At 51.0% G+C, this 86023-nt stretch carries 66 protein-coding genes, 1 tRNA gene and 1 pseudogene; 55 read left to right on the top strand and 13 right to left on the bottom strand.

The window, feature by feature from the left end:
• Positions 1–2 precede the first annotated feature (2 nt).
• From A3849_RS32470 to A3849_RS18850, 4 genes and pseudogenes are all read left to right on the top strand, one after another.
• Positions 3–736 (top strand): annotated as a pseudogene (locus tag A3849_RS32470) (IS5 family transposase).
• A 25-nt stretch (positions 737–761) separates the two neighbouring features.
• Positions 762–1178: a VOC family protein gene (locus tag A3849_RS18860; RefSeq protein WP_074112814.1), complete on the top strand. Its 417-nt coding sequence runs from the start codon at positions 762–764 to the stop codon at positions 1176–1178.
• Positions 1179–1949: 771 nt separating this feature from the next.
• On the top strand, positions 1950–2681 hold the full coding sequence (locus A3849_RS18855; protein ID WP_074112820.1) for a helix-turn-helix transcriptional regulator: 732 nt from the start codon (positions 1950–1952) through the stop codon (positions 2679–2681).
• 159 nt (positions 2682–2840) lie between these two features.
• Entirely contained in the window at positions 2841–4661 is a 1821-nt protein-coding gene (locus A3849_RS18850; protein ID WP_074112813.1) for a methyl-accepting chemotaxis protein, read from the top strand.
• Here A3849_RS18850 and A3849_RS18845 read toward each other — a convergent pair.
• Both A3849_RS18845 and A3849_RS18840 read right to left on the bottom strand, forming a co-directional pair.
• Positions 4641–5546 (bottom strand): NAD-dependent epimerase/dehydratase family protein, encoded by a 906-nt coding sequence (locus A3849_RS18845; RefSeq protein ID WP_074112812.1) that lies wholly within the window; start codon positions 5544–5546, stop codon positions 4641–4643. The genes A3849_RS18850 and A3849_RS18845 overlap by 21 nt on opposite strands.
• Positions 5547–5701: 155 nt before the next feature.
• Positions 5702–6463 (bottom strand): RNA polymerase sigma factor, encoded by a 762-nt coding sequence (locus tag A3849_RS18840; RefSeq protein WP_074112811.1) that lies wholly within the window; start codon positions 6461–6463, stop codon positions 5702–5704.
• A 179-nt stretch (positions 6464–6642) separates the two neighbouring features.
• Between A3849_RS18840 and clpP the strand changes: the two genes are divergently transcribed.
• The 24 genes from clpP to A3849_RS18720 all read left to right on the top strand — a co-directional run bounded on the left by clpP (position 6643) and on the right by A3849_RS18720 (position 50337).
• Positions 6643–7224, top strand: a complete 582-nt coding sequence (clpP, locus tag A3849_RS18835; RefSeq protein WP_074112810.1) for an ATP-dependent Clp endopeptidase proteolytic subunit ClpP — start codon at positions 6643–6645, stop codon at positions 7222–7224.
• A gap of 20 nt (positions 7225–7244) precedes the next feature.
• Positions 7245–7451: a hypothetical protein gene (locus A3849_RS18830; RefSeq protein ID WP_074112809.1), complete on the top strand. Its 207-nt coding sequence runs from the start codon at positions 7245–7247 to the stop codon at positions 7449–7451.
• Positions 7452–7876: 425 nt separating this feature from the next.
• Entirely contained in the window at positions 7877–8335 is a 459-nt protein-coding gene (gene tnpA, locus A3849_RS18825; RefSeq protein ID WP_074112808.1) for an IS200/IS605 family transposase, read from the top strand.
• 429 nt (positions 8336–8764) lie between these two features.
• A complete protein-coding gene (locus tag A3849_RS18820) occupies positions 8765–9130 on the top strand; it encodes a hypothetical protein (protein WP_074112807.1) in 366 nt (121 codons plus the stop codon).
• A gap of 64 nt (positions 9131–9194) precedes the next feature.
• Positions 9195–9704 (top strand): GNAT family N-acetyltransferase, encoded by a 510-nt coding sequence (locus A3849_RS18815; protein ID WP_074112806.1) that lies wholly within the window; start codon positions 9195–9197, stop codon positions 9702–9704.
• 334 nt (positions 9705–10038) lie between these two features.
• A complete protein-coding gene (locus A3849_RS18810; protein WP_083613586.1) occupies positions 10039–10416 on the top strand; it encodes a hypothetical protein in 378 nt (125 codons plus the stop codon).
• A gap of 613 nt (positions 10417–11029) precedes the next feature.
• Complete coding sequence (locus A3849_RS18805) at positions 11030–12229, top strand: saccharopine dehydrogenase family protein (RefSeq protein ID WP_074112804.1); 1200 nt, start codon at positions 11030–11032, stop codon at positions 12227–12229.
• A gap of 20 nt (positions 12230–12249) precedes the next feature.
• The gene (gene nspC, locus A3849_RS18800) at positions 12250–13386 is read left to right on the top strand and encodes a carboxynorspermidine decarboxylase (protein ID WP_178382745.1); all 1137 of its coding nucleotides are present in this window, start codon (positions 12250–12252) and stop codon (positions 13384–13386) included.
• Positions 13387–13652: 266 nt separating this feature from the next.
• Complete coding sequence (locus A3849_RS18795; protein WP_074112803.1) at positions 13653–14633, top strand: phosphotransferase enzyme family protein; 981 nt, start codon at positions 13653–13655, stop codon at positions 14631–14633.
• Positions 14634–14871: 238 nt separating this feature from the next.
• Positions 14872–15495: a deoxynucleoside kinase gene (locus A3849_RS18790; protein WP_074112802.1), complete on the top strand. Its 624-nt coding sequence runs from the start codon at positions 14872–14874 to the stop codon at positions 15493–15495.
• A complete protein-coding gene (locus A3849_RS18785) occupies positions 15492–16145 on the top strand; it encodes a deoxynucleoside kinase (protein ID WP_074112801.1) in 654 nt (217 codons plus the stop codon). Before A3849_RS18790 ends, A3849_RS18785 begins: the two co-directional genes overlap by 4 nt.
• Before the next feature lie 376 nt (positions 16146–16521).
• Positions 16522–22155, top strand: a complete 5634-nt coding sequence (locus A3849_RS18780) for a hypothetical protein (RefSeq protein WP_074112800.1) — start codon at positions 16522–16524, stop codon at positions 22153–22155.
• A gap of 26 nt (positions 22156–22181) precedes the next feature.
• A complete protein-coding gene (locus A3849_RS18775; protein ID WP_074112799.1) occupies positions 22182–29894 on the top strand; it encodes an S-layer homology domain-containing protein in 7713 nt (2570 codons plus the stop codon).
• A 102-nt stretch (positions 29895–29996) separates the two neighbouring features.
• Positions 29997–38702, top strand: coding sequence for a chitobiase/beta-hexosaminidase C-terminal domain-containing protein (locus tag A3849_RS18770; protein WP_074112798.1), 8706 nt, complete (start codon positions 29997–29999; stop codon positions 38700–38702).
• Positions 38703–38723: 21 nt separating this feature from the next.
• Complete coding sequence (locus tag A3849_RS18765; protein WP_074112797.1) at positions 38724–39413, top strand: S1 family peptidase; 690 nt, start codon at positions 38724–38726, stop codon at positions 39411–39413.
• Positions 39414–39527: 114 nt separating this feature from the next.
• Complete coding sequence (locus A3849_RS18760) at positions 39528–39890, top strand: LytR/AlgR family response regulator transcription factor (protein WP_074112796.1); 363 nt, start codon at positions 39528–39530, stop codon at positions 39888–39890.
• A 104-nt stretch (positions 39891–39994) separates the two neighbouring features.
• On the top strand, positions 39995–41173 hold the full coding sequence (locus A3849_RS18755; protein WP_074112795.1) for a MalY/PatB family protein: 1179 nt from the start codon (positions 39995–39997) through the stop codon (positions 41171–41173).
• Positions 41174–41281: 108 nt separating this feature from the next.
• On the top strand, positions 41282–42232 hold the full coding sequence (locus tag A3849_RS18750; RefSeq protein ID WP_074112794.1) for a nucleoside hydrolase: 951 nt from the start codon (positions 41282–41284) through the stop codon (positions 42230–42232).
• Between the two features lie 116 nt (positions 42233–42348).
• Positions 42349–43593: a stalk domain-containing protein gene (locus A3849_RS18745; RefSeq protein ID WP_074112793.1), complete on the top strand. Its 1245-nt coding sequence runs from the start codon at positions 42349–42351 to the stop codon at positions 43591–43593.
• 213 nt (positions 43594–43806) lie between these two features.
• On the top strand, positions 43807–44766 hold the full coding sequence (locus A3849_RS18740; protein WP_074112792.1) for a radical SAM protein: 960 nt from the start codon (positions 43807–43809) through the stop codon (positions 44764–44766).
• A gap of 185 nt (positions 44767–44951) precedes the next feature.
• The gene (locus A3849_RS18735) at positions 44952–45962 is read left to right on the top strand and encodes an L-rhamnose/proton symporter RhaT (RefSeq protein WP_074112791.1); all 1011 of its coding nucleotides are present in this window, start codon (positions 44952–44954) and stop codon (positions 45960–45962) included.
• Between the two features lie 288 nt (positions 45963–46250).
• Complete coding sequence (locus A3849_RS18730) at positions 46251–48287, top strand: methyl-accepting chemotaxis protein (RefSeq protein ID WP_074112790.1); 2037 nt, start codon at positions 46251–46253, stop codon at positions 48285–48287.
• Positions 48288–48494: 207 nt separating this feature from the next.
• Positions 48495–49796, top strand: coding sequence for a response regulator transcription factor (locus A3849_RS18725; RefSeq protein WP_074112789.1), 1302 nt, complete (start codon positions 48495–48497; stop codon positions 49794–49796).
• Between the two features lie 274 nt (positions 49797–50070).
• Positions 50071–50337 carry a CD3324 family protein gene (locus A3849_RS18720; RefSeq protein ID WP_074112788.1) on the top strand — a complete coding sequence of 89 codons (267 nt, stop codon included), beginning with the start codon at positions 50071–50073 and terminating at the stop codon, positions 50335–50337.
• A 122-nt stretch (positions 50338–50459) separates the two neighbouring features.
• On the opposite strand, the gene A3849_RS18715 is transcribed toward A3849_RS18720, so the two are convergent.
• Complete coding sequence (locus A3849_RS18715) at positions 50460–51734, bottom strand: histidine--tRNA ligase (protein WP_074112787.1); 1275 nt, start codon at positions 51732–51734, stop codon at positions 50460–50462.
• 274 nt (positions 51735–52008) lie between these two features.
• On the opposite strand from A3849_RS18715, the gene A3849_RS18710 reads away from it, so the two are divergent.
• Positions 52009–52671, top strand: a complete 663-nt coding sequence (locus tag A3849_RS18710) for an HD domain-containing protein (RefSeq protein ID WP_074112786.1) — start codon at positions 52009–52011, stop codon at positions 52669–52671.
• Between the two features lie 36 nt (positions 52672–52707).
• The gene (locus A3849_RS18705) at positions 52708–54153 is read left to right on the top strand and encodes a DEAD/DEAH box helicase (RefSeq protein ID WP_074112785.1); all 1446 of its coding nucleotides are present in this window, start codon (positions 52708–52710) and stop codon (positions 54151–54153) included.
• Between the two features lie 159 nt (positions 54154–54312).
• Here the strand turns inward: A3849_RS18705 and A3849_RS18700 are convergent, their stop codons facing one another.
• Together A3849_RS18700 and A3849_RS18695 are read right to left on the bottom strand one after the other, a co-directional pair.
• Entirely contained in the window at positions 54313–54885 is a 573-nt protein-coding gene (locus A3849_RS18700) for a hypothetical protein (protein ID WP_074112784.1), read from the bottom strand.
• Between the two features lie 133 nt (positions 54886–55018).
• Positions 55019–57316 carry an FAD-dependent oxidoreductase gene (locus A3849_RS18695; protein ID WP_074112783.1) on the bottom strand — a complete coding sequence of 766 codons (2298 nt, stop codon included), beginning with the start codon at positions 57314–57316 and terminating at the stop codon, positions 55019–55021.
• Positions 57317–57410: 94 nt separating this feature from the next.
• Here A3849_RS18695 and A3849_RS18690 point away from each other — a divergent pair, with 94 nt between their 5' ends.
• On the top strand, positions 57411–58163 hold the full coding sequence (locus tag A3849_RS18690; RefSeq protein WP_074112782.1) for an AraC family transcriptional regulator: 753 nt from the start codon (positions 57411–57413) through the stop codon (positions 58161–58163).
• Positions 58164–58340: 177 nt separating this feature from the next.
• On the opposite strand, the gene A3849_RS18685 is transcribed toward A3849_RS18690, so the two are convergent.
• Positions 58341–60056, bottom strand: coding sequence for an ABC transporter ATP-binding protein (locus tag A3849_RS18685; RefSeq protein WP_074112781.1), 1716 nt, complete (start codon positions 60054–60056; stop codon positions 58341–58343).
• Between the two features lie 221 nt (positions 60057–60277).
• Between A3849_RS18685 and A3849_RS33350 the strand changes: the two genes are divergently transcribed.
• Both A3849_RS33350 and A3849_RS18680 read left to right on the top strand, forming a co-directional pair.
• Positions 60278–60379 carry a YjcZ family sporulation protein gene (locus tag A3849_RS33350; protein WP_208619463.1) on the top strand — a complete coding sequence of 34 codons (102 nt, stop codon included), beginning with the start codon at positions 60278–60280 and terminating at the stop codon, positions 60377–60379.
• Between the two features lie 201 nt (positions 60380–60580).
• On the top strand, positions 60581–61810 hold the full coding sequence (locus A3849_RS18680) for a CynX/NimT family MFS transporter (RefSeq protein WP_083613581.1): 1230 nt from the start codon (positions 60581–60583) through the stop codon (positions 61808–61810).
• An 11-nt stretch (positions 61811–61821) separates the two neighbouring features.
• Here the strand turns inward: A3849_RS18680 and A3849_RS18675 are convergent, their stop codons facing one another.
• Positions 61822–62430, bottom strand: a complete 609-nt coding sequence (locus A3849_RS18675) for a LysE family translocator (protein WP_074112780.1) — start codon at positions 62428–62430, stop codon at positions 61822–61824.
• Positions 62427–62894 carry an Lrp/AsnC family transcriptional regulator gene (locus A3849_RS18670; protein ID WP_218619250.1) on the bottom strand — a complete coding sequence of 156 codons (468 nt, stop codon included), beginning with the start codon at positions 62892–62894 and terminating at the stop codon, positions 62427–62429. Before A3849_RS18670 ends, A3849_RS18675 begins: the two co-directional genes overlap by 4 nt.
• 223 nt (positions 62895–63117) lie before the next feature.
• On the opposite strand from A3849_RS18670, the gene A3849_RS18665 reads away from it, so the two are divergent.
• The 3 genes from A3849_RS18665 (at position 63118) to A3849_RS18655 (ending at position 67048) form a co-directional block, all read left to right on the top strand.
• A tRNA-Leu gene (locus A3849_RS18665) sits at positions 63118–63201 on the top strand.
• A 155-nt stretch (positions 63202–63356) separates the two neighbouring features.
• The gene (locus A3849_RS18660; RefSeq protein ID WP_074112778.1) at positions 63357–66830 is read left to right on the top strand and encodes a PAS domain S-box protein; all 3474 of its coding nucleotides are present in this window, start codon (positions 63357–63359) and stop codon (positions 66828–66830) included.
• Between the two features lie 29 nt (positions 66831–66859).
• A complete protein-coding gene (locus A3849_RS18655) occupies positions 66860–67048 on the top strand; it encodes a DUF6954 family protein (RefSeq protein ID WP_074112777.1) in 189 nt (62 codons plus the stop codon).
• A 24-nt stretch (positions 67049–67072) separates the two neighbouring features.
• Here the strand turns inward: A3849_RS18655 and A3849_RS18650 are convergent, their stop codons facing one another.
• From A3849_RS18650 to A3849_RS18640, 3 genes are read right to left on the bottom strand one after another with little or no spacing between them, the layout of a single operon-like run.
• Complete coding sequence (locus tag A3849_RS18650) at positions 67073–67948, bottom strand: TIGR03943 family putative permease subunit (protein ID WP_074112776.1); 876 nt, start codon at positions 67946–67948, stop codon at positions 67073–67075.
• Between the two features lie 30 nt (positions 67949–67978).
• On the bottom strand, positions 67979–68968 hold the full coding sequence (locus A3849_RS18645; protein WP_143191860.1) for a permease: 990 nt from the start codon (positions 68966–68968) through the stop codon (positions 67979–67981).
• Complete coding sequence (locus tag A3849_RS18640; RefSeq protein WP_074112775.1) at positions 68965–70005, bottom strand: CobW family GTP-binding protein; 1041 nt, start codon at positions 70003–70005, stop codon at positions 68965–68967. Before A3849_RS18640 ends, A3849_RS18645 begins: the two co-directional genes overlap by 4 nt.
• A 199-nt stretch (positions 70006–70204) precedes the next feature.
• Here A3849_RS18640 and rpmG point away from each other — a divergent pair, with 199 nt between their 5' ends.
• The 9 genes from rpmG to A3849_RS18595 all read left to right on the top strand — a co-directional run bounded on the left by rpmG (position 70205) and on the right by A3849_RS18595 (position 76838).
• The gene (gene rpmG / locus A3849_RS18635; protein ID WP_074086058.1) at positions 70205–70354 is read left to right on the top strand and encodes a 50S ribosomal protein L33; all 150 of its coding nucleotides are present in this window, start codon (positions 70205–70207) and stop codon (positions 70352–70354) included.
• A 66-nt stretch (positions 70355–70420) separates the two neighbouring features.
• On the top strand, positions 70421–71635 hold the full coding sequence (locus tag A3849_RS18630) for a GTP-binding protein (RefSeq protein ID WP_074112774.1): 1215 nt from the start codon (positions 70421–70423) through the stop codon (positions 71633–71635).
• 295 nt (positions 71636–71930) lie between these two features.
• Complete coding sequence (locus A3849_RS18625) at positions 71931–72638, top strand: metal ABC transporter ATP-binding protein (protein WP_074112773.1); 708 nt, start codon at positions 71931–71933, stop codon at positions 72636–72638.
• Positions 72584–73417: a metal ABC transporter permease gene (locus A3849_RS18620; RefSeq protein ID WP_074112772.1), complete on the top strand. Its 834-nt coding sequence runs from the start codon at positions 72584–72586 to the stop codon at positions 73415–73417. Before A3849_RS18625 ends, A3849_RS18620 begins: the two co-directional genes overlap by 55 nt.
• A 20-nt stretch (positions 73418–73437) precedes the next feature.
• Complete coding sequence (locus A3849_RS18615; protein ID WP_074112771.1) at positions 73438–74511, top strand: metal ABC transporter substrate-binding protein; 1074 nt, start codon at positions 73438–73440, stop codon at positions 74509–74511.
• 42 nt (positions 74512–74553) lie between these two features.
• The gene (gene rpsN / locus A3849_RS18610) at positions 74554–74823 is read left to right on the top strand and encodes a 30S ribosomal protein S14 (RefSeq protein WP_074112770.1); all 270 of its coding nucleotides are present in this window, start codon (positions 74554–74556) and stop codon (positions 74821–74823) included.
• 179 nt (positions 74824–75002) lie between these two features.
• Positions 75003–75419 carry a DUF6157 family protein gene (locus A3849_RS18605; protein WP_074112769.1) on the top strand — a complete coding sequence of 139 codons (417 nt, stop codon included), beginning with the start codon at positions 75003–75005 and terminating at the stop codon, positions 75417–75419.
• 19 nt (positions 75420–75438) lie between these two features.
• Positions 75439–76197 carry a GNAT family N-acetyltransferase gene (locus A3849_RS18600; RefSeq protein WP_074112768.1) on the top strand — a complete coding sequence of 253 codons (759 nt, stop codon included), beginning with the start codon at positions 75439–75441 and terminating at the stop codon, positions 76195–76197.
• Positions 76198–76211: 14 nt separating this feature from the next.
• Positions 76212–76838 carry a class I SAM-dependent methyltransferase gene (locus tag A3849_RS18595; RefSeq protein ID WP_074112767.1) on the top strand — a complete coding sequence of 209 codons (627 nt, stop codon included), beginning with the start codon at positions 76212–76214 and terminating at the stop codon, positions 76836–76838.
• A gap of 59 nt (positions 76839–76897) precedes the next feature.
• Here the strand turns inward: A3849_RS18595 and A3849_RS18590 are convergent, their stop codons facing one another.
• Together A3849_RS18590 and A3849_RS18585 are read right to left on the bottom strand one after the other, a co-directional pair.
• Complete coding sequence (locus A3849_RS18590; RefSeq protein ID WP_143191859.1) at positions 76898–77704, bottom strand: MBL fold metallo-hydrolase; 807 nt, start codon at positions 77702–77704, stop codon at positions 76898–76900.
• A gap of 304 nt (positions 77705–78008) precedes the next feature.
• On the bottom strand, positions 78009–78593 hold the full coding sequence (locus tag A3849_RS18585) for a helix-turn-helix domain-containing protein (protein ID WP_074112766.1): 585 nt from the start codon (positions 78591–78593) through the stop codon (positions 78009–78011).
• Positions 78594–78794: 201 nt separating this feature from the next.
• Between A3849_RS18585 and A3849_RS18580 the strand changes: the two genes are divergently transcribed.
• From A3849_RS18580 to A3849_RS18535, 10 genes are all read left to right on the top strand, one after another.
• Positions 78795–79082, top strand: a complete 288-nt coding sequence (locus A3849_RS18580; RefSeq protein ID WP_074086068.1) for a Dabb family protein — start codon at positions 78795–78797, stop codon at positions 79080–79082.
• A gap of 221 nt (positions 79083–79303) precedes the next feature.
• Entirely contained in the window at positions 79304–79744 is a 441-nt protein-coding gene (locus tag A3849_RS18575) for a DUF86 domain-containing protein (protein ID WP_074112765.1), read from the top strand.
• Between the two features lie 74 nt (positions 79745–79818).
• Positions 79819–80484: a helix-turn-helix transcriptional regulator gene (locus A3849_RS18570; RefSeq protein ID WP_178382739.1), complete on the top strand. Its 666-nt coding sequence runs from the start codon at positions 79819–79821 to the stop codon at positions 80482–80484.
• Between the two features lie 103 nt (positions 80485–80587).
• Complete coding sequence (locus A3849_RS18565) at positions 80588–81037, top strand: YtxH domain-containing protein (RefSeq protein WP_074112764.1); 450 nt, start codon at positions 80588–80590, stop codon at positions 81035–81037.
• Between the two features lie 223 nt (positions 81038–81260).
• The gene (racE, locus tag A3849_RS18560) at positions 81261–82067 is read left to right on the top strand and encodes a glutamate racemase (protein ID WP_074112763.1); all 807 of its coding nucleotides are present in this window, start codon (positions 81261–81263) and stop codon (positions 82065–82067) included.
• Between the two features lie 242 nt (positions 82068–82309).
• Positions 82310–83518, top strand: a complete 1209-nt coding sequence (locus A3849_RS18555) for a M14 family metallopeptidase (RefSeq protein WP_074112762.1) — start codon at positions 82310–82312, stop codon at positions 83516–83518.
• 265 nt (positions 83519–83783) lie between these two features.
• A complete protein-coding gene (locus tag A3849_RS18550; RefSeq protein WP_074112761.1) occupies positions 83784–84035 on the top strand; it encodes a hypothetical protein in 252 nt (83 codons plus the stop codon).
• 125 nt (positions 84036–84160) lie between these two features.
• Positions 84161–84463 (top strand): HesB/IscA family protein, encoded by a 303-nt coding sequence (locus tag A3849_RS18545; protein ID WP_038589576.1) that lies wholly within the window; start codon positions 84161–84163, stop codon positions 84461–84463.
• 41 nt (positions 84464–84504) lie between these two features.
• A complete protein-coding gene (locus tag A3849_RS18540; protein ID WP_074086075.1) occupies positions 84505–84744 on the top strand; it encodes a YuzB family protein in 240 nt (79 codons plus the stop codon).
• Between the two features lie 151 nt (positions 84745–84895).
• Positions 84896–85720 carry an aldo/keto reductase gene (locus A3849_RS18535; protein WP_074112760.1) on the top strand — a complete coding sequence of 275 codons (825 nt, stop codon included), beginning with the start codon at positions 84896–84898 and terminating at the stop codon, positions 85718–85720.
• Positions 85721–86023 lie beyond the last annotated feature (303 nt).

Here is an 86023-nt window from a genome sequence, read left to right as displayed (position 1 = left end):
AAATTAAGGGGATGTTTCCACTCTACCGAACAGGACGTCCGTCAAAATTAAGTGAACGAACCATGTTTAACGCTTTTCTATGGATCGCTCGAAGTGGTGCTGCTTGGCTCGATTTACCGGAGAACGCTATGGTCCATGGAAAACGGTCTACAGTCGCTTTTGCAAGTGGCGAGATACCGGACTGCTTGTCGCGATCTTCCAAACTCTTCAGGTCGAACCTGACTTTGAAAACTTGAGCATTGATTCGACATCGGTCAAAGCCCATCAACATAATGCCGGTGCTAAAAAAACATTGAAGGCCACGAAGTAAATCAGCACATCGGCGTCAGTCGTGGCGGAAAGACAACCAAACCAAACTTCACACCGTCGTCGATGGATTAGGAAATCCCCTCGCTTTTCTTCTGACGGGTGGTCAAGTCTACGATTCCGTTCCAGCGATTGATTTACTTCAGAGGCTTGAAATTACAGGAAGTCATATTCTTGGCGACAAAGCCTATGGCTCCGAAGCGATTCGAAATTGGATTACAGCTAAGCAGGCATCCTACACCATCCCGCCTATAGCGAATAGTCAAAACCCGTAGAAAGTCGATTGGTATCGGTACAAAGAACGCCACTTAGTGGAGTGCTTTTTCAATAAAATCAAACACTTTCGCCTGTGGCTACTCGTTACGACAAGTTGGCCAAGTCATTCTTGGCGTTTGTATATGTAGCTGTCATCTTCAAATTGACTCAATGAGGAGTTTTCAGACACGTTCTAGAGAATGGGATTTCAGGCAGGCCAGCTTTTTGTGAATTTGCCGGTAAATGATCTGCAGGCTTCGATTAACTTCTTTACCGCACTTGGTTTCGGGTTCAACCCTCATTTTACGGATGAGAACGCGACATGTATGATTCTCAACGACAATACGTTTGTCATGCTGCTGACTAAAGAATTCTTCAAAACCTTTGTTTCCAAAGAAATCGTCGACACCTCCAGCCACACCGAAGTGATTCTGGCATTCTCCGCATCCAGCAGGGAAGAGGTGCACGAACTGGTGGATAAGGCGCTGGCCGCAGGCGGCAAGAAGTATAATGACCCGATCGACCATGGTTTTATGTACAGCTGGAGCTTTCAGGACATCGACGGTCATCTATGGGAGTCCGTGTATATGGAAGAGGGCACACCGGAGCAGGCATAGATCATGCATGTAAAGAGAATCATCAAATAGGACAGGCAGGTTTCCGGGCAGCCGGAGCCTGCTTTTTTTGTTGCATGGAAATGATACTGTGTAAAAAAACTGTGGATAACTGTGATTAAAAGTGAGAGGAATAGCTTGAAGAAATAGACCAGGGGAAACGAAATGAACTAAACGGGCCTAAGAGGAAATACCTCTGATCTCGCCGTAAACGGGCTGTCGGGCAGAATGAGAGGCAGAAATACCTCTGATTTCACTGTCAACGGGCTGTCGGGCAGAATGAGAGGCAGAAATACCTCTGATCTCACTGTCAACGCGCTGTCGGGCAGAATGAGAGGTAGAAATACCTCTGATCTCACTGTCAACGGGTTAGCGGGCAGAATGAGAGGCAGAAATACCTCTGATCTACCCTGTCAACGGGCTGTCGGGCAGAATGAGAGGCAGAAATACCTCTGATCTCGCCGTAAACGGGCTAGCGGGCAGAATGAGAGGTAGAAATACCCCTGATCCCACTGTCAGCGGGCTGTCGGGCAGAATGAGAGGCAGAAATACCCTTGATCTGGGAGCAATGCCGTTACCTGCGGCAATAAGATGCTGCTTTCACCCGATAGGGTGAGTTTGTTCTGACATAACAGGAAGGTTCCAATTCACTTAAATTTGTGATATTATTTATGCGAACTTACGTTCTTAATATCTCACCGGAGAAGGGTGGACCTTACAGTGACAGAACGGTTTGCAGAGATTGATGGAGTTATTGTCTACATTCATAAGCATATGTATGATCAACTTCCGCTGGAGCGTCTGGCCCGTTATGCCGGATACAGCCCGTATCACTTTGTACGCATCTTCAAGGAGCGGACTGGTCTGTCTCCGCTGTACTATGTATCCTCTTACCGCCTGCAGCGGGCGAAGGACATGCTGCTGCGCACGGGCCTTACGGTCCGTGATATTTCGCTGGAGATTGGCCAGCAGAGCCTTGGGACCTTCACTTCACGTTTTGCTGCCCGGGTGGGTATGTCTCCGGCGGAATTCCGCAATTCCGTGCCTTATGCCGGAGATCAGATGAGCTCGTTAAGGAAGCTGCGGGATTGGAGTTTTTCGTACCCGATCAGCCGGATGCCTTCTTCTGTGCACGGGACGATATCTGCTGAGGCTCCTGTTGACGGGGTGATTCTAATCGGCCTATTCGCCAAACCTATTCCCGAGGGACTGCCGCTATACGGTACCTTGCTCTCCTCCCTGGGGCATTTTCACTTTGAACATGTGGCTCCCGGGACCTACTACCTGCTTGCCACCTCCATATCATGGGGAACACACACGCTTGATTTCCTCCTTCCGCATACCACACTTCGCACCCGGTCGAAGACTCCGATCCATGTCGTACCAGGTTCTCTGGTCCCGCATCAGCCGTTGACCCTACATCCTCCCAGGCTGGACGACCCGCCGATTCTGATATCCCTGCCGCTGCTCATGAACCGCTTTCTGAACCGGATGGCGGTTAGATAGCAGTCACTGCAAGCGCCCTTCTGTTAACATTTTCGCAACAATTTCTTTACGAATCCCATACAAAAGTTAGGAGAGCAGTTAATATCCAGCTTCTACAATGAGTGTGTTAGTAAAATATACCTATTGTATTTTGAAGCTTGATATGAAGGGATGATTCGCTTGAAGGGACAACGGCTGCACTTTTCTATGAAATGGAAGCTGATTTTAAGTTTCTCCGCCATTACGCTTATTTTTCTGGGGGTGGCCCTGTACCAAGGGAATAAGATCGGACAAGTGGAGCTTTCCATGAAAAAGCAAAAGACAGAGATGGAAAAACGGATTACCGTCTCAACGGTTACCCAGTTGCTGCAGGAGCTGAACCGTGCAGAGACGGCACTTGCCGAATCAAGTGATCTGGAACTGGCTGATGATTTTAAGGACAAGCAGAAGCAGCTTACCGCTGAATTGGCCAAACTTAAATTTGAGGCAGATACACCCGCCTCCCCGATCCTGGGATTGCTGCGGACCCAAGCTGGGGAATATAACGGGATTTTTGATCAACTGATTCAGACTATGGGTGACGACAGTCTTGACCCGTTAGCGGTTTTGGAACAAATAGATAACTTACATACGAAGGCGCTGGCACTTAACCAATCTATGCTGGAAACGAACGGTAAGCTGTATACCGCAGCTGCGGATAATGCCGAGCAGGCGCAGAATCATTCTTTTCTCATGCTCGACGACACGATTTCCATCATCATTTATGCAGCAGCGGGGGTGTTCCTGTTCACGCTGCTGCTTGGCTGGCTGCTGATCCGTTCTTTCGTAACCCCGGTCGGCAAGCTTCAGGCAGCCCTGCGGGAGATTGCGGATGGTGATTTGCGGCAGCAGATTAACTCTCCTTATCATGATGAGCTTGGACGTTTGAGCCACCATTTCGACCATATGGTGTGCCGGGTCCGCGATATGCTGCGGCAGACGATGACTGCGGCTTCTTCCCTTGCAGATTATTCACATTCCTTCCAGCAGTCATCTGTCATCACTGCCCATACCAATCAGGAAATTCTCCATACGATCCAGGAAATATCCGTCGGGGCGGGGCAGCAGGCGGAACAATCTGAACATAGCACATTGCTGCTGGAGGAGCTGGAGCGCGGGGTTCATGAGATAACGGATTACACCGATGGGATGCTCTTAACCAGCGAAGCAGCGAATCAGAATACACGCAAAGGCTCGGAGACGGTAACTGCTCTCCGGCAGACTTCTTATCATTCCCGTGCTTCTATCACCAAGGTGTATGAAGCACTGGACAAGCTCGTTCAGCAGTCCGGTGATATTTCGCGAATCACCCGGTCCATTACGGAAATTTCCAAGCAGACGAATATCCTGTCTCTGAACGCTGCTATTGAGGCAGCCCGGGCAGGGGCTTCGGGAAAAGGTTTTGCCGTCATCGCTGATGAGGTCCGTCATTTATCCGTACAGACAAATGACTCCTCTATCCATATCAGCCGGATGATTGGCGATCTGCAGGACAGTATGGCGGATGTTCAGGAATATATGCTGGAAACCCAAAAAAGCCTGGAGGAACAGGACCACCAGGTGGCACAGACGCTTGCCTCCTTCGAGGCCATTGACGAATCTATTACCGGCATCAGCCACCAGATTGGACAAATTCACCAGAAGGTGGAGCAGACCCGGAAGATCAACACCCGGCTGGCAGATTCTGTGCATTCTGTAGCTGCAGTGGCTGAACAGACTGCTGCAGGTGTGCAGGAGGTCAATGCCTCCAGCACCCAGCAGGATCAAGCGATCCGTGACATTGCCCGGCAAGCGGTGGAGATCAATGAAATCTCACAGCAGCTGTTCCGGGAGATTCATGTGTTCCGAATCGAAGAAGAGACCGGAGCAGATGCCCCGGCCGGTCTGTTAATAAACATGGATGAAAAATCCAGAGCAGAGAATGTGGTGACATCAAGCCAGCTACTCGCGATGGCCGAGTGAGCCATTTCGTTCACTTACCAGGTCCAGGACCAGTTCAGGGAACCACTCTGCAAGTTTTAGAAACGGGAAGCCCGCCTCGCGGGCTTTTGCTGTATCCATGTACCAGGATTCCTCGATTCCAAACGGAGACCTGTCTTTATCGGCCGTTTCGCTCTGAACCTCTGCCTGCTGTCCGGTTGCCTGCCCGATGATGGAGAGAAGATTCCCGATGGTAAGCGTCCCGTCCGAGCATGCGTTCACGGGTCCAGTCAGCGTTGAGAAGCCCAGCCAATATAAGAAATCAGCCGCCTCATCAGAACGGATGAACGAGATCAGCGCTTGCGGATTGGGCACCCCGATGGGCTGTCCTTCCTGCACATGCTCAATATGAAAATGCAGCCGCTTGGTATAATCATCTGTCCCGAGCACGATCGGAAACCGGACTGCTGCCACGGGAAAAGCCGTTTGCCTTAAGAGGACCGTTTCAGCCAGTCTTTTACCCTCCTGATAGCTGAAATCTTCCTTTGCACCCAGCCGCAGCGGATAAGACTCCGGATCAAAGTCTGCTTCGCGTAGAATTTCAGATCTCGGATCATACACAGATAGGCTGGAGGTCAGAATATATCGCTTAGCCGTATTTGCGAAGATACGGCTGGCCGCGGCGGCCTCATCCGGGGAATAACAGATGTTGTCATAAACGACATCCCAGATGGTATCTCCTACAGCTTCAGTGAGTGCTTCCGTATCCGTGCGGTTCACGTTTAACCGGCCCACCTTGCTGCCAAAGCCGTCCTCTGTCAGTCCCCTTGTCAAAATGGTAACCTTAGTATCTTCATCCCGGAGCAGGCGCTCCACTAACCGTTTGCCAAAAAAACGGGTTCCCCCGAGCACAAGTATGTTCCTCAATGTTTTCACTCCTAAAGTTTTGTTAGCAACGCTTCCTGGAATAAGCTTCGTACAAAACTGGCCTCGGAAGCATAACTTAGTTTTGTTAGCAATGCTTCCTGGAATAAGCTTCGTACAAAACTGGCTCCAGAAGTATAAACTTAGTTGTGTAAGGATTATGCAACCATCCGTATCTCCGCCATGCTGCCAGCCTCCATGCATGACCAGGAACCTCTTCCGCCTGTATGCAGTGCCTGCACCGTGGAGGTACTGACCGCCATCGTCATCTCCGACTTAATCTCCTGGCGAAGCAGCTCCAGCATCACAGGCAGCTGGCCTTTTTCATAGGACTCTGCCAGCGCCTGAAGCAGAATCCGGAAATCCAGGTCCTGCGTCCGTGCTGGACCCTCGTGCTCTGCGAGTTCTTTGCGGACTGCTCCGAGTGCCTGACGCGCCCGGTGCAGGGCCGCTTTGACGGCTCCTCCGGTGGTCTCCAGCATCTCAGCAGTTTCGTTCGCTGAATAGCCCAGTACATCGCGCATTACGAAGACTGTTCTTTGCAGCGGAGATAAGTGCCGGATAAGCACCTGAAAAGCCAGCTCGATCCTAGCCCGCGCTTCCCCTGGCGCTTGGTCGGTAATCTGAACTAGGCTTGAGGATATTAATGCTTGAGTACGCTCCAGCGCCCGTCCCATTGAAGCTTTGCGCCGTATCGCATCAATCCATGTATTTTTGGCAATCCGCAGCAGCAGTGCTTCGGGATTCGTATTGTCTGCAAATTTGGCATAAGCCAGCGATTTGGTCCAGGTATCCTGGGCCAAATCCTCGGCCTCAAGGCTGGATCTAGTCAAAGACAGACAATACCGGAACAGAGCGTCCCGAAGCGGCAGCATTTCATCTGTTGATTCTCCGGTGCTGAACGGTACAAGGGTCGACACTTGCGATCATCTCCTTTTGGGTCATCCTGCGTATTCTGTTGCCTCTATTATATAAACGATCAGCACAATGTAAAGGATACGCTGCCTTTAAGGTTATTTTGAAAGATAAAACCCGTATCCTTTGGAGGACTCCATCCGTTTACAGGGTATAAACCAAAGCTATCCAAGGAGGAGTGGACATGAGCATTATTCCTTATGTCATTGAACAAACAAGCAGAGGAGAGCGGTCCTACGATATTTATTCCCGGTTGCTGAAGGACCGTATTGTGTTCGTAGGTGCGGCCATCGACGATCAGCTGGCGAACAGCATCATCGCCCAATTGCTCTTCCTGGCTGCAGATGAGCCGGACAAGGATATCCAGATGTACATCAACAGCCCGGGAGGCTCGACTACCGCAGGCTTCGGTATTTATGATACGATGCAGGTAATCAAACCGCAGGTCAGTACCATTTGTACGGGATTTGCGGCTTCATTTGCTTCACTTTTGCTGCTGGCCGGAGCTACCGGCAAACGTTATGCGCTGCCAAACAGCGAGATTATGATTCATCAGCCGCATGGCGGCGCACAGGGCCAGGCCAGTGACATTGCCATCAGTGCCCGCCGTATCCTGCAGATTAGGGAGAAGGTTGTACAGATCAGTGCTGAACGCACGGGTCAGACGGCAGAGAAGGTAGCCAAGGATATGGACCGGGATTATTTCATGTCGGCCCAGGAGGCACTGGAATACGGTATAATCGACAAAGTGATTACCAAACTGTAAGCAGAGGAGCGGATTCTGAAATGCTGGAAGCTTTGCAAGGTCAAGAGGTTACCGTGAATTTTCTGGATGGTTCTAGTGTCAGAGGCGGCATTCTGGAAGAAATCGATGAGCGTTTCGTGAAGTACCGTACCGAATATCAGGTGCTGTACATTCCGATTACCTCGATCCGGGCTGTAGTTGTAGAGACGAAAGAGCGGGAACGTCCACGGGTAGGATTCGGGCAATAAGGAATAGATCGAAAAGGACGACGGATATACAGCCTTCATTTCTCCCCATGGGAAGTGAAGGCTGTTTGCGCTGGAGCCGCTATCAGATGACGACAGAAGCCTTTGTGCGGGGGATTCTGCGGACGGATGACTGCGGCAGGTGGCAGGTGTTAAAGAATAATAAACTGCGGGGAATCGCAATGAGCTAAACGGGCAGGATAATTCCAATATGTGGTATTGTATGAATGAGTAATTAATGGAGCATTCCAAGCAATTGGCAGGTAGACTAAAAACGGGGGAAATAAATAGATGAAATGTTCTATCTTAATCGTCCTCGCATTTATTTTAATCGCTACGGGTTCAATTCCCCGCAGCTTGCTGCGTAGTAACTAAGTGTTTGCGCTATAATGAGCATAAAACAGAAACGTAGAAGGGAACGCTGTGATTTGAGTGAGTATATCCATAAATCACATAACGTATCGGTGCTCATGTATCATTTTGTATGTCCAGCAAAGTACAGGAAATCGGTGTTCAGTGCAGAGGTAGACGAAACATTGAAAGAAATCTGTCTGGAAATATCTAAGAGATATGAGATCATATTTTTAGAGATAGGAACGGATAAAAATCATGTTCACTTTCTGGTTCAGTCCGTGCCGAAGTATAGTCCGACGAAGATCATACAAACGATAAAAAGTATAACGGCTAGAGAAATTTTTGCAAAACATCCCGAAGTGAAGAAAAAATTATGGGGTGGAGAATTTTGGTCAGACGGATATTTTGTAAACACTGTAAGTAAGTTTGGAAGTGAAGCAACCATAAGAAACTATGTGAAGAAGCAAGGGATTGTGGACGAATACGTAAAGTTACACGAACAAACAGAAGGAGAGCAGTTGACCTTATTCTAGGTGAGCGAAGCGAATTCTCCAGCTAAGATACCCCGCAGCTTGCTGCGGGGAGTTTCATAACTGTCGCTTGTAGCCAGGGGACAAGCATAGACATTGGAGATGCACTCGGAAAATCCGAGGAGAATTTTAGGAAACTTGAGGTGATAGATACTACAGCAGCCTCCTTTGACGGTAAAAAAGATGTTAAATTCAGGCTTATGGTTGAGGGGTATATTGGAGGTTATTGCTAAATATTCGGATCGTTCAGATGTTTGGGATTATTATAATGGTTATTTTGATATAAAGAACCATGACGATGGTGTTATTTATGAAGGTGAAAAGCTAATTGATGAAGAATTAATAGTCCAATCCAAATGAAATATTGGATTTCGCTAACGGGAGACAAATCAAACAAAATAATACTAGAAACTAAGAAAGGACAGTACTAACATGGAAAATGTATTAAATTTTGATAAATTGGAATCATTAAAATCTTTACAATCGACAATCAGTAAACTCGAGAACGCCTTGTCCCAGATGACTCAAAATGGCGCAAATACTACCCTAGTAAAGAAACGACTCAAAGCTGTTTCCATCGGCTTAGCCATGCTAGAAAACGTTTGGAATCAAAGCCCCCATTATTACACACAGGAAGATTTAGCAGAAGCTCGCAATGTTATTACTGGTTTATTTCCATCAATTGAAAACAGTTATGCTAAGTCAAAGGCTGGTAGTCCTCAAAGAACGCTTTTAGAAAGAAGAATTAAAGCGATGGAACTAGCTGTACAAGCGATTGACGATCTTTCCATTAAATAACTCATATACATAGATTAAAAGTAAAGGTCAACTCTATAATAAATTATAGAAATGAGATGGTCTTATGAATAAAACTACGATTCGTATGATGAATGATAATGACCCTGAAAGAATATCCGAAGCATTCCGTATACAAGGCTGGGATAAACCGACTGATCAATATGTTAAATATGAAGAAGAACAAAAAAACGGAAAGATAGTATCGTTAATTGCTGAGGTTGAGGGTGACTTTGCAGGATATGTAAATATAGCTTGGGAGTCTAACTATCCATATTTCAAAGAGAATAATATACCTGAAATACAAGATTTTAACGTGTTGATAAAATATCGTCGTCATGGAATAGGTACAATGTTAATGGACAAATGTGAAGAGATCATTGGTGAAAGATTTGAAATTTCTGGACTTGGTGTAGGTTTGTTCGGTGATTACGGTGCAGCTCAATCATTATACGTTCATCGTGGATATGTTCCCGATAGTAAAGGGATTTATAAAAATGGTGGATATATACAATACGGACAGGAGGTGGTTGTGGACGACGATCTTAATATGTATTTTGTGAAAAAATTACGATAACGAAGTTATAAGGTGAACGGAAGCATTGTTACACTATCGGGAACGATAGCTCAATAAAAAAAAGCGGCAGTCCAGGATATTGTTGGGCCCGTCTAATACTTGGGGAAATCGCGATCCCTGAATCTACATTCCCGACTGGATGGTTATCCATTTAAGGTAATCCGCCACCGGCGGTACATAGCCATTCCCGGGAAAGGAGCGGAACAATATCCAATACATAAAATCGTTTTTCGAAGATGAGATTTATTATTTTGAAGTAGATGATGAACAGACGGCTTACCGGCAGATCGTTGCGAGACAAGGAGGTGCCTTCGAAATTTCGGGCAGCCCGGATTTGTTCTTAACGGACCAGGCTGTGGAGATGTTGGAAGAGGATATTTCTATTGAACGGGCTGAATTTGAAAAGATTTGGATATCGGCAATGGCTTCCTACCAGGAAGAGTGGACCCGGATGAAACAGAGATATTCACCAGGGCAGCATGTAGCTGGAGCGGTGATGTTTTTTTCGATCCATGGTATTCATATTGCCTTATCTGACGGGGGATTTGCAGTCACAGCTTATGAAGCAGTTCGTTCCCGGGTCGATCATAGCTTCCTGTATCCGCACTATCTCATCGAAGGCACAGTTCAAGGCTGGGATGATATAAACTGCTGGCTGATTATTGAAAATTGCACGATGAGCGGGAAGAAAGACAGCAAGGAGATCATATAATCACCTGCTGAGCCGTGTGGACCGCAGATTCTGTTTGCTGCTATGGTTCTCCATGGCTTTTTTGTATATACATTTAGGATGAAATATCCACAACTGACGATCACGAGTATTGGATTAACAGGAATACATATAATAACCCCAACAAAGGACCGGTTAGAGTAGACAATCATTCTGGTGACGGGGTAACAGTTAATATAGGAAGGAAACCGGGTAAAAGAGTATAATGCGCGAGGATGAACAGCCAATTCATAGCTTTTCAAAAAAAATTATGAAGCAGGCAGCTCCTGTGATACAATTATCTAGTTGTCCTGGTCCGTGGGAACCCATTTCTTATAATGCTTTTACACACACTGGAAGTTAGAGAAAAAAACGCAGGAAAACAGAGCATTTCAGTGTATTTCCATGCGTTCGTGAGTATTAACAGGGTAATCGTGAGATTTTACAGTCTTGGTATCAATTTTTGTCGTTATTTATTGATTTATTGCGTTGCTTTATGTATAATCAGCCTTGTTGATTTTTCAAATGGAATAGCGATTGCTTCCGAAGCAAGTTTTGTACGAAGCTATTCTTATGAAGCAACGCTAACAAAACTTTTTTTGGGAGGTAATCAATTTTGGGAAAAGCGTTAATTATTGGCGCTGGCGGTGTAGCGAGCGTTGTTGTTCATAAATGCTGCCAGAACCCGGATGTATTTGAAGAGATCTGCATAGCTAGCAGAACTGTCGCGAAATGTGATGCTCTGAAAGATAAATTGGCCGGAGGCCAGACGAAGATTTCTACGGCTCAGCTTGATGCAGATAACACGGATGAGGTAATCGAACTGATCAAGAGCTTCCAGCCGGATGTCGTGATTAATGTCGCTCTCCCATATCAGGACCTGACCATTATGGATGCCTGCCTGGCAACGGGAGTGCACTATGTCGATACTGCCAACTACGAACCGCAGGATACTGCGAAATTCGAATATTCCTGGCAATGGGCTTACAAAGAAAGATTCGAAAAAGCCGGAATTACCGCGCTGCTCGGCAGCGGCTTTGACCCTGGGGTAACCGGAGTATTTACAGCCTATGCGCAAAAGCATTATTTTGACGAAATCCACACGATTGATATTGTTGACGCCAACGCTGGTGATCATGGTTATCCGTTTGCGACCAACTTCAATCCAGAAATCAACATTCGTGAAATCACGGCCAATGGACGTTATTTTGAGAATGGCGAATGGATCGAAACCGCACCATTGTCCGAGAAGAAAGTCTATGATCTCCCGGAGATCGGCCCGAAGGATATTTACCTCTTGTATCATGAAGAGTTGGAATCTCTGGCTGCCAACATCCCTGGTGTGAAGAAAATCCGCTTCTGGATGACCTTCTCGCAGAACTATCTGACTCACCTGAAGGTACTTGAAAATGTAGGCATGACCTCCATTGAACCGATTATGTATGAGGGCAAGGAGATTATTCCTTTACAGTTCCTGAAGGCCATTCTGCCTGACCCGGCTTCCCTGGGACCAAGAACCAAAGGTAAAACTAACATTGGCTGCATTATTCAAGGCACGAAAGACGGCCAGCCCAAGACGTATTATGTCTACAATGTCTGCGATCATGAGGAATGCTACAGAGAAGTGGGCTCCCAAGCCATTTCCTACACAACCGGCGTACCTGCAATGATCGGAGCTATGCTTATCATAAAAGGCATCTGGAAGAAACCGGGCGTATACAACGTGGAAGAATTCGATCCGGACCCATTCATGGACCTACTTAACAAACACGGGCTGCCTTGGCAAGAAGATTTCTCGCCGACGCTGCTGGATTAGGGCCTAAGATCATGAAGGATATAGATATCGATATCAGCAATCTGCCGTCACCCGCATATCTGGTCGATGAACGGCTGCTGACGAAGAACCTGGAAACGTTGAATTACGTGCAGGAGCAGACAGGAGCCAAGATTCTTCTGGCACAAAAAGGCTTCTCCATGCATGCGCTGTACCCGCTGGTCGGCAAGTATCTGCATGGGGTAACCTCCAGCTCCTTATTCGAAGCAAGACTCGGCTATGAGGAGATGGGCAAAGAGGTGCATGTCTATGCACCGGCTTATATGGACCGTGAGTTCGATGAGCTGCTTACCTATACGGATCACATGGTGTTCAATTCATTCGACCAGTGGGCCCGTTTCAAGGAGCGGGTCCAGAATGCACCTAAGAATATCAGCTGCGGTATCCGCGTTAATCCGGAGTATTCCGAGATTGAGGTCCCGCTGTATGATCCTTGCTACAACAACTCCCGGATGGGAGTGACCTTGCCTAATTTCCGGCCGGAAGAGCTGGACGGCATTGACGGACTGCATTTCCATACGATGTGCGAACAGAACTCGGATACACTGGAGCGTACGCTCAAGGTGGTCGAAGAGAAGTTCGGTGAATATCTGCATGGTATGAAATGGCTCAACTTCGGCGGCGGTCATCACATTACCCGTCCGGATTATGACCTGGACACACTAATCAAATGCATTCTTCATATGAAGGAAACCTATGATGTGCAGATCTACCTGGAGCCGGGTGAGGCGGTTGCGCTGAACACAGGGTACCTGGTAGCCACTGTACTGGACACCATGCGCAATGGCATGGATATTGCCATCCTCGACACTTCGGCAGAATGCCATATGCCGGATGTGCTGGCGATGCCGTACCGTCCGGGTATTATCGGTGCAGGAGAGCCAGGAGAATATCCGTACACGTATAGACTCGGCGGCATGACCTGCCTGGCGGGAGATATTATCGGGGATTATTCCTTCCCGGAACCGCTCAAATACGGTGACAAGCTGGTCTTTCTCGACATGGCGCATTATTCCATGGTGAAGAACCATATGTTCAATGGCGTCAACCTGCCGGCTATCGCTTCATACAACGACGAAGAAGGCCTCAAGGTCATCCGCGAGTTTGAATATAGCGATTTCAGCGGCCGTTTGTCTTAATCCATTTTATAACCAGGTGTTCTGTAAGCCATTGTGATGGCTTGCGGAACACCTTTTTTGCTTTTTCCTATATCCAGTATTCAGAAGTACGGCACGGAGAAAATGGTTATAACGATTCTGTACATAGCTCCGCAGGGTGCAGAGTGATAACCTGAAAACAGTGTATAACCGGAAGGGAGTGATCGGCATGAAACGCCGGGCTAATCAAACCACTGCTGCAGTGAAGGTGAAAGAAACTTGAAGATCAAAAGGAGCTGCTGCAGAGCGTGCTAAAATTGAAATATTTGTTCAATAATGAAGAGTTGGCGGAAATGCTGCTGCGCAATTGGGCGTATGACCAGGAATCGCTGCATTTGTTCCAGTATTACCGGATTTCCTCCAATGCAATATATCCTTTCGAGAACGGTGGGAAGAATCAGCTGCTCCGGTTCGCACCACAGACAGAAAAGCTTAGAAGTAATCTGCTGGCGGAGCTTGAGTTCCTCTCGTATCTGCGTGAGCGTGGATATGGAGTGCTAGAGGCAGTGCCTTCACGGGAAGGTTCAGAGCTTATAGAAGCGCGAACGCCTTGGGGGGCTTATTATGCAACGGTCTTTAAGCGTGTCCCGGGGGTGCGAATGGATGATGTTACTCTGGATGACCAGGTTGTATTCCGCTACGGTCAGGCTTTGGGAGAGCTTCACCGGCTATCCAGTGAATACAGCCCTGTGCAGAGCAAAAGATGGACGCACAGCGAGGTGCTGGTGTGGATTCGCCGGATTCTGGAGCCATTCCCGGAACAAACGGCGGCAAGGGCGGAGACAGTGCTGCTTGCGGATTACTTTGCGGGGGTGCCCGCCACACCGGACAATTACGGACTGATTCATTATGATTTTGAGCTGGATAATATCTTCTATGATCAGACACAGGATGTGGTGAACGTCATTGATTTCGACGATTCCATGTACCACTGGTATGCCATGGATATCGAGCAAGCCCTGGACAGCCTGCTGGAAGCTGTTGCAACCGAGGAGCAGGCCCATAAGAAGGGTTGTTTTCTGGAGGGTTACGCCAGCCGGTATGATCTCACAGAGGATGGACCGTCTTTGTCAGCTTGCAGACGGTTTGCTGATTTGTACAGGTATGCCCGGATTTTGAGGTCTACGGCGGAACAGTGGGAGCATGAGCCGGAATGGCTAACTACTCTGCGGAGCCGTCTGGACAGCTCGCTGAAAGTCCGCAGCAGCCGGTTCGGGGAGAAGCTGTAGCTGGAGAAAAAATGAATGTTGTACACATAAAGAGCCTCAGCCTACCACTTCCAGTGGGGCTGAGGCTCTTTTGCGCAGCAGGGAACGAAGAGGGACGAAAAATTATAGCACTCCTGGCCAGCGCTCTGTGATACAATAATTTAGTCTGTTTTTTGAGAAACCTTGCAGACTTCGGAGTCCTGCTCCTTACCGGAGCCAGCTTCGGGATTGACCGTACTTGAGGAGGAAATCAGCGTTAATGAAACATGCACCCTTTATAGCAGTGGAAGGCCCGATCGGAGCCGGCAAGACCACCCTGGCCACGATGCTGGCCGATGAATTACAGCTCCCGGTAATTAAAGAAATCGTGGATGAGAATCCTTTTCTGGACAAGTTCTATCAGAATATGGACGATTGGAGCTTTCAGCTGGAGATGTTTTTTCTCTGCAATCGTTACAAGCAGCTTGAAGATACCGTGAACCAGTACATAGATAAAGGTAAACCGGTCATTTCGGATTATCATATTTATAAGAATCTGATCTTTGGTGAGCGTACGCTGAAGGGAACGAAACGGGACAAATACCGGGAAATCTATCATGTGCTGACGGACGATCTGCCGAAGCCGGATATGATTCTCTACATTCGTGCAGACCTCGATACCTTGCTGGCGCGCATCGCGAAGCGCGGGCGTTCGTTCGAGGAGGAGATTGCCCCTGCCTATTTGCAGCAGTTAATCGAGGATTATGATGCAGCCATGGCCTCGCTCGCACTTTCGGAGCCGTCCACCGTCATTGTTACGATCGATGGAAATCAGGTGGATTTTGTGAAGAACAAGGAAGACTTCGCTGCGATCGCCGAACACTTAAAGGAGCTTATGACATGAACCCATACAACATCCCGGATAACGCCATTATTACAGTAGCAGGTACGGTAGGTGTCGGTAAATCGACGTTAACCGCAGCCCTGGCTGAGCGCCTGAACTTCCAGACGTCCCTGGAGCAGGTGGATCATAATCCATACCTGGAGAAGTTCTATCATGATTTTGAGAGATGGAGCTTCCATCTGCAGATTTATTTCCTGGCGGAACGCTTCAAGGAGCAGAAGAAGATGTTTGAGCTCGGCGGCGGGTTTGTACAGGACCGTTCAATCTATGAGGACACGGGGATCTTTGCCAAAATGCATGCCGATCAGGGTACCATGTCCAAGACCGACTATGAGACGTACACCAGCCTGTACGAGGCTATGGTCATGACACCGTATTTCCCGCATCCAGATGTGCTGATCTATATCGAAGGCAGCCTGCCGTCGATCCTGACCCGCATCAATGAACGCGGACGCGAGATGGAAATCCAGACCGATGTCTCCTACTGGGAGCATATGCACGGCCGCTATTCGCAGTGGATTGGCGAGTTCAGCGCCTGTCCGGTACTGCGCCTGAACATCGACGATTATGATGTGAAGGACCCGGGATCGATGGCGGAGATTCTCCGTAAGGTCGGCACGGCGATTGGCCGGGCACCAGTGGGGAAGTAAGGAAGCAGTAGAGACGATACCTGAGCAGTGATATAACGTTGAAATTTGAGCAGCGCCTTAGGCGCTGTTTTTTTTGTGTATTTATCCGAAATATTTTTAAAAAAGATATTTTCTCTCGAAAAGGAAGATTATCCGAATTTTCGACCCTTTGAAAAGGTTTTTGTCGAGATTTGTTAAGAGTTTGTTCAGAGCGACCTGCTAATATAGTTGCAGAAATGAAAAATTAGGTAGTTTGAATCTAGTGTTTTTTGTCCGCCGGGAGTAAAAGCCGAAAGGAGAGAGGGCCCAGGGTATAGGGGAGATGCAAGGATGTGCAATTCATGTCAGGCGGCGGGCGAAAAACGATGAACGAATAAGGGGGAGCATTACATTGCTAATGAGCAGGAAAGCGAAGAAATACACTGCATTAAGTTTGATCCTCAGTATACTGCTGTCGCTGATACCCGGTTCCTGGAGCGGTCAGGCAGAGGCGGCGGGTAAGGACCTTGAGGTAATGTTTAAGAGCGGGGCACATGTAGGGAATCTGTCCTACCCGGCAGAGAATACCTTCATTAACTTTTACAATAACCAGGTTGAAGGGTTTACGCAAACGGAGACAGACAAGGATGCACGCTATGACTGGGCGAACGGTGATGTTTTTGCTGGTGTTAATGACAATGAAGCCACGGTCCGTTTTCAGATTAATGTAGCTGATAATCCGATTTTGAGCGAAATGGCCAGAAGTGGTCATGCTGAGATGCTCACCGGTTTCAATGTACTGCGATACCATAGTGGTTTTGGATGGACTCGCGTGTCGCATATCGGAGTATGGGTAGATGGCGTGAATATTCTTCCTTACTCGGCAAATGGGGGAAATGTATATAACAAATCTGCTTCTGCAATTATTAAGCCGAATTCTGTCATTGAAGTAATGGTGTACGGTGAAGGAGACGACGACGGCGAAGCAGCGGGTGTACGGGGCTTTTATCTCAAGTTCCAAGACCTCCAGCGTCCTGTTCTGAACAGCTATACCTTTACTGGTAATGGCGCAGAAAGAATGAACGAGACCATTAACCAGAAAGAACTCTATGTCAAAAAAAATGAGAATGTCACGCTCTCTTATAACTTTAGCGAGCCGGTGAGCCCGACGAATCTGATATCCCCGGTGCTGTCGGAGCCGTTCTTCAGACAACCGCTGTTCATAAGTGAACCCGGAACGGGACTTCCTGCAGCCGGGGAGCAGCAGTATTTGGAGAATACAACCTATAACACAAATAATCTCAAAGAATACTACGACAAAATTGCTTTTCAATATGTGGGCAAGCTGTATCACTCCAGCGGCAATCTTCCGCTCGAGCCGAAAATTACCGGTACGACTGCCGGAGGTGCGCTGATCGACCGGACCCTGGAAGAGAAATTCAAGGATGCCGGACTCGCGGATGCGGCGGGCAACCTGGCAACAATCAGCTTTCCGAATGTGGGGAATGCGAGCAGCAACGCACAGGTCCAAGGGAAAACAGTGAATCCTTTTGATTACAAGAACGGGGGCTACCGTGTCATTGTCGATGCGGTACGTCCGAAATACACGAAGGTCGGAAACGGAATTCAGCCGGAGATTCTAACTGGAAGTACGCTGAATAAGGGGGATGTAATCGACTTTACCGTTCAGATGACAGAAGACGTCATCGTGAAGAAAGGCTGGGAGGTCAGTAAGACCTTTCTCTATTTCAACAACGGCATGAAGGCTTACTATACCGGTGGCTCCAATACGAAAAATTGGAAGTTTAGCATGACGGTGCCTGACAGTACCGTTGTTGAAGCACCGCTGCTAAAAGTGATTGCACTTTCTAATGATAACAAGGGCGATAGCACCGATATCGATGTGATTCAGGATTATGCAGGCAATCTGCTGGCCCAGCCGGCCAACTATGACGGGGATCATTCCCTAACAGATGCGCCGCTCGATGTCTCCAGGGTCAATTCCAAAATCGATTGGGCTAATCTTTCGATCGACAACACGATACCGGTGATTAGTTACCGTTACGAAACTGGCGGCGGCAGTAATACTACCTACCAGAAAAAAGGAAAGGTGACGATTGACGCCAATGACCCGGCAGTAAGAGTTCCGAACCTAGATCCGATTGCAGCGGACCGTAATCAGGAAAGACCCAGCAGGGGAATCTACCGCCCGTCCAATATGACGGGTGAAACCTCGCCTTCGGTGGGACTGGTGTACTATCTGTGGAGCCGGAGCAGCGCAGACCCGTTTGCTTCCAAAGCAGATGATCATTTCGCAGCGCTGAAACGGTACGCACTCGCTGCGAAGCAGCCTTCGGAGGAGCTGTACCCTGGCTTGTTCCAGAATATCAAGCTCTCCGTGGCCAACAACAAGACTAATCTGCTGACACCTCCCGCAGAGGCTTTTACCCCGGAAATGAGCGGCGAATGGTACCTGCACACCTGGACCGCAGATATGACGTGGGATACTGCACGGGAGCTGAAGCAATATGATCTGATGAAGAAATATAAGGCGAGCAATCCGGAGCAATATGATGCCTGGAAGGCTGAGGCTCCGGGTAATGAAGACGATAAAACCTTCTATGCCGATAACAAAGCGCTTGCCGCTGTCGGACAGTATGGAGACGTGAACACCTGGCCACTGGAGCTATTTACTAAGGACGATTCTAACTGGACGCATGAGGTTGGCATTCTGAAACTGGATAACCAGGCTCCGGTCATAGTTAAGGATGATGGAAGCTCTACCAATAACTCCAACAATGTTACCGTGTCCGCTCTGGTGCAGGACCCGCACAGCGGAGTCAAGGAAGTCAAGTATCAATGGGTGAAGGAAGGCAATCAGCCGGCGGATGCAGAATGGAAGCCGGCAGCTTACTCCGGTTCAACTGTTACCCAGTCCACCTATGAAGATGTCTTCGAGGACGGCAACTATTGGCTGTACCTGAAGGCTCTGGATAACGCGGGTAATCAGATCGTGGATACGGCAACCAAAAACCTGATTACGGTCAATTCCCAAGAGAGTATTCCGGCAGAGTTCACACCTGCCTCTAATCCGAATTATGAACAAAGTCATGAGGTGATCTTCCGTATTGGAGGGATTGAACCGGATTTCGTAGGTTATGCGGTAGACGGAAATGCAAATCATCCTGCAGAAGAAATGTCCTTTACCGAGCTTCTGCCGCTTGATCCTCTGCCCACACCAACAGAGATGACAAGCCCTGCAGGTGCAGGAGGTGCAACCACTCCGCAGCCGACGCAGGCACCGGCACCTGCGGTCGATCCGGGTGCAGCGAGTGCGCCGGAAGCCAGTGTAGCAGCAGGACCTTTTGCTATGGTGAAGCTGCTGTCGGCAGGCCCGCTCCGTCTGGGAACCGGCTCATTCACACAGGTGGCGGCAGCGGTACTCGAAGAAACCACTCCCCCTTCTGCGGAACAGCCAGCTCCAACACCTACTCCGGCAACAGATGCGGGAGCGGCTCCATCGGCAACAGCCACACCGCAGCCGGGAGCGTCTGCTAGCCCGCTGGCCACGCCGACCGCTGCTAGTGGAGAAAAGTCAGCTGCGCTGCTGGCACCGGCGGAAGCCAAAGCCATGCTGAGTTATCTGATTCCAGCCAATACCAATCTGAATGGTACGCAGTATATTCATATGATTGTGAAGTCTGGAGGCAAGTCCTACTTCTACTCCAAGGCCTATTACTTCGATAATACGGCGCCAATGGTGGGATATGACAGCAACGGAGTTTCATACCCGTTACCGGCGATCGATGTGAATGTATCTGTTGCCGAGCTATACAGCAAAGCGGGACTGAAGAGCAAATATCAATGGCTAAAGGATGGAGTAACGGCGCCGGACAGCAGTTCGACAAAATGGCTGGATCTTCCTGACGGTGGAAATGTCACCCTGGATGGTGCCAAGCTCACTGCAGTCAAAGAGCTTGCACCCGGAGAAGTCGCGGATTACAGGCTATATGTCTATGCCGTAGACGGGGCTGGCAATGGCATCGTCAGCAGCCCTGCGGGGAGTTTCAAGATTTCCGCCGTTTCTAAGGAAGCGCCTCCAGCTGAAGCGAAGTCCGCACTGGTCTTTCTCTCTGGCGATACCGAGGATGGCTACACCGCAATCGTGAAGCTGAGCCTGGAGACGGAAGACAAGACCGGCTATGAATACTCAATCTCTTCTGACAATGGCCTGTCCTGGGTCAACTGGCGGCCGTATACCAATTTCGTCTCGCTGAAGGTTCCTTCAGGCATCCCTTCGGAGCTGAATGTAATGGTGAAATACAGAACGCCGGGCGGCAAAATCAGTGAGCCGTCCAGGGTGGATATCAGTGGCACTTTACCGGAAGAGGCTCCGGTATACGCCTTGGCCACACTGAGCAGCACCGGTCCGGTAAATGCAACCGCAGGCGTGAATATTGACATCAGCTTGCCTGTCGGGATCAAAGTGATGCTGTCCAAATCCAATCCGTCTACACCGGTACGGACTGGCAATTCTTTTAATGTCAAGCAGAATGGCTTCTATAGCTTCGAGCTGTTTGACCTGAACGATGCCAAACGCACAGATACCCTGTACGTCGTCGTGAAGAATGTGGATGGAACGATTCCGCAGGCCAGCATCAAATACGCGCAGTCTCTGCCGACCAACAACAATGTCACAGTAATGCTGGACAAACCTTCGGAAGAGATTGTAGTGACCAATAATAATGGGAAAATGACCCATACCTTTACCGAAAACGGAACCTTTACCTTTGAATTCAAAGATGCAGCGGGGAATGCCGGCAAAGCCGAAGCTGTGGTGAACATTATCGATAAGGAAGCCCCGAAGGTCAAAGTGGTGCGCTCTTATCAATATGGTGTCGACGGCAGCAAGCGGTTCGGTACGATTCTGGACAGCAACGGGAACGTAATCTTCTCCTCAGGGGTAACTCTGGAAGTGCAGAAGGCGGATAGTTCGCCGAAGCAGATTGTTGTGACCAGCCAGGACAAAGTGGTGTCGATGACGCAGAATGGCGTAGTCTCGTTCACGGTTTCCGACCAATACGGCAATTCAACGGTTGTGAAAGAAAATATAACCAGTATCGTCACAGCCCCGCCGGAAGCGCAGAACATCGTTTATACCTTCGTGGATGATGCTGGCAAAGCTGTCGCAGCAGATCAAATCGTGACTGTCGGCGGCAAGAAATACGCCCGGGGGAAATTGAAGGTTACGATTACCGGTATTACCACAGCACCGAACATGGTCTTTTCCGGTCTGAAACCTATATCATCTGGTACGGGCTACAGCAATAAAATCAGTGCTTCAGATGGAACCTTTACCTACACAAGGTTGTTCGAAAGCAATGGCTCCGTGGTCGTTACCCTGTCGGATGCGCTCGGAAATGCCAACAAGATTCCGGTGACTATTGCCGGACTGGACAACAAGGCCCCGGACATTGCCCTGAAGCAGGAAGTGGCAGGGATTGTCCAGAACAAGAAGGATTTTGTATTCGGCTCAGATCTTGGCGGCTATACGGTATCCGATAATGTATCGGCTGCGGGCAACATCAAGGTGGCAGTCAGCGGGCTGGATCTCAAGAAGCTCGGACGCCAGCGCGTGACCTATACTGCAACCGATGAGGTAGGCAATACCAGTGTTGCATATCAGGACGTCATTGTGGTGAAGGACGGCGGACTGCTTATTTTTGGAGACAATGTCCTGATCTCGGCTTCATCAGGAGAGACGGCCCTGTTCGAGAGCAATACCATTACCTTCAAGGTCACCGGATACAACGTTATGAAAGTGGCGGGAGCAGATAAAGTCAACGAGGCGGGAACCTTCGATATACTCTATCAGCCGGGACTCTACCGTGAAGGACAAATGAAATCCATCGCTACCAAAATCACCTACCAGCAGCTGGTCAGCGGCCAGTACAAGGTCACTTTCCCCAAAGCGGGCTGGTACACGATTATTGTGAGAACACAGGAACGCGACCGTGAATATGCGACCTTCTTTGTAGGCAGCACGAATTAATGAACAATGAACTGGGGGGACTATGAGTGAAGCTGCTTAAAAGAACGTGTGCGGTAATGCTCTCATTGATTATGGTATTTCTGTCAGCCTCCGAGAGCTTGCGTGCTCTGGCGGAAGCCGTTACTGCCACAAATACAACGACGATTCAGAATGATTTTATTAAAGTTACTGTGGATAACAGTACTGGGCGCTATGGAATCCGTACAATAGAGGGCCAGCCGATCCGCAAGAATGACCAGAACACCAGCCTGCTGTATAAAGGCGATGATCCGGAAACGTCGTTTACGACGTTCCGGATTGACGGTACGGACTATATCTATGGCAATAAATATAAATTCGGCAACGATCTGTATTCCGAGACGGTTGCACCCAAGATTGTGCAGAATGCCAACGGAACCCAGCAGCTTGAAATGCTCTGGAAGATCAAGGGTGTGGAGATCAAGCAGATTCTGATGCTCTATACTGATGCCAAGGATGCGGTGAACTCAGGTAACGTTAATATCCGTTATGAAGTCAATAACAAAAGTGGAGCCCAGGTTATGGTGGGCAGCCGGATTATGCTGGATACGATGGTGGGTGGCAATGACGCTCCGTTGTTCCAGATCGGAACCGCTTATCAGGCTCCGCTGATGGTGGAACGAAAGCTGACCCACGATCCGGAAAAGGATGCCGGTATTCCCGAGGAGGATAGTGCACTGTACAAGCTGCCTGCATACTGGGTAATGCGCGATAAGCTGGATCTGTCCAATCCGCAGGCAACGAATGTAGTTGCCTATGGCTTCAATAATTTTGCCGAGCAGAACATCAACATTGTGGACGAGATGATCGTCGGGCACTGGAATGGCCTTGCCAACACCAAATGGGATTACAAGGTGAATCCGAACCTCGATTTCACCCGCGATACCAACGATTACGGCAGCGCAGACTCAGCGGTAGCGTTCTACTGGAATCCGGACAAAATTGCCGCCGGAGCTTCGCAAAGCTTCGAAACCGTATATGGTCTGGGTGAGATTGTTGCACCGGATAAAGTATTCTCAATCCGTTACGTGGATCAGGTACAGCAGCTCGCGACGCTTGAAGACGACAGCGCTTATGTGGATGATGGCATGTTCACTATTACGGCTGAAGTGGAGAACCTGGCGTCCTATAATATGGAGCATTCCAAGATTGAGGTTGAGCTGACGCTGGAAGGCGGGATGAGTCTGGTCAGGCTCGATTCAAGCGGTCATGTGGTAAGAGATGCGAACGGCAAACCGGTTCTGGAAACGTCACGCAGTAAAATCCTTGAGTTCCGGAAGTCGGCAACACCTGAGGAAGCGGAGCAGGGGATTCAACCGAAGTATAAGCCGGGTGATACGATAACCGCTTCTTTCAGAGTAATGGCGAAAGGCCGTCCTTGGCCGACAACGAAAGAATATATGATTACTGCACGCAGTCCGGAAACCCAGGCGAAGGTGCAGGGCGTCAAGGATGAGGGAATCAAAGCCCAATATGAATCCAATAAATCGAACTTCATTCTGCTGCCGCCGGTTGGTGAAGCAACTCCTACCTATGTCTATGGAGTTTCGCCAAAAGAACTGTACAGCAGTGATGTGAAATATCTGACCGTCAATCTGTCCAATATTGAAGCTTACAACACCGGCAATGAGACCACAGCTCCGAACTTTGATCTCTACCTCAAGGAAATGGTGACCGGTGAACGCTATAAAGTAAATGTTCAGGATGCGGTTGTTATGCAGCCTACGGATGACGGCATGTCCGGGGATATGCGAATCACGTACCGCGGAGGCGACCGTGTAGATGATACAGGAAAGGTCGTAGAAGCGGGGCTGGGACCTGAACTGCCGCTTGGAGAGTACCAGGTGGAGATCGACTACAAGGGAGACTCCGGCGGTGATGAGGAAGTCGCTGCTATGTACGATATTTCTACCGAGCAGACGGTGCTCGTATCCGATAATAATGAGTCGCGGATCAGAGAAGCCGGGATCATGGTCGTATACAAGCAGCTTGTGGATGTCAGCGGCATCGCGAACGGTTCCTCCGTAAAAGGGGATCTGCTAGACGATCTGAATAGCCTTTTTCCGGGAGAGCCGTTTAAAGATGGCGCATTCCTCTACAATGCCGTAACCGAATATAAAAAGACCAAAGCGCTGTTCGGAATGGCCAGTAAGGCAGTTGATCCGGAATTTGATCTGGCCGGGTTTACAGACGACGAGGCTCTGAAAGAGACCCCGCTCTATAATTACCAGCTGTTCGACTCCGAAGAGGATCTGGAGGCTTTTGAGCAGGAAGCGGAAGACGAGGAAATTGACCGTGAGGTTGTACTGGTCATCCGCGGGATGATCAAGCAGGTAGGCTCAGGGGTGGACGAGCAGGTGGTGGTGGATACCAAAACCGAGCCGGCTATCATCAATGATTCCGTAGCGTATACCGGGAAGGATTTGGCTTTTGTCCGGGGAAAGCTGGATATCTTCGGGGTTACACAGCCGCAGGACATGCCTTTCCTGGATACATTGTTCATTAAAGGGGACGGCACACTCAGTGTCGCAAACAGCGGATTTATTTTCCATAAAGGCGAATGGACGCTGGATTTCTTCAATGGCTTCAACAAGTCGCTCGGCGGCGATAACTATAACCTTCCCTCGGCCGACTCCGGTGGAGATGACGATGAAGAGGAAGAAGGCGCTGAAGCGCAAGAAAATACGAACCCTGAGGATGACACGGAAAACGGAAGCCTGAAATGGGCGGTTGGCGGCGTTGGTGACCGATTGAATCCGCTGCGCCAGGTGATGATTGAGGATGTGTATTTCAATAAGCAATCCTTATTCGGTGCGCCAAGCTTCTCCATTGACGGATTTGGCCTTTCCTTTAATGATTTCATTCTGAGAGAAGGCGGGATTTCTTTTGGCGGCAGCCTGTCGATGAAGATTGTGAACGCCGAGATCAAGAATGTTGTGTTTAATGAAAAAGGCTTTGTAGGTATAGATGCGGCACTGAAATTCGACCTTGGCGAAGAGCTGGGGCTGTTCGGTCCGAAGAAAGAGAGCGCGCCGAAGAAAAAAGATGAAGGGCCGAAAAAGCCAAGCGGCGAAATTACGGTTACTCACTTTGTACAGGATATTGACGGTATCGAGAATCAATATGGCCTCGCATTCGATGCCCAGCTCAAAAACATGCTGGAAGTATCCGTCGAGTTGTCCCTGAAAAAGGTGAAGGACGGCCGTATTCTGCCAGACGTCATTGCGTTTGGCGCGGGACTCCCGGATCCGGGAATTCTGATCACCGGCGCAACCTACCTGACCGGTATACGAGGTGCGGTTCGCGAACTTGCGGATACCATAGCAGGCGGCACGAAGGACGATCCGTTTCCGCTTACCGTTTCGGCAGGTGTGAGTGTAAGATTCGGAATGGCTCCGGCCTATTTTTTCGGAGATGTGGATCTGACCGTCAAACGGACGGGACTGAAGGTAGAAGGCAAGCTGGATTATTCCGCTAAGGCAGACGCAGAGGATGAAGACAAGCTGCCTATGCTGACCAAGGCTCTGCTTGAAGCACAGTGGGTAACTCCATGGTTCGTGCGGGTAGAGTCAGAGATGGATATCGGCGGCTGGGATATTATTATCGGCAAGGCGGGTATTTTCGTCGGACAGAATCTGGAGAAGAACCGTACGGATTTTGAAGGGTATATCGGGGCCAGGATGCAAATTCCAAATGATGTGCCTGTGGTCGGCGGATTACCGCTGTACAGTGTATTCCTTGGCGTGAACAATGATAAGGTCTGGGGCAGCATAGGCGTTCTGCTGATCTCGCTAGGCGTCACGTATTATTGGGGGGGCGGGGTTGAATTCGGCACCTCTACCGATCAGTTGCCTGACGGGCTGATTCAGCTGGTTGTAGATGATCCGGAGCTTGGACCGCGTCTGATGGTCATTGGCCAAGGCGTAGGGACGCTGGCTACTTCTGAAGCAGCTGCCGAGCAAGAAAATCAGGAAATCATCTATAGAGAGCTTCAAGAAGGCGTTCAATATATTGAGAATGGCTCCGTTAACATCAGCGTTGGCGGTATTACCGTCAAGAACAGCGGCAGAGTCCATGAGATTCCTATGGATGGCGTGACCGGTAATGCGCTGATTGAGATGGAATATGATACGAAGGATATGCCTGAATTCACGCTGAAGGATGCGAGCGGCAAGGTATTCCCGGTCAAATTCGACAACACGAATACCGATCCTACAGCCAATGCATTCCAGCAGTACATTCCGGCTGCCCAAAATCCTGATCAGGTGGATATCCGCAAAGCGTATATCATCGTACCTGCGGATAAAGCGAAGAGCGGCGGCAAATGGACCTTAACAGCGGTTTCCCCAGTGAAAACCAAGCTGCTGAACGTACCTACTGCACCGCAGTTGAACGAAATCAATCTGGCCAAGGATGGGGCGAACGTCAACAAGTTCAACGCATCCTGGAAGGTAGCCAACGCGCTTGAAGGCGATACGGTCAATCTCTATCTTGCAGAAGATGCCGTAACCAAAGCTGAAACTGTTCTGGAAGACGGTACCAAGGTGCTGGATACAGGGGACCCTGGCCTGCTTATTGCGAAGGATATTCCGGTTGGCAAGAATGGCAGTGTCAGCGGGGGCATTACGAGCGGAAGCACCAGCATTGATGTAACGAATGTAACACTGATGGGGAATCAGGAGGATATCCGTGGACTCCTCCGGCAAGGCAACTACTATTTGCGGGCAGAGCTGAAGTCTACCGCTACCTTTGCAACAAAAACATCAGCTCAGAAATTTGAACTTATAGATCCAATGGCACCACAGAACGTCAGTGACGTTAAGGTTGAACCGGCAGGCAACGGATTATTCGCCCTGTCCTTCAAGCCCGGCGCCAAAATATCAGGCCATGCAAACTATGAACATAGCTATGTCATAGATGCCCAGCGCGAGCAGGGAGGCGTCATGTCCGACTATTCGAACTTCGGTGAGATTCTGTTCACAGAATCTGAGCTTGCTCCTTACTGGAATGCAGCCAGCGGCAAATATGAAGGCATTCTGATCGGCGGGTGGTCAGCAACCTCTACCTCTGATGAGGTCAATCTCGGCAGCCTGGAAGGCACCGTGATGGATCTGAAGGATGTGAAATATGTAGGTCTTGAAGTGGACCATGAGTATGAAATAGGTGTGTCTGCCGCAACGGTTCCATCCGCGGCTGACGACAAAAATCAGAATTACCACTATGCCGAACGCGTAAGCAGTGCTAAGAAGCTACTGCCAAAGCCAGTGAAACCGGTGCTTACGGTAGACGGTACAGGCAAAGTGGAGAATACCGGCAACTATATTAATCTGCTTACGAACCAGACCGAGCAGAGCCTTTCCATTCACTCGGATCAAAAGAATGTTACTGTAGAAGCTTTCAATGCTGAGCAGTCCATCGGCAAAGTGAGCCTTACGAACAGCGGAAGCGGAAGCCAGGGCAAACTCAATTTGAACCAATTCAAGACAGATGGGCCTTATGCCATTGAGTTGAGAGCAACCAATACAGAGACCAAGGATATTTCCGTCACCATGCTGTATTTGACGGTGGATACTTTGGCACCGGTGCTCTATATTGAGTCTCCGGTTACCGGAGCAAGAACCTTCAATAAGAATGCAGACGGCATAGCCATAGCGAACCAGATCAGAGTTACTGGTACGACCACCAAGGATACGATCCTCAAGGTCAGTGAGACGCTTGTCCCAGTTGCTGAAGACGGCACATTCGATGCAGATGTGGCTATCACCTCGTCCGAGCCAACGGTGGCTCTCAAGTTCACCGCCACAGATGGTGCGGGTAATGAGAATTCGGCTGTCGTGGATATTTCCAACGAGAGCTATGAGGTTCCGGCAGCCCTGATTCTGGAAGAAGTACCTTCGCTGCAGCCAGGACAGACAAGCACCATGAAGGCTTTTCTGAAGGTAGCCAGAGGCAAGGACAAGGAAGGAAAACTGAAGTTTGAACAGGTGCCGGTGAAGGACAGCGATCTTGGACGTCTGACTTATATCGTACCCACAGGAGATTCGGTTGAAGTCGTTACGACTCAGGCGAAGAATCAGCCTCCTGTAACAACAGTTACTGCCCTTTCCACCGGGGCCAGCTTGATCGAAGCGGAATACACCATTGCAGAGGGCGTTACACTGAAAGGCTACACCGTTGCCTCTGTAACGGTTCCAGAGCCTACAACACTTGGCAGTCTGGCAATTACAACTGAAGGATTGAGCAGCAACTCCACGCATACCAGGGTAGTAGTATCAAATGCGGGGGATATGACCGGCCAACAGCTGGCTTATAAGGTCTATGCTTCCAGTGACAGTGCAGTATTGCCTAAGCTGAAAGAGAATATCGGGGATTGGAGCCTGCTCCCGGCCAGCGGCCTGGTTCCTGCCAAGAGAGGTGACTTCATCGTGATTACCAAACGAACCTCGCTCAATAAGCTTGCCATGGCTGCAGGCACAGCTCCCGCGAATGTATGGAGCAGCACAGATGGTGGATTCGGTGGCGGTGGTGGTGGCGGCGTAGCTCCTCCAGCCCCGGGTAAAGCACCAGTGTTCACGATAGGCGGCAAGGAAATGGAAGCAGTCTGGGAAGGGATAACCGCCATTATTCATATTAAATCTGATGATGTTGATCCGAATAGCAGCGGAGATCTGAGGATCAGCTCGAAAGAGACTGCAGCGGGAGGGTTTAACATTACGGTGGACCAGGCCGTTGCACAGCAAGCGGTGACCGCTAAGAAGAACATTATTATCGATATCCCGATGGGATCACTGACACTGACTCCTGAGAAACTGGCAGGACTGACAGAGGCACTGAAAATCAGCATCGGAAATAACAGTGAGGCGGATAAGAACACCATGAACGCGGCCGCTGTATCCCAGAACTTCAAGGTGCTGGGTGGAGGCCAGGGCGTTACTGTCAGCGTGAACCTGCCGCCAGGGAAGTGGGCACCAGCCCTTGCAGGCAGAATTGCCATTCCGGCGGGTATCGACGCGAAGAGCATAACTGCCGTGGTGCTGAAGAATGCTGCGGGACAGTGGACTACCATCCCTTGGAAGCTGGACAGCAGCGGAGGCGTTGTTAATGTACAGCTGACAGGAGAAGGAAGCCTGTTCTTCATTAACAATACCAAGGCATTCAAGGATGTATCCAAGGGCTCCTGGGCTGCACCTGGTATCAGTGAGGCTTCCGGCAAGCTGTTTGTTTTCGGCCTTTCTGCGGACAGCTTCGCTCCGCAAGCGAAGGTAACCCGGGCAGAATTGCCGACGATCCTGCTCCGTGTAGCGGGACTGATGAACAATACGGCAGCCAAGCAGAATTTCAAGGATGTGGCTGAGAGCAGCTGGTATTTCCGCAGCGTCTCCATTGCAGCAGATCTGGGAATGGTGACCGGTCTTAACGATGGGACCTATGCACCGAAGTCCACGCTGACCCGGATGGAAGCAATGACTATGGTAGGAAGACTACTAAATGTTATAAGCAGCGGAGGAGAGCGCATTGGTGATGCAGAGGCCACACAGCTCCTGAGTGCTTTTGCAGACAAGGATGAAATTCCTGCCTGGGCGAAATCATCAATCGCACTCAGCATCAAATACGGTATTATCCGCGGTGTGGACGGCAAAATCAATCCGGCGGGAGCGTTAACCCGTGCGGAGGCAGCCACCATGGCGAACAGACTGGATGAGTTCATCACCGGCAAGTAATAAGTGAAGCAATGCCCACATCAATCACGGATGATTGGTGTGGGTATGCTTTACGCTCTGAAGTACGCTTACGAATCCCATTACAATAGAGGTGGTGTCATGATGGCAAGGAAGCATAAATCATTCATCGGGCTGGCTATTGCGCTGGTAATCCTGGCGGCCGCTGCCGTTACCGGCGGTTTGCTGGCCAAGGCGGATGGGCAGACCTGGACAAGCTCGGCCGATACGGCTTGGTATAACCCGGTTTACACTACGTTTAAAATTGATTCGGCCGCGAAGCTGGCCGGGGTGGCGAAGCTGGTCAATGAAGACCCGGATGGGAGCATTGACGGCCTCCGTAATAAAATTCTGGAGATCGACAGGAATCTGGATTTATCCGCCCATCTGTGGGTGCCGATCGGGACGGGAGAGCATCCTTTTCACGGGACGCTGATCTCCAAAGACGGGGCTATGCTTACTCTCTCCGGTATGAGAGTGGAGCCTGGCATGTCTTATCAGGGACTTGTCGGAAATATGGACGGCGGCACCGTGGGCGGCTTTGAATTCGATTCAAACGGTTCCATCAGCGTAACCAGCGTCACATATGATGTCTATGCAGGTGCAGCTGTCGGCAAAATGACTGGAAATAGCACGGTATATGATATTACCAATAAAATGAAAATTGAAACCATCAGTTCACCTTATAAGGCCTATACTGGCGGTATTGTGGGTATGGGAACGGGAACAGTCTCTAATTCTGTGAACCAGGCTTCCATTACAGGAAACGGGGTTTCGGCTGTAGGTGGAATCATTGGCTACAGCGGTCCCGGCAATCTGAAAATGAAGAAGGTGTCCAATTCGGGAGCGGTTCTGGCTAATAGCCAGGGAGGGACGAGCTATGCCGGAGGGATTGCCGGATATACCTCAGGCTCTCTGATTATGAACGACGAGGATACGATGATCACCAATAGTGCAGCGGTTGAAGCGACCGGTGGGGATATCGTCTATGCCGGAGGGATTATCGGCAAAACGGATGGAACGGTCGTGTACTCTAACGCAACCACCAGCAGCGGAGCTGTAAATATCAATGCCCCGGCAGCGGCAGGCTCCTATGCCGGCGGATTGATTGGCGGAGTGGGAGCTGTTCAGAACCCGGATATTTCAATTAACTTCGTCCATTCTGCTCCCGTAACCAACAACGGCGGTACGAATGTATATACCGGTGCTATTGTAGGGCATGCAGACAGTCCGCTGACCTGGGCCGCCGGATATAAGAATACAAATCCAGTCACTGCGACCGGATCACAAAATATATATACTGGCGGATATATCGGATTTGCGGCACATGGCCTTATTCTGAATAATCCGGCACCGGAGGCGTATCAAAATACAGCGGTGATAACGGTATCCGGCGGGACGGTAGTATATACCGGGGGAATCGCCGGTTATGATGCCGGAGGCAGCATCACACACGCTTCCTTCGCAGGTACTATGAATGTCACCGGTGCCGCAAATGTCTATACTGGCGGTATTGCAGGATATGAAATCGGCGGTACCCTTGCGGCTTCACAGGCCGGTGATACGGCGGGTCATTTCAATGAGATCACTTCCGATGGAACGCTCGGCGGAATTGCCGGTTATCTGGAGGGTACAATCAGCAATTCAACAGTGAAGCATTTGACACTGAGAGCTACGTCCCAGGGCGGCATCATTGGCGGAATCGCCGGAAGTGCACAAGGAACCATCACCGGTGTCTTGGCCGGGGACCCTGACAGTACGGACTATAACAGCCTGCGGTTCGAAGCGTCCGTAGCAACACCTGCCCCGGACGGCCGGGACAACATAACGGCCGGGGGCATTGTCGGAATGAACGATAAGGCGCTTATCTTAACCAACAGTAAAGCGGCCAAAACCGGATTCATTAGCGCAGCCGCCAGAAGCGGCTATACATTCGGCGGCATTGCTGGACGCCTGAATACGGCAGCTTCCATTGGTACAGCAGCACAGGCAATAGAAGCCAGCGATATACTAGTGGAAATGAAGGCGGACCAATTGAGCTTCGGCGGCGCTGTCGGCAGCAACCTTGCTTCCGCACTGTATCTGCATACGAACCGGATTGACATTCGTGCTGAGGCTTCAAAGGGTTATGCCGGAGGTATCTTTGGTGAGAACCACGGAACCAGCCCGTACGTGCTGGCCGAGAACATAACGATCAGTTCACCAGGGACTGATAATGCAGTAGGCGGAATTACCGGTTTCAATACTGGAACGCTGACTGATGCTACCTCGCACTCGGTGGTCATTACGGCAAGCGGCCTTCGTACTGAAGCGGGCGGGATTGCGGGCCGTTCCGAAGGGATCGAAGGCAATCGGGCAAGCCTGATTACACCGGTTATGCTTGCCGGTGAGAATGCGCTTATAACCATTACAGGTACAGATGTCCAGGCAGGCGGAATTGCCGGTTTTGCCAGAGCTACAGATATTGTGCAGCCTTTGGCATCGGCTATCGCGCCGGATTATGTCATCTTCTCCATAAAAGGAACAGGAGCAAAAGCCGGCGGATTGGCCGGAGCTCTGGAGAACAGCACCATCAGCGGAGATTCGACAGCGCTGAATGCAGAAAATTTGTTAATGAACTCTACAATAGAAGGAACGGACGCTTTTATCGGCGGACTGGTCGGTTATAATGATAAATCCCGCCTGGAGCGTCTGGTCGGCAAATCGCTGAACCTGACTTTGAGCGGTCCGAACGTGAAGGCAGGCGGTATGACCGGATACAATCTAGGGACGAACACAGCTGTAATTGCGAACAACTACATCACAGCCCTTAGTCTGAAAACCAATGCATCAGCAGACGGTTCGATTGTCGGCGGGATTGTTGGCCTGAACGAGGCGAGGGGTGGGGATCCGGTCCAGAATCCGGGCACAGCCGTCAGTACGATTCAGAACAGCCGCACTCTGGGCAGTATTTCAGCCGTTTCTCCATCGTCCGTGATCGGCGGCATGGTGGGTGAAAACCGGAGCCTGATTGCCAACAACAGCATCACAGACAAGCTTCCGGTGAGCTCTAAAGGCAATAATGCCATCTTTGGCGGATTGGCCGGACGCAATACTGCTACTGGAACGCTATATTACACGTATTCCAATGCCAATATGACGATTGAAGGTGCTGGAACACTGGCAGGCGGGCTGGTTGGTGACAATGCCGGACAAGTCAAAGGCTCCTATGTAGACATCGATATTACCGGTAAAGCGACGGGCAACTCCAGCCAGTACGCTCTTCTCGGAGGCCTGATCGGCAGAAACAGTGCAGGTTCGGTAGAACAGTCCTACTCATCCTCCAAAGTGACTGCAAACGGGGGATACACCGTAGTCGGGGGACTGGTAGGAGAGCATGCGGGCGGCAACATCAAGAACTCTTACGTGGCCAAGAGCGTTAACGCCATTGCGGAGCATTCCTATGCTGGCGGCTTGATTGGCAGAATCACGAATGGGAAAGTTTCCAATACCTATTCTGCAGCGGAAGTGATCGTAAAGGGTGGTGCCTATGCCGGAGGTTTTGCCGGAAGGTACGATAATGCCAGCAAAGAACTCCTTTACAAATCCTACTATATTAAAGACGGGGCACTCAATATCAACACAGACCTCCCTGACTTTGCCGAAGGCAACCACCGCTGGCTGGACGTACATGTGCGTCTGACCACCATTCTCTCGGAAACACTCCGGGACAGAAACGTATTCCCTGGATTGTCCGGCTGGGATTTCAATGGCGCCTGGAAATACGGTTCATTGAATGCGGAATACAAGTACCCTGAAGTGAACCGCGAAGCCAATACCGGCGGGGATGCCGGGGGCGGTGTGAATTCAAGCATTAACTGGTATATGAAAGACAAGGATGCTATCGGCTTCCAGATTTCGAGCGAAGCAGAGCTTGCCGGTCTGGCCTCCATTGTGAATGGCACGATTGTTGGTGTGGAGCCGTTTGATTTTGCGGGCAGAACCATTACCGTGATGAATCCGATCCATATTCAATCCAAACAATGGACACCAATTGGTGAGACGGAAGAGCATGCCTTTCAGGGAACTCTCGACGGAGGCCGCCACCTGATTGACGGTCTCACCATGCAGTCGGCAGTATTCAGCAATTCCGGATTGTTCGGGGTCATCGGAGATGAGGGCACCGTGAAGAATATGAATCTGGAGCCATTGTCTATTGCAGGCAATCAATACACCGGAGGCATTGCCGGACAGAACAAAGGGACCGTATCGAACATTGATCTGAAGCTGCTGAACGGCAACAAGATCAGCGGGGGGACGGTTGGCGGAATGATCGGCAAGAATACTGGCTCGGTTTCGGCACTGCATCTGACGCTGGATGGCGGCAGTAGAATCGAAACGTTATATACGGGCGGTCTGGCCGGCGGTATTATTGGCGACAATACGGCGGAGCTGATCTACACTGCAGACAGTGACAGCACCAAAGTTCTTGCCGCATCGACTTATCTTCTGACGTCAGTGGACGGCAGCATCGGCAGTTCTGCTGATCAAGCCGTCATTGGCGGGATTATCGGCCGGCAGTCCGGCAATGTCACAGGAATGAACGAGGAAGTAAGCTCGAAATACCGGATTACATCCACAGGTGCGGATAGTATCACAGGTGGACTGATTGGACATTTTGCTTCCGGCAGTGCCAAGCAGTTGACCGTAACATTTACAGATGGTCAGCTTGAAGCCAAAGGACTGGACTCCGTTCTCGGCGGGTTGGCGGGTTACGCGGACGCACAGACTGTATTGTCGAATGTTATGGTACAAGGCCCAGGCACTGGCATACAGCTGAACGGCAACGGTACAGTCGGCGGTGCTGTGGGCGTGAAAGACGGTGCAGCTGGCGGCATGACGCTCACGAAGACTGTATCCGCCAGCAATATATATGATATGGAACAAGTTGAAGTAAGAGGCGTTGCATTATCTGCTGTAGAGGGCAGTCTGCAAGCTGTGATTGGCGGGATTACCGGTGAAGCTTCAGATGCAGCGTTGAATAATCTGGAATTCAGCGGGTCTGTGCAATCATCCGGCGAAGCCAATATGGCTGGCGGAATTGTCGGACATGCGGTGAATACATTGCTCTACCATGCGAATGCAGCAGCAGAGCTTTCCGTTACGGCGAAGAATGGTGAAACTGCCGTAGGCGGGATTGCCGGAAGCCTTTCGGCAGATGATCTGAACGCAGGCTACGATTTTGGTAAACCTTACCCCTTGTACAGAGGGATCTATCTGGCAAAAGCAAATACCGGAACCATTCGCGTAACCGGCTCCGGGAATACTGCCGACCTCTATGCCGGAGGGATCACGGGTAAGAATACGAATGCTTCCATCTACCGCTCAGAAGCGGCATCCGGTCTGAGTGTTACTGGAGGCAACACTGTAAATGTTGGCGGAATCGCAGGCTACAGCAGCGGTATTATCGTAGACAACTCTGCAGCGAGCAGTCTGAACGCAGACAGCAGCAGGGAGTATAATGTTGGCGGTATTGTCGGCTGGGGAGAGGGTGGCCAGATTCATTACAGCAAAATCACTGCTGCTGATGGAGAAGCTATCACAGTAGGCACGGCGCTGACCCTGGGTGAATCCGTACCGGCAACCCGTGCCGGTGGTCTGGTCGGCCTCGGGGATTACTTGATCATCACCAATTCTCATGCGGATATTCCGCTGCGGATTACGGATACGAATCAGGACAATACGATTTATGCGGGCGGTTTTGCCGGTCTTTTGGGAGACAGGGATACCCGCGAAGGACACATTGAACGTTCCTATGCTACGGGAGCATTAACGGTAAGCGGCAAATTAGGCTCCTATACCGGCGGTTTCGCCGGTTCAGTAGATCATTTCAGCATCAAGGATGCCTACGCTTCAGGCAATATCAGTAATACGGGCTTCGATACACGCAGCGGCGGATTTGCCGGGACGGTGGAAAGAAATGCCGTGATCAGTGAGTCCTTTGCGCTTCAAGCGAAAATATCTACGGTGGGTGTCAAGTCCTCCACTCGTTCCTACACAGGAGGCTTTGCAGGCTATAACGATGGAGCCTTGACTGGGGTTTATGCCAATGTGCCGGATATTGCTGTCAACGTGACAGGGCCGACTGTCTATGCAGGACAGCTGGCAGGTTATAATTTCCGGGATGGTAAAATTAACAGTTCAACATTCTCTCCAAAAGTAAGTGAGCTACCTGCCATCGGTCGTAACGCTGGTGCGGTACCTGAGGCTGTGCCGGTAGATGCCTGGAACCCGCTGGCTTCAGGCAAATGGAGTATCGATGTGGATACTTCATTTATGGACCAGGCAGTTGATGGTACGGTGACTCTGAGCACACCTCAGCAGCTTAAGGGGGCAGTGCTGCTCTATAATGAGACTGGTGTTGCGTATTACCGCTTGTATAACAGAACAGCTACTGAAGGTATGATACTTAACAAGCTGCTGCTTGCAGCCGATATGGATCTCGGGGAGAGCCCATGGACTTCGTTCGACAGATTCATTGGAGTATTGGATGGACAGGGACACACCCTATACAGGCTGCAGGCGGGAACGGCAGAGCACAAGTATAGCGGATTTGTCTCAGAGAATTACGGAGAAATTGCCAATGTGAATTTCGCGGATGCCCGGATTGAGGCGGGCACGGATGCCGGGATCATTGCGGGGATTAATCATAGCGGAGCGTCAATTCACAATGTAAATCTCAGCGGCAGCGTGCTGGGCAGTGAAGCTGCGGGTGGTGCAGCGGGAATGAACCAGGGAACGCTGGCGGCCATCAGGGCCATGAACCTTAAGATTGAAGGCAAAGGATATGCCGGAGGCATTGCCGGTACGAACGAAGGCATTATTAATAAGTCCTCTTCAGCCGGCAGTGTGAGTACCACCGGTCCTGCAGCAGGAGGTATTGCCGGATGGAATGCTTCCCAAGGGACAATTTCAGATTCCATGTCCTATGTGGATGTCAGCGCAATAGCTGATCAGACGGCAGCGGGAGGGATCAGTGGTCTGAATGCTGGCGAGCTGACGAACACGTATGCTTCAGGCCGGATCCGGGCATCCGGAACCTTGAAGGCATGGGCCGGCGGGATCGCTGGCCATCACACTGAAGGTTCCATTGTTTCCTCCCTGAATACAGGAGAAATTACTGCAGTTGTGAATGGGGAAATCCGTCCGCAGCAGGCATTCTTCGGCGGTATTACGGGCCAGAAGGATAATGGAGCCACGATCAGCCGTTCTGTCTTCAACCGGCAAATGCTGAAGCGGAATATTGCTTACTATGACAGTGACGGCAAGAGCAAGGCGGGCGATCCCGTTAGCGAAGGATTGCCGGGCTCTGAGCTTGTGAAGATGTCACTGCCGGGGGTATTGGATGCGGCTCACTGGAAAGCGCATGAAGGCTTCTATCCTGTACTCAATACATTTGACGGAACGGACGAAGGCGTGCTCGGTTCCGCAGCGGTGATCTTGAGTCCGCAGGATCTCATTAACCGTGTGAACTTGAGCTTTGCCCTTAGCAGCGGCAGGGCATTGACCTGGACTGCAAATCCGGCCCAAGCTGTCATCAGTGCAGCTTCCGGCAAGCTGCAGACCAGCGGCAGCGCACTGCTGACTGCAACACTCAATGGCTCAAGCCGGAGTATCACGGTCAACGAAGCAGCAGTTAAGTTCCCTGAGCCGGCAGCTGCTGCGCCGACTGTTGTCTCAGGTGACAAAGTATTCTATGGTCAAGTGAGTGTGGTTCTGGCCACGAATGAGCCGGGAGGAATCATTTATTATACACTCGACGGCAATCTTCCTACGGAATATTCACAGCGTTACAACGGGCCGATTGTTCTGACAACGGCAACCAACATCCGGGCGATTACCATTGTGGATAATAAGGAATACAGCAAGGAATTAAATGATCTATGGTCGCCGCCATTTGCGGGGGGAGGCGGTGGCGGAGCCATCATTCCGCCAGTGAAGGAACCCGCTATCTCTGCGATCGCAGGCATCACTACTACAAATGGGGACAGCGAAGCGCCAGTCAAAGTGGCTAAGAACAGCAAGCTGAAGCTGACCGCGCCTGAGGGACAGACGATCTATTACACCACGGACGGCAGTACCCCGACGGTGAACAGCAAGAAATACACCGCAGAGATACTGATCACAGGCAATATGACGATCAAGATGATTACGGACAAGGATGATACGGTAATCACAATTGAATACGAGGTTGAAAATGCAAAGTACAAGCTGAAGAACGATGCGTCTGAAGTGAAATATATGACTGCACCTGCAACCGGAATGTTCGCCCCAAATAAGGCGATTACCAGATACGAGACGATTGCCGCTCTGGCACCGCTGCTTGATATGGAAGAAGTGAATGTAGGGAACCTGTTCAACGATGTAACCGCCGAGAATCAGGCACTGACCGCTTTCTTTGCTTCTGCCGGCATCATTGAAGGATATCCGGACGGTGGCTTCGGGGGAACGAAAGGCCTGACAAGAGCCGAATTCTCCAAAATCTTGACCACCGTGCTCCATCTGGATGTTACAAAGAACGGTGTTACGAAGCAGGCGGATCTGAAGGGCCATTGGTCGGAGAAATATGTGAATGCACTGTCCAAAGCCGGTTATGTTCAGGGCTTCCCGGACGGTACCTTCAAGCCGGGCGACTCCATTACACGGGCACAGGCTGTTGTGATGATCAACCGTATTATCGGGGCCAAAAGGCTGAATGTGACCACGGTACGTTTCAAGGATCTGCCAGCGACCCACTGGGCGTATAATGACATTATGTCTGTAGTGAAATAATCAGAAGCGGAGGACAAGGGGATGAAAAGAAACTGGATGGCTGTCTGCCTGGTCATCTCTATCCTGTCTGCAATACTCTTCTATACCGGTACCTCCAGTGCCGACACCCCCCTGGTGAATAACGCTGAGCAGACGTATCAGCTTGCAGAGAATGCAATATTTTACCTGCGGGTACTGAAAAGCGACAATACAGCAAGCGCCACAGGGACGGGAATTATCCTGTCTTCCGGGGGAACGGCGGCAACGGCCTACCATGTAGTCAAAGGCGCGGAGCGGATGGAAGGGATCTTGGCAGACGGGACGGTGATCAGTCCGATCAAGGTTAGCAGATACGATGAGTTAAAGGATGTGGCTCTGCTGAACCTGCCTGATCCGGCAGCCCTGAAACTAAAAGGAAATGCATATTCGTATTTGAACGTGCGGAGCGAAGCGGTTAAGCCTGGTGAAGCCGTGTTCGCATTGGGGTATCCTTTGAAGAATACGAATATTATCACCGAAGGTATTGTCAATTCGCCTAATGCGCAGATTAACGGCAGAAGCCGGATTCTGACCACGGCCCAGGTGGCGAGCGGCATGTCCGGCGGGCCGCTGATGGATGCACACGGCCAGCTGGCCGGAATCATCTCCGGTTCACTGCGCACCATGAACAATATCCATCTGGTTATCAATACCGAAGATCTACGCAGCCTGCTGCCGGCAGTGACCGAGTAGACAGCAGCAGAACCGTATCAAACTGGCTGCCCTCAGACGTTTATGCAAACGGGGGGCAGCTTTTTTTTACATTTCAGCGTCTGGAGCGCACCAGCTTGCGGGAGGGGGAACGGTATGATCAAGGCATTTTTGCTGGATGTGAACCAGAAGGATCTGTACAGGCTCTCATATATGCTTGAGCGTACGGGGAAGGTCGATGTGATTGGAATGTCTCCCTGCCCTCAGGAGGCTGTGGATAAGATTATTCTTTATCAGCCCGATGTGCTGTTTATGGATCTTCAGGGGCCAGGCCAGCAGGAAATGATGCTGGCGGAGTTTGTGAAGAAAAAGGTTCCCCGTATTCAGATAGTAGTCGTCACAGACAGCAAACAACATGGATTATGGGCCTTTGATCAGGCCGTGGCAGATTATGTCCTGAAGCCGCTGGAGGAGGTACGCCTTAATCAGTCACTGGAACGCTTAGGCCAGGGAAGCTGAAGCCGAATCGAAGGAACTAGGTTACCTGAAGCTGAATCAGGGTGCCGGAAGTGTCTCCCCATGTTACAATAAATGAACAAGCAGAAAGGATGGGGTGATTTTAGTTGAAGTACGATTTTAACCGTATCATTAACCGCCGCAATACCCGTTCATACAAATGGGACCAGTCCGAAAAGCTGTTCGGAGACAAGGAGATTCTTCCACTCTGGGTGGCGGATATGGACTTTGAGAGCCCCCCTGCGGTACAAGAAGCCATTCTGCGCCGTGTGCAGGAGGGGATATACGGCTACAGCGTGACGAGCGATTCTTACAAAGAGGCGATTACGGGCTGGTACCGCAGACGTCATGACTGGGAGATTCAAAAGGAATGGATTACGGATTCCCCCGGAATCGTAACATCGCTGAGCCTTTCGGTAGAGCTGTTCAGCAACCCGGGAGATCAGGTGATTCTGCAGTCGCCGGTCTATTATCCTTTTTATGATGTGATCCGGATGAATGACCGCAAGGTGGCCATCAATCCGCTGAAACTTGAAGAAGGCCATTATGTTATGGATTACGACCAGCTCGAAGAGCTGATGATCGGCGGTGCCAAGCTGCTGCTGCTGTGCAGTCCGCATAATCCGGGCGGTAGAGTGTGGGAGCGGAATGAGCTTCTGCGCCTTGGGGAGCTATGCCTGCGGTACGGCGTAACGGTAATCTCGGATGAAATTCATTGTGATCTGGCAATGCCGGGCCACAAGCATATTCCGTTCGCCTCCTTGTCTGAGGAGCTGTCGAATATCACACTGACTACGCTTGCGGCTACCAAAACCTTTAACCTGCCGGGACTGCAAACCTCATACATCGTTACCTCCAATCTGGAAATGAGAAGGAAATTTGAGTACAAGCTTAAGACGCTCAGTCTGCACATGTCTGCTTTCTTTACGCCAGAGGCTGTAGAAGCAGCATACAATGAAGGCGGGGAGTGGCTGGATGAGCTGTTGCAGCATATCAGTGGAAATGTGGAGTATGCCACCCGTTACCTTGGAGAGCATCTTCCTCAAGTGAAGCCAATGACTCCGGAAGCCACTTACCTGTTGTGGATCGATTGCCGCGCACTTGGACTGGATGCTGATGGTTTGAAAAAGCTGATGTACCGTGAAGCGAAGGTGGCTTTTAATGAAGGTTCTGTATTTGGCACAGAGGGACAAGGCCATCTGCGGATTAATCTGGCTTGCCCGCGTTCCGTTCTTGCTGAAGCACTGAAGCGTTTCTGTCAGGCTGCTGCACCTTACGTAAAATAAGAACACGATAATCATAGGTCCGCCGTATCTCCTTAGAACAGGTTATGTTCGGGAGGGACGGCGGACTTCTACAAATAGAGATACATCATAGGAGTGGAGATCATAGAGATGAGTACAACCCGAATGATTATAGACTGCGATACCGGCATTGATGATGCACTTGCTATCCTGTATGCGTTGCGGACTCCCGGCGTGGTGGTTGAAGGCATTACCACAGTGTTTGGCAACATTGATGTTGCGCAGGCGGCGGACAATACCCTTAGACTGCTGGCGCTGGCGAATCCGGGGTATGAGGTTCCGGTTGCCATCGGCGCTTCCCAGGCATTGGTCCGTGAACTTACCGGTTTCTCCACCCATGTGCATGGCGCAAACGGTATTGGCGGCGTACAGCTTCCACCTTCAACCCAGCGTCCGGTGAACGAGACGGCGGCAGAATTTATCGTGCGGCTGGCGAATGAGCATCCCGGCGAAATTGTACTGGTTACACTTGGACGTCTGACGAATCTATCGCTGGCGTTAGATCTTGACCCGGAACTTACAGGCAAGCTGAAGAAAGTAGCCGTGATGGGCGGCACGATTTTTAAGCCGGGGAATGTGACGCCTGTTGCCGAAGCCAATATTTGGGGCGACCCCGAGGCGGCTGACCGGGTATTCACTTCAGGGCTGCCGGTGCTGATGGTGGGACTGGACGTTACGCTGAAGACGCGCATTACATCAGAACATTTGGAGCTTCTCAAACGGTTCGGGCGGGAGGATTGCAGGGATATTATTCAATTTATGGACGAGTCACTGGCGTTTTATTTTAAATTTTACCGGGAAGCCAATTATCTGATCAACAGTGCCCCGCTGCATGATCCGCTGGCGCTGATGGCTGCACTGCAGCCGGACCTGCTGACCTGCCGCCAGATGAAGGTGCGCGTGGAGCATCAGGGTGAGCATACTGCCGGTATGGTGGTCGCGGATCTCCGGGCTCAGCCCAAGTCAGGCGAGTTCATCGAGGTGGCAGTGGATGTGGATGCGGAACGTGCAGTGGGGATTTTTCTTAGCGCATTCATGTAAGGGGAGTTATGGTTACAATCTATTAATTTGCTATAAATACCTGGTTTGGTAAAATGATAGAGGTATCGCTAGTTGATAGATTTGAAATCATATCCTACAGAATGGGGAATAGAGCAATGAAGCGTATAGCGACAATAGTATTGTGCGCTGCGATTACAGCGGCAGGTTTTAGTTCGCTTCCTACAGACGGAGTTCACGCCGCAGCAGGCGGTGTAAGTATTGTACTCGACGGATACTCGCTACCGTTTCCGGTAGAACCGGCAGTAATGAGCGGGACCACCATGGTGCCGTTCCGGGCGATATCCGAAGCGCTGGGTGTCAAGGTGGAATGGAATCAGGCGGCCAAACAGATTACCGCGACAAATAAGGATGCTTCAGGCACCAAGAAAGTCGTTCTTACTCTGGGCAAAACAAGTGCGTCTGTCAACGGCGCAGCCGTGAAGCTGGCCGTCGCTCCCCAGAATGTCCGAGGCACCACGATGATCCCGCTCAGCTTTTTTGGTCAGCAGTTCGGCGCTGGCGTAACCTGGAATCAGGCTACAAAGACGGTCTCGATCACCTCGCCAAAGAAGGATGTATACACGCTTGGCTTCTACGCGCAGGGCGCTTACAGCGAGGTGTCGCTGATTCCGGATTTTGATGCCGTTGCCTTTGGCTGGAGCCGGATTGACCGCAGCGGCCAATACACGGTCTCGGGCACAGAGTTCCGGTGGCCGCAGGCTGCCGGAGCTGTTACACCAGAATCCATTGTTCAGAATGCCGCTGCCGGGGGAACGGCTCCATACCTGATGGTATATTCAGGCGACAAGGAGCTGGAGCTGACTAAGAATATGGAGGATCTGCAGCTTCAGCAGCAGACGATTGCCGGAATTGTGGATACCGCAGCGCAGAAAGGCTTTCAAGGGATTGCCCTCGACCTGGAGGGGCTTGGCATGACCGGGGACAAGGCGCTTGTGCAGAGTCAATACAACACCTTTGTCAAGAACCTGTCCGCCAAAGCAAAGGCCGCGAATCTGAAGCTTACGATTATTCTTCATCCCCTCAACAGCTCATACAAAGGATATGATTACAAGACGCTGGCCTCTCTGGCCGACGATCTGGTCATTATGGCTTATGCTTATGAGGGTGAGACCGGACCGGAGCCGATGAACAAGGTCGATGAATCCATCCGACTCGCCTTACAGCAGGTCAGCAAGGACAAACTGATTCTTGGCATTTCGGTATACAGTGAGAACGAAACTTCGGTGAATGCCAAGATTGGCCTGGCCAAACGCTATGGTCTTAAGGGTATCGCCATTTGGCGTCTGGGTCTGATCGGTCAGCCGGTGTTAAGCGAGATGGGGAAGTCGGTAGAATTGTAAAGGATACACAAATCCGCTTCATGCCCATTGCATCCGTAAAATCTCTTCAAGCCACTCATGCACCTTAGAGTGGCTTTTTGCATTTTACATCACAACAAATGTCACATTAACCTGCGCGGCAAACCTGTATAATTTTTAAGGTTCACCTAAGTAGTACTTGCAACCTTTAGGTTGCCGGCAGACAACGATGACATCTTATTTTCAGGAGGACTATTGAGCATGAGCATGAAATATAAATCACTTGAGCTGGACAAACCGCTAATATATGAGCTGGAAGGGCTGGAGGTTGGAGTAACCTCGAATTGCAATTTCCGCTGCGATTACTGCTGTGCATATAACAGAAACGACGGACAGAGCATCAAAGGCAAAGAAGTAATCCGCATCCTGGAGGAGCTGCCCCATCTGAAGCGGGTCCGTCTTTCCGGCGGAGAAGTGACCCTGAAGTTCCAAGACTGCCTGGAGATTGTCAGCTACTGCGCATCCCGGGGCATTCAGACCCAGCTGAATTCCAACGGCAGCCTTTTGACCGAGGAACGGATCGGCCAGCTGGTCCATGCCGGACTGACTACGATACATATTTCCTTCAATTTCACAACCGCCGAGGCCTTCTCGCGCTATTATAATATCCATACCAGCATCTACGATAAAATCAGAGAGAACATCACGATGTTCGCCAAGACCAGTGTGGATGTGGTGCTGGAGACTCTGCTGTTCAGCGAGACACAGGACAATATGCAGGAAATCAGCGATCATGTCTATGCAATGGGGGTCAGAACCCATGAAATCCAGAACAGCATTATTATGGGCCATACCGGCTGGAAGGCGATCGCGGCCCGCGAACAATTGAAGAATGCCGTAAGTGAGCTGATTGCCCGCAAAAAAGAGGATACCACCCTCTACTTTACCTGCATGGACCGTTTTATGGAGGCGCTCGGCTTTCAGGAACAGCCAGGGGTATATTTCCCGCACTGCATCGAAGGCAAGAAACAGCTCCACCTGCACGGCAATGGGGATATTCTGATCTCCGAGCTGTGTCACCCGGTCATTATCGGCAATATTTATAAAGGTACCTCGTTAAAGGATCTCTACAGCAACATGCCTGCACCGCTGTCTGAGTTCCTTGACAAACAGCCTTGCCCGGCGCTTGATGCTTTGTTCCCGCAGGGTGTCTGAAGTGTTCTCCGCCAGCTCTAGCTGCTGCGCGGCTGGAAGTTCAGGGCAATAAACCTATACAAGACCGTGGCGTATACGCTGCGGTCATTTTTCTGATTTTTTTCATCCCAAAATGAAAATTTTCATGTATAATCATCAAATGTATCGGTACAGATAAAGGGACAAGGACTGGGGAGGACATTAAGATGATTTTCGGATTTTTACTGCTGCTGGTGGCCTGCTGCTTCCAGGGCAGTTTTGGACTGGGGATGAAGAAATACCAGCCGTTCTCCTGGGAAGCGTTCTGGGCAGTGTTTTCCCTGGTGGGGATTCTGATTATTCCGGTGGTCTGGACCTGGATGGAAGTCCCTGACTTCTTAAGCTATATCCGGCAGACCCCTTCGGATGTGCTGTGGACGGCTTCCTTCTGCGGCTTCCTGTGGGGCATAAGCTCCATCATGTTCGGCAAAGCCATCGACTCCATTGGGGTGTCACTTACATACGGGGTGAATATGGGGATCTCGGCATCTCTGGGGTCGCTGATTCCGCTGTTTATCTTCGGCAACATTCCGGCGGCAGGCTCTTTCACAGTGTTGCTGGTCGGTACAGCGATTATGCTGGCTGGGGTGGCGGTCATTACCAAGGCGGGATTGTTAAAAGAAAAAATCATCACTGCCTCCGGACAAGGTGCAGGCAGCGGCAGCCAGCTGACCAAAGGTCTAATTATCGCTTCTGTAGCCGGATTGGGCTCAGCGGCAATGAATATCGGATTTTCCTATGCGAATCAGACGGTAGATATTGCGGTAGCCCATGGTACAGCCAAAATCAGCGCCAGTCTTATTTCCTGGGTAATTACGCTCTCGGGCGGTTTTGTTGCCAACTTCGTGTATGCAGTCATTCTGTTGATCAAGAATCGTACCTATCGGGATTATGCCGCCAAAGGCGCAGGCAAAGCATACGGCAAAGCCCTGCTGACCGCAGCAGTCTGGTACCTGGCGCTTGGGTTCTATGCCAAAGCTACGGCCCTGCTTGGACCGCTTGGCGCTGTGGTAGGGTGGCTGGCCTTTAACGGCTTATCCTTGATCATCAGTAATGCCTGGGGACTTAAGGATGGAGAATGGATGGGGTTTGCTGCTCCAAAAAAATTACTGCTTTGGGGGAATATTATCCTGATACTATCCTGGGTTGTGGTAGGGATAGCCAACAGTATGGCCTGAATACGCCGTGATCTGCAAGCATCTTAGCCGGAGAACCTCCGTGTCCAGGGTGCTTGTTTGCGTTCAACCAGAGATTATAGGTAAGCTGCACTGTCTTAATTCCTAAAGGATTTGTGTCCTTAAGACTAAAGACCTAGAATTTTATCTAAAATTTCGACAAAATACGATATTATTCCCTAATAATCCCCAAGAAATATTAACTATTTGTGTCTTGATTCCGATAATTATTGTAATAAATGTTACGGCTTTTGGGTTGGACAATAGATTAGGGCGGAAGGGTGTAGGAAAATGAAGATTCGGATGAAGCTATCAGTTTTGATGATCGTCGTTACACTGATTTCTACGTTATTAATGGGGATTTTTACGTACAGCAAATCTACTAAGACCATTCTGAATCTGACCGATACTGCAATGGGGCAGGTGAACACCAACAAAGCACAGACCATTGAAGCAATGATTGACAAAGAAAAGCGTAATATGGAGCTTGTGGCAGGTGAATCGGAAATCGCTGAACTGTTGCTGAAGTCTGGAAACGGCAGTTTGGCCAGTACTGGGGACCCGCTGCAGACTGAGGTGAATACCAAACTTCAAAAGATGGTGAAGGATGCAGGCAATCTGGAGCATATGTTCGTAGCCAACATGAAGGGGATCGGCATAGCGGATAGTGATACCAAGCTGATCGGAACAGATTTCAGTGAAAGAAACTACACCAAGAATGTGATGAAAACCGCCGGACCGGTAATCAGTGAAACGCTGAAATCCAAGTCTACAGGAGCCTATGTTCTGGCATTTGTACATCCCGTAACCAGTGGCGGCAAGATGATCGGTTTCGTGGCATCAGCAGTCAATGCGAACAGTATCATTAAATATTTGTCCGATGCCAAGGTTGCCAATGCGCCTTCCTCCTACGCTTATCTTGTGGATGAGACCGGGAACATCCTGTTTCATCCCGATGCAACCAAGATTGGAACAGCGATAGAGAATGCGCAGATCAAAGCAGTGGTAGAAAAGGTCAAAGCCGGCGAGAAGGTTGCTGACGGTAACGTTCAATATACCTACAAGGGGGCTGAGAAAAAAGCTGCCTTTACTGTTCTGCCGGTAACGAATTGGACACTGGTGCTGACAGGTGATCTTGCCGAGATTATGAAGCCTGTTGACAATATGACGAACTATATTATCTTATTGGGTATCGGGAGTCTGCTGCTGACCTTGCTCGTGGGAATCACTGTGGCTACCCGGATCTCTTCGCCGATCATTAAGCTGACAGAAATGATTAACCGCACCGCGGAGCTGGATCTTAAATACGACTCGCAATACGAGTATCTGTTGAAGAATAAAGACGAAACCGGAACCATCGCCAAAGCGATGTTCCATACCCGGGCGGTGCTGAGGGAAATGGCCGGCAGCCTGGTTACCATCTCCTCGAAGGTGCTGGACAATGCGGAGATGCTGGAGAAGTTGTCCAATGACGTACGGGAAAATGCCCATGACAATTCGGCGACAACAGAACAGTTGTCGGCAGGGATGGAAGAAACCGCAGCCTCCACGCAGGAAATGTCGGCAGCTATTCATGAAATCGAGAGCAATGTCCGTAGCATCTCAGGGCGAGTAAAGGAAGGTGCCGGTGTGTCCGGTCAGATTACCGAGCGGGCGCTAGCGCTGCAGCATGACGCCACTGAGTCTATAGACAATGCCAAACGGATCTATGAATCGGTGCGTGTGGAGATGGAAAAGGCTATTGAGCAATCAGGCTCGATTCATGAAATCAACGTACTGGCGGAAACCATTCTCTCCATTACCAGCCAGACCAATCTGCTCGCACTTAATGCTGCGATTGAGGCCGCACGGGCCGGAGAAGCAGGGCGGGGATTCGCTGTGGTAGCAGGTGAGATCCGCAAGCTGGCCGAGAAATCCTCCGAAACAGCGGCAGGAATTCAAGGAGTTGTCAAGAATGTCTATTCTTCTGTAGAGCAAATGAAGGACAATTCCGAAGCTATCCTTAAGTTTATCGATCATAATGTTCTGGGAGATTATGAGCGTCTTGCAGAGGTCAGTGAGCAATATAACAGTGACGCTTCTGCCATTGACGAGCTAATGAATCAGTTCGGGGAAGCTGCTGACCATTTGAGTGAGACCGTGTCCAGCGTAGCCATCGCGATTAATGAAGTTGCGGCTACTGTAAATGAAGGGGCCATCGGCGTGCAGGATATTGCTGAGAAAACGGCAGATATCGTAGAGAAAACCTTGCATGAAGCAACGATGGCCGATGAGAATACGCAAAGTGCAAAAGAACTGCAGGGATTGGTGGAGAAATTCAAAATTTAAGCGGGTTAATGCAATCTTTAGCTTACTTTCATCTGGATTTAAGCTTGCGGGTATATATTGAATTCATAACCCCCCTTTAATATAATCTTTGGCCCCGCCGGTTGCCGGCGGGGTCCTTTTTTTGTTTTCTTTGAACAGGGGAACAGCAATACATCTCAGGTTATTGGTCCATACTGATACCAAGGAGTGAGGATCATATTTGAGAGCATGCTTGTAGATGGTGAACAGGGAATCCACAGCAGCATCAACAGCAAAGTGGATTGGGAAGCATTGGGTTTCCGGATTGCCCCGGAAGCGTCATGCGGGAATGAAGCGCTGCAGCGGCTGCAGGAGAGCTTTTTACTGCAGTTAATCAAGGATGAATGGAACAGTATGACCGTTATTAGAGAACGTCTGCAGCAACTGCAGCTGAATCCGTTGACAGCAAATGATCTGAAGCTGCAGATTGCCGCCCTGGAGATCAAAGTGCCCTCAGCAAAAGGGGCAGACAGCCAGGAGTGGAAGGACCTGCTGAAGTTGGCGTTTCAGAAGATATGCCGGGAGACGTCCGCCGGGTGGAAGGGAATCTATCCGTTCCGAGATGAATTTAACTCTGCGATGATGTACTTTCTCGTTATTTTGAAATCAGGACCAGAGCATGCCCATAAAGCACAGCGGTTCATAGAGGGACTGAAGCAGAGTACTGCCAGCAATCTGAAGCTGGAATGTGCAGCAGGGATTGGAGAGCAAGTGAAGGGGCTGAAGCGGTTAAAGAATGCTTATACCTCGTGTATGCTCTCTTGGAACCAGAGTCCCAATTACAGGGAAGCGGAAGGTGAAAGCAGACAGGTGCGGGAGCTGATGCAGTTTTTTACGCCTGAGGTGGAACGGATGCTGGCCCGGGTGATCGAAAATATGGACATGAATGCCTTCCGAATGCACCTTGATGCTCTTTTCAGCAGCGAAAGGGATGCTCCCATGTTTGTATTTACCTTTCTGGCGCTGCGTCTGCTTCTGGTATTCAGTTCGGTTGCCCAAAAGTTCGAGCTTGGCAGCTCTGCAGTGCAGAAGTACTTATGGAAATGCCAGATTAGCATTGCCGATTACCAGTCGCGTGAAGGGATACGGGAGAAGATTGAAGAACTGGCGCTGCTTGTGATGGATGAAGTGCAGAAGATCCGCTTATCCAGCGGCCGCCATATGATCGAGGCAGTCCGGCAAGATATTGGGGAGCACTTTTGCTGCGAGCAGGATCTTTCGTCCCTGGCAGAGAGATTTCATTTCAATGAGACGTATTTGTCGGAGCTGTTCAAGCAGCATGTCGGCATTCCCATGGACGATTATGTTACAAGACTGCGGATGGCCGAGGGCGAGCAGCTGCTGCAGGAAAATAAGCTGAAGCTGACCGATATTGCCATGTTTACCGGCTACTCCAGCTTCACCGGTTTCTGTAGCGCCTTCAAGAAATACAGCGGGAAAAGCCCGAAGGATTACCGGGAGCGTGTTGTGAAGCGGCATGCCCGGAACTGAGAGCAGGGGACGATACCCTTTTTTTCATAACCCAATCAATGGTATTATAAGGAAAAGGTATTCAGTTATAATGCCTAGGGTTAAGGAGAGGAGGGTATTGGATGAGAAGATTAGGGTTCAGCTCTATGCAAAGTCTACGGATGAACAACAACAGCGGTTGTTTGTATAGAGCTGAAGGTAAGACGCTGCTTTGATTCATGGATAGGGAATCGTTGTTTGTACAGTAGACTTTGCTACCTTAAAAAGTTCATTCATTTTAAGGAGCGGAGCTACCATGAAATATGTAAATGCAGATATTGTACTACCGGAAAAGTTACTGAAGGAAATCCAGAAATATATGCACGGCGGAATGCTGTATGTGCCTAAACCGGAAGGGCAACGGGCCAAATGGGGGGAGCACTCCGGCGGCAGAACGTATCTCTCCAACCGTAATAATGAAATTAGGAAGCAGTATTCCACAGGCCTCACCACCCAGGAGCTGGCAGAACGGTTCTGCTTGTCCTGCGACAGCATCAAAAAGATCGTCTATGGTAAAAAATAGACTGCAAAAAGCCGCATCGGATAAATCGCAATGCGGCTTTTTGGTTTTTAGAATTCCCCCTTGGTTAAGAGGTTGTAACCGATTAGGTTGCCGAATTTCTCCTGGCCGGGTGAACGTTTTGGCTATTCGGCAATTCGTGCAATTGCCGCTTCAACAGTGACCAGCTCTTCACTTTGCTGCGACATATCTTTAAGCCGGAGCTTGCCGTCAGCAGCTTCGCTTTCTCCGATCAGTACAACGTAGCGTGTACCCTTCGTATTCGCTGCGGCCAGTGTTTTCTTCAGCTTGCGTTTCCCGGTATCTACGGCAGTGCGGATACCTGCAGCGCGAAGTGCTGCGGCGGCAGTCAATGCCTGCGGCATAACCTCCCCAATCGGAATAACCAATACCCCTGAAGTTTTTTCCCGGATAGGCCGTTCTCCCAGCAGAGCCATAATCGATTCCATACCGAAGGAGATGCCCACTGTAGGATATTCGATGTCATCTCGCCCCACAAGCTTGCCGATGATAGAGTCATACCTTCCTCCACCGCCAAGACTGGAAGTATAGGCACCGGAAGCGTCGAAGATTTCATAAACGGTACCCGTGTAAAACGACAGGCCGCGGGATAGAAAAGGATCGAAGACGCAGATCTCCGCAAGTCCGATTCCTTCGATCAGCTGCTGCAAGGCCAGCACCTCAAGTAGACCAGGCTGTGCGCTCAGCTCATATTTTACCGCGAGCTCATCTAAGGAAGGGGCATCCATGTCCAGCAGTTCTTTAAGCTTGCCTACAGCAGACGGAGTCATACCTTTGTCCATAAGCTCTGCAAGTACACCTGTGCTGCCGATTTTGGCGAGCTTATCGAGAGTCAGCATCACGGACAGATGATCTTCAAGCGGAACTCCGGTTGCTTCCAGTATCTCCCCAAGAAAACGCCGGTTGTTCCATTTCAGGATGATGGGGATTTCCAGTCTCCGGAAGACTTCCGCTGCGAGCTGCATTAGCTCTGCTTCTCCCTGCGGGCCGGCGATACCCACTACATCGGCGTCGCATTGCAGGAACTCGCGCAGACGGCCTTTTTTGACCGGTCCATCCCGGAACACCTTACCGATCTCATAACGTTTATAGGGGAACTCCATGCCCGGATTCAGAGCGATCACCTTGGCAAAAGGAATCGTCAGATCATAGCGCAGCCCAAGCTTGCGGCCGCCTTGGTCGGTCAACTGATACATCTCCCGGAGAATCTCATCACCTCCTGCATATTTTGAAGTCAGCAGCTCGAGCTCATTAAGCAGGGTTGTATCCATTGACTCAAAATCATAAAGCTCAAACAGTTCGGTTAGCGTGGAACGGATTTTTTGGCGGATGGACTGCTCCCGGCCGAAATAATCATTAGTACCTTTAACGTTCTGCATGTTTAGCAGCTCCTTATTATTTTCTGTGAATTGCCCATTGCAAACAAAAAACGCGCCGGACCTCTTGGTCCCGCGCGCTTGATATGCGGCAGGGAGGCCAAACGCGAAAAGCGTCAGCCCTCCCTGAAAAATGTTCAGGAGTGCTAACGCTGCTTGTGATGATGAAGCTGATTCAGTATGATGGTTATGCTGTTCATGAGAATCATGTCCCTTCAAAGCTGGATTACAGCACATTATATCCAATAACAACTTCAATAACAAGGGAGAATTATTTATGAAGGATATACAAATTATCGCACAGGCCGAGAGCTTTGCCAAAGAGCAGCTGGGCCAGGATAAAACCGGACACGACTGGTTCCACACGGACCGTGTGCGCAACATGGCGGCATTGATTGCGGAGATGGAGAATGCGGATGTGTTTATCTGCACCGTAGCCGCGCTGCTGCATGATGTGGCCGATGAGAAGCTGAACCCGTCCAAAGAAGCAGGTCTAGATAAAGTACATAACTGGTTGAAGGCACATTTGAACGCTGAGGAACAGATCCGGCACATCATGCAGATTATAGAAACCATGTCCTTCAGCGGAGGCGGAGGCGAACCCATGTCCACACTCGAAGGACAGGTAGTTCAGGATGCAGACCGGCTGGATGCACTGGGCGCCATCGGGATTACACGGGTGATGGTTTTTTCGGGAGCCAAAGGCCGCCCGGTCTACGATCCGGAGATTCCTCCGCGTGATGAGTCTCTCCAGAAGGAGTACCGCGACTATTCCAAAGGTACGGCGGTCAATCATTTCTACGAAAAGCTGCTGAAATTGAAGGATTTGATGAATACTGCCTACGGACGCAAGCTGGCAGAGGAACGGCATGGGTTCATGCTGAGCTTTTTGGAGCAATTTTATAAGGAATGGAATCAAGGGGGCCAGAAGCTGTTATAATAATAGAATGCACAATATGGAAGGAATAACAACTACATGAGTGAATTGCAATTTAGAGATTATGGTTTGAATGAAGAGATTATCCGCGCGCTGGACGTACTGAACTATCTGGATCCGACTGAAGTCCAGAGTAAGGTCATTCCTGTAGCCCTGAAAGGTCAGGATTTAATCGTTAAATCACAGACCGGCAGCGGCAAAACGGCATCGTTCGGCATCCCGCTCTGCGAGCTGGTGGATTGGGCGGAGAACAAGCCGCAGGCGCTGGTGCTGACACCGACGCGCGAGCTGGCTGCACAGGTCAAAGAGGACATCACTAATATTGGCCGTTTCAAGCGGATCAAGGCGGTCGCATTGTTCGGCAAGCAGCCTTTTGCCCCGCAGAAGATTGAGCTTACGCAAAAAACACATGTCGTCGTCGGCACCCCGGGACGTGTGTTTGATCATATCGAACGCGGTACGCTGCCGCTGAACCGGATTAAATATCTGGTGATCGATGAAGCGGATGAGATGCTGAGCATGGGCTTTATTGAGCAGATTGAGCAGATTATCCAGAAGCTGCCCCGTGATCGCGTTACAATGCTATTTTCTGCCACACTGCCGGATGCAGTGAAGAACCTATGCCGTAAATATATGACGGAGCCGGTGGACATTGAGATTGAAGCCAGCGGCATCACGACTGCGACAATTGAGCATGCACTGATTGAAGTGAGACAAGCTGCGAAGTTTGGACTCTTATGTGACTTGCTTACGGTGGAGAATCCGGACAGCTGTATTATTTTTTGCCGGACGCAGGATCAGGTAAACGCGCTGTTCCGCGGAATGGCCGATCTGGAGTACCCGGTGGACAAAATTCACGGCGGCATGATGCAGGACGAGCGCTTTGAAGTAATGAACGCTTTTAAACGGGGCCAGTTCCGCTATCTGATCGCTACCGACGTAGCTGCGCGTGGCATTGACATTGAGAACATCACCCATGTGATCAACTACGATATTCCGATGGAAAAAGAGAGCTACGTGCATCGTACCGGACGCACCGCACGTGCAGGCAAAAGCGGCAAAGCCATCACTCTCGCTACGCCGAACGAGCACAAATGGGTGAAAGACATTGAGAGCTATATCGGCTTCAGCCTTCCGGTGATGAAGGCTCCTTCGGAGGATGCCGTGGCTTATGCCAAGCCTGCTTTTGACGAGAAGCTGGGCAAACAGCAAGTCCGCAAGAAGGGCAAAACCGAGGTCATGAACCAGGACATCATGAAGCTGTATTTCAACGGAGGCAAGAAAAAGAAGCTGAGAGCTGTTGACTTCGTCGGCACCATTGCCAAGCTGGAAGGGATCACCGCTGAAGACATCGGGATCATCACGATCCAGGATAATGTAACCTACGTGGATATCCTGAACGGCAAAGGGTCGCTGGTATTGCAGGCGATGAAGGATACAACAGTGAAGGGCAAGCTGCTGAAGGTACATCTTGCGAAGAAGTGAAGTTGTGGGATATAGGCAACAGTAAGCAAGAAGACCACTAATATATAACAGGCTGGAACATGGACAAAGCCGCTGCATCGCCTTTTGGGCAATGTAGCGGCTTTGTTTTGCTGGATTCTCTTTTTCATTGAATTGGGTGTACGCATCAGCGAAATACAACTACCGCAGCTCACGCATCAGCCAGTGCTCATACGGGAATTTGCTACCCTTGGGCTGGAACACCAGAATAACGCCATCCCGTCCGCGAGACACCTCTTTCAGTTCCTTTGTGGTTACCAGCCTGCGAATTAAACGATTGATCTGCTGAAGATTGTTGCTGCAGATGGCAACGGCCAGGGCTTCGGCATAGGAGGGGCAGGTAGCCAGCTTCCGGTAAAAGGGGATAAGGAACCTTGAAATCCTGCGGTGCACACTCGTCTGGAAAAAGCCTCCTGCCTGCCGATCAACCATTAATCCGCTGGAGTAATAATTCACAGGCGGTTTAAACGGGAAAGTTAACAAGTAGCTAAGCGGATCAAGACTAAAATCATCGGTTCTGGAAGACTTCGGCAAGCGATTCAGCAGTTTTCCAATTTGGATTAGGTCAGAGGTGCGCAAAGCGGTTGTCCATTGGCTGGCGAAAAGGAAGCTGTTGGTGATTCGGCGGTAAAAGGGAAGCATGGATATGCCCATTTGCTGTAGGACTCTCCCGGTGACACGTTTCGGTAATTTTCTTTTTGTTGCGGTAGTCATAGCGGTGTACTCCCTCCTAAGGGCGACAATTTATCCTGTCATACCTTAGGTTATGGATAATCGGGAATGGCAGGAACGGCTATCACTTCATGTGCGAAAAAAATAAATGGTATGTCTGCCGCAGATCGAAGTATTAGTGAACTTCCTCATAGGCGCGAATCTCGATCAGCTCCGCATGCCGGCTTCCGTTCGTCGCGTCTATGAAGACTCTTAAACGCTGTGCTTGTACAGGCACCGGCAACAGATGGATTACTTTGCGTTTGCGGTTACCGGTGCCGCCTGCAATCTCCGTCCACTGTCCGTCAGCCCCCTGGGCTTCTACCCGGTAATCACGGACCAGCTCGGGGATGACCGTAAAAGGGGTGCGGTGATGGTGCAGATTCACCAGATCTTCGTTCACATCATCGTTGAAGGTCAGATGAATCTCTGCAATACTCTGCTCTGTATCCCACTCCAGCTGCAGCCATTCCGGCTTGCCGGCTGTTATGGGCTCCGACATCCACTGCTGCGGACCGCCGAACGGGCGGTGATAGCCGTTCACGGCTTTGTCCGCCGCGAACGCCGCCGTCGGCGAGCTGAGCCGGAAGCAGAAGGGCCGCTTGGCCTGGCCCTTCTGCTTCCAGAGGACGACGAGCTGATCCGTCGAGTGGTCCTCCAGATCCTTCGAGATCTGCGGGTGCTCATCCTTGAAGAAGACCAGGACGCCGCTGTGCGGCTCCAGCGAATGATGAAGGCTGACCGCAGGATTCGCCTTGATGATTACAAAAGCGTTCTGCGGCTCCTCCGGCTGCCACTGCAGATCGAAGGCAACCCACTGCCGCCGCCCGGCTGCGGCAGGTGCCGTTGCCCGTGCCCGCAAAGTATGCGGCACGTAATTCTCCCCGCGGCCGGTGTCCCACAGCTCGGCCGTCACTTCCGCTGGCTGCTCCGCGTCCAGCAGCAGCTCAAAGCCGTGGATTCCCGGGTCTGCCGGGAATAGCACGGCAACATCGCTGCGCAGCGGCCAGGCTTCGCCCGGCTGCGTCAGCCCGAGCGCGCAGCGCGCGCTAGAGGCGCTTACCCGCGCCTCCCGGGCCAGATCCGCTTCATCGCTGCTGCGCAGGCCGATGATCGAAGCGTCCTGCCTCAGCAGTGTCTGCCGCAGCTCCGGCAGGTGCCGCGCTTGCAGCTCGCGCGGCGTAAGCCCCAGGCGGCTGGCGAGCGCCGCCCCGGTACCGGCGGCTTCGCCAATGACGGCGCAAGTTGCCATTACCCGTGTCGTGCCGAAGGCGACATGGGTGGCGCTGATATCGCGCCCGGCCATAAGCATATTCCGCACATTTACGGAATACAGGGATCGGAAGGGGATGTGATACACCCCGTCCGCATGCATATGCTTCGAGCCGCTGGCATCGGCATACATCCCCTGCGGGGGATGGAGGTCGATCGACCAGCCGCCAAAGGCCACCCCGTCCGCGAACCCGTGCTGGGTGATAATATCATTCTGGTTCAGCACGTAGTCACCGGTGAACCGCCGGTATTCACGTTTGCCGGGCAGGGAGCCGACCCATTCCAGCGTCATGTTCTCCGCGCCGAACTTGCCGGAATTTTTGATATAATCCCAAATGCCGTAGATGACCGACCACAGCTCGTCGCGGATCATTTCATTGTCATGTACCGTGTCGTGCTCGCCGCCCCACTCAATCCACCAGTAGTGGCAGCCGGAGTCGCCGCTTTTAATAACCCGGCGGAGCGGAATCGTCGTCTCCGAGATATCCTTGGCAAAGGAAGGCGGAACATAGTTTACCGGTACCCCTGTATCCTTCGTATAAAAGAGAATGGTACTGCCAAGCGTAATCCCGTCCGCAATCTCTGGAGCCCACTCTTCGCCGTATTCGCTCCGGGCCTCCCGGCCGAGGGCAAATTTGGCCCCGGCCAGAAAGCCGATCAATCCGTCGCCTGTACAGTCCAGATACAGCCTGCTCTTGAACGTGATCCGCCGCTCCGAAGCCATCATCCAGCCTATCACGGCAGTGATCATCCGGTCATGCTCCGGGCCTTCAGCCTGTACCTCATGAACATCTGTATTTAGATACAGTGAAATATTCTCTTCAGCTTTGACGGCCTCCAGCACAACCAAATCCCATATATAAGGATTGCCTTCGGGGTTCCGGTACTGGTTCTCGATGAACAGCTCGCCCATTATGCCGGTTTCGCGGGCATATCGGTTCGTACCATGCGCAGTTGCTCCGCAGACCCAGACACGCACTTCACTGCTGGAGTTGCCCCCGAGCATGGGACGGTTCTGCACCAGCGCCACCTTTTGTCCCAGTCTGGCTGCTGCGATTGCCGCACATACCCCGGCCAATCCGCCCCCGATCACCGTAATGTCATTGTGCACTAGCTCCTGCTTCATCCCTTCAGCACCTCTTATCGGTTGATATTTGAACATATCTATAGTTTCATAATGGATCTGCCGCTTTACTTTTTAAATGCATGTATTTATCATTTAGCATATACTTTATTTCTGATCAAAGAGGTGGGGCATGGAACTGCTGGACCATATTTACTGGAGGCAGAAGAGGGAGTTTGCGCTTCCGAGCGACCGCTATGATACATGGGTGGTTTTTGCTGTTGAGGAGGGTTTGTTCCGCTTCGAGATTGGCAGGCACTCGGGGGAAGCTGGATTTGCAGATCTGGTGGTCTGTCCGCCGGGAGTCCCCTTCATCCGGGAAACGGTCACGCCGCTGACCTTTCATTATATCCAGTTCACGGCGGATGCCGGGTGCCAGCTTCCTCCGGGGCTGCTTCATTTGAATGACACGAAACGGCTGAGCTCCACTTATGCCTATCTGCGCCAGCTTGCCGAGGACAGCAGCCCAGAATCGTTGGGATGGAAAACGCACCTCGTTGCGGATTTGTGGCAGCTGTACCATATGGAGAGCAGAGAGGCCGCAGGGGTGGGCAAATTTACGGAAGATGCCCTGATGGCGGATGCGGCAGCGGCCATTACTGCACAGGCCTGGGAACCGTTAAGTCTACTTGACACCGCACGGAGCCTGGGACTAAGTCCTGTGCAGCTGACTAGGCGGTTCCGTGAAGCGTTCGGGGAGACGCCATCCTCGTACCTGAAATCCATCCGTCTAACCAAAGCACGCACGCTGCTGAAGGACAGTGAGCTAACCCTGGCACAGATCGCCGAACGCTGCGGCTATGAGAACGGATTTTATTTAAGCAGAGTGTTTACGAATGCCTCTGGAATGAGCCCGGCAGAGTACCGGAAGCGGCACAGGGTATAGAGTGGAGGTTAGAAGGCGATCTTTAGACTTATATAACAGCACATCACATCACAAAAAACCTTCCGTATCCGCCTCTATGCTGGGGCGTCTCGCGGAAGGTTTTGCTTGTTCAGCATGCTCATGAAGAGCTGCAGATAGACATTTTGTAAGGACGTTTGACTTTATGAAGTCTATCGCCTATGCATTATACTGCGCCTGATACAGGCGGCTGTAAGTGCCTCCGGCATTTACCAGTTCCTCATGGCGGCCTTCCTCGGAGATGCCGTCCTCGTTCACGACGATGATCCGGTCAGCATTTTTGATGGTTGTCAGACGGTGGGCGATCACAAGGGTTGTCCGACCAATGGACAGGTCCGCCAGCGACTGCTGAATCGCGGCTTCCGTCTCCGTATCCAGTGCCGAGGTCGCCTCGTCCAGAATCAGGATCGGCGGATTCTTCAGGAACATCCGGGCGATGGCGAGCCGCTGCTTCTGCCCACCGGACAGCTTCACGCCGCGTTCACCGATTACGGTATCCATACCGGCAGGCAGGCCGTTAATAAGTTCTTCCAGATGCGCCCGTCTCGCTGCCTCCCAGATTTCCGGCAGCTCGGCATCAAGTTTGCCGTAGGCGATATTCTCGCGGATGGTGCCGGAGAAGAGGAAGACATCCTGCTGTACAATCCCGATTTGCTTTCGCAGTGCATTCAGCTTCATGCTGCGGATATCGGTTCCGTCAATGGAAATATAGCCGCCAGTCACATCATAGAAGCGGGGCAGCAGGCTGCAAATGGTGGTTTTACCTGCGCCGGAGGGCCCGACGAAAGCAATGGTCTCACCTGCATTTACCTTCAGACTGATGCCATCCAGCACCGGACGGCCCGGATCATAACCGAAGCTGACACGGTCAAAGACGATATCTCCGCGTAGGGAGTGGACATCCACAGCGCCGGGCTGATCGGCGATATCGGGCTCTGTATCAATGACCTCAAGGTAGCGTTTGAAACCGGCAATGCCTTTTGGATAGCTCTCAATGACAGCATTGATCTTGTCAATCGGCCGGAAAAAGATATTCGACAGCAGAATAAACGCAACAAATTCGCCAATCTCAAGCTCACCCTGAATGAAGAACCAGGCACCGCAGACCATCACGACGATCGTAATCAGACGGGTCATCATATAGCTGACCGACAAGCTTTTGGCCATCAGCTTATAGGCCATAAGCTTGGTCTTGCGGAACATCTGATTGTCGACAGCAAACAGCTGTTTCTCATACTCCTCATTGGCAAAAGATTGAACCACGCGGATTCCCCCGACATTGTCCTCAATCCGGGCATTGAAATTGCCCACATTGCCGAAAAGCTGGTGATACGTGGAGGTCATGTTACGGCCAAAATGGATAATGATCCAGGCCATAAGCGGAACAATGATGAAGGTAATAACCGCCAGCTTGAGATTGATATCGGCCATCAGGATAAATGCACCCACAAGGGTCATCACGGCGATGAACACATCCTCCGGCCCATGATGCGCCACCTCGCCGATATCGTTCAGATCATTTGTAATCCGGCCGATCAGATGACCGGTTTTGTTGTTGTCAAAGAACCGGAAGGATAACTTCTGAATATGATCGAACATTTTTTTGCGCATATCGGTCTCAATGTTGATCCCCAGCATATGTCCCCAGTAGGTTACGATATATTGCATTGCGGTATTCAGCGCGTAAATAGCCATCAGGGCGATGCAGGCGATCAGAATCAGCGGCCAGTCCTGCCCGGGCAGCAATTCGTCGATGAATTTATTAACCGCCACTGGAAATGCCAGCTCCAGCAGGCCAGCTCCCACCGCACAGGTGAAGTCGAGAATAAATAACTTCTTGTATGGACGGTAATAGGAAAAAAAACGACGCAGCATCTCTTATTCACTCATTTCTGTATAGTGGTGTCCCTCTGTTGAGAGTCATTCTCAATAAGAACCTCATGTTAAGGATACTAAAGAGGGTGAAGTGTTTTGTCAACGGAAAGATATTTTAAGTGGAGAACGAAACAGTACCTGTGTATTTTTGTCTAATCACCCAATCCTCAGCTGCACTATGTACATAGTGTAGTGTATACAAGTTTAAAGGAGGAGTTAATATGAGTGAAAATGGAAGAGGATACGGTGCATTTACTTCAACTGGCGCAATTCTGGTACTGTTTATCCTGCTCGTTATCATTTCTAAATCCCTCTGGGTATAATTAGTGTTTTGTCGCTAAACGTAAAGCCAGTCCCTCAGACTGGTTTTTTTAATGTGTATAGCGGAAACTTTGCCGGAAAATTTGTGCAGACCCTTCCTGGAGCGGATATAATGTAACAATGTGATTATTACATAGAACAGCCCTTTTACCCGGACAAGCTTTTGGAGTGTAAGGGTGAAAGACTATAATCGGGAGGGCAACATGAAAGCCAAACATCAAGATGCTGCATTACCGGAACTGGGCAAGGCCCGGCCGGACAAGGAAGCCAGCCGTATTCTGCTGATCGTGGGGATTATCTGCGTCGCTGCGGCTCTTCGGGCTCCCTTCACCTCCGTTGGACCTTTGCTGGGCATGATCCGTGATGACCTGGGATTGTCAAATACTCTGGCGGGAGCGATTACCACGTTACCGCTGCTGGCATTTGCTGTGCTGTCACCTTTTGCGCCACAGCTGGCTCTGCGGTTTGGCACCGCCAATGTTCTTATGCTGGCTATGCTGGCCTTGTCCATGGGCATTCTGATCCGTTCGGGTTCTGGAACGGCTATGCTGTTCACAGGCACAGCGATGATCGGGTTGTCTATCGCCGTCTGTAATGTACTGCTGCCGGGACTGATCAAGGGAAGATTTCCGGAGAATATCGGACTTATGACCGGAGTTTATACCCTATCCATGAATATCTGTGCGGCGGCTGCATCAGGCATCAGCGTCCCGCTGGCGCAGCATGCCGGATTCGGCTGGCGGGGGACACTGGCGATGTGGTTTGTCGTGGCCGCGCTGGCGACACTGTTCTGGATTCCTCAGATGCGGAATATGACAAGGGGCAGCAGCGAAGGTAAACGGCAATCCTCTATTCAGCTCTGGCGGTCTCCGCTGGCCTGGCAGGTTACCTTGTTCATGGGGCTGCAATCGCTGTTGTATTACGTGCTGATTGCCTGGTTTTCCGTGATATTGGTTGAACGGGGGATGACCTCCAGCCATGCGGGCTGGATTCTTTCTCTCATGCAGCTGGCCCAGCTGCCGTTTACTTTTTTCGTGCCCCTTTGGGCGGGCAAAATGAAAAACCAGCGCAGCCTGGTGCTCATTACATCCATTCTTTTTATGATTGGGATTCTCGGAGTCTGGCTGGGCAGCAGTGGCTGGATGGCAGTTTGGGCTATCTGCATCGGAATTGCCGGCGGGTTTGCCTTCGGCCTCGTCATGATGTTCTTCAGTCTGAGGACCCGCAGCACACAGGAAGCCAGCGGGCTGTCCGGTATGGCCCAGTCTGTAGGGTATCTGCTCGCTGCAATGGGTCCCGCCCTCTTCGGACTGCTGCATGACGTGACCCATAGCTGGAACGTGCCGCTGGCATTACTTGCTGTGGCAAGCATTTTACTGTTCATAGTAGGACTTGGAGCAGGCAGCAGCCGTTTTGTGGGTGACAAGAGATGAACTCAATGAAGTTATCCGGTAAGTGCGGTGAGGACGCCGTACAAGCTGAACAGGATCAGAAGCAGTGATGAACAGAGGTTCAGCCAGCGGGTGAAGGAGGCAGGAAGTTTGGCGCAAGTCCAGTACATTGTGGCGGTGAGCAGCAGCCACCAGCAGGTGGAGCCAATCGCGATACCCGCAGGCAGAAACCATGAAACTCCGATCGACGTTCCAAGTGAAGCCGAGAGCGCTGCAAAGCTCAGGATCGTGGCCGGATTGGTCAAAGTCAGCAGGAAGGATGACCCCAGACAATAGAGGATGCCCCTGTGGCTGGCTTCAACCTTAGACCTGGCCATGACGGGCAGCAGACCTCTGATGCCCAGATAGCCAAGAAACAGACTGCCCAGCAGCCGGAGTGGCAGAGCATATGCAGCAGTGAATTCATTCACTATCCTGAAGCTGGAAACGGTCACCAGGGCATAACCCGCATCCGCCAGAGCAATCCCTAGACCGGTGGCAAGACCTGCCATGAATCCCTGCTGCAGAGTCCTGTTCATACATAGCAGGGACATAGGGCCGACTGGAGCAGCAACGACGAAGCCAAAGCCGATACCGCCAAGGAGGGCACTCCAGAGAATCATGGCGTACGTTCCGAAGGAGGGAGCGGGATATTTGAGGTTTCTTTGACCGTTCCCAAAATAATGGTAGTGCGGGTGCGGACAATGCCCGGCAAGCTTTTCAGCTCTTCGCTGATAATCCGGTCTAGGTCACTCGTCCCCTGGCAGCGCACCTTCATAATATAGTCATCATCTCCAGCTGTATGATGGCATTCCTGAATCTCCGGCAGCTTCTGCACCAGCTCCAGAAAAGCCTTCCGGTGCGCAGGGCGCTCCAGCGAGACCGCAATCATCGCCCCCAGGCCGTAGCCGGCGGATTCAGCATCGATCAATGAGGTGTAGCCTTTAATCACGCCTTGTTCCTCCAGCTTCCGCACTCGGTCCGCCGCTGCCGGCGAAGAGAGGCCTAGCAACCCGGCCAATTCAGCCCAGGTGATTCTTCCATTATCCATAACAGCCCTGATAATTTTGTAATCAATAGCATCCAAATAGATCATCCTTTCTTTATTAAGTATTAAGTATAATTTACTTTGGATAATAAACTATTTCAAGTGATATTGTGTATAATAAAATACGGAATCCGCTATTTACTTTAACTTAATAAGACATTCGTTCATAGCTCAATAAGCTCCAACAAAATTCTCTTGCAATTGATTAGAAAAGAGAGTATATTCTTATTTACAGCGATCAAAACGCTGGAATGCATAATGTGCGGTCATGGCGGAATTGGCAGACGCGCTGGCTTCAGGTGCCAGTGATAGCAATATCGTGGAGGTTCGAGTCCTCTTGACCGCATCATCTTACAAATATGGTTCGTAATTGCTTAGGCAATTGCGGACCTTTTTTTACGTACTCTTTCATATGTCATTCACACCAGAAGCATCTTTTCCGAAAAAAAGGTATACTAGGATTAGTTTCAGTCCCCACTTTCACAGAGGAGGCTCTATCACTTGACCGACATACTCTTTAAGCATCTGTTTTTGCGGTCCTCTATAGGGTTCGCAGTAGTCTCCACGAAAGACGGCACCATGATTATGGCGAATCCCGCGCTCTGCAATATGTTCGGGTATTCGGAAGCGGAAATGATGAATCTCCGATACCTGGATATTGCGTATCCGGAGGATAAGCCTGCTGCTGATCATGATATGATCATGCAATATTTGCTGCGCAGTCCCGGTGCGGCTATAGATAAAGAGAGACGTTTTGTGCGCAAGGACGGCAGGATCATCTGGATTGCATTACATATTTTTTTAACATTTGATGAGACAACCAGTGCTCCTCTTCACCTAATCGCCGAATTGACGGAAATTACAAGCCGTAAGCTCGCCGAGAAAAAGATTGAGGAGGACCGGCTGCTCTATAATCTGATTACGCAGAATACACCGGATATGATTTCCTTTGCGGATGCGGACGGAACGGTACGCTACGTGTCTCCATCCGTTGAGAAGCTGCTTGGTTACCCGATGGAAGAGGTGATCGGCAGGAAAAGACCGGATTTCTATCATGAAGAAGATGTAATTGATATGACCGAGCACGGGAAGGCATATTCCGACAGTGATGTGTTTACCCGCCGGGCCCGGCATAAGGATGGGCATTATCTGTGGCTCGAAAGTTCATTTCAGGTGATGCGTGACAGCGAGGGGAATGTAGAGCAGGTACTGACTATTGCCCGTGATATCACAGAACGCAAGAAATATGAGAATATGCTGGCAACTGCTCAGGCGCTGGGCCAGATGGGTTCATGGGAATGGGATTCTCCAAGCGGTCAAATGACCGTTTCGAAACAGCTGCGGTTTATTTTTGATATGTGCGAAAATGGCGAAATCGGCACTCACAGCCATATCGATTATTTGCAGCTGTTAGCCCGCGTGGTACCAGAGGACCTGCTGCAGCTGCGGGTGGAGCTGTACAAGTCTTTGAAGTCCGGGGTTAATGGTCAATCGGTGTTTAGTATTGAGAACGACAAGGGCGAACGCAGGGTTATCTATACCTATTGGGAAGTTGTGCTGGATGCATCAGGTAGAACCTTGCAGATAAATGGAATTGTTCAGGATATCACCGAACGCCACCGGATGGAGGAGCAGCTTCGTGAGAGTGAGCGGAACTACCGGCTGATTTCTGAGAATTCATTGGATTTTATCTCCCGGAATACCACGGACAGCGAGGCTGCTTACCTGTATGCATCGCCAGTCTGCCAGCCCATGCTAGGATACACACCAGAGGAACTGGAAGGCTCGAGTGGCATGCAGTACGTTCACCCGGATGATGTTGACAGAGTTCATTCTTATCTGCAGAAGAGTATGGAGGGCAGCAAGCTGGAGCCGATTATTTTCCGCTTCTTGTGCAAGGATGGCTCTTACTTATGGGTGGAAACGACGCTGCGCCATATCAGTGCAGGCCCGGGTGGCATGGCTGAAATGGTCTGTGTCACCCGCAATGTTTCCGAGCGCAAGCAATATGAACTCAAGCTGCTGGAAAGTGAGAACCGTTATAAATCCCTGTTTGAGTATAATCCGTCCGCGATCAGTGCGATGGATTTGGATGGGCATATCCAATCACTGAATGCCAGTCTCCAGCAACTGAGCGGCTATCCGCGCGGGAGTCTTCTGCATTCCAGTTACAGCGAGATTATTGATCCGGAAGAGCTGGATTTTGCCCAGGACCGTTTTGAGCAGGCAGCTCAAGGATTACCTCAGACCTTTGAGAGCAGGCTGATCCACAGGGGAGGTTATCCGGTTGAGGTCAGCGTGATCTATGTGCCGATTATGGTGAACAGCCAGGTCGTGGGTGTGTTCGGTATTACCAGCAATATCACAGAACGCAAACGCCATCTGCAGCAGATTGAGAAGCTCAGCTATGAGCATGCGCTGATCCTGAACTCGGTCTCCGAAGGTATCTTTGGTATGAATCTTGAGGGCGAAACGATGTTTATTAATCCGGCTGCATCGGCAATGCTGGGGTATGAGCCAGGTGAACTAGCGAGGAATATTAAGCTGCATACCGTGGAACAGACTTGGCTGGACGCTGAACCGTATACCAGCGGCCGGAGGTCGCTATCGGACTCCCTCGCAAGCTATCTCTCATACGAGGACAAGGAAGGGGTGTTCTGGAGACAGGATGGTTCCAGCTTCCTGGTGAAATACCGCATGTCTCCATTGTTTGATCATGGAGAACGGAAGGGTGCGGTTGTCGTCTTCCGGGACATTACGGAAGAGAAGGCTATTGTAAGGGCAAAGGAATCAGCGGAGCAGGCAGACCGGGCCAAGTCGGAATTCCTGGCTATTATGAGCCATGAGCTGCGTACGCCGATGAACGGAATTATTGGCATGGCGGATCTATTGGCTGGAACAGAGCTTGATGAAGAGCAGGAATACTACACGCAAATTATCAACAAAAGCAGCGAGTCCTTGCTGCATATTCTGAACGAGGTGCTGGATTTCAGCAAGATTGAAGCTGGAATGATGACCCTGGATCTGCAGACAGTAGACCTGTCCCAGGTGCTTCAGAATGTGACCGAGCTGTTTTATCCAAAAGTCAAGGAAAAGGGCCTGCTGCTTCATATTGAGCTGGACCAGGATTTACCGCTACTTGTGGTGACGGATGAAGCCAGATTGCGCCAGATTCTGGTGAATCTCCTTGGTAATGCTGTGAAATTTACCGAAGAGGGCGAAATTCACATTACCGCGAAGCTGCAATCCATTGCCGATACCGGTGACCTGGTTGTTAAATTCACTGTAAAAGATACAGGAATCGGTATTCCGCAGGGTAGCCAGGGCCTGCTGTTTCAGTCCTTTTCTCAGCTTCACCCCTCGATTAACCGCAAGTATGGCGGCACAGGACTTGGACTGGCGATCAGCAAAAAACTGGTGGAACTACTGGGCGGAATGATCGGCGTAGACAGTAGCGAAGGAGAAGGGGCGGAATTCTTTTTCACTATCCATGTTTTCCTGCCACTGTCGGAGCTTTCCTATGACCAGCTCTCCATAAGAGCCGCTGATACGGGGATTGAGAAGAATGCTGAGGACGGAACCCCTTCGGATGGTGAATACGGTCCGTTGTCTATTTTGATTGCTGAAGATCACCCGGTGAATCTGCAATTGCTTCAAGCCTACCTCAAAAAACGCGGATATTGCGCTGATGTGGTGTTGAACGGGGAGAAGGCTGTTGAAGCGGTACGCTCGCATCATTATGATCTGGTGTTCATGGATATTCAAATGCCACTCATGGACGGGATTGAAGCGACCAGCATCATCCGCCATGAAATCGGGCAGTTTCCGGTTATTGTCGCTGCAACGGCTTTTGCCCGCAAAGAGGACAAGGAGCTGTGTCTTAGAGCAGGTATGCAGGACTTTATCTCCAAGCCGATCTCACCGGCTGAAGTAGACAGGGTGCTGCGGGAATGGTCCGCCCATATCCACAGATAAGGTGTATTTTTTTGAAAAGGGGCTTGTGAATGAGAGGGCTTGTGTATGGGCTGTTTGCAATACTGTACCTGTTAACCACATTCTTCGGCCTCGGTCCGGTGCTGTTTGCCGACGGCTCCGCCAAAGAGCGGACCCTCACCCTAATCGTGGTTCTTGTGATCTATGCGGCGATTACAGTTTGGCTGCGGGTCATCCTGAAGAGGCTACGCAGGCGTTGACACAAGTAAATATTAAAAATACGGCTATTCAGCCTTGAGTCCGGTTTCATGGATCTCAGCCCAGGCAACCACCGAGTCAGCATTGGTATAGACATAGGGGGTGGAAGGGGGCGGAACCGGAACCATGCTGTCGGGTATTATTGCTATAACTTCCTTGCCCTGATAAAACGACATATGGAGCTTGCCCCGAACCTCAATCCAGGTATCGGCCGGCAGGCTTATTTGTGTTGCGGGATCAAGGAGAATGCCCAAGGGAGTGGCGTCCGCCGTACAGCACTGCACCAGAAAGCGGCTAACCGCATACGCCTTTTTGGCCCTTTCTCCGTCCTCCTGATACAGAAATCCGGTCACAGTTATCGATTTACCCTCGAATTGCGGTTTGTACAAGTCGATAGCTCCCAGGGTTTCCGAAAAAATCTCCGGATACACCTGGATTACAGGCTGTGCATACAGCTTCCCCGCGAGCTCGGCGAACTCCTCCAGGTAAGGACTTGCGGCATTGAATTTCACATGCTCAGCGGCTTCTTCGGCAATGTACGATAACGCGATACCTTTCTTGGCCGCTGCTTCGCTGCCTAGCGAACGGTCGGGAAGCAGGAAGCCGAGCAGCAGCGGAAACAGAAACAGGCTGTACAGCATGGTGCTGCCAAGTCCGGATCGCGGCAGCCGGTGCTCACAGTCGCAGAGCAGTGTGCTTTTGCCGAATAACGCCTGGATTCCGAGACTTAGCGCCATCAGTGCGAGCGGTACCGGACAAAGGCGAATCCAGCGAGCCAGCTTGGGGGCGACATAGTAATGCAGCGCATCCTGCTGAACCAGGTGCCCGATATAGAGCGCGAAGAGCAGCAGGACCAGCGACCTGAATCCATAGTGCAGCCGGATGCTCCGGGAGTCATTCATATGCGGACCTCCTGAACATTCTTGAGGGTATCATAGCCACAGCGAGGCTAGAACAGAAGCGATAAACACAGCTGAAAAGATCAGAAAAAACAAATAAAAAGCAAATTTGGTCTTGAATAGCGAGAGCAGCATCAACGAGTTTTTGAAATCGAGCATCGGTCCCAGCACCATAAAGGCAAGCAGGGAGCCGCTGGGAAATGTATGCAGAAAAGTGGAGGCCACAAAGGCGTCCGAGGTTGAGCATAGCGAGAGCACATACGCCAGCCCCATCATGAACAGATAGGAGCCCAGCGGCTTCCCGCCAATGGCGGCTAGGCTGCCTTGATCCATGAAGGTCTGAATGCCGGAGGTGAGCAGACACCCGATGATCAGATATTTGCCCATTTCAAAAAACTCCTCCGACGTATGAACGAATACAGCAACCAGTTTGCCGCCGCGCGTACTGCGCTCATGGATTTCTCCGCCCTCCCGGCTGATCGAGAGCCGGAGCGGTGATTTGCGGACGGTGGCATACACCACCAAACCGATCACGAAGGCCACGAGAAAGGCCAGTCCCATCCGCGCATAAGCCAGCTCCGGATGGGCGCGGAAGGCCGTCAATGTGGCCCCATAGACGACAGGATTCAGGATTGGACCCGACAGGATGAAGACGATGGCAACGTATAGCGGCATCCCTTTGTGCATCAGGCGGCGGACCAGCGGAATCATCCCGCATTCACATACTGGGAAAAGAATGCCAAGCAGGCAGCCGAACAGGATTGCCGGGACCGGCCGCCGCGGAATCCAGCGTGAGAGCATCTCATCCGGTACGAATACACGGAGGAGTGAAGAGAGCAGCGCACCCAGAAGGACAAACGGCAATGCTTCCAGCAGAATACCGATAAATCCGGTTTTGAAGGCCACAGTATAGGCGTTGTCAAACATCCGCGGGTGACCAGGAAGCCAGAGGACACCCGCTGTAATCAGGAAAGCGGCAGGAATCAGCAGAGGCAGCATTTTGAGCGGTGAAAAGGTAGTCAAGGCTGCTGGAACAAGGCGGACCAACGGTCCGTCAGCTGCTTCTCGTCCAGATGGAGTCCGATGAATACCAGATAAGGCTGGCCGGGATAGTGCGAGAACTCCCAGTTGCAGCGGTTTCCTGCGTATTGGACCAGTTGGACCCCGTCCTGCCCGGCGAGACGGACATGCCCCTTGGCTCTCACCAGGCTGTCTCCCCATTCACGGAAAAAGCCCTCGAGCTGCTCCATCCGGATTCCATTTGCCGCTTCTGGCGGAAAAGTCAGTGTCACAGCAGCTATTTGCGAATACGAAGCCTGCTGAGCAGATTCCGGTTCCTGCACAGCGGTTGCTCCTTGTCCGCCGTGGAGACTGCTAATCCGCTTGAGTGTGGCGCCGCTAATATCGCCTCGTCCTCGTTGTGGCACTAGAGTACGCGGTTCACGGGGGATGATTCCTGCCAGCAGCGGAGTGAGATTGATTTCGCTGTAATGTGTAAATACGATCTCGGATTCTGCATTATGACGGCTGGCCATTTTTTCAATCCTCCACAGGGTTTCCGGTTCTACGAGGTCGCTCTTGTTGACAATAATCAGATCTGCACTGGACAGCTGGCGGCGCAGTGTCCGCACAAGCTGTTTGTCGGCGGAAAAGCGGCTGCCATATTCCAGCACATTCTCCGCATCCAGAACGGTTATGGAGTAGTGCAATCTCAGCCGCTCATTAAGCGAAGGCTCCAGCAGTGATTTGGCAATTTCCTCGGGATCGGCAACGCCGGTAAGCTCGATGAAGATCACATCCGGCCGACGTGAGAGCAGCATTTCCAGCGTTTTTGGAAGTTCCTCCTTGCGGCTGCAGCAGACGCAGCCGTCCAGGAGCTTTTCGACAATGGTGCCGCCATGCTCTTGCAGAATGTAGCCATCGACATCCTTTTTACCCAGTTCATTCATTACAACGCCGGGATTCAGCCCTCTTGCCTTACTCTCCTTAAGCAGCGTGAGGAGCAGCGTTGTTTTGCCGCTCCCCAGAAATCCGCTCAGGATCATTACCGGTATCTTCATGTTTCTCCCTCCTGCTACATTCCTGCTATTGCAAGAATCATATTTTCATAATTCCATCTATACGTAATGGATCTGCCAGAAAGACCACAAATCTAAGAGAGTTGAAATTTTTTGGGGTTGCTGTTGACAGTGAGCAGAATAAAACTGTAGAATGTGTAAATCGTAAACATTACGATTAAATATAAAGGAGCTGATATTAGTGAGAGTTATCGTGACACTGGCCTGTACAGAAACCGGCGACCGCAATTACACCACCACCAAGAATAAGAAGACTCAGCCGGGCCGAATCGAGATGAAGAAATACAGCCCCCGTTTGAAACGGGTTACGCTGCACCGTGAGACCCGATGATCTACGGATTGTTGTAAGACAAGCTGTAAACCTATAACATCTCAGGCGAGATTAAGGAGATAACCTATGAACCCCATTCCTGTTACCGTGCTCAGCGGATACCTGGGCTCAGGCAAGACCACATTGCTTAATCACATCCTTCACAACCGGGACGGCCTGAAGGTGGCTGTAATTGTGAATGACATGAGTGAAGTCAATGTGGATGCGGGCCTGGTGAAGTCAGGCAATACTCTTTCCCGGACGGAGGAGAAGCTGGTTGAAATGTCCAACGGCTGCATTTGCTGCACGCTGCGTGATGACCTGCTGCGTGAAGTCCAGAGTCTGGCGGCAGAGGGGCGTTTCGATTATATTCTGATCGAGTCCTCCGGCATCAGTGAACCTGTGCCTGTAGCCCAGACGTTTACCTATGCCAATCCCGAGCTGGATATTGATCTGACCGCTCTGGCCAGACTTGATACTATGGTTACCGTAGTTGATGCCAACCGCTTCTGGCATGATTTTGCATCGGGCGACAGCCTGATTGACCGTGGAACTGTTGCCGGCAAAGAAGATGCCCGCGATATTGTCGATCTGCTTATCGATCAGATTGAAACCTGTGATGTCCTGCTGTTGAATAAATGTGATCTGGTGGAGGAGCGGGAGCTGAATAAGCTGGAATCTGTTCTGCGGAGATTACAACCTGCCGCGAAGATCATCCGTACGGTTAATGGTGTGGTTGATCCCGAAGAGATTCTGAATACAGGACGGTTCGATTTCGAACGAACCAGCATGTCCTCCGGCTGGATTGCGGAGCTGAACAAGGAGGAGCATACACCGGAGACGGAAGAATACGGTATTAGTTCCTTTGTGTACCGCCGAAGAGCGCCCTTTCATCCGCAGCGGCTGAGCTTCTTCTTCAGCAATTGGCCGGAAGAAGTGGTACGGGCCAAAGGGCTGGTATGGCTCGCGGCCAAAGGTGACCTTGCCGCAACGATTAGCCAGGCGGGGCCCTCGATCCAATTCGGCCCCGCAGGCTACTGGCTGGCAACGCTGCCTGAGGAGCAGCAGCTTGAGGTGCTTGCGACCGAGCCTGATATGACAGCCAGATGGGACGAGCGTTGGGGCGACCGCATGAATGAGGTTGTATTTATTGGCATCGGTATGAACCGGGCGGACATTGAAGCCCGGCTGGACAGATGCCTGCTGACCACCGATGAGATGCAGCAGGATTGGAACAGCTTCAATAACCCTCTGCCTTGGCCAGCCGGGGAAGGGGTTGCAGCCTTGAGTAAGCAGACATAGACCACTCTCCATTGGAGCGGAATCTAGAGCTGGTGCTTGAAGTCATGGAATGAGCCGGGATCATGAAGCTGTGATTCCGGCTCTTTTGTATGAGGATAACCTGACCAGTAGAGCGGGCGGAATATGGCGTTCCTTTATCAATGCTTAATGACACTAATCATAATTATTACGATTAATCACTCGTTTTGTATTTACAAATCGTAATTATTACGATAATATCATTGGGGTTAATACGTAATAATTACGAATAACCCGTCCGAAACAGACGTGAAAAAATAAAGGGAGGGGATACGCCGTGATTTTATCATCCATGAAGGATGTGGTGTTCGGCTACGGAAATGAGCCGGTCATTGACAACCTGTCGCTCGATATTGAAGCCGGACAGTTTATCGGAATCACCGGACCGAACGGAGCAGCCAAAACTACATTGCTCAAGCTTCTACTCGGTCTGCTTCGGCCTTGGAGCGGAACCGTTTCTCTTAACAAGGAGATGACGGAGGGAGGGAAGCTTGTCATCGGCTATGTTCCGCAGCAGGTCGCTTCCTTCAACGCTGGATTTCCGAGCAAGGTCATCGAGCTGGTCCGGTCCGGCTGCTATCCGCGGCTGGGGTTGTTCGGACGTTTTACGAAAGAGCAGGAGGAGCTTGTGGAGCGGAGTTTGCGGCAGGTGGACATGTGGGAATACCGGAACCGCAGGATCGGGGAGCTGTCCGGCGGGCAGAAGCAGCGTATCTGCATCGCACGGGCACTGGCCCAGCAGCCGCAGGTACTGGTGCTGGATGAGCCGGCAACAGGCATGGATATCGGGAGCCGCACCGGATTTTATAAGCTGATGCGCCATTATGTCAGCAACCATGGCCGGACGGTTATCATGGTCACACACGGTCTTGAAGAGACTAGTCCCTATCTGGACACCACTATCAGTCTGGAACGAAAAGAGCAGGAGGGCTGGACATGCTTGGTTACGAATTCATGCAGCGCGCATTTTGGGCCGGGGGCCTGATCGGCATTATCGGTCCGCTGCTGGGTGTATACCTGATGCTGCGCAGGCAGGTACTAATGGCCGATACGCTATCTCACGTGTCGCTTGCCGGCGTAGCGCTGGGTTCAGTGCTGCAGCTGAATCCGGCACTCAGCGGATTTGCAGTGGCTGTGGCCGGTGGCCTTGTCATTGAGCAGCTCCGCCGTTCTTACCGTACATACAGCGAGCTTCCGGTAGCGATCATAATGACCTCCGGCCTTGCGCTGGCGGTAGTACTGATGAGTCTGAAACAGAACCTGAGCCGGAGCTTTACCTCCTATCTGTTTGGCTCCATCGTCGCCGTCAGTAATACCCAGCTGGGGCTGATTGCTATAGTGGCTGCAGTGGGCCTATTGTATTTTATTCTTCTTCGGCGTCCGCTCTACAGCCTGACCTTTGACGAGGAGACCGCCTCGATCAGCGGTGTTCATACCGGCTTGTTGTCATTTTCATTTGCTGTACTGACCGGCATGACGGTTGCAGCGGCAATGCCGGTTGTCGGCGTATTGCTCGTGTCCGCGCTGATTGTCCTTCCGGCGTCCATCGCTCTGCGGATTGCATCCGGTTTTACCGCCGCCATTCTGATTTCAGTCGGTGTTGGCCTTGCGGGTGTTTTCAGCGGCCTGACCGCCTCTTACTACATCAACACACCGCCCGGAGGTACGATAGCCCTCATTTTATTATGTTTTCTTATGGGTGCCATCTCCATTCAGAAACTGTTGGCAACCCGGAGACGCCGACATGTCCGTAAGTCCATATAAAAAAGGAGCTTGATCCCATTATGCTGAGTTTTAAAATTCGTCACCTTGCTGTTCTTTCCCTAGCCCTAACCCTGATTGCCGCGGGCTGCAGCAGTAACAACACCGCAAACAATGCAGGAAGCAAAGCCCCTGCTTCATCCGGAAGCACAGAGCCGACAGCAGCTGATACCGATGTCAAGGCGGATAAGCTGGACATCAAGGTCAGCTTTTACCCGATGTATGAGTTCACCAAAAATATTGCCGGCGATTTGGCCGATGTGGAAACGCTGATTCCAGCCGGAGTTGAGCCGCATGACTGGGAGCCGACGGCTCAGGATATGGCTGAAATATCTGCTGCCGACATACTTGTATACAATGGTGCCGGTATGGAGGGCTGGGCGCAGCAGGTGATTGGCAGTGCTTCCGGCACCCCGCTGATTGTTGTTGAAGCGAGTAAAGGGCTGAATATTATGGAAGGTGTGGAAGAGGAAGAAGCGGATCATACCGGAGCGGAAGATGATCATGCTCATGAAGAAGGTGAACATACTGATGAACAAGGCGGACATACCGATGAAGGCCACGACCATGGCGGTCTTGATCCGCATGTCTGGCTGGCACCTTCCCTTGCGATCAAGGAGGTTCAGACGATCACCGCCGCTTTGTCCGCAGCTTCTCCTGAGAATGCTTCAACCTTCAAATCGAATAGTGATGCCTATATCGCCAAGCTGGAGCAGCTTGACCGGGATTTTAAGGAAGGTCTGAAAGATACGAAGCGCAAAGACTTCATCACCCAGCATGCTGCCTTCGGCTATCTGGCAAAGGAGTATGGCCTGACGCAAGTCCCAATCGCCGGTCTTTCTCCGGAGCAGGAGCCTTCCGCCGCCCAAATGGCCGGTATTGTGGAGTTCGCCAAGGCGCATGATGTGAAAACCATCTTTTTTGAAACTCTGGTATCATCCAGTGTCGCAGATACGGTCGCCCGGGAGATTGGTGCCAAGACCGCGGTGCTCAATCCGATTGAAGGCTTGACCGATGAGGACCGCAGCAGCAATCTGGACTACTTGAGCATTATGCGTAAGAACCTCGAAGCGCTGAAGACAGCGTTGAACGAATAGAGTTAGATACAATACACCTATGAAGGGGGAAGATGAAGCAGCATGGCCAAGAAATCGAAGATCGTGAAAGAAATGAAGAGGCAGAAACTTGTGGCGGAATATGCTGACAGACGGAGAGCACTGAAGGCTGAGGGGGATTACATGGCTCTGCAAAAGCTGCCCCGCGATTCGTCATCCACCCGGCAAAAGAACCGTTGTGCCGTTTCCGGCAGACCCCGGGGATACCTAAGCAAGTTTCAGGTTTCTAGGATTGTTTTCCGGGAGCTTGCGCTCAAAGGACAAATCCCCGGCATTACCAAATCAAGCTGGTAACCGCTTCGACCGCATACCCGTTTCATATAGAACGGCTGTTTCTCTGCTTAAGTGGAGAGATAGCCGTTTTACTGTATATACAAGGTTTTACCAAATATCGGGCGGTTAGGCTTTGCCTGATGAAGCGGGGTGGATTATGATAGTAGACAAATGTAACCGACCTTGAAGGAGGCCAGATCATGAGTTATACCGATACGTTCATCCGTGTAGCTGTCGATTGTCCGGTCGAGACAGGTATTATTCCTGTGTCTGCACGCCTGCACCCGCCGGTACATGTCATACAGTATGAGCTGCTCTCAGGGGCGCCTTATACCTATACCCATGAAGAACTGTTGTACGAGGTACATGTGCGCCATAAGGAGATTCCTGACCAGGAGAGAGCGGAGCATAAGGAGGAGATCTGGACTGAGCTTTTCTCCAAAAGCCACCCTTGCCTGCGCGCCTCCATGCTGCCCAAAAGGTATGGCTGGGGTATCCACTATAATCATGAGGGGAAAATCGCCCTGTATGGCAAAGAGTCCCCGGAGTATGATCATTTCACATCCGGGCGCGTGAGCTGCGTTAGGCAGCTGAATGCGATGCGTAACAAAAAATGATAAAGAGGAGCAACGGGTTTTGCATAAATATATTGAAGAGATTACGCTGAATACCTGGCCTGCGGAGCAAAGTGTACTGCTGGAGGGCTGGGTACTCCGCACTTCGGCTGGCTACACCAAACGTGCGAATTCAGTAAATCCGCTATACGGACTGGATGTACAGCAGGGCGGACTGGATATCAAGGACAAAATCCGCCTCGCCGAGCAGTATTATGCGGGTGCCGGGCTGAACACCGTATTCAAAATCACTCCCTTCATCCAGCCTGAAGACCTGGATGGACGCCTGGCTGAGCAGGGTTACGAGATCGTGGAGCCTTCGTCTGTCAGGATTCTGGATCTGCAGGATCTGCCCGCTCCAGGTGGAAGGTACAATGTCCAAATCAGGGAGGAACTTACAGAAGATTGGCTGGAGGCTTTCGCGGGAATGACAGATCTGTCGTCTGTAAGCCGGGATACTTTGCGCAGAATGCTGTCTGCTTCCTCTTTGAAGCAGGGATATGCCCTGTTGCTAAAGGATGAGGTGCCAGCGGCCTGCGGACTCGGTGTTATCCAGAATGGGTACATCGGACTATATGATGTATGTACAGCTCCTGCATTCCGCCGGCAGGGGATGGCGGAGGAAATGCTGCGCAGTCTGATGGACTGGGCCAAAAATCTGGGGGCGGCCCATTCTTTTCTTCAGGTGGTGCAGGCCAATGCAGGGGCTTCAGCCCTATATGACAAGCTGGGCTTCCAGGAAATTTATCAGTACTGGTACAGAGTGAAGAGCCGGGATTAGAAGGGGAAAACCGTATGTCAGAGTATTGGAGTACAAGATTTGCCCGCGAGGGGATGATCTGGGGGAATCAGCCCAGTCCATCGGCTTTTCAGGCCAAAGCTTGGTTTCTTGAGCACGGAGTACAATCTGTTTTGGTTCCCGGTGCAGGATATGGACGCAACACTAAGGTGTTCTCCTCTGATATGGATACTTATGGGGTAGAACTCAGCTATGCTGCCCTGGAACTTGCCGCAGTGTGTGACGGTAGAACCCGATTTATTGAAGGGTCGGCATTGGAGCCTCAGCTGGACATTAGGGTAGATGCAGTATATTGCTATGATGTCCTTCATTTATTTCTTGCCGCAGAGCGCCGACAGCTCATAGACGCCAGTCTTGCGCAGCTCCGGCCCGGAGGCCTGATGTATTTCACCAGCTTCTCCGATGAAGACCCAAACAATGGCCAGGGGATAATGCTAGAGCCGGGCACATATAAATATAAGGAAGGAAAGTACGCCCACTTTTTCAGCGATGCGGATTTGCGGGAGCATTTTGCCGCAGTGGAGATTGTGGAGACAGGAACCTTTACCGAATCGCTGCCAAGTCTCGGAAGCGGGACCCATGAGTACATATTGAGGTCTATCCTCGCGCGTAAGAGAAAATAAGGATGAAGGTAAATCATAGCAGGGCGCGGCCCTATATTATTTACAGGCCGCGCTGGGAATCAGACGAATTTCCCCTGAGAGGGGACCGATAGCTCCTTGAATGTCTTGCATAAATGGGCGAATTCCGTGGACAGCTCGGGTACGGACATGGGCAGTCCATGCCCGGTCATTACGATCCTCGGGTCAAGGAGAGCGAGCTTGCGGACGGACTTCTCCGCCTCTACCCAGTTTGTTGTGAAATAGGCCGGAGGACCGTGCAGCTCCTTGTGCTGGGTGATGACTGCAAAAGCTGACTCCTGCTTGACAGTGATCACGGCATCCCCGGCAATTAGCACCTTGTCATCAGGCCGGAAAAGAGAAATATGGCCAGGACTGTGGCCTGGTGTATGCACCCAGGTCCAGCCTTCTGCGTAAGGGACTGTGCCATTTTGCGGAAGCGGCTGAACAGCATCCCCAAGATTAATCCCCCTATGCGGGTACAACGGCGATACAGTGGCCATAAGGCCGCCGCCCACAGCAGGGTCAGCCGGAGGATAGTCCCGGGAGCCTGTGAGATAAGGGAGCTCCAAGCGATGTGCGTACACAGGGACCCCTTTCCATTCCTCCAAAAGCTCCTTTAGATTGCCGACATGATCAAAATGACCATGTGTCAGGACAATGGCTGCCGGCGGCTTGCCGAACCGCTCCCAGGAAGTTTGCAGAATGCTCCCTGCGAAATTGCCCAGTCCGGTGTCAACCAGGATCCAATCTGAAGCAGAATGACCTATATAGACAACGTTGACAAACAATGTCCGTAGACCGGCTACACCCTCAGCTACATCCCAAGTGTCGGTCAGGCCGGCCGTCAATATTCCATTCAATTCCACCCGCGCACCTCCTGTGTTTTTATGAAGATTAATCTGGACGTCTTCCTGTAGTATGACCTTTTATTAACCTATGCATTAAATGTTTCACACTGAGGAAGCAGGAGGAACACCAGAACACCAAAAGGCCCTCTTCCAAAGGAAGCAGGGCCTGGTGATGGTATAATAAGCAGTTATGCGCAGTTGCAGTATGTAGCTTGCGGCTTTCTTGATTTCTCGCTGAAACGGATACCTGAAAGCGAATCGCAGTATCCCTGCTTCGAGAGCATTAGCTTTTTTAACAGACGGCGAAGCCGTTTTCTTCTTGTTATCGCCGTTCGCAGTCAGCAAATAGGATATGGCGCGGAATATGGAAGAAATTCTCGGCTTTTTCCTGCAGCGCCAGTGTAGGAAGGTGGCATTGATGCAGCCATTTGCGGAACGTTCCGGGATGGACCCCGATCCAAATGCTGACATCCGTAACGGAAAAATCATATACCATGCACAGCCCCGTAAGAATCACATTACTGTGGGGGGAATGGGCATTGGCTCTTTTCATGAAGCGTGAAGGCGTCGGCTGGCATACAATCGGACTTTGCCGCAGAAGAGCCTCATTGAACAAGATATGGGACGGATAGCCTAGAATACGGCAGACCTTCTCCAGATTGGTTCTGGAAGGAATACGTCCTTCATAGACCCATGCGCTAACGCTGCGCGAAGAGACAGAGAGCTCTTCCGCAAGCCGGGACAGCTTCATGTCTTTAGCCATTAGAATGGCGAGCAGCACGCGGTTGCGGATTTGGCTGCGCTTCGGCCGGCGGAATCGTTTGACCCGTACACCTTGTCCAAGATATTTGCGGTTGATCAGAGACCAGGCCTGAATTTTATGTGATTCTTGCTGATTCTTAGGCATAATTCCTCCGATATACTGATTTAATAATTTAGTAAATTTTCTGGGTCGGCTTTATATGACTTTAACATTTCGGTTACACTTTCGTCCAGGGTGAAATGCTTGGCGGTCCGCCTGTGCTTAAGTTTCTTTCAGAAGTGATGCTGGTATGATATATTTTTAGTAATCTATTTTACAATACTTAAGGCGCAGGGAGCGATATAGATGATTAAGCACATTGTATTCTTCAAGTTAAAAGACCGTGCTCCGGAAAAAGTCCAGGAAACCGTAGCGGTGCTCCGGAACATGGAAGGCAAGATTCCACAGCTGATCTCCATCGAGGTGGGGGCTGATCTCGTTCACTCTGAGCGTTCTTTTGATATCGCGCTGGTGACGGTAGTCGCTTCTATGGAGGATTTACAGGCGTATCAGGTGCATCCGGCCCATAAGGAAGTCATAGCACACATCAACGAGGTCAAAGAAGTCTCATTTGCCGTGGATTACGAAATCTAGGAGAGAACGAAGAATAAGGCGGCTACCGCCATCAAATACCGGAAGGTGTGACGTCTATGCGAGAGCTTGAATACCCGATGGAAGCGTTAACCTATTTGGTCGTATTTCTGGTCGCGTGCTTCATTATGCTGTTCTGGCTGAAACGCCGTGGCAAACGCGGGAAATAGTTCGGACTCTGCTTGCCGCTCAATTGCCACATCACCTGACTTGGAGGGTCTACTGTGTACTATGTTAACCGGAAACAGATTGAAACTATACTCGGGCAGATTCCCGATATCAATACCGGACTGCGGGGAGCGTCAGCCTCGTGGGATGGCGGAACATTCATGGGATTAGTTCAGGAAAGATGTCTGCATCTGGCGATCGAGGTTGTTACCGATGTAGGCAGCTCTTTGATTGACGGATTCATTATGCGTGATGCCGGAAGCTACGAGGATATTATTTCCATCATCCATGAGGAAAAGGTTTTTGCCGGCAGCGGCCTATATGATTTGCTCATCCAGCTTGTAGCGCTCCGCAAGCCGTTGGTACAGGATTACTATGTATGGGACCGTACGGCACTTCACCCGCTTGCCACACTGCTGCCGGAGGCGCTGGAGCAATTTGCAGCAGAGGTGCGAAGCTATCTGGATCTGGAGCTGGGCGCACAGGCTCCGGTGTAACGTTACAGCGGCATTTGGGATATAACGATATAAAGGTGACCACAGGCGTCAGCTGTGAAAGGAAGGGGTCCTTGATGATGAAGAAGGGGCAGGAAAGCGGATCGACGAGGCGCATGATTATGACGCTCCTGAAGATGAAAGGCCCGCTGACGATCGGTGCGCTCGCGGAGGAACTGGGAATAACCGAAATGGGTGTCCGGCGGCATGTGCTGCAGCTGGAGCAGGAATCGCTGGCCAAAACCAAGGTCGTCCGCCAGGCGATGGGTCGTCCGCTGCATGTGTATTCGCTGACAGAGCGGGCGGAAGACCATTTTCCCAAAAGCTATCATAATCTGGCACTGGAGCTGCTGCGTGAGCTGGATCACGGAAGTGGGGTGGATGCGGTTAATGTGCTGTTTGAAGGCCGCAAAAGGCGTATGCTGGCTCAGTATTCACCCATGATGGAGAACCGTGATCTGGAGGAACGGGTTGCTGAGCTATCCTCCATTCAGAATGCAGGCGGCTATATGGCCGAGTGGAACCGGGAAGAGGATGGCACATTTGTGATGCAGGAGTACAACTGTCCGATCCGCCAGGTGGCAACCCAATACCGCAAGGCTTGCCAGTGTGAACAGGGGCTGTTCGAGGAACTGCTGGGCGCGAAGGTAACCCGAACGGAATGTATGGCTGAAGGCGGTCAGAGCTGCCGGTATGCCATAGCGCCCCTCAAGAAAGACAAAACTTCGGAAATGAGCGGATAATCTGTCACAAGACAAACTCTCTTTGCTTATGATGTAGCAGAACTAGGCGATAGCCCGGATGGCCGGGCAGAGGCTCAAAACGATTCCAAGGGAGAGATGAAAGATGAAAAAAGACAAAAGCTTGCTGTGGGGAATTCTTGCCGGCACTGTGGTAGGTTCTGTAACGGCTTTACTGTTCGCCCCTAAGCCCGGCAAGGAGCTGCGCAAGGACATTGCGGACGGAACTGCGGGAGCCATAGATAAAGTGCAGGAAGTTGCCGGAGCGGTAAGTGAAAAAAGCACGGAGCTGTACAGCAAAACCAAAGATGCTGCTCTTACTGTCGTTACTGAAGTCAAGGAATGGAGCAAGCAATATACTGGTGCCGGTGAAGAGGAGAAGGCTGCGGTAAGCGGTATTGTTGCTGAAGGTCAAGAGGCTGGAATCATTTATGATGAAGCTGGTGAAGAGCTTGATGAGCTGGTAGAGCTGGATGTATTGGATGCGGAAGCCGAAGCCGAGGCAGCTTTGGAAGATGACACCGAAAATGACAAAGATGGCAGCAGTATCGCCTAGGCAGGACAGATATCAATTTTCCAAAAAAAGTTTACAGGGTTCAGGCTATCAATCATACTTGTACTTCCCGGCCATGAGCCGCTTTTCGCATTCCGGCGGAGGGCGGCTCTTGAACTGTCCCGCAAATTGGAGTATTATCTGCAATTGGGGCTGAAGCCCAGGTACATTTTGTTTTTGCTCTACATAAGCTACACAAAACAAGTAAAAAGGAAGCGGTGTGTTCGTGCAGCAAGCTATCGCAATACTAGACTCAGGTGTAGGGGGACTAACAGTTGTCAAGGAAGTGATGAGACAGCTCCCGCGGGAGAAGATCATTTATTTTGGCGACACCGCAAGGGCCCCGTACGGACCCCGTTCGACAGAAGAAGTGAAAATGTTCACCGAACAGATTGTGGACTATTTAATTCAATTTAATCCTAAAATGATTGTTATTGCCTGCAATACAGCAACTGCGGCCGCACTTGACTATATCTCAGCCAAAGTATCTATTCCCGTCATCGGCGTCATTCATCCCGGCGCACGTGCAGCCATAAGCGCAAGTAAAACAGGTCAGGTGGGTGTCATCGGCACTGTGGGCACGATCAAGAGTGGCGCCTACACCGCTGCTCTGAAGCAGCTCTCCCCGTTCGTTCAGGTGGTCAGCCAGGCCTGTCCGGCGCTTGTCCCCTTTGTGGAGCAAGGCATGTTCCGTTCGGAGGAGAGTCATATCGCAGTGGCGGAATCGCTCAATGGCATCAAATACGAGCCCATCGACACACTGATTCTGGGCTGTACCCATTATCCGTTCCTGGTAGAACCCATAGGCAAGGTAATGGGGCCGGGGGTGAAGCTGATCAGCTCGGCGGACGAGACCGCAAGAGAGATTAGCACAATCCTGTATGACAAAGGGAAGCTGGCCAGCGGGGACGAAAGCCCGATCCACCAGTTCTTTTGCAGTGGAGATGCGGAGATGTTCCAGCGGATCGCCCGGGATTGGCTTGGGGAGCAGATTAAGCGCACGCCTGTCGTATGGCAGGTGTCTTCGCTCTAAGAATCGCAGCAGTGAGTTGAATAGGGACAAACCCCTGATTCAGGGATGATTTTAGAACAGAAATTTTAGGCCGGAACAGCAAATGTTCCGGTCTTTTGCTGTATCTGCTTCATCAAAAATTTCATGGTGGACAGCACAGTCTGCATAGAATGGATTAGTGGGCTGTGTCCGAATGTCTCCCGTGAACTCTCCGGCTGATGGCATTGGATGACACTAACTAGAGGGCCGGGAGGATGAGACATATGCAGCAGTATATTGCCCGTAAGGGAGACACTGTTCACCGGATTGCCGCGAGGCATGGACTTACACCGGAGCACGTGATACAAGGAAATCCATGGGCAGGCAAGCAGCCGTATTTATACCCGGGGCAGGTTTTATATCTGCCTTCTGCTCCGCGTAAACGATATGTAGTGCAGGAAGGTGATGCTGCCTTGAGCATTTCCGCCTTATTTGGAGTGGATGTAGGGGAACTTGAAAAGCTGAATCCGGGCGTCAGCTCGGCCTACGGGTGTTCACCCGGCAAAGTGCTGGTCATTCCTGAGGCGGCACCTCAAACGGTTGTATTCCTGCGCGGGGAATATGGACCTGCGGAAGTAGATGAGGATATTGGAAAGCTGCTCATCAGGTATCCATTTCTCCATGCTGAAAGTATAGGCACTAGCATCCTGGGGAAGCCGCTCCATGTGCTGCGGATTGGCTGCGGGCCGCGTCATCTTCACGTCAATGCATCTCTGCATGCGAATGAATGGCTGACATCGCCATGTCTGATGTCTTTTGTTGAGCAGTATGCCGCGGCCTATGCTGCAGGCAAAGACTGGAATAGCCACAATCCTGAAGCGTGGTACAACAACTGGACATTATGGGCCGTGCCCATGGCCAATCCCGACGGGGTGGAGCTGGTTCAGGAAGGGGGATGGCCTGGTCATCCGTATTACGATGAGCTGAGAACATGGAACGGTGGACGGCGCAGCTTCCGTCACTGGAAGGCCAACATCCGCGGGGTGGATCTCGGAGACCAGTTTCCCGCCTATTGGGAGGAGGAGCGGGATCGTCGGGCTGTCTCAGGCCCGGGACCGCGTGATTACAGCGGAAGAGCTCCACTCAGTGAACCGGAAGCTGCGGCCCTGGCGCAGCTGGCGGAGAAGGTTCCAGGCGATGCGGCCGTATCGCTGCACAGCCAGGGTGGTGAGATCTACTGGAATTACCGGGGCTATGAGCCTCCAGAGAGCAAAGCACTGGCAACCCTGCTCGCGGCAGCCAGCGGCTATAGGGCGGTCGAATTGAACGGCAGCGACGCCGGATATAAGGATTGGTTCATTCAGCGCTTTCGCCGGCCCGGTTTCACCGTGGAGCTGGGGAGTGGCAAAAATCCGCTGCCGCTGGCTGATTTTGAGGATATGGCACTGGAGACCGGCTATGTTTTAGCAGCCATTCTTTCAAATTTCAAATAAAAATGAAACAATTCCTGCAAATTTGCGTAATATACCAGCAAAGGGTACGGCCGCAGTCATTCCTAGATGCGCTTCGCGGCTGGATCCTTTTTTTGAAGAAGCTGCCACATACAAAACTTTAAGTGTATGCTTTCGAAGCGAGTTTTGTTTGATGCTTAATCAGGAAGCTGCCACATACAAAACTTAAGGCGTATGCTTTCGAAGCGAGTTTTGTCGAAGCAATTTCACAGTAGCCTATGCTAACAAAACTTTTAGGAGGACCCGTATGAAACTGAGAAAACTGCTGTCGCTTAAGCAATGGTCCCATATATTCCGCAACTCCTGGCAGTACGTCATCTCCCCGAATGTGGCAATGTCGGACAAGCTGTTGTTCACAATACCGGTAATCTTATATTGGGTGCTGCCTGACTTCATGCCGTTTCTGCCGATTGATGATATTGGTGTGACGATGCTGCTCATGGGCTGGTTCGTCTCGCGGATGGAACACAAATACCCGGCTCTGGGGGCCGGAAGATGAAGGTTTAGAGAATTTTTCCCGCCTCATCCTGATCTATTTCGCCATTATGGTTGCTTTTACGGGCTGATTTCCTTAAAATAAATTATTGAGTATTTAAACTATAGATGCCTGGGAGATGGATGAGGATGAACGTCAAAATTACCCGCAATGCGGCTAAAGTGATAAAGAAAACGATGGAACTTGAAGGCAACAGCGAGTTGAAGCTGCGCGTAGCCATTACACATGCCCACGGCGATCATGCTCACTACGGCCTTGACCTGGACACGCCCAAGGAAAACGATGTTGTCGTATCCACAGATAAAGAAATTGATGTAATTCTTGACCCGAACCAGCCGTTGCTGGACGGTGTGAAGATCGATTATCTGTACTTCCCCGAAGAAGGTTTTGTCATCACTAATCCGTCTAAAGGAAATCATGGCGATCACTAAGTGTTCGCCCGTATTTTACGGACATAAAGAAGGGTTGCTCCATGGCTAACGATATACGTATTTGTGACGAATGTAATCATATCAAGATGAAAAGTATCCTCCCCAAGTTGCGCAAGATGGCGCCGGACGCCGAGATCAAAACCGGTTGCATCTCTTATTGCGGGCCTTGCGGCAAACGGCCGTTTGTCTATATTAACGGCCGGTATGTCAGTGCCCCGACGGAAGATGAGGTGCTGGCCAAAGCGGAGGCTTTTGTCAAACAACCGGTTACTAAGGACTAGGCACAGTGCTGCAGCATCACCTCCGCTAAGAGAAGCGGGGGTTTTTTGCTTTTTTCACCTCAATCCTGCGTGTTTGGGTTTGGGCAAATGCCCATGATATAATGGTGAGGTTCTCAAAATCAGATAGATACATAGGAGGTAATGGAGCCAAATGAAGCATATTGCCGATGGAACGATTCTGAATAACGGGATTGTCATGCCCCGGTTTGGACTGGGTACTTACAAGGCAGAGGGTGAAGAAGTAGCCCGGGCTGTTGCAACTGCGCTGGAGCTGGGATACCGGAGTATTGATACCGCTGCGGTCTATGGCAATGAGGAAGAGGTGGGCCGCTCGATAGCTGCCAGCGGCATTGCACGTGATAATCTTTTCGTCACGACAAAGGTATGGAATTCCGATCAGGGCTACGATGAGACATTAAGAGCCTTCGAAATCAGCAGCAAGAAGCTGGGTCTGGACATCATTGATCTCTATTTGATCCACTGGCCGGGCACGGATAAATATAAAGCTACCTGGCGTGCACTGGAACGGCTGTATGCTGAAGGACGCGTACGGGCAATAGGTGTGAGCAATTTCCAGATTCACCACCTGGAAGAATTGCGTAAGGATAGTGAAACAGTGCCTGCGGTGAACCAGGTGGAGCTGCATCCGCGTTTTATCCAAAAGGAGCTGCATGACTACTGCGCCAGCCGCTCCATTCAGATTGAAGCCTGGGCCCCTCTGATGAAGGGCAGACTGCAGGATAATGAGCTGCTGCAAGGAATTGCAGGCAAGCACAGCAAGACGGTATCCCAGGTCATTTTACGGTGGGGGCTTCAGAACGGAATCGTGATCATCCCGAAATCGGTAACCGCATCGAGAATTAAGGAAAACAGCGAAATCTTCGATTTCGAGCTGTCACCGGATGAGCTGGCTGCCATCAGCGGACTGGATGCCGGTGAGCGAGTAGGCTCCGACCCGGACAAGGTGCTATTCTAAATACAAAAGGGGCTGTCCCAAAAGGGATAGCCCTTTGTTTTCAAGTAGGATCGTCGTGAGCCCTCGGGTGGACGCTCCGCGAACGGACCGTTGTTCCAATCGCTGTTGTCCCCAGATTTTATTTATTCTCCTTCGCGGTGAAAATCCGGGGACAAAGGCGACCGCTATCGCTTTTCCACAATCGTTCCGTCCTCTCCGCTGTTTAAGCGGGAAATGGGGTCTACAATCTTTAAAAAAAGCAAAAAAAAGAAACCATCCTTTGGTAAAATGGAGTTACCACACAACCATTTCAAAGGAGAGGTT

The sequence above is a fragment of the Paenibacillus sp. P46E genome (genome assembly GCF_001909095.1).
GTDB lineage: Bacteria > Bacillota > Bacilli > Paenibacillales > Paenibacillaceae > Paenibacillus_AQ > Paenibacillus_AQ helianthi.
The sequence above is the reverse complement of the archived record's forward strand: the minus strand, read 5'-3'. Positions and strand labels throughout refer to the sequence as shown.

Excerpts from the sequence above, each read along its gene's own strand:
- A3849_RS18860 (WP_074112814.1), top strand. The coding sequence starts at position 762 with ATGGGATTTCAGGCAGGCCAGCTTTTTGTGAATTTGCCGGTAAATGAT.
- A3849_RS18855 (WP_074112820.1), top strand. The coding sequence starts at position 1,950 with ATGTATGATCAACTTCCGCTGGAGCGTCTGGCCCGTTATGCCGGATAC.
- clpP (WP_074112810.1), top strand. The coding sequence starts at position 6,643 with ATGAGCATTATTCCTTATGTCATTGAACAAACAAGCAGAGGAGAGCGG.
- A3849_RS18830 (WP_074112809.1), top strand. The coding sequence starts at position 7,245 with ATGCTGGAAGCTTTGCAAGGTCAAGAGGTTACCGTGAATTTTCTGGAT.
- A3849_RS18820 (WP_074112807.1), top strand. The coding sequence starts at position 8,765 with ATGGAAAATGTATTAAATTTTGATAAATTGGAATCATTAAAATCTTTA.
- A3849_RS18815 (WP_074112806.1), top strand. The coding sequence starts at position 9,195 with ATGAATAAAACTACGATTCGTATGATGAATGATAATGACCCTGAAAGA.
- A3849_RS18790 (WP_074112802.1), top strand. The coding sequence starts at position 14,872 with ATGAAACATGCACCCTTTATAGCAGTGGAAGGCCCGATCGGAGCCGGC.
- A3849_RS18785 (WP_074112801.1), top strand. The coding sequence starts at position 15,492 with ATGAACCCATACAACATCCCGGATAACGCCATTATTACAGTAGCAGGT.
- A3849_RS18780 (WP_074112800.1), top strand. The coding sequence starts at position 16,522 with ATGAGCAGGAAAGCGAAGAAATACACTGCATTAAGTTTGATCCTCAGT.
- A3849_RS18770 (WP_074112798.1), top strand. The coding sequence starts at position 29,997 with ATGGCAAGGAAGCATAAATCATTCATCGGGCTGGCTATTGCGCTGGTA.
- A3849_RS18765 (WP_074112797.1), top strand. The coding sequence starts at position 38,724 with ATGAAAAGAAACTGGATGGCTGTCTGCCTGGTCATCTCTATCCTGTCT.
- A3849_RS18760 (WP_074112796.1), top strand. The coding sequence starts at position 39,528 with ATGATCAAGGCATTTTTGCTGGATGTGAACCAGAAGGATCTGTACAGG.
- A3849_RS18750 (WP_074112794.1), top strand. The coding sequence starts at position 41,282 with ATGAGTACAACCCGAATGATTATAGACTGCGATACCGGCATTGATGAT.
- A3849_RS18745 (WP_074112793.1), top strand. The coding sequence starts at position 42,349 with ATGAAGCGTATAGCGACAATAGTATTGTGCGCTGCGATTACAGCGGCA.
- A3849_RS18735 (WP_074112791.1), top strand. The coding sequence starts at position 44,952 with ATGATTTTCGGATTTTTACTGCTGCTGGTGGCCTGCTGCTTCCAGGGC.
- A3849_RS18730 (WP_074112790.1), top strand. The coding sequence starts at position 46,251 with ATGAAGATTCGGATGAAGCTATCAGTTTTGATGATCGTCGTTACACTG.
- A3849_RS18725 (WP_074112789.1), top strand. The coding sequence starts at position 48,495 with ATGCTTGTAGATGGTGAACAGGGAATCCACAGCAGCATCAACAGCAAA.
- A3849_RS18720 (WP_074112788.1), top strand. The coding sequence starts at position 50,071 with ATGAAATATGTAAATGCAGATATTGTACTACCGGAAAAGTTACTGAAG.
- A3849_RS18715 (WP_074112787.1), bottom strand. The coding sequence starts at position 51,734 with ATGCAGAACGTTAAAGGTACTAATGATTATTTCGGCCGGGAGCAGTCC.
- A3849_RS18710 (WP_074112786.1), top strand. The coding sequence starts at position 52,009 with ATGAAGGATATACAAATTATCGCACAGGCCGAGAGCTTTGCCAAAGAG.
- A3849_RS18705 (WP_074112785.1), top strand. The coding sequence starts at position 52,708 with ATGAGTGAATTGCAATTTAGAGATTATGGTTTGAATGAAGAGATTATC.
- A3849_RS18700 (WP_074112784.1), bottom strand. The coding sequence starts at position 54,885 with ATGACTACCGCAACAAAAAGAAAATTACCGAAACGTGTCACCGGGAGA.
- A3849_RS18695 (WP_074112783.1), bottom strand. The coding sequence starts at position 57,316 with ATGTTCAAATATCAACCGATAAGAGGTGCTGAAGGGATGAAGCAGGAG.
- A3849_RS18690 (WP_074112782.1), top strand. The coding sequence starts at position 57,411 with ATGGAACTGCTGGACCATATTTACTGGAGGCAGAAGAGGGAGTTTGCG.
- A3849_RS18685 (WP_074112781.1), bottom strand. The coding sequence starts at position 60,056 with ATGCTGCGTCGTTTTTTTTCCTATTACCGTCCATACAAGAAGTTATTT.
- A3849_RS33350 (WP_208619463.1), top strand. The coding sequence starts at position 60,278 with ATGAGTGAAAATGGAAGAGGATACGGTGCATTTACTTCAACTGGCGCA.
- A3849_RS18680 (WP_083613581.1), top strand. The coding sequence starts at position 60,581 with ATGAAAGCCAAACATCAAGATGCTGCATTACCGGAACTGGGCAAGGCC.
- A3849_RS18675 (WP_074112780.1), bottom strand. The coding sequence starts at position 62,430 with ATGATTCTCTGGAGTGCCCTCCTTGGCGGTATCGGCTTTGGCTTCGTC.
- A3849_RS18655 (WP_074112777.1), top strand. The coding sequence starts at position 66,860 with ATGAGAGGGCTTGTGTATGGGCTGTTTGCAATACTGTACCTGTTAACC.
- A3849_RS18650 (WP_074112776.1), bottom strand. The coding sequence starts at position 67,948 with ATGAATGACTCCCGGAGCATCCGGCTGCACTATGGATTCAGGTCGCTG.
- A3849_RS18640 (WP_074112775.1), bottom strand. The coding sequence starts at position 70,005 with ATGAAGATACCGGTAATGATCCTGAGCGGATTTCTGGGGAGCGGCAAA.
- A3849_RS18630 (WP_074112774.1), top strand. The coding sequence starts at position 70,421 with ATGAACCCCATTCCTGTTACCGTGCTCAGCGGATACCTGGGCTCAGGC.
- A3849_RS18615 (WP_074112771.1), top strand. The coding sequence starts at position 73,438 with ATGCTGAGTTTTAAAATTCGTCACCTTGCTGTTCTTTCCCTAGCCCTA.
- rpsN (WP_074112770.1), top strand. The coding sequence starts at position 74,554 with ATGGCCAAGAAATCGAAGATCGTGAAAGAAATGAAGAGGCAGAAACTT.
- A3849_RS18605 (WP_074112769.1), top strand. The coding sequence starts at position 75,003 with ATGAGTTATACCGATACGTTCATCCGTGTAGCTGTCGATTGTCCGGTC.
- A3849_RS18595 (WP_074112767.1), top strand. The coding sequence starts at position 76,212 with ATGTCAGAGTATTGGAGTACAAGATTTGCCCGCGAGGGGATGATCTGG.
- A3849_RS18585 (WP_074112766.1), bottom strand. The coding sequence starts at position 78,593 with ATGCCTAAGAATCAGCAAGAATCACATAAAATTCAGGCCTGGTCTCTG.
- A3849_RS18580 (WP_074086068.1), top strand. The coding sequence starts at position 78,795 with ATGATTAAGCACATTGTATTCTTCAAGTTAAAAGACCGTGCTCCGGAA.
- A3849_RS18570 (WP_178382739.1), top strand. The coding sequence starts at position 79,819 with ATGATGAAGAAGGGGCAGGAAAGCGGATCGACGAGGCGCATGATTATG.
- A3849_RS18565 (WP_074112764.1), top strand. The coding sequence starts at position 80,588 with ATGAAAAAAGACAAAAGCTTGCTGTGGGGAATTCTTGCCGGCACTGTG.
- A3849_RS18555 (WP_074112762.1), top strand. The coding sequence starts at position 82,310 with ATGCAGCAGTATATTGCCCGTAAGGGAGACACTGTTCACCGGATTGCC.
- A3849_RS18550 (WP_074112761.1), top strand. The coding sequence starts at position 83,784 with ATGAAACTGAGAAAACTGCTGTCGCTTAAGCAATGGTCCCATATATTC.
- A3849_RS18545 (WP_038589576.1), top strand. The coding sequence starts at position 84,161 with ATGAACGTCAAAATTACCCGCAATGCGGCTAAAGTGATAAAGAAAACG.
- A3849_RS18540 (WP_074086075.1), top strand. The coding sequence starts at position 84,505 with ATGGCTAACGATATACGTATTTGTGACGAATGTAATCATATCAAGATG.
- A3849_RS18535 (WP_074112760.1), top strand. The coding sequence starts at position 84,896 with ATGAAGCATATTGCCGATGGAACGATTCTGAATAACGGGATTGTCATG.